The organism is Kribbella sp. NPDC051936 (assembly GCF_040680955.1).
Taxonomy (GTDB): domain Bacteria; phylum Actinomycetota; class Actinomycetes; order Propionibacteriales; family Kribbellaceae; genus Kribbella.
In genome coordinates this window covers 284713-397325 of sequence record NZ_JBFAXS010000002.1, presented here as the reverse complement: position 1 = coordinate 397325, position 112613 = coordinate 284713, and the positions used below count along the sequence as shown (strand labels likewise).

At 70.5% G+C, this 112613-nt stretch carries 101 protein-coding genes (1 of these 101 running past the window's edge); 55 read left to right on the top strand and 46 right to left on the bottom strand.

All coding sequences use genetic code 11. The annotated features are described in order from the left end of the window. Positions 1 to 842 carry the 5' portion of a sugar ABC transporter permease gene (locus tag AB0L64_RS07470; RefSeq protein ID WP_363709797.1) on the bottom strand. Its footprint begins 1 nt before the window's first position, so the window shows 842 of its 843 coding nt (coding positions 1-842); it begins with the start codon at positions 840 to 842; the stop codon is cut by the window's left edge — 2 of its three bases fall inside, at positions 1 to 2. Between the two features lie 83 nt (positions 843 to 925). Further along, complete coding sequence (locus AB0L64_RS07465) at positions 926 to 2290, bottom strand: extracellular solute-binding protein (RefSeq protein ID WP_363708787.1); 1365 nt, start codon at positions 2288 to 2290, stop codon at positions 926 to 928. Positions 2291 to 2547: 257 nt separating this feature from the next. Here AB0L64_RS07465 and AB0L64_RS07460 point away from each other — a divergent pair, with 257 nt between their 5' ends. Together AB0L64_RS07460 and AB0L64_RS07455 are read left to right on the top strand one after the other, a co-directional pair. Continuing rightward, positions 2548 to 4905 (top strand): glycoside hydrolase family 3 N-terminal domain-containing protein, encoded by a 2358-nt coding sequence (locus AB0L64_RS07460; RefSeq protein WP_363708785.1) that lies wholly within the window; start codon positions 2548 to 2550, stop codon positions 4903 to 4905. 4 nt (positions 4906 to 4909) lie between these two features. After that, complete coding sequence (locus AB0L64_RS07455) at positions 4910 to 5968, top strand: LacI family DNA-binding transcriptional regulator (protein ID WP_363708783.1); 1059 nt, start codon at positions 4910 to 4912, stop codon at positions 5966 to 5968. On the opposite strand, the gene AB0L64_RS07450 is transcribed toward AB0L64_RS07455, so the two are convergent. From AB0L64_RS07450 to AB0L64_RS07440, 3 genes are read right to left on the bottom strand one after another with little or no spacing between them, the layout of a single operon-like run. Continuing rightward, the gene (locus AB0L64_RS07450; RefSeq protein ID WP_363708781.1) at positions 5969 to 6625 is read right to left on the bottom strand and encodes a hypothetical protein; all 657 of its coding nucleotides are present in this window, start codon (positions 6623 to 6625) and stop codon (positions 5969 to 5971) included. Next, entirely contained in the window at positions 6622 to 7437 is an 816-nt protein-coding gene (locus AB0L64_RS07445; RefSeq protein ID WP_363708779.1) for an ABC transporter ATP-binding protein, read from the bottom strand. The genes AB0L64_RS07450 and AB0L64_RS07445 overlap by 4 nt, the downstream gene beginning before the upstream one ends. After that, positions 7376 to 8602, bottom strand: coding sequence for a hypothetical protein (locus AB0L64_RS07440; RefSeq protein ID WP_363708777.1), 1227 nt, complete (start codon positions 8600 to 8602; stop codon positions 7376 to 7378). Before AB0L64_RS07440 ends, AB0L64_RS07445 begins: the two co-directional genes overlap by 62 nt. Before the next feature lie 59 nt (positions 8603 to 8661). On the opposite strand from AB0L64_RS07440, the gene AB0L64_RS07435 reads away from it, so the two are divergent. Continuing rightward, positions 8662 to 9633, top strand: a complete 972-nt coding sequence (locus AB0L64_RS07435; RefSeq protein ID WP_363708775.1) for a helix-turn-helix domain-containing protein — start codon at positions 8662 to 8664, stop codon at positions 9631 to 9633. 19 nt (positions 9634 to 9652) lie between these two features. Here the strand turns inward: AB0L64_RS07435 and AB0L64_RS07430 are convergent, their stop codons facing one another. After that, positions 9653 to 12067, bottom strand: a complete 2415-nt coding sequence (locus AB0L64_RS07430; protein WP_363708773.1) for a glycoside hydrolase family 3 C-terminal domain-containing protein — start codon at positions 12065 to 12067, stop codon at positions 9653 to 9655. Positions 12068 to 12113: 46 nt separating this feature from the next. Between AB0L64_RS07430 and AB0L64_RS07425 the strand changes: the two genes are divergently transcribed. The 4 genes from AB0L64_RS07425 (at position 12114) to AB0L64_RS07410 (ending at position 14554) form a co-directional block, all read left to right on the top strand. After that, the gene (locus tag AB0L64_RS07425) at positions 12114 to 12698 is read left to right on the top strand and encodes a TetR/AcrR family transcriptional regulator (RefSeq protein WP_363708771.1); all 585 of its coding nucleotides are present in this window, start codon (positions 12114 to 12116) and stop codon (positions 12696 to 12698) included. Positions 12699 to 12701: 3 nt separating this feature from the next. Continuing rightward, on the top strand, positions 12702 to 13577 hold the full coding sequence (locus tag AB0L64_RS07420) for a type II CAAX endopeptidase family protein (protein WP_363708769.1): 876 nt from the start codon (positions 12702 to 12704) through the stop codon (positions 13575 to 13577). Positions 13578 to 13649: 72 nt separating this feature from the next. Beyond that, on the top strand, positions 13650 to 13988 hold the full coding sequence (locus AB0L64_RS07415) for a hypothetical protein (RefSeq protein ID WP_363708767.1): 339 nt from the start codon (positions 13650 to 13652) through the stop codon (positions 13986 to 13988). A gap of 44 nt (positions 13989 to 14032) precedes the next feature. Beyond that, positions 14033 to 14554, top strand: a complete 522-nt coding sequence (locus AB0L64_RS07410; protein ID WP_363708765.1) for a GNAT family N-acetyltransferase — start codon at positions 14033 to 14035, stop codon at positions 14552 to 14554. Positions 14555 to 14692: 138 nt separating this feature from the next. Here AB0L64_RS07410 and AB0L64_RS07405 read toward each other — a convergent pair whose 3' ends face one another. The 6 genes from AB0L64_RS07405 to AB0L64_RS07380 form a co-directional block, all read right to left on the bottom strand. Next, entirely contained in the window at positions 14693 to 15424 is a 732-nt protein-coding gene (locus AB0L64_RS07405; RefSeq protein ID WP_363708763.1) for an amidohydrolase family protein, read from the bottom strand. After that, entirely contained in the window at positions 15418 to 16146 is a 729-nt protein-coding gene (locus AB0L64_RS07400; protein WP_363708761.1) for a hypothetical protein, read from the bottom strand. Before AB0L64_RS07400 ends, AB0L64_RS07405 begins: the two co-directional genes overlap by 7 nt. Beyond that, positions 16143 to 17375: a DegT/DnrJ/EryC1/StrS family aminotransferase gene (locus AB0L64_RS07395; RefSeq protein WP_363708759.1), complete on the bottom strand. Its 1233-nt coding sequence runs from the start codon at positions 17373 to 17375 to the stop codon at positions 16143 to 16145. Before AB0L64_RS07395 ends, AB0L64_RS07400 begins: the two co-directional genes overlap by 4 nt. Positions 17376 to 17391: 16 nt before the next feature. Then, on the bottom strand, positions 17392 to 19338 hold the full coding sequence (locus AB0L64_RS07390; protein WP_363708757.1) for a hypothetical protein: 1947 nt from the start codon (positions 19336 to 19338) through the stop codon (positions 17392 to 17394). Beyond that, a complete protein-coding gene (locus AB0L64_RS07385; RefSeq protein WP_363708755.1) occupies positions 19335 to 21215 on the bottom strand; it encodes a PQQ-binding-like beta-propeller repeat protein in 1881 nt (626 codons plus the stop codon). The genes AB0L64_RS07390 and AB0L64_RS07385 overlap by 4 nt, the downstream gene beginning before the upstream one ends. A 145-nt stretch (positions 21216 to 21360) precedes the next feature. Continuing rightward, a complete protein-coding gene (locus tag AB0L64_RS07380) occupies positions 21361 to 22575 on the bottom strand; it encodes a helix-turn-helix domain-containing protein (RefSeq protein WP_363708753.1) in 1215 nt (404 codons plus the stop codon). A gap of 85 nt (positions 22576 to 22660) precedes the next feature. Here AB0L64_RS07380 and AB0L64_RS07375 point away from each other — a divergent pair, with 85 nt between their 5' ends. After that, on the top strand, positions 22661 to 23275 hold the full coding sequence (locus AB0L64_RS07375) for a maleylpyruvate isomerase family mycothiol-dependent enzyme (RefSeq protein WP_363708751.1): 615 nt from the start codon (positions 22661 to 22663) through the stop codon (positions 23273 to 23275). A gap of 6 nt (positions 23276 to 23281) precedes the next feature. Here AB0L64_RS07375 and AB0L64_RS07370 read toward each other — a convergent pair whose 3' ends face one another. From AB0L64_RS07370 to AB0L64_RS07350, 5 genes are all read right to left on the bottom strand, one after another. After that, positions 23282 to 23662 carry a hypothetical protein gene (locus AB0L64_RS07370; RefSeq protein WP_363708749.1) on the bottom strand — a complete coding sequence of 127 codons (381 nt, stop codon included), beginning with the start codon at positions 23660 to 23662 and terminating at the stop codon, positions 23282 to 23284. Between the two features lie 168 nt (positions 23663 to 23830). Beyond that, positions 23831 to 24385 carry a dihydrofolate reductase family protein gene (locus AB0L64_RS07365; protein ID WP_363708747.1) on the bottom strand — a complete coding sequence of 185 codons (555 nt, stop codon included), beginning with the start codon at positions 24383 to 24385 and terminating at the stop codon, positions 23831 to 23833. After that, a complete protein-coding gene (locus AB0L64_RS07360) occupies positions 24382 to 25605 on the bottom strand; it encodes an FAD-binding oxidoreductase (RefSeq protein WP_363708746.1) in 1224 nt (407 codons plus the stop codon). Before AB0L64_RS07360 ends, AB0L64_RS07365 begins: the two co-directional genes overlap by 4 nt. After that, entirely contained in the window at positions 25586 to 26434 is an 849-nt protein-coding gene (locus AB0L64_RS07355) for a helix-turn-helix transcriptional regulator (protein WP_363708744.1), read from the bottom strand. The genes AB0L64_RS07360 and AB0L64_RS07355 overlap by 20 nt, the downstream gene beginning before the upstream one ends. After that, on the bottom strand, positions 26434 to 28383 hold the full coding sequence (locus AB0L64_RS07350; protein WP_363708742.1) for a potassium transporter Kup: 1950 nt from the start codon (positions 28381 to 28383) through the stop codon (positions 26434 to 26436). Before AB0L64_RS07350 ends, AB0L64_RS07355 begins: the two co-directional genes overlap by 1 nt. A 71-nt stretch (positions 28384 to 28454) precedes the next feature. Between AB0L64_RS07350 and AB0L64_RS07345 the strand changes: the two genes are divergently transcribed. Both AB0L64_RS07345 and cpt read left to right on the top strand, forming a co-directional pair. Continuing rightward, positions 28455 to 29705, top strand: a complete 1251-nt coding sequence (locus AB0L64_RS07345) for an MFS transporter (protein WP_363708739.1) — start codon at positions 28455 to 28457, stop codon at positions 29703 to 29705. Continuing rightward, a complete protein-coding gene (gene cpt / locus AB0L64_RS07340) occupies positions 29702 to 30235 on the top strand; it encodes a chloramphenicol phosphotransferase CPT (protein ID WP_363708737.1) in 534 nt (177 codons plus the stop codon). The genes AB0L64_RS07345 and cpt overlap by 4 nt, the downstream gene beginning before the upstream one ends. Here cpt and AB0L64_RS07335 read toward each other — a convergent pair. Continuing rightward, positions 30214 to 30822 carry a helix-turn-helix domain-containing protein gene (locus tag AB0L64_RS07335; RefSeq protein ID WP_363708735.1) on the bottom strand — a complete coding sequence of 203 codons (609 nt, stop codon included), beginning with the start codon at positions 30820 to 30822 and terminating at the stop codon, positions 30214 to 30216. The genes cpt and AB0L64_RS07335 overlap by 22 nt on opposite strands. A gap of 63 nt (positions 30823 to 30885) precedes the next feature. Here AB0L64_RS07335 and AB0L64_RS07330 point away from each other — a divergent pair, with 63 nt between their 5' ends. Both AB0L64_RS07330 and AB0L64_RS07325 read left to right on the top strand, forming a co-directional pair. Then, positions 30886 to 31887 (top strand): hypothetical protein, encoded by a 1002-nt coding sequence (locus AB0L64_RS07330; protein WP_363708733.1) that lies wholly within the window; start codon positions 30886 to 30888, stop codon positions 31885 to 31887. 22 nt (positions 31888 to 31909) lie between these two features. Next, positions 31910 to 32494, top strand: a complete 585-nt coding sequence (locus AB0L64_RS07325) for a TetR/AcrR family transcriptional regulator (RefSeq protein WP_363708731.1) — start codon at positions 31910 to 31912, stop codon at positions 32492 to 32494. On the opposite strand, the gene AB0L64_RS07320 is transcribed toward AB0L64_RS07325, so the two are convergent. Then, a complete protein-coding gene (locus AB0L64_RS07320) occupies positions 32481 to 33578 on the bottom strand; it encodes an aldo/keto reductase (RefSeq protein WP_363708729.1) in 1098 nt (365 codons plus the stop codon). The two genes, AB0L64_RS07325 and AB0L64_RS07320, sit on opposite strands and share 14 nt — an antisense overlap. A 68-nt stretch (positions 33579 to 33646) precedes the next feature. Between AB0L64_RS07320 and AB0L64_RS07315 the strand changes: the two genes are divergently transcribed. Further along, complete coding sequence (locus tag AB0L64_RS07315) at positions 33647 to 35599, top strand: GMC family oxidoreductase (RefSeq protein WP_363708727.1); 1953 nt, start codon at positions 33647 to 33649, stop codon at positions 35597 to 35599. A 78-nt stretch (positions 35600 to 35677) separates the two neighbouring features. Here the strand turns inward: AB0L64_RS07315 and AB0L64_RS07310 are convergent, their stop codons facing one another. Next, positions 35678 to 36193: a VOC family protein gene (locus tag AB0L64_RS07310; protein WP_363708725.1), complete on the bottom strand. Its 516-nt coding sequence runs from the start codon at positions 36191 to 36193 to the stop codon at positions 35678 to 35680. Positions 36194 to 36225: 32 nt separating this feature from the next. Continuing rightward, positions 36226 to 36888, bottom strand: coding sequence for a LysR family substrate-binding domain-containing protein (locus AB0L64_RS07305; protein WP_363708723.1), 663 nt, complete (start codon positions 36886 to 36888; stop codon positions 36226 to 36228). A gap of 33 nt (positions 36889 to 36921) precedes the next feature. Between AB0L64_RS07305 and AB0L64_RS07300 the strand changes: the two genes are divergently transcribed. Further along, on the top strand, positions 36922 to 37293 hold the full coding sequence (locus tag AB0L64_RS07300) for a DUF5997 family protein (RefSeq protein WP_363708721.1): 372 nt from the start codon (positions 36922 to 36924) through the stop codon (positions 37291 to 37293). A 22-nt stretch (positions 37294 to 37315) separates the two neighbouring features. Here the strand turns inward: AB0L64_RS07300 and AB0L64_RS07295 are convergent, their stop codons facing one another. Continuing rightward, on the bottom strand, positions 37316 to 38047 hold the full coding sequence (locus tag AB0L64_RS07295) for an alanyl-tRNA editing protein (RefSeq protein WP_363708719.1): 732 nt from the start codon (positions 38045 to 38047) through the stop codon (positions 37316 to 37318). 41 nt (positions 38048 to 38088) lie between these two features. On the opposite strand from AB0L64_RS07295, the gene AB0L64_RS07290 reads away from it, so the two are divergent. Further along, positions 38089 to 38793, top strand: a complete 705-nt coding sequence (locus tag AB0L64_RS07290) for a hypothetical protein (RefSeq protein ID WP_363708717.1) — start codon at positions 38089 to 38091, stop codon at positions 38791 to 38793. On the opposite strand, the gene AB0L64_RS07285 is transcribed toward AB0L64_RS07290, so the two are convergent. Continuing rightward, on the bottom strand, positions 38774 to 39913 hold the full coding sequence (locus AB0L64_RS07285) for a pyridoxal phosphate-dependent aminotransferase (protein ID WP_363708715.1): 1140 nt from the start codon (positions 39911 to 39913) through the stop codon (positions 38774 to 38776). The two genes, AB0L64_RS07290 and AB0L64_RS07285, sit on opposite strands and share 20 nt — an antisense overlap. Positions 39914 to 39981: 68 nt before the next feature. Between AB0L64_RS07285 and AB0L64_RS07280 the strand changes: the two genes are divergently transcribed. Beyond that, the gene (locus tag AB0L64_RS07280; protein WP_363708713.1) at positions 39982 to 40866 is read left to right on the top strand and encodes an NAD(P)-dependent oxidoreductase; all 885 of its coding nucleotides are present in this window, start codon (positions 39982 to 39984) and stop codon (positions 40864 to 40866) included. On the opposite strand, the gene AB0L64_RS07275 is transcribed toward AB0L64_RS07280, so the two are convergent. Further along, the gene (locus AB0L64_RS07275) at positions 40809 to 42188 is read right to left on the bottom strand and encodes an FAD-binding oxidoreductase (RefSeq protein ID WP_363708711.1); all 1380 of its coding nucleotides are present in this window, start codon (positions 42186 to 42188) and stop codon (positions 40809 to 40811) included. The two genes, AB0L64_RS07280 and AB0L64_RS07275, sit on opposite strands and share 58 nt — an antisense overlap. A gap of 62 nt (positions 42189 to 42250) precedes the next feature. On the opposite strand from AB0L64_RS07275, the gene AB0L64_RS07270 reads away from it, so the two are divergent. The 3 genes from AB0L64_RS07270 (at position 42251) to AB0L64_RS07260 (ending at position 50873) form a co-directional block, all read left to right on the top strand. Beyond that, on the top strand, positions 42251 to 43150 hold the full coding sequence (locus AB0L64_RS07270; RefSeq protein ID WP_363708709.1) for an LLM class flavin-dependent oxidoreductase: 900 nt from the start codon (positions 42251 to 42253) through the stop codon (positions 43148 to 43150). A 76-nt stretch (positions 43151 to 43226) separates the two neighbouring features. Then, on the top strand, positions 43227 to 48743 hold the full coding sequence (locus tag AB0L64_RS07265; protein WP_363708707.1) for a carboxyl transferase domain-containing protein: 5517 nt from the start codon (positions 43227 to 43229) through the stop codon (positions 48741 to 48743). A 78-nt stretch (positions 48744 to 48821) separates the two neighbouring features. After that, positions 48822 to 50873: a transglycosylase domain-containing protein gene (locus tag AB0L64_RS07260; RefSeq protein WP_363708705.1), complete on the top strand. Its 2052-nt coding sequence runs from the start codon at positions 48822 to 48824 to the stop codon at positions 50871 to 50873. Here AB0L64_RS07260 and AB0L64_RS07255 read toward each other — a convergent pair. The 4 genes from AB0L64_RS07255 to AB0L64_RS07240 all read right to left on the bottom strand — a co-directional run bounded on the left by AB0L64_RS07255 (position 50870) and on the right by AB0L64_RS07240 (position 53274). Continuing rightward, positions 50870 to 51205 (bottom strand): hypothetical protein, encoded by a 336-nt coding sequence (locus AB0L64_RS07255; RefSeq protein ID WP_359923938.1) that lies wholly within the window; start codon positions 51203 to 51205, stop codon positions 50870 to 50872. The two genes, AB0L64_RS07260 and AB0L64_RS07255, sit on opposite strands and share 4 nt — an antisense overlap. 68 nt (positions 51206 to 51273) lie before the next feature. Further along, complete coding sequence (gene infA, locus AB0L64_RS07250; RefSeq protein WP_363708703.1) at positions 51274 to 51498, bottom strand: translation initiation factor IF-1; 225 nt, start codon at positions 51496 to 51498, stop codon at positions 51274 to 51276. Positions 51499 to 51500: 2 nt separating this feature from the next. After that, positions 51501 to 52286: a GNAT family N-acetyltransferase gene (locus tag AB0L64_RS07245; RefSeq protein WP_363708701.1), complete on the bottom strand. Its 786-nt coding sequence runs from the start codon at positions 52284 to 52286 to the stop codon at positions 51501 to 51503. A gap of 172 nt (positions 52287 to 52458) precedes the next feature. Continuing rightward, positions 52459 to 53274, bottom strand: coding sequence for an MBL fold metallo-hydrolase (locus tag AB0L64_RS07240; RefSeq protein WP_363708699.1), 816 nt, complete (start codon positions 53272 to 53274; stop codon positions 52459 to 52461). Between the two features lie 33 nt (positions 53275 to 53307). Between AB0L64_RS07240 and AB0L64_RS07235 the strand changes: the two genes are divergently transcribed. The 3 genes from AB0L64_RS07235 (at position 53308) to AB0L64_RS07225 (ending at position 58294) form a co-directional block, all read left to right on the top strand. Beyond that, positions 53308 to 53877 (top strand): hypothetical protein, encoded by a 570-nt coding sequence (locus AB0L64_RS07235; RefSeq protein WP_363708697.1) that lies wholly within the window; start codon positions 53308 to 53310, stop codon positions 53875 to 53877. Positions 53878 to 53947: 70 nt separating this feature from the next. Further along, positions 53948 to 54784 (top strand): MBL fold metallo-hydrolase, encoded by an 837-nt coding sequence (locus tag AB0L64_RS07230; RefSeq protein ID WP_363708695.1) that lies wholly within the window; start codon positions 53948 to 53950, stop codon positions 54782 to 54784. A gap of 84 nt (positions 54785 to 54868) precedes the next feature. Beyond that, the gene (locus AB0L64_RS07225) at positions 54869 to 58294 is read left to right on the top strand and encodes an error-prone DNA polymerase (RefSeq protein WP_363708693.1); all 3426 of its coding nucleotides are present in this window, start codon (positions 54869 to 54871) and stop codon (positions 58292 to 58294) included. 204 nt (positions 58295 to 58498) lie between these two features. Here the strand turns inward: AB0L64_RS07225 and AB0L64_RS07220 are convergent, their stop codons facing one another. Next, positions 58499 to 59605 carry an FAD-dependent oxidoreductase gene (locus tag AB0L64_RS07220; protein ID WP_363708691.1) on the bottom strand — a complete coding sequence of 369 codons (1107 nt, stop codon included), beginning with the start codon at positions 59603 to 59605 and terminating at the stop codon, positions 58499 to 58501. Between the two features lies 1 nt (position 59606). Then, positions 59607 to 62888, bottom strand: a complete 3282-nt coding sequence (locus AB0L64_RS07215; protein ID WP_363708689.1) for a LodA/GoxA family CTQ-dependent oxidase — start codon at positions 62886 to 62888, stop codon at positions 59607 to 59609. A 121-nt stretch (positions 62889 to 63009) separates the two neighbouring features. On the opposite strand from AB0L64_RS07215, the gene AB0L64_RS07210 reads away from it, so the two are divergent. After that, complete coding sequence (locus AB0L64_RS07210; protein ID WP_363708687.1) at positions 63010 to 64041, top strand: L-idonate 5-dehydrogenase; 1032 nt, start codon at positions 63010 to 63012, stop codon at positions 64039 to 64041. Here AB0L64_RS07210 and AB0L64_RS07205 read toward each other — a convergent pair. Then, positions 64019 to 64501, bottom strand: coding sequence for a MarR family transcriptional regulator (locus AB0L64_RS07205; protein ID WP_363708685.1), 483 nt, complete (start codon positions 64499 to 64501; stop codon positions 64019 to 64021). The two genes, AB0L64_RS07210 and AB0L64_RS07205, sit on opposite strands and share 23 nt — an antisense overlap. A gap of 79 nt (positions 64502 to 64580) precedes the next feature. Between AB0L64_RS07205 and AB0L64_RS07200 the strand changes: the two genes are divergently transcribed. Next, positions 64581 to 65153 (top strand): NADPH-dependent F420 reductase, encoded by a 573-nt coding sequence (locus tag AB0L64_RS07200; RefSeq protein WP_363708683.1) that lies wholly within the window; start codon positions 64581 to 64583, stop codon positions 65151 to 65153. Here AB0L64_RS07200 and AB0L64_RS07195 read toward each other — a convergent pair. Next, a complete protein-coding gene (locus AB0L64_RS07195; RefSeq protein WP_363708681.1) occupies positions 65150 to 65782 on the bottom strand; it encodes a LysE family translocator in 633 nt (210 codons plus the stop codon). The two genes, AB0L64_RS07200 and AB0L64_RS07195, sit on opposite strands and share 4 nt — an antisense overlap. An 82-nt stretch (positions 65783 to 65864) precedes the next feature. Here AB0L64_RS07195 and AB0L64_RS07190 point away from each other — a divergent pair, with 82 nt between their 5' ends. Beyond that, entirely contained in the window at positions 65865 to 67154 is a 1290-nt protein-coding gene (locus AB0L64_RS07190) for a BNR-4 repeat-containing protein (RefSeq protein ID WP_363708679.1), read from the top strand. On the opposite strand, the gene AB0L64_RS07185 is transcribed toward AB0L64_RS07190, so the two are convergent. Beyond that, positions 67147 to 68844 (bottom strand): helix-turn-helix domain-containing protein, encoded by a 1698-nt coding sequence (locus tag AB0L64_RS07185; RefSeq protein WP_363708677.1) that lies wholly within the window; start codon positions 68842 to 68844, stop codon positions 67147 to 67149. The two genes, AB0L64_RS07190 and AB0L64_RS07185, sit on opposite strands and share 8 nt — an antisense overlap. 149 nt (positions 68845 to 68993) lie before the next feature. On the opposite strand from AB0L64_RS07185, the gene AB0L64_RS07180 reads away from it, so the two are divergent. Genes AB0L64_RS07180 through AB0L64_RS07135 form a run of 10 tightly spaced genes read left to right on the top strand, consistent with a single transcriptional unit; the run spans position 68994 to position 79025 of the window. Next, positions 68994 to 70610, top strand: coding sequence for a hypothetical protein (locus AB0L64_RS07180; protein WP_363708675.1), 1617 nt, complete (start codon positions 68994 to 68996; stop codon positions 70608 to 70610). Between the two features lie 10 nt (positions 70611 to 70620). After that, on the top strand, positions 70621 to 71640 hold the full coding sequence (locus tag AB0L64_RS07175; protein WP_359923979.1) for a 2Fe-2S iron-sulfur cluster-binding protein: 1020 nt from the start codon (positions 70621 to 70623) through the stop codon (positions 71638 to 71640). Position 71641: 1 nt separating this feature from the next. Continuing rightward, positions 71642 to 72739 carry an aromatic/alkene monooxygenase hydroxylase subunit beta gene (locus AB0L64_RS07170; RefSeq protein WP_363708672.1) on the top strand — a complete coding sequence of 366 codons (1098 nt, stop codon included), beginning with the start codon at positions 71642 to 71644 and terminating at the stop codon, positions 72737 to 72739. 2 nt (positions 72740 to 72741) lie between these two features. After that, complete coding sequence (mimD, locus tag AB0L64_RS07165) at positions 72742 to 73077, top strand: propane 2-monooxygenase effector subunit MimD (protein ID WP_363708670.1); 336 nt, start codon at positions 72742 to 72744, stop codon at positions 73075 to 73077. Positions 73078 to 73087: 10 nt separating this feature from the next. Then, a complete protein-coding gene (locus tag AB0L64_RS07160; protein ID WP_363708668.1) occupies positions 73088 to 74119 on the top strand; it encodes an amidohydrolase family protein in 1032 nt (343 codons plus the stop codon). Continuing rightward, the gene (locus AB0L64_RS07155) at positions 74116 to 74826 is read left to right on the top strand and encodes an iron-sulfur cluster assembly protein (protein ID WP_363708666.1); all 711 of its coding nucleotides are present in this window, start codon (positions 74116 to 74118) and stop codon (positions 74824 to 74826) included. Before AB0L64_RS07160 ends, AB0L64_RS07155 begins: the two co-directional genes overlap by 4 nt. Beyond that, complete coding sequence (locus tag AB0L64_RS07150) at positions 74823 to 75848, top strand: NAD(P)-dependent alcohol dehydrogenase (RefSeq protein WP_363708664.1); 1026 nt, start codon at positions 74823 to 74825, stop codon at positions 75846 to 75848. Before AB0L64_RS07155 ends, AB0L64_RS07150 begins: the two co-directional genes overlap by 4 nt. 19 nt (positions 75849 to 75867) lie before the next feature. Beyond that, complete coding sequence (groL, locus tag AB0L64_RS07145) at positions 75868 to 77517, top strand: chaperonin GroEL (RefSeq protein WP_363708662.1); 1650 nt, start codon at positions 75868 to 75870, stop codon at positions 77515 to 77517. A gap of 14 nt (positions 77518 to 77531) precedes the next feature. Continuing rightward, positions 77532 to 77879 (top strand): metalloregulator ArsR/SmtB family transcription factor, encoded by a 348-nt coding sequence (locus AB0L64_RS07140; RefSeq protein ID WP_363708660.1) that lies wholly within the window; start codon positions 77532 to 77534, stop codon positions 77877 to 77879. A 27-nt stretch (positions 77880 to 77906) separates the two neighbouring features. Next, positions 77907 to 79025: an MFS transporter gene (locus AB0L64_RS07135; protein ID WP_363708657.1), complete on the top strand. Its 1119-nt coding sequence runs from the start codon at positions 77907 to 77909 to the stop codon at positions 79023 to 79025. Here the strand turns inward: AB0L64_RS07135 and AB0L64_RS07130 are convergent. Next, entirely contained in the window at positions 78991 to 79569 is a 579-nt protein-coding gene (locus AB0L64_RS07130; protein ID WP_363708655.1) for a TetR/AcrR family transcriptional regulator, read from the bottom strand. The genes AB0L64_RS07135 and AB0L64_RS07130 overlap by 35 nt on opposite strands. 94 nt (positions 79570 to 79663) lie before the next feature. Here AB0L64_RS07130 and AB0L64_RS07125 point away from each other — a divergent pair, with 94 nt between their 5' ends. Next, positions 79664 to 80755 carry a serine hydrolase domain-containing protein gene (locus AB0L64_RS07125; RefSeq protein WP_363708653.1) on the top strand — a complete coding sequence of 364 codons (1092 nt, stop codon included), beginning with the start codon at positions 79664 to 79666 and terminating at the stop codon, positions 80753 to 80755. On the opposite strand, the gene AB0L64_RS07120 is transcribed toward AB0L64_RS07125, so the two are convergent. Continuing rightward, complete coding sequence (locus AB0L64_RS07120) at positions 80724 to 82166, bottom strand: alkaline phosphatase PhoX (RefSeq protein WP_363708651.1); 1443 nt, start codon at positions 82164 to 82166, stop codon at positions 80724 to 80726. The genes AB0L64_RS07125 and AB0L64_RS07120 overlap by 32 nt on opposite strands. 310 nt (positions 82167 to 82476) lie before the next feature. Between AB0L64_RS07120 and AB0L64_RS07115 the strand changes: the two genes are divergently transcribed. After that, positions 82477 to 82731, top strand: a complete 255-nt coding sequence (locus AB0L64_RS07115) for a hypothetical protein (protein WP_363708649.1) — start codon at positions 82477 to 82479, stop codon at positions 82729 to 82731. 188 nt (positions 82732 to 82919) lie between these two features. Here AB0L64_RS07115 and AB0L64_RS07110 read toward each other — a convergent pair whose 3' ends face one another. Then, a complete protein-coding gene (locus AB0L64_RS07110) occupies positions 82920 to 84194 on the bottom strand; it encodes a S8 family serine peptidase (protein WP_363708647.1) in 1275 nt (424 codons plus the stop codon). 45 nt (positions 84195 to 84239) lie between these two features. On the opposite strand from AB0L64_RS07110, the gene AB0L64_RS07105 reads away from it, so the two are divergent. The 3 genes from AB0L64_RS07105 to AB0L64_RS07095 all read left to right on the top strand — a co-directional run bounded on the left by AB0L64_RS07105 (position 84240) and on the right by AB0L64_RS07095 (position 87970). Further along, on the top strand, positions 84240 to 86852 hold the full coding sequence (locus AB0L64_RS07105) for a CHAT domain-containing protein (protein WP_363708645.1): 2613 nt from the start codon (positions 84240 to 84242) through the stop codon (positions 86850 to 86852). Positions 86853 to 86918: 66 nt separating this feature from the next. Continuing rightward, positions 86919 to 87500, top strand: a complete 582-nt coding sequence (locus AB0L64_RS07100; RefSeq protein WP_363708643.1) for a sigma-70 family RNA polymerase sigma factor — start codon at positions 86919 to 86921, stop codon at positions 87498 to 87500. A gap of 17 nt (positions 87501 to 87517) precedes the next feature. After that, positions 87518 to 87970: a hypothetical protein gene (locus AB0L64_RS07095; RefSeq protein ID WP_363708640.1), complete on the top strand. Its 453-nt coding sequence runs from the start codon at positions 87518 to 87520 to the stop codon at positions 87968 to 87970. A 12-nt stretch (positions 87971 to 87982) separates the two neighbouring features. Here the strand turns inward: AB0L64_RS07095 and AB0L64_RS07090 are convergent, their stop codons facing one another. The 3 genes from AB0L64_RS07090 to AB0L64_RS07080 are packed head-to-tail and all read right to left on the bottom strand — an operon-like array spanning position 87983 to position 90714. Further along, positions 87983 to 88414 (bottom strand): VOC family protein, encoded by a 432-nt coding sequence (locus tag AB0L64_RS07090; RefSeq protein WP_363708638.1) that lies wholly within the window; start codon positions 88412 to 88414, stop codon positions 87983 to 87985. Positions 88415 to 88422: 8 nt separating this feature from the next. Beyond that, positions 88423 to 89244: an IclR family transcriptional regulator C-terminal domain-containing protein gene (locus AB0L64_RS07085; protein WP_363708636.1), complete on the bottom strand. Its 822-nt coding sequence runs from the start codon at positions 89242 to 89244 to the stop codon at positions 88423 to 88425. Positions 89245 to 89265: 21 nt separating this feature from the next. Then, on the bottom strand, positions 89266 to 90714 hold the full coding sequence (locus AB0L64_RS07080; protein WP_363708634.1) for an amidohydrolase family protein: 1449 nt from the start codon (positions 90712 to 90714) through the stop codon (positions 89266 to 89268). 164 nt (positions 90715 to 90878) lie between these two features. On the opposite strand from AB0L64_RS07080, the gene AB0L64_RS07075 reads away from it, so the two are divergent. The 5 genes from AB0L64_RS07075 to AB0L64_RS07055 are packed head-to-tail and all read left to right on the top strand — an operon-like array spanning position 90879 to position 94985. Then, complete coding sequence (locus AB0L64_RS07075) at positions 90879 to 92006, top strand: CoA transferase (RefSeq protein ID WP_363708632.1); 1128 nt, start codon at positions 90879 to 90881, stop codon at positions 92004 to 92006. Beyond that, complete coding sequence (locus AB0L64_RS07070; RefSeq protein WP_363708629.1) at positions 92003 to 92776, top strand: citryl-CoA lyase; 774 nt, start codon at positions 92003 to 92005, stop codon at positions 92774 to 92776. Before AB0L64_RS07075 ends, AB0L64_RS07070 begins: the two co-directional genes overlap by 4 nt. A gap of 11 nt (positions 92777 to 92787) precedes the next feature. Continuing rightward, positions 92788 to 93651 carry a hypothetical protein gene (locus AB0L64_RS07065; RefSeq protein ID WP_363708627.1) on the top strand — a complete coding sequence of 288 codons (864 nt, stop codon included), beginning with the start codon at positions 92788 to 92790 and terminating at the stop codon, positions 93649 to 93651. Further along, the gene (locus AB0L64_RS07060) at positions 93648 to 94010 is read left to right on the top strand and encodes a hypothetical protein (protein WP_363708625.1); all 363 of its coding nucleotides are present in this window, start codon (positions 93648 to 93650) and stop codon (positions 94008 to 94010) included. The genes AB0L64_RS07065 and AB0L64_RS07060 overlap by 4 nt, the downstream gene beginning before the upstream one ends. A gap of 9 nt (positions 94011 to 94019) precedes the next feature. Beyond that, complete coding sequence (locus AB0L64_RS07055; protein ID WP_363708623.1) at positions 94020 to 94985, top strand: zinc-binding alcohol dehydrogenase family protein; 966 nt, start codon at positions 94020 to 94022, stop codon at positions 94983 to 94985. Positions 94986 to 95103: 118 nt separating this feature from the next. Here the strand turns inward: AB0L64_RS07055 and AB0L64_RS07050 are convergent, their stop codons facing one another. After that, positions 95104 to 95790: an ATP-dependent Clp protease proteolytic subunit gene (locus AB0L64_RS07050; protein ID WP_363708621.1), complete on the bottom strand. Its 687-nt coding sequence runs from the start codon at positions 95788 to 95790 to the stop codon at positions 95104 to 95106. 76 nt (positions 95791 to 95866) lie between these two features. Further along, positions 95867 to 96796, bottom strand: a complete 930-nt coding sequence (locus tag AB0L64_RS07045; protein WP_363708619.1) for a nucleoside hydrolase — start codon at positions 96794 to 96796, stop codon at positions 95867 to 95869. Positions 96797 to 96854: 58 nt separating this feature from the next. Here AB0L64_RS07045 and ftsH point away from each other — a divergent pair, with 58 nt between their 5' ends. Continuing rightward, entirely contained in the window at positions 96855 to 98825 is a 1971-nt protein-coding gene (ftsH, locus tag AB0L64_RS07040; protein ID WP_363708617.1) for an ATP-dependent zinc metalloprotease FtsH, read from the top strand. Between the two features lie 92 nt (positions 98826 to 98917). Here ftsH and AB0L64_RS07035 read toward each other — a convergent pair whose 3' ends face one another. Genes AB0L64_RS07035 through AB0L64_RS07025 form a run of 3 tightly spaced genes read right to left on the bottom strand, consistent with a single transcriptional unit; the run spans position 98918 to position 103250 of the window. Further along, positions 98918 to 100318, bottom strand: a complete 1401-nt coding sequence (locus AB0L64_RS07035) for a DUF4832 domain-containing protein (protein ID WP_363708615.1) — start codon at positions 100316 to 100318, stop codon at positions 98918 to 98920. Positions 100319 to 100326: 8 nt separating this feature from the next. After that, a complete protein-coding gene (locus AB0L64_RS07030) occupies positions 100327 to 102057 on the bottom strand; it encodes a DUF4832 domain-containing protein (RefSeq protein WP_363708613.1) in 1731 nt (576 codons plus the stop codon). Between the two features lie 59 nt (positions 102058 to 102116). Next, positions 102117 to 103250, bottom strand: a complete 1134-nt coding sequence (locus AB0L64_RS07025) for an ROK family protein (protein WP_363708611.1) — start codon at positions 103248 to 103250, stop codon at positions 102117 to 102119. Positions 103251 to 103427: 177 nt separating this feature from the next. Here AB0L64_RS07025 and AB0L64_RS07020 point away from each other — a divergent pair, with 177 nt between their 5' ends. Both AB0L64_RS07020 and AB0L64_RS07015 read left to right on the top strand, forming a co-directional pair. Continuing rightward, the gene (locus tag AB0L64_RS07020) at positions 103428 to 104408 is read left to right on the top strand and encodes a Gfo/Idh/MocA family oxidoreductase (protein WP_363708609.1); all 981 of its coding nucleotides are present in this window, start codon (positions 103428 to 103430) and stop codon (positions 104406 to 104408) included. A gap of 12 nt (positions 104409 to 104420) precedes the next feature. After that, positions 104421 to 105413 carry a Gfo/Idh/MocA family oxidoreductase gene (locus AB0L64_RS07015; RefSeq protein WP_363708607.1) on the top strand — a complete coding sequence of 331 codons (993 nt, stop codon included), beginning with the start codon at positions 104421 to 104423 and terminating at the stop codon, positions 105411 to 105413. A gap of 48 nt (positions 105414 to 105461) precedes the next feature. Here AB0L64_RS07015 and AB0L64_RS07010 read toward each other — a convergent pair whose 3' ends face one another. Beyond that, positions 105462 to 106376, bottom strand: coding sequence for an SDR family oxidoreductase (locus AB0L64_RS07010; protein ID WP_363708605.1), 915 nt, complete (start codon positions 106374 to 106376; stop codon positions 105462 to 105464). Between the two features lie 88 nt (positions 106377 to 106464). On the opposite strand from AB0L64_RS07010, the gene AB0L64_RS07005 reads away from it, so the two are divergent. After that, positions 106465 to 107028 carry a helix-turn-helix domain-containing protein gene (locus AB0L64_RS07005; protein ID WP_363708603.1) on the top strand — a complete coding sequence of 188 codons (564 nt, stop codon included), beginning with the start codon at positions 106465 to 106467 and terminating at the stop codon, positions 107026 to 107028. Here the strand turns inward: AB0L64_RS07005 and AB0L64_RS07000 are convergent. Then, positions 107018 to 108205, bottom strand: a complete 1188-nt coding sequence (locus tag AB0L64_RS07000; protein ID WP_359924088.1) for a low temperature requirement protein A — start codon at positions 108203 to 108205, stop codon at positions 107018 to 107020. The genes AB0L64_RS07005 and AB0L64_RS07000 overlap by 11 nt on opposite strands. 125 nt (positions 108206 to 108330) lie before the next feature. On the opposite strand from AB0L64_RS07000, the gene AB0L64_RS06995 reads away from it, so the two are divergent. Genes AB0L64_RS06995 through AB0L64_RS06970 form a run of 6 tightly spaced genes read left to right on the top strand, consistent with a single transcriptional unit; the run spans position 108331 to position 112304 of the window. Further along, positions 108331 to 109077, top strand: coding sequence for an SDR family oxidoreductase (locus AB0L64_RS06995; protein WP_363708600.1), 747 nt, complete (start codon positions 108331 to 108333; stop codon positions 109075 to 109077). Then, positions 109074 to 109298 (top strand): hypothetical protein, encoded by a 225-nt coding sequence (locus AB0L64_RS06990; protein WP_355692064.1) that lies wholly within the window; start codon positions 109074 to 109076, stop codon positions 109296 to 109298. The genes AB0L64_RS06995 and AB0L64_RS06990 overlap by 4 nt, the downstream gene beginning before the upstream one ends. Then, a complete protein-coding gene (locus tag AB0L64_RS06985) occupies positions 109291 to 110157 on the top strand; it encodes an RNA polymerase sigma-70 factor (RefSeq protein ID WP_363708597.1) in 867 nt (288 codons plus the stop codon). The genes AB0L64_RS06990 and AB0L64_RS06985 overlap by 8 nt, the downstream gene beginning before the upstream one ends. A 40-nt stretch (positions 110158 to 110197) precedes the next feature. Continuing rightward, positions 110198 to 110536 (top strand): hypothetical protein, encoded by a 339-nt coding sequence (locus AB0L64_RS06980; protein WP_363708596.1) that lies wholly within the window; start codon positions 110198 to 110200, stop codon positions 110534 to 110536. A 44-nt stretch (positions 110537 to 110580) separates the two neighbouring features. After that, positions 110581 to 111642: an LLM class flavin-dependent oxidoreductase gene (locus AB0L64_RS06975; RefSeq protein WP_363708594.1), complete on the top strand. Its 1062-nt coding sequence runs from the start codon at positions 110581 to 110583 to the stop codon at positions 111640 to 111642. Further along, positions 111639 to 112304: an NAD(P)-binding domain-containing protein gene (locus AB0L64_RS06970; RefSeq protein ID WP_363708592.1), complete on the top strand. Its 666-nt coding sequence runs from the start codon at positions 111639 to 111641 to the stop codon at positions 112302 to 112304. Before AB0L64_RS06975 ends, AB0L64_RS06970 begins: the two co-directional genes overlap by 4 nt. Positions 112305 to 112613 lie beyond the last annotated feature (309 nt).

Below are 112613 nucleotides of genomic sequence, written 5' to 3'. Positions count from 1 at the left end.
CACGCACCTTCCTGCTGGCTGGCCGTCGTACTGCCGCCGAGCCGGCGTAGCAACAGGGCGAGCGCCAGGCCGAGCAGCACGATCATCGCCGCGATCACGCTGGCCGGGCCCATCTGGTTGGACATGAAGCCCCGCTTGTACATGTCGAGGGCGAGCACCCGGGTGGCGTCGCCGGGTCCGCCCGCGGTGAGGACGAAGATCAGGTCGAAGAAGGTCAGCGATCCGACCACCATCAACGTCGACGAGGTGATGATCGTGTACTTCAGTTGCGGCACGGTGATGCTGAAGAACTGCCGGATCCGGCCGGCGCCGTCGATCGCCGCCGCCTCGTACATCGTGGTCGGGATCTGCCGGACGCCGCCCTGGTAGATCAGCGAGTGGAACGGGATGAACTGCCAGGACACGATGAAGATCACCACACCGACCGCGAGGGTGCTGTTGCCGAGCCAGTCCTGGGTGAGGAAGTCCAGGTGCAGACCGGGGCCGAGTCCGAAGTTCGGGTCGAGCAGGGCCTTGTAGGTGATCGCGATCGCGGCCGAACTGAGCAGCAGCGGGATGAAGTAGAGCACCGCGAGGAACGCGCGGTACCGCTGCCGGCCGGCGAGGAACACGCCGAGCAGCAGGCTGATCGGCGTCTGCACGAGCCACGAGAAGATCATGATCTCGAAGGTCACCAGGATGGTGTGCGGCAACTGGGGGTCGTTGAGCACGGACTTCCAGTTGGAGATCCCGGCCGGGGTGATCGCGCCGAGACCGTCCCAGGTGGTGAAGCTCAGCACCAGGACGCCGACCAGCGGGACGACGCCGAACACGATGAACAGCACCAGCGCCGGCAGCACCATCCACGTCACCGGACCGCTCCGCCCGACGCCGGACGTGGGCCTGTTACGCACTGCTTCCGGCGCTACGGGCGGAGCGGTCGCCGTCACTGGCCGATCACCGCGTTCATGTTGGTGGCGAACTGCTGCGGCGAGATCGACAGCTGGAACAGCTTCGCGATGTTGTCGAGCAGCGTCTCGGCCTGGGTCGGGCTGAGCGCCTGGTCCCAGGACTGCGCGAAGTTCTTCGCGTTCGCCGCGGTGTCGTAGACGAAGTTCAGCCACGCGGAGTCGTTCTTGTCCGTGATCGTGGAGAGCTTGTCCTTCGCGCTCTTCACGACCGGGATGTTGCCCGACTTCACCCATTCCGACACGGTCGCGTCGTCGAGGGTGTTGTTGGCGATGAACTTCTTCGCGGTCTCCTTGTCGGCGGCACTGGCCTTGGAGGAGATCGACATGTACTGCCCCGGGTTGCCGACGGTGTCGCTCGGGTCGCCCTTGCCGCCGTCGACCGGCGGGAAGTTCATGTAGCCGAGGTGCCCGCCGGTCACGAAGTCGCCACCAGACGATTTCATGTTGCCGTAGGTCCAGGCGCCGTGCAGCATCATCGCGGCCTTGCCGGTGTAGAGCAGCGCCTGGTCGGCGTTGGAGTCGGCGGTGATCGAGGAGAAGCCCTTGACGAAGCCGTTCGCCTTGATCAGCTTCTGCATCTCCTCGAGCGCCTTGATCGCGGACGGGTCGGACCAGCCGTCCTTCTTGCCCTCGAAGATGTTCTGGAAGACCTCGGCGCCGCCGATCCGGTCGAACAGGAACTCCAGCCACATCATGTTCGTCCAGCGCGACTGGCCGCCGAGCGAGAACGGCGCGATGCCCTTCTCGTTGAACTTCGGCACCAGATCCATGATGTCGCCCCAGGACTGCGGGGGCTGCGCGCCGATCTTCTCGAAGGAGCGCTTGTCGTAGAACAGCACGATCGGCGTCACCGTCTCGCCCGGAATCGCGTAGAGCTTGCCGTTGACGGTCGCCGCGGTGAAGGCGGACGGGAAGATCGAGTTCTTCAGGTCGGCCTGCTCATTGTTGAACCAGTCGGTCAGGTCCTCGACCTGGCCGGCCTCGACGTAGCTCTTCAGGCCGCCGCCGCCCCAGCCCCAGATCAGCGTCGGGCCCTGGCCGGCGCCGATGGCGGTCTTGATCTTCTGCTTGAACGCGTCGTTCTGGAACTCGGTGGTCTTGATCTTGGTGTTCGGGTTCGCGTCGTTGAACCGCTTGACCTGCGCCTCCCGGATGCCCTGCTGCGGCTGGCCGGTGAGGAACCAGTACGTCGCCCCGCTGCCGGCGTTGCCGCTGGCCCCGGTGGTCGACCCCGGCGTGCTCGTCGGGCCGGAACTGCCGCACGCGGCGAGGCCGGCAGCGAGTGCGCCGCCACCGACGAGACCCAGGAAGGTCCGCCGGGATGTCGTGTTGGGATCCACAGTGATCTCCGTCGTCCGTGCTGCCCCCACAGGTTGCGGAAGCACCTGCCGATATGACTTGTTTTCGAAACATAGATTTCGGAGATAGTGCTGTCAAGACTTGAACTAACCCCAGTTTGGGGTCACAGTAAGGTCACGCAATCCCCTGTTGCGCAGGCGATTCAGCCGCCGGAGCGCACTCGCCGGATCGAACGGAGAGTATCGAAAAGTTTTCGATAATTGCTCACCGAAACGAATGTTCATCAAGGGAGATTTTCTTGTCCATCGACACTGAGCGGCCCTGGCGCGACCCGGCGCGGCCGGCCGCGGAGCGGGCGGACCTGCTGCTGGCGGCGATGACCCTGGAGGAGAAGATCGCGCAGCTCGGCAGTCGCTGGGCCGGTAACGACATGGCCGACACCGAGCTGCCCGCGGACGAGACGATCAACGTCGCGCCGATGGAGGACGTGTTCTCGGTCGGCGGCTCGCTGTCGCTGGAGGACGCCAGTCGCGAGGGGCTCGGCCATCTGACCCGCGTCTGGGGCAGTTACCCGCAGACGGTCGAGCAGGGCGTCGCCGAGGTGATCCGGCAGCACGAGGTGGTGCTGAAGGGCTCACGGCTCGGCGTGCCCGCGATCGTCCACGAGGAGTGCCTCACCGGGTTCACGACGTACGGCGCTACGGTCTACCCGGCCTCGATCGCCTGGGGCGCCACGTTCGACCCGGGGCTGGTCGAGCGGATGGCGGCGGCGATCGGGCGGGACATGGCCGCGGTCGGTGTGCACCAGGGACTGTCGCCGGTGCTGGACGTCGTGCGCGACTACCGGTGGGGGCGTGTCGAGGAGACGATGGGCGAGGATCCTTACCTGGTGGCGATGCTGGGCTCGGCGTACGTGCGCGGTCTGCAGAGCGGTGGTGTGATCGCGACACTGAAGCACTTCGCCGGGTACTCCGCCTCGCGGGCCGGGCGGAACCACGGGCCGGTGTCGATGGGACGCCGGGAGCTGCTGGACATCATCCTGCCGACGTTCGAGACCGCGATCGCGACGGCCGGCGCCGGGTCGGTGATGAGCTCGTACTCCGACCTCGACGGCCTGCCCGCGAGCGCGGACCCGTGGCTGTTCACCGACGTCCTGCGCGACGACTGGGGTTTCGAGGGGACGGTCGTCTCGGACTACTGGGCGGTGCCGTTCCTCGCGTCGATGCACCGGGTGGCCGCGGACGACGATGCCGCCGGCGCGCTGGCGCTGACGGCCGGCACGGATGTCGAACTCCCGGACACGATCGGGTACGCCGGCCTGCTGGAGAAGGTGAAGGCCGGTGAGGTCTCCGAGGACCTGGTCGACCGCGCGGCGCGGCGCGTGCTGCTGCAGAAGGTGCAACTCGGCCTGCTGGACGAGGACTGGACCCCGGAGCGCTCGGTCCAGGCCGAGGGCGTCGACCTGGACTCGGACGCGAACAGGGCGGTCGCCGCCGAGCTGGCCGAGAAATCGGTGGTTCTTCTCGACGCGGGTTCGGTACTCCCGATCGCCGCCCCCACCAAGGTCGCGGTCGTCGGACCGTGCGCCGACGACGCACGCACGCTGATGGGCTGCTACGCGTTCCCGAACCACGTGCTGCCGCGGTACCCCGAGCGGGGACTCGGGATCACCATCACCACGCCGTTGGAGGCCTTGCGCAACGAGCTGCCGAATGTGTCGTACGCCAAGGGCTGTGACGTGACCGGCGCGGATCGTTCCGGGTTCGCGGAAGCTGTCGCGCTGGCCGAGGACTGTGAGCTGACGGTGGCGTTCGTCGGTGATCTGTCGGGTCTGTTCGGGCACGGGACCTCAGGGGAAGGGTGCGACGCCGAGGACCTTCGGTTGCCCGGGATCCAGGGTGAGCTGCTCGACGCGTTGCTGGAGACCGGCAAGCCGGTCGTGCTCGTGGTGGTGTCGGGGCGGCCGTACGCGCTCGGCGAGTACGCCGATCGCGCGGCGGCGCTGGTGCAGGCGTTCATCCCGGGGCAGGAAGGCGGCGCGGCGATCGCGGGTGTGCTGAGCGGGCGGATCGTGCCGAGCGGGAAGCTGCCGGTGCAGATCCCGCGGCACGTCGGCGGCCAGCCCGGCACGTACCTGCAGCCGGCGCTCGGGAGTGTCGAGAGCGCGGGCATCAGCGGGCTCGAGACGAGGCCGCTCTATCCGTTCGGGTACGGCGCGTCGTACACGGACTTCACGGTCGCCGATCTCCGGTTGAGCGTGCCGGAGATCGGCAGCAACGGCGAGTTCACCGCCACGGTACGGGTGACGAACACGGGCGACCGGGGCGGCGACGAGGTCGTGCAGCTGTACCTGCGCGACGTCGTCGCCCGGGTCGCCCGGCCGTTGAAGCTGCTCACCGGGTTCGCCCGGGTGTCGCTCGCGCCGGGACAGGCGGCCGACGTCACGTTCCGGGTGCACGCCGACCGCACGGCGTACACGGATCCCGCCCTGCGGCGGATCGTCGAGCCGGGTGACGTCGAAGTGATGGTGGGCACGTCGTCGCTCGACCTGCCGTGTCGTGCGATGCTGCGGATCACCGGGGATGTGAGGGTAGTCGGGCACGACCGGGTGCTGACCACCCCGGTGACGATCAGCGAGGACCCTGGAGGAGGGTGATGAGATGTCGCGGTTGAAGGGTCGCGTCACCCTGGCCACCGTGGCCGGGTCGGCCGGGGTCTCGGTCGCCACGGTCTCCAAGGTGCTGAACGGGCGCAGCGACGTGTCGTCGGCGACCCGCGCACGGGTCCAGGAGGTCCTCGAGAAGCACGGGTACGTCGGGCGCCGCCCGGACACGGTGCAACGGGAGACGATCGAGCTGTTCTACCAGGGCGTCGTCAACGCCTACTCGGTCGAGGTGATCCAGGGCGTGGTCGAGGCCGGTCAGGCAGCCGGCGTCGACGTCGTGCTGACCTCGCATCCGAAGCATCCGCCGACCGCGAGCGGCGGCGCGACCGCGGGCCGCGCGGCGGGCTGGATCCGGCAGCTGACCGCCAGCAGCCGGCTGGCCGCGATCGGTGTCACCAGCGAGCTGTCTGCCGCCGACCTGGCAGCGCTGGCCCGGGCGAGGTTGCCGCTGGTGGTCATCGACCCCGCGAACACCCCGGAGCCCGACGTGATCAGCGTGGGTTCGACGAACTTCGCCGGCGGGATGGCCGCGGCGCAGCACCTGTTGTCCCTCGGCCACCGCCGGATCGGCTACGTGGGAGGTCCGCCGACGTCCGGCTGCAACCAGGCCCGGCTGAGCGGCTACCGCAGCGCGATGGAGTCGGTCGGCGCCGGCGTACCGGCCGAGTACCTCTGGATGAGCGACTTCCTGTACGAGGACGGGCTGGCCGGCGGTACCAAGCTGCTCGACCTGCCGGACCGGCCGACCGCGATCTTCGCGGGCAGCGACGAGGTCGCTCTCGGGATCCTGGAGGCGGCGCGGGCGCGCGGCCTGCGGGTACCGGAGGATCTCAGTGTGGTCGGCTTCGACGACACCGAGGTCTCCAGGCTCGCCTCGCCGCCGCTCACCACGGTCCGGCAGCCGCTGCGCGAGATGGGCGCGGTCGCGGTCCGCACCGCGCTGCAGCTCGCCGCGGGGGAGCCGGTCGCGTCGCATCACGTCGAGCTGGCCACGACGCTGATCATCCGTGGCTCGGCCGCCCCGCACGGGCTGTCGTCGGTCGCGGCGTCCTGATCATTCCTTCCGGTCGGCGAGCACCTTCGTCGCGAGCACGGCGGCGGTCAGCAGGATCGCCGAGACGACGGCGAGCAGCGTCAGCGGTACGGCGTTGGCGCCGGCGGGCTTCTCGTCGGACAGCACGGTCATGATCGGGCGGATCGGCGAGATCCAGCGGACCAGCAGGACGGCGAGGATCGCGGCTGCCGCGGTCAGCATCGCGACGCCGATCCGCGCGACGACGAGACGCGAGCAGAGCAGGCCGATCGCGATCCCGGTCATCGCCGCCCCGAGTTGTGCCGCGGCGCCGACGGCGAGGTCCGCGGCGGTGACGGTGTGCTTGCCGGTGACGATCGGGTAGACGAGACCGATCACCAGCAGGGGCACGCACCAGGTGACGACGACGGCGACCGTGGCCGTCAGGACGCGCAACGAGCTGCCGACCGTCACGACGGTGATCTTGCGCTGCGTCGGATCCTCGTGGTTCACGACGCTGACGGCGAGCCAGGTGGTGCAGACGAGCATCGCGAGCACGCAGAACGCGTACGACGACTGCAGCGGCCCGCTGTCGGATGTCGTACCGACTGCCATCGCGGCGAGGAAGATCAGCGTCGGCGGCAGGTACCGCTGGGAGAGCAGGACGCTGGTCAGCAGGTAGCGGTAGAGCGCGCTCACTCGGGTTTCACCTGCCGCACGGTGACGACCGACCAGCCGTGGTTCAGCGCGGTGAGCAGGGCGGCGTCGTGACGGCCGGTCGGCAGCAGCAGGACGACGCCGGCATCGGTACGCCGTACGTCGAGCACGTCCGGGTGGTGATCCCAGTCGAGGCCGGCGCCGGGGATCAGGTGGAGTTCGGTGAGGTCGGCCGGCCGGTGCACGGTGGTCAACCGGCCGCGGTCGAGCTCGCAGACCCGGGTCGCGGTCGAACGGACGACGTCGGCGGAGTGCTCGGTGAACGCGACCGCGGCGCCCTGCTCGGCGGCCTCGGTGAGCAGCTCGCGCAGCGTGGAGTGGGCGGTGGCGTCGAGTCCGGCCCAAGGCTCGTCGAGGACGAGCAGCTGCGGCGGATCGAGCAACGCCTGCGCCAGCGCGACCTTCTGCGCGTTGCCTTTCGACAGCTTCCGCATCGGGGTGTCCGCACCGCCCGCGAGCGCGAGCCGGTCGAGCAGCTCGAGCGACCGGTCGCGCGCCGCTCTCGTGCTGAGTCCGCGGATCCGGCCCATGTGCCGCAGGTACGCCGACGCCGACAGCCGATCGTGGGACGTGAACACGTCGGGCACGTAGCTGACGACGCGGGCGTTGCGCTGCACCGTCCCGGCGGACGGTTGCGACAGGCCGACCAGCAGCCGCAGTACCGTCGACTTGCCCGAGCCGTTCGCACCGACCAGGGCCAGCAGCTCGCCGGCGTCGAGGCCCAGGTCGACGTCAGCGAGGATCTCCCGACGCCCGTACCGTTTGGAGACCTTCCGCAGCCGGACCACTTCCATGCGGCGAGCCTATCCGGGCCAACGGTCTACTCAGGGCGACGGAAACCAGCAGGGACGCGACCGCGAAGGCTGTCATCACCGGCGCGGCCGCCGTCAGGTCGGCGAGCGCGCCGGCCAGGATCGCCGTCACGCCGAACGTCGTCATCCGGAGCGCGGACTCCAGCCCGAGGACCTGACCACGCATCTCGGGTGGCGTGAGGTCGACGAGGATCTCCTGCTGTGCAAGCGATGCGGAGTACCCGCTGCTGCCGACCGCGACCAAGATGCAGAGCACCGCGAGAGGGAGATCGAACGCGAAGCCCAGGAACGGTACGGCGAGCAGGAAGCGCAGCCAGTGCGCCACGCTGCGGCGCCGCTGCCAGCTGAGATAGCGGCCGACGACGAGGTCGCCGGTCATCATGCCGGCGGCTCCGGCGGCCAGCAGCCAACCGGCGCGCGAACCGGCGTACGGGACGAACAGGGCTTCGCAGCCGACGATCAGGCCGTTCGGGAGCGTGAGTGCGAGCAGCAGGGGACGAGTACGGCGCTGGGCGAGCAGCGTACGGTTGCCGCGCCACGTCTCGGCCAGGCCGGTCCGCGCGACCCGGCGCGGTGCGCGGTCGTGCAGACCGAAGCGGATGACCGGTACGGCGAGCGCCGCGCATCCGGTCGCGATCCAGAGCACCGTCGACGGGCCGACCGCCTGCAGGAGAACGCCCGCGACGCCGAAGCCGGCGATCTGCATCGCGCCGACCGACAGGTTCATCGCCGACCGGCCGAGCACGAACTCGTCCGACGACACCACCTCGCCGAGCAGACCCCAGCGAACGCCGGCGCCGATCGAGAGCCCGTACGCGACCGCGAGCGACAGAACGAGCCGGAGGCCGGCGGACAGATCGGCCGCGGCCTGGACGGCGACCGCGACGGTCGAGAGCACTGCGAGCAGCGTGAGCACCTGGCGGGGCCGCGCGGTGTCCGCGGCGGACATCAGCGTGGAGACACCGAGAACCTGGGCGAGCGACGGCCCGAACATGACGGCCGCCGCGAGCAACGCGGAGCCGGTCGCGGCATCGACCAGGATCGCGAGCGTCAGGCTGGTCATGGTCGAGGACGCGTTGCCCAGCGCGCTGCTGATCCACAGGTTCCGGAACTCGGGGTTGGCGAAGATCGCCCGGTAGGTGCCCATGCCCGGCAGCATCGACCGGCGGCCGCGGGTCACCTACAGTTTCGGGTGGAGGCGAAACCTTGTCCGAGTTCCTGGTCGATGCCGACACGCTGGTGAACGCGCGGTTCGGTACGTCGCAGCTCACCGAGACGGTGTCCGCGCTGAAGCTGCTGCGGGCGCCGGTCGAGCCGTGGTTCCGGCCGTGGAAGCAGACGCACAGCGCCGCGTTCCAGGCCGCGGTGGCCGCCGATCCGGTGTGGGCGGCGCTCGTCGACAGCGCGTTCGGGCGGAGCTGGGTCGCGGACTTCCTGACCGTTCCGCCGCTCGAGCCCGATCTCACGATCGAGGAGGAGCTCGAGTACCTGACATCGCTCGACGACGCCCACATCCGCGCCGATCTCAGCGTCGTACGGACGCCGGTGCCGGCCCTGCTGAGCGAGGCGTCCGGGCTTGCCGCGGAGGCCGCGGAGTTGCTGCGTTGGGTGTGGAAGGAGACGGTCGAGCCCGACTGGCCGCGGCGGTTGCGGGTGCTGCAGGCCGACGTCGTGTCGCGGACGTCGCGTCTCAGCGAGCAGGGGTGGTCCGGTGTGCTGCGCGGCCTCGGCCCCGACGTGCGGTGGCTGGGCGACGGGCGGATCCAGGTCAACCGCTGGGACTACCCGGTGACCGACGTACGCGGCCGGGACCTGATGTTCATCGCCGCGCACACCCAGAAGGTCAACGTGAGTTGGCGGTTGCCGGACCGGTTCGCGCTGACGTACCCCGTGACCGGGATCTTCGCGACCACGGCGACTCCCGACGAACCGCTGGTCCAGCTCCTCGGCCGCAACCGCGCCCGCATTCTCGTCGAGGCGGCCGAACCGGTGAGCACGACCGTGCTGGTGGCGACCACGGGGCTGTCGCTTGCCACCGTGTCCGATCACCTGCGTGTCCTGACCGACGCTGGGCTGCTCGAACGCCGCCGCTCGGGCCGATCGGTCCTGTATTGGCAGTCCGACACCGGCCGCCGGGTCGTCCGGCGACCGGCGTCGAACCGCCCCGAGCCCCGATGAAGCTCGTGCAGCCGGGCAGCTAACGGATCTCGAGCTCCGTGGAGAGCGGGAGGTCCGAAACCGACGAGCCGGCTCGGATCGTGAAGGCACCGGGCTCGGTCGTCCAGCCCGACCCGTGGTCGGTGACAGCCCAGTGCTCGAAGGTGTGCTCGTGGAGGTGCACCGTGATCTCGCGGGCCTGACCCGCGTCGAGGCGGGCGACGGCGAACCCGGCCAGCCAGCGCACCGGCCGGTCGACGGTGCTTTCCGGACGTTCGACGTACACCTGGACCACGTGCTTGCCGGCGCGGTCGCCGGTGTTGCGCACGGTCAGCGCCACGGACGACGGGTCGTTCGCCCGCAGCTCGGACAGTTCCCAGGTGGTGTAGCCGAGCCCGTGCCCGAACTCGTACGCCGGCTCGGTCCCGGCCTTGAGCCACGCGCGGTACCCGATGTGGACACCCTCGTCGTACCGGACGACACCGTCCTTCGGGGTCACGTCGATGACCGGGACGTCCTCCTGCGTCCGCGGCCAGGTGGTCGGGAGGCGACCTCCCGGCTCGACGCGGCCGAGCAGCACGTCGGCGAGCGCGTCGCCGTACTGCTGACCACCGAAGTACGTCGCCAGCACCGCGGCGACGTCGTCGCGCCAGGGGAGCAGAACGGGCGAGCCCGCGTTCACGACCACGACCGTGCGCGGGTTCGCCGCCGCCACCGCGCGGACCAGGTCGTCCTGGTGACCGGGGAGGGCGAGCGAGGTCCGGTCGTACCCCTCGGACTCGACCTTCGAGTTGGTGCCGACGACAACGAGTGCGACGTCCGCAGCGCGCGCCGCCGCGACCGCTTCGTCGATCAGGGCCTGCGGGTCGTCGTCGGCCGGCTCGACGCCGACCGTGATGCTGAGCGCGTTGCCCAGGCCGCCCTCGGCCGTGTGCAGGTCGAGCTCGACGCGCACGTCGACCGGCGTTCCGGCGGTCACGTCGAGCGGCGTGGAGATCGACGGCGGCGACAGGATCGCGGCGCCGAGGTCGTTGCCGACCGGCACCGCGGTGTCCTCGCGGAGAAGCTTGCCATCGGCAAAGATCCGGCCGTGGCCGACCGACGCGAAGCCGAGCCGGACGGCGCCGGACTCCGCCGGTGTCCAGGTGGTGCGGAACTCGAACGTCGCGGTTTCGACGACCGGTGCGTCGCCGCCGAGGTAGACGAGTGCGCTGGAGAACCGGTCCTCCGCGAACAGCTCGGCAGCGTCGGCGCCGAGGAACCGCACGCGGGCGCCCTGCTGACCTGATTCCGGGTTGGTCATGGTCGCCGGCGGCAGCTCGGCCACGCCTTCCTGGACGATCGCGCCGATCGAATAGGTGATCTCGGCGTGGGGGAGAGCAGCGCGGAGTCCGTCGAGCGGCGAGACGACCTGCTCCGGGATCACGGTCGCGCTACCGCCGCCCTGAGTCCGGGCGTCCCGCGCGTTGTGGCCGATGACCGCGAGCTTGCGTACGTCGCTCCAGGGCAGCGCGCCCTCGTTGCGGAGCAGGACGGTGCCTTCCGCGGCCGCCGTACGGGCGAAGGCCACGCCGTCGATCTGCGGCGGATCGGCCGGCTTCTCGAAGCCTTCGAGGGCGCCGACGCGGGCGGCGAGCGCGAGGATCCGGCGGACCTTGCGGTCGATCGCGTCCTGTTTGACCTCGCCGGACCGGACGGCGTCGACGAGCGCGTCGCCCCAGGCGCCGACCGGCCCCGGCATCGCGAGGTCCTGCGAGTGCTTGGCGCTCTCCACGCTCCGGACCGCCGTCCAGTCGCTGACGACGACACCGTCGAATCCCCAGTCGGTGTTGAGCGGGGTCTCGAGCAGTTCGTTCTCCGACGCGGTGGCGCCGTTGATCGAGTTGTAGGCGCTCATCACCAGCCACGCCTTCGACTGCGTGACCGCCTTCTCGAAGGCCAGCAGGTACACCTCGCGCAGCGTGCGCTCGTCGACCACGACGTTCGCGGTGAAGCGGTCGGTCTCGAAGTCGTTGGCCACGTAGTGCTTCGGGGTGGCGCCGACACCGAGCTCCTGCACGCCGGCGACGTACGCCGCGGCGAGGTCCGCGGTCAGCACCGGGTCCTCGCTGAAGGCCTCGAAATGCCGGCCGCCGAGCGGGGAGCGGTGCAGGTTGATCGTCGGGCCGAGCACGACGTCGACGTTCTTCCGCCGGGCCTCGAGGGCCGACACCACGCCGTACCGATGCGCGATGCCGAGGTCCCAGGAGGACGAGAGCGCGGTGGCGGACGGGAGGTTCAGCGACGGGTCGCGCTCGTCCCAGACCGCGCCGCGGACGCCGCTCGGGCCGTCGGACAGCACCATCGAGCGCAGCCCGATCGCGGGCAGCGCGTGCGTGGACCAGAAGTCCTGGCCGGTCAGGATCCGGACCTTCTCCTCCAGAGAGAGGCGGCCGAGCAGGTCGTCGACGTTCATGGCACCGATGCTACGTGCGAAAACCGAGTGATGCTAGGTTTTGGCCATGGCGAATTCCCGGGGTCCGTACGCGAAGGGTGTGGCCAAGCGCGCCGAGATCCTGCGGGCGGCGCTGGAGGTGATCGCGCGGCACGGCTACCGGAAGACGTCGACGCGCGAGCTGGCCGCCGCGGCCGGGCTCAGCGAGGCCGGGATGCTGCACTACTTCGGCTCGAAGGAACAGCTCTTCGAGGCGGTGCTCCGGGCCCGGGACGAGGCGGACATGAGCCGCTTCGGGACCGCCGATCCGATCGACAACCTGACCACGATCGTCCGGCACAACCGGTCGGTGCCGGGGCTCGTGCAGCTGTACTCGACGTTCTCCGCCGAGGCCGGCGACCCCGACCACAGCTCGCACGAGTACTTCGTCGAGCGGTACGCCGGCATTCGGGAGGCCCTCGCCGACGCAGTCCGGGCCCGCCAGTCCGCCGGCACCTTCAACCCCTCCGCCGATCCCGACGCGATCGCGACGCTCCTGATCGCGCTGTCGGACGGGCTCCAGATCCAGACCCAGTACGAGCTGTCCACCGACCCCGGCGACCTCTTCGACCACCTGCTCACCCTGCTGGCTGGACCTACGCGCGATAGTTGAACCATGACGAGTGCCGCCGACGACCAGGACCCTCCGGCGGAACTCGCCAGTTCACCAGCCGCAGCTTCGGCGGCGTCCGGGACCTCTGCCGCGACTCCGGCACCTGCAGCACCTGTCGAGCCGGCCGCCATCACCCGGTCGGTGCTGACGAAAGAGGTCTGGCTCGTGCTGGCGCTGTCCCTCGGCGCCTCCGGGGTGGCCGCGATCATCTCGTTCGCCGGTGTACTGACGTCGGCGAAGCCGATCAGCGGGCAGACGGCGGTGATCGTCGGATCGCGGGCTCCTGGGCGGCCGTGGCTGGATCTGGCGTGGCAGGTGTTCGCGGTGGTGACCGCCTTGGTGCCGGTGGCGCTGGTCGGGCATTTCCTGGCGCGGGGCCGGGAGTCGTTCCGGACGATCGGGTTCGATCTGCGGGACCGGCTGCGCGACCTCGGCCGGGGGACGACGATCGCGGCTGCCGTCGGCGGAGCGGGGCTGCTGTTCTACATCGGTGCACACGCGACCGGTGTGAACCTGACCGTCGACCCGTCGCAACTGCCGGACTACTGGTGGCGGATCCCGATCCTGGTCGCGGTCTCCGCGCAGAACGCCGTCCTCGAGGAAGTCATCGTGCTCGGCTACCTGAACCACCGCCTGGACCAGCTCGGCTGGTCGGTGCGCCGGGCGACCGCGACCAGCGCACTGGTGCGCGGCTCGTACCACCTCTACCAGGGGCTCGGCGGATTCGCAGGAAACGTGATCATGGGCGTGATCTTCACCTACCTGTACCGGCGCTGGGGCCGCGTGATGCCGCTCGTGGTCGCGCACGCCCTGATCGACACCGCCGCGCTCATCGGCGCCACGTATCTACTCGGCAAAGTGTCCTGGCTGCCCAGCTGACGGCTGTTGAGCATTGGTCAACTGTCAAGGCCCGGTCGTAACCGATCAGGGCCCCGACGGGTTGTTGGTGTCGTGACAGTCAACGGGGAAATCACCAGTCCGCCCGAAATCGACGCCGGCCTGGCGGCCGCGGCACTCGCCGTGTTCGCGCACCGGCACGAGGTCGTCCACCTGCTGTACGCCGCCACCGACGAGCCGGACGCGCTCGCCCGGATCGGCGCGCTGCTGAAGGTCGACGAGGCCGCCATCGCCCGCGTTCTCGACCAGCCGCTGCGCTGGATGCTCCCGCAGTTCCGCGGCGAGCTGGAGACGATCGCGGCGGCGCCGGGCTCGATGACCACCGGCACACCGCCGACGGTCGCGGAGAGCACACCCGCGGATCTCGAGTCGGCGGCCGCGACGACCAGCTGACACGGTCCCCGCAGGACGCACCGCTCCATCAGTAGGTTGGAGCGGTGCAGACGTATGGGCGGGACATCCTGGAGATCGCGGACGAGCTGACGACGGCGTACGTCGAGGTGTTCACCGCGCCGCCGTTCGAGCACCGCGATCCCGGGGCGACCGCGGCCGCGTTCCGCACGCGGCTCGGGTCCGACGCGGAGCGGGACGGGTTCCAGGCGTGGGTCGAGCGGTCGGCGGACGGGCGGATCGCCGGGTTCGTGACCGGCTGGACGACGCCGGCGCCGTTCCGCACCGACCGGTCGTACGGCAGTGTCCTGGACCGGCTCGGTGCCGAGCAGGTGGAGGAGCTGCTGATCGGCGCGTTCGAGGTGGACGAGCTAGGAGTGCTCCAGCACGCCCGCGGCACCGGCCTCGCCCGCCGGCTCCTGGAAGCCGCCACCCGCGAACACCCCCGAGCCTGGCTCCTCGCCTGGAACCAGAACCACTCCGCGATCGCCTTCTACCGCCACGTCGGCTGGCGGGAACCCGAGGTCCGCGGGCCCGAACACGACATCGTCGTGTTCGTCACGCTATGACTTCGTGCAAGGTCGACAGGACGTATACGCCCACTCAGCGGCCATGCGGTCGGTCGCCCGCTGTGCGATCGCGGGAGTGGGCGTATACGTCCTGTCGAGGTTGCACAGGGCGGAGAGCAGAGGGGCAACCCGGCGGTGTCAGAGGCCGAACAGCGCGATGGCGTTGGCGTGGGTGACCGCGGTGTGTTCTTCGGGCGTCAGGTCGGCCGCCTCCAGGGCGCCGAGCGCGACCGACGGGTCGATCAGGGTCGCGTCGGTGCCGAACATCATCCGGCCGGGGCCGATCCGGTCCAGGATCCAGCGGATCCGGTTCGCCTCGGGCGCCGACCAGCAGGGCTCGAACCAGATCCGGTCCGAGCGGTCCGCGGCCTCGGGGACCCGGGGCCAGCCGTTCGCGCCCATGTGGCCGGCCAGCAGCCGCGCCCCCGGCACCCGGGCGGCGACGTCGGCGAGATCGACGACGGTGTCGCCCCAGGTGTGCACCAGCGTCGGCAGCCCGTACTCCGTGGTCAGCTCGATCGCCGCCTGCATCGCAGGGGAGCTGATCGGCGTCCGGCTGTACTCGCTGTGGATCTTCGCGCCGACCCACCGGGTCCGCCCGTCGCCGGCGAGCAGCTCGTCGAGATCGGTCCGGGCCTCGTCCAGGCGGCGCGGGTCGACGACGACCATCCCGCGCAGCCGCGGATCGGCCGGGAGTTGCGCGGCGAGCGAGCGGTTGCCGAGCGGGGCGTCGTACACGATGGCCTCGATCGCGGAGACCAGCTGGAGGTCGATGCCGAACCGGTCGAGTCCGTCGATGTTGGTGTCGATGCTCGCCACGTCCATCGAGAAGAACCACGGTCCCCAGTGCGCGTGGACGTCGATCAGCATGCGGGCTCCAGCAGGGTCGTGAGGCTGCGGCTTCCGGCCTGGGCGATCTCGTCGGCGCTGAGCTTGGACGTGAGCAGCCGGCGGATCACCGAGCGGGTCTCGTGGAACGGCGTCCGGCAGCCGAGCACGAGCCGCTCGGCGCCGACCTCCGCGGCCACGATCTCCAGCGAGTCCGGCCCGGTCAGCATCCGGGTCGAGGTGTGGAACCCGGGCTCGGTGCGGGCCAGCAGCACGAAGTCGCCGAGGTAGTAGAAGTGCGTGTCGAGGAACACCACGCGGGCGCCGAGCCCGCGCAGCGCCGGCCCGACCTTGCGGACGTCGCCCTCGACGAAGATGGTCAGCCCGGCGTTCACCAGCAGCTGCACGACGTGGCCGAAGGCCGGGTACGTCGGTTCGACGCTCTGGGCGGTCGGCGCCAGCCGGATCGCCCGCGGCGGCGCGTCGCTCGCCAGCTGCCGCTCGAGCTCCTTCTCCGCGCCGAGCGGGTCCCGCAGGTCGAGCACCGGGCACGTCGTCCACCCGTTGCCGTCGGCAACCTGCCGGGCCTCGTCGTTCCCGGACGGTACGTCGAAGTGCACCGCGCGCAGCGCGGCCACGGCACCGCCGGAGATCCCGCTGTCGGTGAACACCTTCGCGACGTTCTCGGGCCGCCCCCAGCGGCCAGTCGTCACGTCGTGCCCGACCAGGACGTCGCAGTCGAGCAGCAGGGGAGTGTCGGTCATGATTCCTTCCGGGACAGGGCACGGTGGACCTTGCGGATCGCGGCCACGATGTCGTCGACGTCGGAGTCGGTGTAGTTCTCGTTCCAGCCGAGGACGAGCAGCCGGCGCTCGATCAGCTCCTCGGCGTTCGGGCACAGGCCGGCCGGGTACGAGACGTCCTGCAGCGGGAACCCGGAACGACCGTACGTGATCCGCTCGCGGACGGCCGGCGCGGCGTACAGCGGGCTGGTCAGGTAGCCGCCGTTCGCGGGCACACCCTCGGCGGTCAGCGCGGCGGCCCATTCCCGCATGTCGCCTGCCTCCGGGGAGATGATCAGCGGATACTGCCAGTACACGTGGTCGCCACCGTCCCGCGGTGCCGTCACCCCGGTCAGGTCCTCGATCGCGGAGGACAGGCGCGCGGCCGCCGCACGGCGATCCTGCACGACGCCGCGCAACTTGGTCAGCTGGGCACGGGTGACCGAGGCGACCAGCTCGGTCATCCGGTAGTTGAGCGCGAGGAAGAGGTAGGTCCGCTCGTCGGTGTCGCGCGGCCAGCCCTTGTCGGCGAACAGCCGCATCCGGCGGGCCCGCTGCGCGTCGTCGGTCACCGCCAGCCCGCCGTCACCGGCGCTGATGTGCTTGGTCTGCTGCAGGCTGAAGCATCCGATGTGACCGATCCGGCCGACGTAGCTGTCGCCGACCGGGGCGAGGTACGCCTGCGCGCAGTCCTCGATCAGCAGGATCCCGTGCCGGTCGCAGAGCTCGCGCAACTCCCGGACCGCGGCCGGCTTGCCGAACAGGTGGACGACGATCACGGCCTTGGTCCGCGGCGTGATTGCGGCCGCCACGGTCTGCGGCGTCAGGTTCCCGGTGACCGGGTCCACGTCCGCGAACACCGGGACGGCGTTCTGCATCATGATCGGGAACACCGTGCCCATGTCGCTGATCGGCGTGGTGATGATCTCGTCGCCCGGCTCCGGGTTCACCGCCGCGACGGCCAGGTGCAGGGCCGCCGTCCCCGAGCTGCACGCGACCGCGTGCCCGGCGCCGAGCAGGGACGCGAACTCGAGCTCGAGCGCGGGCACCTCGGTGCCCCAGGTGGCCGAGAGCATGCCGCTGCGCAGCACCCGCTCGACCGCCTTGACCTCGTCGTCGCCGAAGCGCCGGCCGCTGGCGTTCATCACCGACGGCAGCGGCTCGGTGCGCACCGGCGTCCCGCCGTCGCGGGCGAGCTGGCTGTTCTCCATCACACAAATCCTTTGCTTACGGCAACGGCAGTTGGACGAGATCGCGGTCGGACAGGCCCCAGACGCTGTGCCGGGCGCCGCGCACCGGGGTCAGCTGCGGCACGGTGTACCACCCGTCGCCGAGCTTGTTCACGAGCAGCTTCGCCGTACTGAGCCCCGGACCCAGCTGGTACAGGTTCCCGCCGAAGTTCGTCTCACAGTAGACGCCGGTCCGGTCGGTGTGGATCTGACCGTAGCCGGAGAGCTTGTTCGCGCCGCGCACGACAGCGCGCGTTCGCAGGTCGTACGTGAACCACGCGCCGCTGGTCCGCTTCAGCACGCCGTACAGGACACCGTCGTGGACGGCGACACTCTGCAGGGAGCGCTCCCCGGCGAGCGGCTCGACGGTCCACAGCAGCTCCCGGCGGCACAGGTCGAAGGCCGCGATCGCCGCCGAGGTGCGGGTCGGGGTGATGCCACCGCCGCCGACCACGTCGCCGCCGAGGTAGGCGATGCCGTCGACGACGGCGACCGTCATTACGCTCTGGTCGGGGAGCACGCCGTAGTGCACGTCCAGCTCGCCCGTGCGGATGTCCAGCAGCGTGAGGGCGCCGGTGAGCTTGCCCGTGCCCGGCGCCGAGGCGATCGCGAGCAGTTTCGACTTCGCGTCGTACGCCGCCTGCCAGGGACGGATCTGCTCGTGCCCGATCGGCCCGAAGCTGTGCACCTCCTTGGTGCGCGGGTTGATCCGGACCACCTCGGTGCTCGGGTACAGGGCGGAGTACAGCTCGCCCTGCACCCAGGTCAGCGTCTTGGCCTCGCCGGCGACCCGGATCCGGCGGGTCGCGCCGGTGTCGATCGCGTGCTCGGTGACCACCCAGTGCCCGCCGACGTACAGGTGCGGGTCGCCGGTGATGATCGACTGCGGCTTGTCGGGCGCGGGCGTGAACCCGGCGTCGACGAGGTCGAGCAGCTCGAACTCACCCGTTCCGACGTCGAGCCACCAGAGCACGCCGGACCCGGTCGAGCCGAGCAGTGTGGCCGGGTCGAGCATCACGAGCCGGCGGTGCTCGTCCGCCGGCGCCGGGGTCGCGACCGCGGTGAGGCTGGTGTCCTGCGGCCCGCACGACCACACGGTCCCGGAGGTCCGGGTGGTCAGGTATGCCGTACCGTCCGCGGCGACGGTGATCGCGTCGACGCTCGACTCGCCCGCGGGCAGCGGCACGCTCCGTACGTCGGTGCCGTCGAGGGCCATGGTCAGCAGGGCCTGGCCGGTGCCCACGTAGAGCCGGTCGCCGGCGCCGGTGACCGGGCCGAAGGTCTGGCCGCGGAACGCCTCGGGCGTGAGATCCCGGAAGACGCCGGTGCCGCGGTCGTATCCGACCAGCTGCGCCGGCGTGTAGATCCCGGCGTACACGTGGTTGCCCGCGGCCCCGACGTACCGGCCGTACTGCGCGCCGGCCACCGGGGCGCCGAGCCGGGTGGGGACGTTCGTCGTGGGATCGATCTGCCAGACCGCACCGTTCGGGTAGCTGACCGCGAACACCTGCCCGTCGGGCGCCGTCGTCATGTCCCACACGAAGCCGCCCGGACCGGCCAGGGCCCCGACGTGGACGACGGACCCGTCGGCCGGGTCGAAACAGTAGACGTCGGCGGTCGGGTACAGACCGGCGTACACCTTGCCCGCGGCAACGGTGATGCCCCAGCCGCCCTCGCCGGTCGGCAGCTCGACCGTCCTGGTGACGCGCCGGGTGGTCAGGTCGATCTCGGTCAGCCGCGGCGGCACGATGCCGCGGCTGATGACGTAGGCGTGGCCGTTGTGCACCGCCATCGCGACGACGGCGGCCGTGACGACCGCGGGACCGGAGGTGGGCAGCGTGGATCCGTCGATGGGACTGTCCTCCGCGTGGGCGGTGGTGGGGAGAGCGGTGACCGCGCCGGTCGCCAGCGCGCCGGCGAGCGCGGTACGTCGGGAGATGATCATCGGAGTCCGCCGATCCGGACGAGGTCACGGCCCTTGATCGTGTACAGGGCGTCACCCGTCGACGAGGTGGTGATGAGTGGGTAGCTGTAGATCTGCGCGGCCAGGCCGTCGACCACGGTGCTCACCGTCGGAGCGCCCGTCGGGTTCGACGTGACCTTGAAGACGCGCTTGTTGTCGGTGCCGTACAGGCCGGAGCGGGCGATCGTCAGCCGGCTCTGGCCGGTGCCGAGCGTCGCGCTGCCGACGAGCTTGCCGGTGGCTGGATCGATGACGGCGAGGCGGCCGTCGTCGGTCGTCGCGTACAGACGGCCGCGATAGAGCACGAGATCGCTGTACGTCTGTGCGTCGGGCAGTGCGGCCGACTCCCACAGCACCCGGTTGCGGCGCGGGTCGAAGGCGACCACGGTGGCCTCGGGGAGGATCGGGTCGGTGCCGAGGCTGTTGCGGGTCGCGCCGCCGAGGTACGCGATCCCGTCCGCGGTCGTCACCGAGCGCACCGACTGGTGCGGTACGACGCCGCGGTGCACCTCGCGTGCGCCGCTGTCCAGATGCTGCTCGACGAGCGTGCCGTCGTACTTGCCGTAGTCGGGCTCGGTGGAGATCAGCCACGTCCCCGAGCGGTCGTCGTACGCGGCGTCGGTCGGGCGGGTCTGCTCGTTGCCGATCTGGCCGAGCTCGTGCAGGCCGGTGCCGTCGGGCCGCATCTGCCAGAGCCGGGCCAGTGTGTAGACGCCCAGGTACACGCTGTTCCCGACCGGGGTCATGGTCTTCGCCTCGCCGGGCAGGAAGGTGCGGCTGCTGTCGCCGGTGGCGAGGTCGTGCACCTGGACACCGGCCTTGCCGCTGACCAGGACGGACGTCGGCGTGGCGGCGATCGCCATCGCCTGCTCGGGCGCGGGCGGCAGACCGGCCTGACCGAGATCGGTGCCGGTGAAGGTCCCGCTCGCCTCGTCGAAGTCGACGACCTGGCTGGTCAGCTCGGCCCGTAGGGCGGCGCCGTCGACGAAGATCCGGTTGAAGTAGGCCCCGTCGTACGGCGAACCCAGGCGCGTCAGCGCGTTCTCGCGGTACCTGTAGAGGGTGCCGGAGGGGCGGGTGCCGAGGTAGATGTCCGGGCCGTCGATCGTGATCGCGGTGATGTACTGGTCGCCGCCCGGGGTCTGGACCTCGACGGGGTTGCTCAGATCGGCGGTGTCGTAGACCAGCATCGTGCCGGTGGGGGACAGGCTCGCGGCGAGCTTCGTCCCGTCGAGCGCCAGCGTGGCGACGAACGTGCGGTCCGCGTACTTGGCCGGCAGGACGTCGCGGCGGGCGCCGGTCGCGCGGTCGATGGCGATCAGGTGCGCCTTCGTCCCGACACCCGCATAGATCGTGGTGGCGTCGGCAGCGATGCTGCGCACATACTGTTCGCCGGCGACGGCCGCCCCGTACGACCTGGTGGCGCCGGTCGCCGGGTCGTACTCGTGGACGGCTCCGTCGGGGTAGGTGCCGGCGACGATCTTGCCGTCCGGCGTCGCGGCCAGCGACCAGATGAACGAGCCGAACTGCGCGACCTTGGCGGCGGTGCCGGTGGTGGTGTCGACCTTGTAGACGTCACCGGGGGTGTAGAGGCCGATGTACAGGTCGGTGCCGAGGTGGGTCATCGCCCAGGCCCCGGCGCCGGTCGGCAGCGAGAACTTGCGGTCGACGGTCCTGCCGACCGGGTCGAACGCGCCGACCTGGACAGGCGAGACGCCGGACGTGATGGTCCAGATCCGGTCGCCGACCTGCTCGGCGACGCTGGTCGAGGTCACGGCGGACGCCGGACCGAGGCTGGCCACGGTCGGGGTTTCGGTCCCGACCGGAATCGTGGCGCCGGCTGGAGCGGAAACGCTCATCCATCCTGCGCAGCTGACCAGTAGAGCAATCAATCCCCGTGCGAATCGCTTGTCCACAAGGCCTCCCGGGACAGTACGCACCGAATTACGGTCATGGCTGAAATTAGCCGGACGTGCGTCAGTGCGTCAACCGCCTGAGAAATAATCAGAGATGAACGCGATAAACGACGAGCGGGCGGCCGCTGCCGGTGCCGAGCTGGGTGCCGGTGGCGTCGGCCAGGCCGGCGCGCTCCAACCGGTTGAGAACGCGGCGCGCGGTCCGCGGCTGGATACCGAGGTAGTCGGCGACCGAGCGCGTGGTCAGCCCCTCGTCCGGGGTGGAGTGGACGAGCTCCTGCAGCCGCTCGAGAGTGGCCTTCGAGAGACCGGCGCGTTGGGCGAGCAGTTGCAGCTTCGAGCGCTGCTGGGCCCGCGGCGCCGCGCCGCCGACCAGCACGAGATCGATGTCGTTGCGCAGCGACACCACGGCCGCGGTCCGGCCGGCCGTCTTCGCCCGGCCGAGCGCGCGGCGGGCCAAGGCCTCGGTCTCGGTCCCGGACCCGCCGATGCCGAACCCGATCCGGACCGGCCCGAACTGCTCCTTCAGCCGGGTCAGCATGCCGAGCTCGGTGAACGCCGCGGTCGCCTGCTCGAGCGGTCCGCGGGTCGCCACCACGAGCCAGCGCTTGTCGTCGTAGCGGATCACGCTGCCGCCGAGCGACCCGGCCTCGCGCCGGAGCGCGGTCTCGGCGTCCGGGGAGATCTCCACCAGACCGAGCGCGATCTGCGCATCGTCACTGCGCAGAGCGTCGTGGACGAGGAGCAGCCGGTTCACCGCGGCGCGGACCGAATGCACCGAGGGCGCCAGGCGGAGCGTGGTCTGCTCGGTCCGGAGCTTCTCGTACGCCGTCCGCAGACAGGTGATCGCGACGGTCGCGCCGGCCTCCTGGTGGAACGCCACGATCTCGTCGAGGCTCAGCCCGGGCCGGTACGGCAATACTTGCACGCCGCGCATCGGGAGCCCGACCTCGTCGAAGGTCTCCCGGACGTCGGCCTCGTCGAGGACGTCGATGCTGAGCGAGGTCACGTCCTGCCCGTCGCGGAGCAGTTGCACCAGGGCGCGCATCAAGGTCGCGCCGGTGTACTCGACGTGGGCGGCCGGGCGGTCCAGCAGGTCCTGCGCGGCGGCGATCTGGTACGGGACGACACCGGTGAAGAGCCACGCGTCGACACTGCCCGGTGCGTCGGCCATCACCTTGGGTGTGTCGGTCTCCCGGCGGTACCGCAGCGGGACCACCTCGACGCCACGCAGTCCCTTGATGATCCTGCTGGTGGAGGTGACCAGGTCCGACGGTCCTACTACGCCGATCGTCGTCACCATGCGCGGGCCCCCTTCATGCGGGCCAGTCTCACCACAAGACCCCACCGCTGCAAGAACCCGCGCCGACGTGGGCTACGTTCGCCTGATGAAGCGCGTGCTGGAGTGGATCGACGAGGGTACGGCGCTGTGCCGGAGTGCACTGGGTGACCTGGAGGCCCCGTCGCTGTTACCGGGCTGGTCACGGCGGCACGTGGCCGCGCACCTGTCGCTCAACGCCGAAGCGCTCGGCAACCTGGTCGAGTGGGCGCGCACCGGCAAGGAGCGGCCGATGTACCCGTCCGCCGCGGCGCGCAACGCCGACATCGAAGCCGGTACGTCGCGGTCGGCCGACGAACTGCGGTCCTGGTTCGACGCGTCGTCCGCCTGGCTGAACGCGTCGATGGCGACCCTGACCGACGCGCAGTGGCAGGCCGCGATCCGGACCGCGCAAGGCGTTCCGGTCCCGGCGACGAAGATCCCGTGGATGCGGTCCCGCGAGGTGATGATCCACGCGGTCGACCTCGGCGTCGGGTTGACGTTCGCCGATCTTCCGCCGGACTTCCTCGAGGCGCTGTGCGAGGACATCCGCACGCAGCGCGGCGACGTACCCGAGGTCCGCGGGCCCCTGCCCGAGCTCGCGGCGTACCTGTCCGGTCGTCCGTACGCCGATATCGTCAGCCCGGACGGCACTCCCGCGCAGTCGCTCCCTCCCTGGCTCTGAGCGGGGTCACGGCGTGGAGACCGTGAGTTTGAGCTGGACCGCTTGGTGACCGTCGCTCACCTGCCCGAGTTGCGTCATGCAGCAGCTGCTCAGCTGCGGTGAGTACAGGAAGCCGTCGATGCGGTCACCGCTGTCGGGGCCGTTGGGCTCGAGTCCGGAGCGACGGCCGATCTCGTTCGGGTCGTCGTCGACGGTCTTGTTCCAGTCGGCGCCGAGGACCGTGAACATGTCGGTCCGCTGGACGAAGTCGACCACGCTGCCGGACATCCGGTCGTTCGGGCTCCCGACACCGGTCTGGCAGCGCGGTGGCGGCATGTGCAGGGAGGCGATCCGCACCCAGCGGCCGTTCGTGAGCTTGCCGACGAAGTCGGCGAGGCGGCGGCGCATCGGGATTCCCGTTCTGGTCAGAGGAACATGCCGACGGACGGTGTGGCGTCGGAGGCCCAGTTGAGGATCGCGGCGTACAGGGCGCGGCGATGGACGACGCCGTTGGCGATCTGGCTGTCAAGGCTCCGGCCCGAACATTCTTCCCACCTGCAGTGCAGACTGCGGGCGCTACTTCAGGACGCGGTAGCGCAGGTGGGTGACGTCGCGGGCGGGGAGCTGGCGGAGTGGTTCGAGTTCGATGTATTCGGCGGGGAGGTTGTCGAACAGGCGGCGGCCCTGGCCGAGAAGGACGTTGACGACGTGGAGTTCGATTTCGTCGAGGAGGCCGGCGCGGAGCAGGGACTGAGCCGCGCCGGCGCCGTGGACCATCACGTCGCGGTCGCCCGCGGCCGCCTTCGCCCGGGCGGCGCACTCGGCGACGTCGGTCATGTAGACGGCACTTCCCGGCGGATCGTCGTCGGCGTGGTGGGTGAGGATGAACATCGGTACGCCGTCGTGGTGGTCGCCGTTCCAGCGTCCGGCGTGCTCGTACGTGCGACGGCCCGCGATCAGCGCGCCCGTGGCCAGGCATTCGCGATAGACCTGTCCGCTCGGCCCGTCGGAGTCGCGGTCGTCGAGCCAGTTGAACAGGCGGAACCCGCCGCGCCCCATCGGCTCCTCGGTGCTGTCGCCGGGCCCGACCACGAACCCGTCGACCGACATGCTCATGTACAGCCGGATCATCTGCCACCTCCAAGCGATTGGGGGAAGTGGAACACGTCGCCAGGGTCGTAGGCGGCCTTCACCTTCTCGAGCCGAGCATGGTTCGCGCCGTGGTAGGAGGCGGCCCAGTCGGTCAGATCGGGATCGGGGAAGTTGGGATAGACATGCCCCGAGCCGTAGGCGTGCGCGATGGACCAGGACCGGCGTACGGCGGTCCGATCCGGCCCGACATGTTCGAGCAGGAAACGTTCGGTGCGGTGGGCGAACGCGGTGGCGTCGACCGGGACGCGGTTGTAGGCGCCGCCCATCGGCGTGAAGTTCAGCTCGCAGCCGGTGCCGAGAAGCCGGCCGACGGCCTCCGGCGGCAGCGCGGAACGGAAGAACTCGGACTTGCTGTGCACGACCCGGTCGTCCGGATCACCCTCCGAGAGCGACGCCTTCAGCGCGGGCCAGCTGAGATCGCTGCGGACGTCGACCTCGGAAGCGTCGCCGAGCGGACCGACGTCGAAGGTCGTGAGGGTGGCGCCGAAGACCCGCACCTCGTCAGCGGTCACCTGCAGGCTCGCGGTCAGCTCGTCCGGCGCGTCCGGCGCCCATTCCTGCCACGCAGCGATCACGTCGGGCGCCCGGTCGCGAGGCCAGGTCAGCCGGAACCGCGTCGCGGCCGGCGACGGTACGGCGGCGAACACCAGCGAGGTGACGACGCCGAACTGACCACCGCCCGCCCCGCGCAGCGCCCAGAACAGGTCGGCCTCCCGCTCCGCGTCGCACGTCACCACGTCGCCGTCCGCGAGGACGACGGTCGCGGCGACGAGCCGGTCGCACGTCAGCCCGTACCGCCGACCGAGCAACCCGAGCCCGCCGCCCGACGTCAGCCCCACGATCCCGACCGTCGGCCCGCACCCCGCCGGAATCGTCAGCCCGTACTCGTGCAGCCCCCGGTAGACATCCGCGAGCCGAGCACCCGCCCCGATGGTCGCGAGCCCGGCCTCCACCGAGATCGCCGACAGCGCCGAGAGCTCGATCATCAAGCCCGTCGTCGACGAGCGACCGGCGAAGCAGTGGCCGCCACCGCGGGGAGCCACCGGCAGACCGTGCGAGCGTGCGTAGCCGAGCGCCTCGACGACGTCGTCGACGCAAGCGCAGCGGGCGATCACCTGCGGGCGGATGTTCTCGTACTGCGGCATCGCCGGGCGCCGCAGCGCGTCGTACAGCTCGTGGTCAGGAGCGATCAGGTCCATGAACCGACGCTAGGAGCGGACCGCCACGCCGCGCTTGAACGAAACGGTCGTACCACCCGGCGAGGAACGGCCGGTACGACGCGGAGTGGTCGTGACCGCAGTCGCAGCGATCGGCCTTGTCGCCGAGCAGCTCGCGCGGCGTCACGCCGGTCAGCCGGACGCACTCGCGGGTCAGATGCGCATGGTCTGCGTACCCGGTCTCGGCGGCGAGGTCCGAGAGCCCGCTGCCGAACCCGGCCTGTGCCAGTGCGAGATACCCCTGGAACCGCAGCGTCCGCTGCAACGCCTTCGGCCCGACTCCGGTCGCCGTCAGACACCGCCGCCGCAGCTGGCTCTCCGACAACGCCAGCTCGTCGGCCAGCGACGCGATCCCGGTCCGCTCCCACGGCATGAGTCGCCGTACCAGCTCCGCCACGACCGGATCCGGGCGCAGCTCCTGCCCGGTGAGGTACTGCTGCACGCCGAGCAGCGCCGCCTGCGGGCTCGGCGCGTCCGCGACCGCCGCGCCGATCGCGTCCGCCGCCGGGCCCCACAGGTCGACGGCGCAGTCGACCAGCTCGTCCGCCGGTACGCCGAGCAGCGGCGTGCCCGCGCCCGGCATGAACCGCACGCCGACGATCGTCGTCCGCGGCGGGATCACCTGCAGGTGCGCCCGGGTCAGCGGCCCGATCAGCCGCGGTACGCCGCCGACCGGGCAGTGCAGCTCGACGCCGCCGGTCGGCAGGTCCCGTTGCGGATAGGGCTGCGCGCCGGTGCGCTGGATCCAGACCGTACGGACGAGGCCGGCCAGTGCGGGCACCGGCGCGCTCTCGTCGTACGTCTGGTCCATCAGAGCTCGATGTGCGAGCCGATGATCACGGTCCGGTCCCGCGGCAGCCCGAAGTGCTCGGCCGCGTCCGCGGTGATGTGCGAGGTGGCCAGGAACAACTGCTTGCGCCATCCCGCCATCGTCGGCTCCTTGCCCCGCCGGAGCTCGATCTTCGACAGGAAGTACGACGCCTTGCCGAGATCGAGCGGGCCTTCGGAGGCGGCCGGATCGAGCCGCGCGAGGGCAGTCGGTACGTCGGGCGACTCCATGTACCCGAACTTGATCGTGACGTGGGTGATCCCGTCGTCGCCGTACCCGAGGTCGTTCACGGTCACCCGCTGGTCGTCCGGGACCCGAGGGACCGGCTCGGTCTCGATCGCGACGATCACGACGTGCTCGTGCCGGACCTGGTTGTGCTCGACGTTCGCCCGCAGCGCGAGCGGTGCGCTGACGCCGCCGCGGTTGAGGAAGATCGCCGTACCGGGGACCGTCCGGACCGGCAGCTTGCCGGAGCTCAGCTCGTCGATGAACTCCTGCAGCGGGCCCTCGGCTCGCTCCCGCTCGCGCGTGACGACCTCACGGCCGCGCTGCCAGGTCGTCATCACCGTGAACGCGGTGAGCGCGATCAGCAGCGGGAGCCACGCGCCGTGCAGCAGCTTCGTCAGGTTGGCCGCGATGAACAGACCGTCGATCAGGAGCAGCGGTACGGCGCCGGCCAGGATCAGCCAGCGCGGCACGTTCCAGCGGTAGTGCGCGACGTAGAAGAACAGCAGCGTGGTGATCGTGATCGTCCCGGTCACGGTCATGCCGTACGCGTACGCCAGCGCGGCCGAACTACGGAACGCGAAGATCAGCGTCAGCACCGACACGAACAGCAGCCAGTTCACGAACGGTACGTAGATCTGGCCGATCGTCGTCGCCGACGTGTGCGTCACCCGGAGCCGGGGCAGGTACCCGAGCTGGGCGGCCTGGGCCATCACCGAGTAGGCCCCGGTGATGACGGCCTGCGACGCGATCACGGTCGCCGCGGTCGCGAGCAGCACCAGCGGCAGCCGGCCCCAGCCCGGGACCAGCAGGAAGAACGGGCTGGTGATGTTCTCGTGGTTCTTCAGGATCAGCGCACCCTGGCCGAAATAGCTGAGTGTCAGGGCCGGCAGCACCAGGAACAGCCAGCCGCGGCTGATCGCCTTCCGGCCGAAGTGCCCCATGTCGGCGTACAGCGCCTCGGCGCCGGTGATCGACAGCACGACCGCCGCCAGCGCGAAGAAGGCGATGTGGAAATGCCCGGTCAGGAAGCCGATCGCGTACGTCGGGGAGAGCGCCTTGAGGATCGCGCCGTGCTCGAGGATGCCGCCGATCCCGGCCGCGCCGATCACGGCGAACCACACGATCATCACCGGGCCGAACGCCCGGCCGATCTGCTCGGTGCCGCGGCGCTGGACCATGAACAGCCCGATGATGATGACCGCGGTGATCGGGATCACGTACTCGCCCAGCGACGGCTCCACCGTCTTGAGTCCCTCGACCGCGGACAGCACCGAGATCGCCGGCGTGATCATGCCGTCGCCGAAGAACAGCGACGCGCCGAACAGCCCCACCGTGGCCAGCACCGCGGAGGCCTTCCGGCCCGGGTGTGTCCGGATCCACTTGCGGAGCAGCGTGATCAGCGCCACCACGCCGCCCTCGCCGTTGTTGTCCGCCCGCATCGTGAGCAGGATGTACGTGACGGTGACGATGATCATCACCGACCAGAAGATCAGCGACACCACGCCGTACACGTTGTGGTCACTGAGCGGCACCGGGTGCGGGTCCTCGGGGTTGAAGACCGTCTGCAGGGTGTAGATCGGACTGGTTCCGATGTCACCGAACACGACGCCGAGCGCGCCGACGATCACCGCGAGCTTGGCCGTGTCGTGGGCGTTGTGATGAGGCTGCGGCGCCTCCGCCGTCTCCGCCTTCTGGTCCGTCACGTCCCCGGACGATACCCGCCCCCGGAGGTACGGCGTGTCGAACCGCCGGTCCCGGCTCCGACGTAGCGGATATGACAGCCGAACGGGTACTACGGACCTACCTCACGCTGGTCGCGGTGTCGACGGGCGCGTCGTCGATGATCTGGGGCATCAACACGTTGTTCCTGCTCGACGCCGGACTGGCGATCGGGCAGACGTTCGCCGCGAACGCGTTCTTCACTGCGGGCATGGTGCTGTTCGAGGTGCCGACCGGCGTGGTCGCGGACACGGTCGGGCGGCGTACGTCGTACCTGCTCGGCACCGCCACGCTGATCGCGACCACGCTGCTGTACCTGCTGCTGTGGCGTGCGCACGCGCCGTTCGTGTGGTGGGCGATCGTGTCGATGCTGCTCGGTCTCGGGTTCACGTTCTTCAGCGGCGCGACCGAGGCGTGGCTCGTCGACGGGCTGCACGCGACCGGATACACGGGGTCGCTGGACGCGGCGTTCGCGAAGGGGCAGGTGGTGAACGGGATCGCGATGATGGCCGGCACGATCGGCGGCGGGGTGCTGGCGCAACTCACGAACCTGGGCACGCCGTACGTCGTGCGAGCCGCCTTGCTGCTGGTCACCTTCGTGGTGGCCGCGCGGTCGATGCGCGACGTCGGCTTCACCCCGAAGGCCCGCGGCTCCGTGCGGAGCGAGATGGCCGGGATCGTCCGGGCATCGTTGCGGCACGGTCTGCTCGACCGGCGGGTGCGCTGGGTGATGCTGGCCGGGCCGTTCACGGCGGGGGCCACCGTCTACGGCTTCTACGCCGCACAGCCGTACCTGCTGCAGTTGTACGGACACACCGGCTCGTACGCGATCGCGGGTCTGTCGGCCGGGATCGTCGCCGCGGCGCAGATCGCCGGCGGTGCGTCCGCGGCGTCCGTCGCCCGCGTGTTCCGGGACCGGATCGGGATCCTGATCGGGGCGATCACCGCGTCCGGGGTGGTGATCGCGGTGATCGGGGTGGTGACGTCGTTCGGCGTCGCACTCGTGCTGCTGATGCTGTGGGGCACGTTGTTCGCGGCGATGTCGCCGGTGCGGCAGGCGTACCTGAACAGCCACATCCCGTCGGCGCAACGGGCGACCGTGCTGTCGTTCGACAGCCTGCTCGGTTCGGCCGGCGGCGTCGTGATCCAGCCGGTGCTCGGCCGGTCCGCGGACGCCTGGGGCTACGGGCCGGCGTACCTGGTGACGGCGGGCATCCAGACCCTGGCGCTGCCGCTGCTCGGGCTCGCGCGGCGCCGGAAACCTGTCGAGGCGACGGCCGGTCAGGCCCTAGCCTTGCGCGGGTGACGGCTCGACTGATCATCATCAACGGCGGCTCCAGCTCCGGGAAGACCGGGATCGTGCGGTGTCTGCAGGCGGTGCTGCCGGAGCCCTGGCTCGGGTTCAGCGTGGACGACTTCGTGGACGCGCTGCCCGCGGTGATGGACGGCGGCATCGAGTTCGGGCCGGACGGCGAGGTCTCGGTCGGGCCCGCGTTCCGCGAGCTGGACGCGGCCTGGACCACCGGGATCGTGGCGATGTGCCGCGCCGGCGGCCGGGTGATCGTCGACGACGTCTTCCTCGGCGGCGCCGGCTCGCAGCAGCGCTGGCGGGCCGCGGCCGGTGACGTCGAGACGCTGTTCGTCGGCGTCCACTGCGACCCCGAGGTCGCCGCGGGGCGCGAACTGGCCCGCGGCGACCGCACCCGCGGCATGGCCGCGCAGCAGGCGTACGTCGTCCACGAGGGCGTGACGTACGACGTCGAGGTGGACAGTTCGCATGCGGAGTCCGTCGACTGCGCCCGCGCGATCGCCGCCTACCTGACGGCTGCCAGGTGACCGTCGACGACGGCGAGGGCGTGCAGGGTCTGCGCACGGTGGTCGACCGCGACAGCCGTGGCGTCCTCGCCGGCGAGGATCCGGCGTACCGCCTCCAGATGCACGGTGCGATACGCAGCGACTGCGAGCGCGGCGGTCAGCCGCGGCTCCGGTACGGCGGTGTGCGCCATCGCGGCGGCGATCGCCTGCTCTAGCTGGTCGAGGAGCTCGCGGGCGCGGGACTGCAGCGCCCTGGACTCGGCGACGACCTCCCAGAAGCGGCGGAAGTGCCCGCGCATCGCCGATAGCGGATGCCCTTCGTCGGCGAGCGTGACGAGCAGACCGGACAGTGCCTGCACCGCTGACGTCCCGGCCGGACGATCCGCGACCGCGGCCACGACCAGCGCCTCGGCCTCGGGGTAGCGGTCGAACAGCAGGTCTTCCTTGCGCGCGAAGTGCGCGAACACCGTCGGCCGCGCGACGTCGGCCGCCTCGGCGACCTCCGAGACCGACACCGCGTCGAACCCGCGCTCGAGGAACAGCGCGGTCGCGATCTCCGAGATCCGGGCCCGGACCTCCGCTTTCTTCCGCTCCCGGCGCCCCTCCATGGCGCTCACCATACCGGATAAAAAAATGTACTGAGTATGACTTTACTTGCTACCGTGCTGGTCATGCTTTCGATCGGGGTGAACTACGACACCGGCCTGCGGTACGACGGCCGCAGTACCCGCGAGCGCTTCGACGCCGACGAGGTGCGCCGCGACCTGACGGTGATCGCCGACCAGCTGCACGCACCCGCGGTCCGGGTGTCGGGCAACGATCCGGACCGGCTCGGGACAGCCGGCGAGGCCGCGCTGGCGGCGGGTCTGGAGCTGTGGTTCTCGCCGGTGCCGATGGACCTGGAGCCGGACGAGTTCGTCGCCTTCCTGACCGACTGCGGCCGGCGCGCGGAGGCGCTGCGCCAGTCGGGCCGGGGAGAGGTGGTGCTCGTGCTGGGATGCGAGCTTTCCGTGTTCTGCAAGGGTTTTGTGCCCGGCGAGACGTCGGGGGAGCGGCTGGCGTTGATGGCCGATCCGGCGACCTGGGCCGATCCCGCGAAGCTCACGCAGTTGCAGGCGGGACTCGCGCGCTGGGGCGAGGTGCAGCAGCAGTTGGCGTCTGCGGCGCGGAGTGTCTTCGGCGGCCGGATCACGTACGCCGCGGGGCTGTGGGAAGAGGTGAACTGGGACCTGTTCGACATCGTCGCCGTCGACGCGTACCGGGACGCCGCCAACGCGGCGACCTTCGCCGAGGAGTTGGCGGCGCGGACGAAGTGGGGCAAGCCGGTCGTCGCGACCGAGTTCGGTTGCTGCGCCTACCGCGGCGCCGCCGACCGCGGCGGGACCGGCTGGATGATCGTGAACCGCGAGGTCAACCCGCCGGTCATCAACGGCGCGTACGAGCGGGACGAGGAGGAGCAAGTGGAGTACCTGATCGAGCTCGTCGAGGAGTTCGACCGGATCGAGCTGGCGGCGGCGTTCTGGTTCAGCTTCGCGGGCTTCGCGCTGCCGCACCGTCCGGACGACCCGGAGCACGATCTCGACCTCTCGTCGTACGGGCTGGTCGCGGTCGACGACGACGGGCACTGGGAGCCGAAGCCGGTGTTCGCGAAGCTGGCCGCGCTGAACGAATGAACCCGCAGGTACATTTGACGCTGTGCTGACAGCGAAGGGCGTGGCGACGCGCGAGCGGATCGTGACGGCGGCCGCGGCGGAGATCCGGGAGCGTGGCATCACTGCGGTGAAGCTGGACGACATCGGCCGGCGCAGCCGGACCGGGAAGAGCCAGCTGTTCCACTACTTCCCCGAGGGCAAGGAGCAGTTGCTGCTCGCCGTCGCCGAGCGCGAGGCCCAGCAGGTGCTCGAGGACCAGGAGCCGCACCTGGGGAAGCTCACCACCTGGGACGCGTGGCACGACTGGCGGGACGCCGTCGTCGAGAAGTACCGCCGGCAGGGCGTGCACTGCCCGCTCGGCGTACTGATCACTGAGATCGGACGGCACACCCCGGCTGCCCAGGCGGTGACGGGTCAGCTGCTCGCGCAATGGCAGCACCGGCTCGAGCTCGGCATCGGGGAGATGCAGGCCACGGGCGAGATCCGTGCCGATGTGGATCCCGCCCGCGCGGCCGGCGCACTCATCGCCGCGATCCAGGGCGGCGTCGCGATCCTGATGTCGTCCGGCTCGTCGACGCACCTGGAGTACGCGCTCGACCTGTGCCTGGACTATCTCAGCGCCAGTTGAGCACCGGCGGCTGGTATCCGGCCGGCTTGTCGGCCACCTTCGCTCCCGGGTTCACCAGCCAGCCCTGGTACTGCGGCGTGAACATCCGGTAGACCGAGTCGGGCGGGACGGCGCCGGCCTCGTCGAGGGCGGCCCGGAGCTCGGCCGGCAGCTCGAAACCGAGCGCCGCGATACTGGACTCGAGCTGCTCGGGGCGGCTCGCGCCGACGATCGCGGACGCGATCCCGGGCTGGGTCGCGGCCCAGTTGACCGCAACCTGCGCCGGTGTCACGCCGAGCTTGTCCGCAACGTGCCGGACCGTCGCGAGCAGGTCCCAGTGCTGCTCCGTCCACGTGCGCTCCGGTGCGCCGTCCCCGGTCAGCCGGCCGTCGCCGGTCACGCCGTGGGTGTCGTCACGCCGGTACTTGCCGGTCAGGAAGCCGCCCGCCAGCGGGCTCCACGCCGTGATCCCGAGACCGAGCTGCTGCGCCATGCCGACGTGCTCGGTCTCGATCGTCCGCTCCGCCAGCGAGTACGGCAGCTGCAGGCTGACCATCGGCGTCAGCGAGTGCGCGTCGGCGAGGGTCTGCGCGCGAGCGGCGTACCAGGCCGGTACGTCGGACAGCCCGGCGTACCGGATCTTGCCGGCGCGGGTGAGGTCGTCGAGGGTCCGCAGCACCTCGTCGACCGGCGTGATGCGGTCCCAGGTGTGCAGCAGGAACAGGTCGACATAGTCGGTGCCGAGCCGGCGCAGGGACTCGTCGAGGGCGCGGATCAGATGCTTGCGGCTGTTGCCGCCCGCGTTCGGGTCGCCGGCGTCGACACTGTTGGTCGCCTTCGTGGTGAGCACCATCCGCTCCCGGACGCCCGCTTCGGCGATCAGCCGGCCGAGGATCCGTTCGCTCTCACCCGCGGTGTAGAAGTCGGCGGTGTCGATGAAGTTGCCGCCGGCATCGACATAGGCCCGGAAGATCGCCCGCGCCTCGTCCTCGGTCCTGCCGTACGGCGCGTGGAAACCGGACTGCCCGAAGTTCATCGTGCCCAGGGCGAGCCGGCTGACCCGCAGCCCCGATCGCCCCAGCAGGTAATAGTCGTCAAGTGCCATGCCCACAGCGTTGCTCGCAAAAAATGGACCGGCAAGTACAGAACCTCGACCCGTGAAAGGATCTGCGGGTGCGCTTGTCTGAAGAGCAACGGGTCGGGTTGGAGCGGCTGGCGGAGTCCGTGGTGCCGGGGCAGGGCTGGCAGCGGGCGGCGGTCGGCTTCGTCGAGCAGGTGCTGACGCGGGATCGGCCGGACTGGCTCGGTCGCGTGGAGCGCGGGCTCTCGAACGCGACGGACGCGGACCGGGCCTGGCTGGTGCGGTTGATCGCGCAGGGGTTCTACGCGGATCCGGCGGCCTGGGCGATGGTCGGCTGGCGGAGCGACGAGCTCGAGCCGGTGCAGACTGAGTTGCGCGTGACTTCGCGGGAGCAGGTAGCGGAGCGGTACGACTGCGTGGTGATCGGATCCGGCGCAGGCGGCGGCGCGGCGGCTCAGGTGCTGGCCGAGTCGGGGCGGTCGGTGCTGGTCGTCGAGCTGGGCAGCTATCCGTCGACGGAGTCGTTGGCCCGCGACCACCTCCGCAATCCGCGGTCGGTGGCCGGCCTTCCGGCGCTGACGGACCCGGATCCGGCAGGGCGTCCGCGGGTGTCCCTGGTGGACGGCGTACGGAGCGAGGTGCTCCCGCCCGACGGCGGCTGGGGGAACAACGCGTTCACGGTCGGCGGCGGCACCCGCGTGTACGGCGCGCAGGCGTGGCGCTTCGTGCCGCGGGACTTCCGGATGGCCACGACGTACGGCGTACCGGACGGGAGCGCGCTGGCCGACTGGCCGATCTCGTACGACGACCTCGAGCCCTACTACTCGCTGGCGGAGCAGCGCTTCGGGGTCAGCGGCGGTGGGACCGATCCGTGGCACGGGCCGCGGTCGATCCCGTTGCCGATGCCGCCGCTGCCGCGGACCGGACCGGCCTCGGCGCTGGCCGCTGCGGCGGACCGCCTGGGGTGGGGCACGCTCGACGTACCGCTGCTCATCAACTCGGTCGACTACCAGGGACGCTCGGGGTGTGTGCGGTGCGGCCTGTGCGTCGGGTTCGCCTGCCCGGTGGAGGCGAAGGGTGGGACGCACAACACCGCACTGCCCGCGGCGCTCGCGACCGGGAACTGCACGCTCGTCACCGAGACCACCGCCGAGCGTCTCGTGGCCGACTCGACCGGCCGGGTCGTCGGCGTCGCGCTGGCTGCGGGCGACGGGAGCTGGCGGCGTACCGTCTCGTGCGAGGAGGTGGTGGTCGCCGCCGGAGCGTCCGAGACACCGCGGCTGTTGCTGAACAGCGCGCACGACGGCGAGCCGGACGGGATCGGCAACAACCAGGACCAGGTCGGCCGGCACCTGCAGGCGCATGTGTACGCCAGTGCGGTCGGACTGTTCGCGGACGAGGTCGCCGATCTCGTCGGGCCAGGAGTGTCGATCGCGACCTGCGACTTCCGGCACGGCAACGACGGGATCGTCGGCGGCGGCATGCTCGCGAACGAGTTCGTGCCGACGCCCGCGGCGACGTACGACTACCTGACCGGTGCCGGGCTGATCCCGCCGGCCGGCGCGGAGAGCGTGGACGCGATGCGTCACCAGGTGCGGCGGATGCTCCGGGTGGTGGGCCCGATCCAGGAAGTCACATCGGCGGACTCACGCGTCCGCGTCGATCCGGCCGTCGTGGACCGTCTCGGCAACCCCGTGGTGGTGACCAGCGGGTCGATCCACCCGGAGGACGTCCGTGCGCACGGCTTCATGAGCGCCAAGGCGAAGGCCTGGCTCGAGGAAGCGGGCGCGGTCCGGACGGCGGTCGGCAAGCTCGGGACGCTGGGCGGGGCGAGCACCGGCCAGCATCAGGCCGGCACCTGCCGGATGGGCGACGACGCCGCACGCTCGGTCACCGACCCGTACGGCAAGGTCTGGGGCCACGACAACGTCTGGATCGCCGACGCCTCGGTCCATGTCACCAACGGCGGGGTCAACCCGGTCCTCACCGTCCTCGCCAATGCTCTCCGCATCGCCGACCACCTGTGCCGTGACGACAGGACGTAGTCGTCTACGTAGATGCCGTCGCCCGCCTGAGTCCGCCGCGAACCGGCGCGGATCGCGGCACACCTCCTGTCGTCAGTGTCAGCCGACGCGGGAGATGCCGACGCCGCTCCGTGCCTCGCGGCCGTACTTGCCGATCTCGGCCGGGAGGTTGAGCCGGGCGATGCCGGTCCTGCCCCGGTCCTCGTCGGTGAGCAGGTCGGCGGGGATGATCCAGACGATCTCGAACTCGAGGCCGTCGGGGTCCTTGCCGTAGAGCGACTTCGTGGTGCCGTGGTCGGACGCGCCGACCAGGGCGCCGTGCTCGCTGAGCGCGGCGGCCAGGTCCTCCAGGTCGCCGAGGGTGTCCACCTCCCAGGCGAGGTGGTACAGCCCCACCGTGGTCCGCCCGGCGCCCGAGGGGCCGGCCTGCGAACCGATCTGGAACAGGCCCAGGTCGTGGTCGTTGGTGGATCCGGGCGCGCGCAGGAACGCCGCGCCGGGGATGGCGTCACCGGTCTCGGTGTAACCGAAGCCGAGAACGTCTCGGTAGAACGCGACGCTCGCCGCGACGTCGCGCACGTACAGGACCGCATGGTTCAACCGGAAGATCGCCATACGACGATGATAGTTGAAGGCTCAACTGAAATCTAGCGGCGGCGGCGCGGTTTCTTCGGGCGGGCCGGCGGCGGGGTCCGGGCCGGCCGTTTCTTCGCGACGGCGGGGCCGCGGGTGCTGTTCGCGGTCCGGCCGCGGACGATGCCGATGAAGTGCTCGACGAGTTCGCTGGTCTCGTCCTCGGGCCAGCTGAGCGCGACCTGAGACTCCGGCACGCCGGCCAGCGGACGGTAGGTCAGGTCCTTACGGTGGTGCAGGCGGGCCAGCGACTGCGGTACGACCAGCAGCCCGGTGCCCATGGCAACCAACTCGACCGCGTCGGCGGTCCGGGCCGGGCGGTCGTCGATCAACCGGCCGGGCGGATGTTCCCAGTCGAGGACGTCGTCGCGCGGGTGCAGCATCAGCTCGTCGGCGAGGTCGTCGAGCGTGACTTCGTCGGCGGCGGTGATCAGGTGGTCCTTGGGGACCACGACGACCGTCTGCTCGACGTACAGCGGGATCGCGTGCAGCCCGGTGCGGTCGATCGGGAGCCGGAGCAGGGCGGCGTCGACCTCGGTCCGGCGCAGGACGCCGGGGGCGTCCGCCGCGGTGACCTGGACGAGCTCGAGCGGGACGCGGGGGAGTCGCTCGGTCCAGATCCGGGCCCATTTCGCGGGCGTCACGCCGGGAACGTAGCCCAGCCGGAATCCGGTCACGGTGGTCAGGCTACCTGCCGATACGCTGCTGCCATGACGGCGCGCAAGACCCAGACCATGAAGCCTGCCACGGCGGCGAAGAAGCTCGGCGTGTACCTGCCGGCCACCCCGGCGGAGTTCCAGGACGGCGTGGTGTCGCGCGACGAACTGAACGCGCTGCAGGCGGACCCGCCCGAGTGGCTGCGCGACCTGCGCCGCGACGGTCCGCACCCGCGCCCGGTGGTGGCCGCGAAGCTCGGGGTGTCGATCAGCGGGCTGGCCCGGGCCGGCATCACCGAGGCGCTCACCAGCACCCAGATCGAGGCGATCAAGACCGAGAACCCGGACTGGCTCGACCACGAGCGCACGGTCCAGGCCGATGTGCGCCGGCAGGCCGCCGAGCAGAAGCAGAAGCCCGCCGACTGACCGTCGGCCAGTTCGGACGATCTCAGACGATCCGCACCCTGAGGCGCCGGAAGCCGCGGCCCTTGCTCTCCATCTTGACGACCTCCATGCGGCCGATCAGCGCGGTCGAGGCGACGTGGGTGCCGCCGTCGGCCTGGGTGTCGAGGCCGGCGATGTCGACGATCCGGACCACCTCGAGGTCGGGCGGGAGCAGGTTGGTCGCGGTCCGGATGATGTCCGGGATCGCGAACGCCTCGTCGCGCGGCAAGAAGCTGGTCGTGATCCGGCGGTCGGTGCGGATCTCCGCGTTCACCGCCTCGGCGACCCGGTCCTTGAAGTCCGGCGGCACCTCGGCCAGGTCGAAGTCCATCCGCGCCGACAGCGGCTCCATGTTCCCGCCGGTGACGAGGGCGCCGAAGTCGCGGAACACCACGCCGGTCAGCACGTGCAGGCCGGAGTGCGTCCGCATCAGCTGGGTACGCCGTTCGTCGTCGAGCGCCCCGCGGACGGCGGTCCCGGCCGGCGGGACCGGGTCGTCCTCGTGCGGTACGAGATACAGGTCGTCACCCTTGGTGGTCCCGACGATCCGGGTCCGGACGCCGCCCCACAGCAGCACCCCCTGGTCCGGCGGCTGCCCGCCGCCACCCGGGTAGAACGCGGACCGGTCGAGCACGATCCCGCGCTCGGGATCCGAGCCGACCACCGTCGCGTCCCACTCCCGGACGGACGCGTCGTCGAGGTCGAGCCGATGGGTGTGCCCGTGCTGATCAGTCATGATCAGCTCACTGTGCCACACGGCCGTTGGGGGATGGGGACATGCAGATCATCGAGAACAGCATCATCGGCACCCGGTCCGCCGTACTGCGGCTGACCAAGCGCGGCGGGGGACCGGCGATCGTGATCTTCCCGATGCTGCACGTGGCCGAGCCGCAGTTCTTCCGCGACGTCGAGGCGCGGCTGCGCGGGTGCGACCTGCTCGTCGTCGAAGGCATCCAGGGTCAGTCGTCGGCGGTCGACGGGATGACCATGACGTACCGGGTGTTGCCGGCCGATGCGGAGTCCGGGCTGGTCGAGGACGACATTCCGTACGACGACCTCGGCGTGCCGTTCGTGGCCCCGGACATGTCCGGCGAGGAGTTCCAGGACGGCTTCGACGAGCTGCCCTGGAAAACCCGCGCGATGCTGTGGGCAGCGACCCCGGTCGTGACGATCGGCCAGTTCTTCGCCGGGCGGCGGGCGTTGCTGACACCCGACATCGAGGTTGACGACCTGCCGACCAGGCAGGAGGAGCTGCGCGGCGCGGAGTGGGACCGCTTCTTCGACCTGCTGCTCGACCGCCGCGACGACCGTGCTGTCGCGGCGGTCGCCGAAGTCGTCCGGGACCGCGGCGACGAGGAGCTCGAGGTGGCCGTGGTGTACGGCGCCAAGCATGTGCCCGGCATCCTGCGTGGTCTGTACCGGCTCGGCTACCGGGTGGTGGGCGCCGACTGGCTGATGGCGGTCAGCGCACGAGAGTCGTGAAGGCGTCGAGGGCGCGGCGGATGTTCTCGACCGAGTTCGCGTACGAGAAGCGCAGGTGGCCCTCGCCGTACGTGCCGAACGACGTGCCGGGCAGGCAGGCGACGCCGGCCTCGTCCAGCAGGCGGTCGGCCAGGGTGGCGGCGGAGACGCCGAGCTCGGTGATGTTCGGGAAGGCGTAGAACGCTCCGCCCGGCTCCAGACACGACACGCCCGGTACGGCGTTGAGCCCGGACACGATCACCTCACGCCGCTCGCGGAACGCCTCGAGCATCCGGTCGACGTCGTCCCAGGGGCCTTCGAGGGCGGCGATCGCGGCGTGCTGGCTGAACGCCGACGTACACGAGACCGAGTTGATCATCAGCCGGGTCACCGGCTCGACCAGCGGCTCGGGGAACACGCCGAACCCCAGCCGCCAGCCGGTCATCGCGAACGTCTTCGACCAGCCGTCGAGCAGGACGGTCCGCGACGCCATGCCGTCCAGGTCGAGCACGCTGTGGTGCTCCCCGTCGTACCGCAGCGCCCAGTAGACCTCGTCGCTGAGCACGACCAGGTCGTGCTCGATCGCGATCTCGGCGATCGCCTGCAGCTGCTCCGGCGTCGACGCGCTGCCGCACGGGTTGTGCGGAGAGTTCAGGATGAGCAGCTTGGTCCGGTCCGTCACCAGCGACCGCAGCTCGTCGGGATCGATGACGAACCCGTTCTCCTCGCGCAGCGGCACCGGCACCGGCTTCGCACCGGCGAACGACGTGATCGACGCGTACATCGGGAAGCCGGGGTCCGGGTAGAGGACCTCGTCGCCCTCCTCGCAGAGCGCCAGGATCGTGAAGAACATGATCGGCTTCGCGCCCGGGGTGATCAGCACCCGGTCGGGAGTCGTGGTCAGCCGGTTCGCGCGGCCGAGGAAGTCCGCGACCGCGGTCCGCAGCTCGGGGATGCCGGGCGCCGGGACGTAGTGCGTGAACCCCTTGTCGAGGGCCTGTTGCGCGGCCGCGATCACGTGCGGCGGCGTGTCGAAGTCGGGTTCGCCGATCTCCAGGTGCACGATCTCGCGTCCTCGGGCCTCCAGGGCCTTCGCCTTGGCGAGCACCTCGAACGCCGACTCGGTTCCCAACCGATCCATCCGGCCAGCAAGTTTCACGATGTGTCCTTCCACGGTGGCATGTCACACATTAGTGCGATGATCTCGGCGTGAACGAGGCGAGGCGGGTAGCGGTCACCGGAAGCAGCGGCAAGCTCGGCAAGGCCGTCGTCGACCACCTGGCGGACCACGGCTGGGACGTGGTCGCTCTCGACCAGGCTGTACCGGCCCGGGCCGATGTGACGTCGACACGCGTGGACCTGACCGATTTCGGCCAGACCTACGAGGCGATCGCCGGTATCGACGACCGGCACGACGGCGTCGACGCGGTGGTGCACCTCGCCGCGATCCCGGCGCCGGGGCTGCGGCCGAACGCGGCGACGTTCCACAACAACATGACCGTGACGTACAACGTGTTCTCCGCCGCGCTGCGGGCCGGTGTCCGGAACATCGTCTGGGCGTCCAGCGAGACCGTGCTCGGGCTGCCGTTCGACGAGTTCCCGCCGTACGTGCCGGTGGACGAGGACTACCCGCCGCGGCCGAACAGCACCTACTCGCTGGTCAAGACGCTCGAGGAGGAGCTGGCCCGGCAGTTGTGCCGGTGGCACCCGGACCTGAAGCTGATCGGCCTGCGCTTCTCGAACGTGATGTACCCGGAGGACTACGCCCGGTTCCCCGGGTTCGACGCGGACGCGCACGCGCGCAAGTGGAACCTCTGGGGGTACATCGACGCCCGTGACGGCGCGCAGGCCGTCCGGAAGTCGCTCGAGTACGACGTGACCGGGACGGACGTGTTCATCGTCGCGAACGCCGACACGGTGATGTCCCGGCCGAACGAGGAGCTGCTCGCCGAGGTGTTCCCCGGCGTCCCGGTCAAGCGGCCGTTCGGCCCGAACGACACCCTGCTCTCGATCGAGAAGGCGCGCCGCCTGCTCGGCTACGAACCCGAGTTCTCCTGGCGGGGCCCGAACGGGAAGAGCGAGTCCGGGTCGTAGGCCGCGCGGACGTCGGCCAGCCGCGCGAACGTGTCGGCCGGCCACGACGCCTGGTACGACCCGGGCAGCGCGAAGCCGCCGGCGAAGTTCACCGTGGTCTCCGTGCACACCCACGGCTCGAGCCGGCCGAGCACCGCGTCGACCGTTGCCGGCAGCACCTTCTCGAACAGGTTCGGGTCCGGTACGCCGATCATCGTCAGCGTGCCGGCACCGCCGCGGCCGCCGACCGCGCTGCCCTCCGGGACGTCGCGCTCGGTGGCGCCGCCGAGGTGCCGCAGCTCGACCGCGACCAGCGGGAGCTGCTGGTCCGGGCCGGCCACCTCCAGGAACGCGGTGACGAACTCGGCGTCCAGCTCGTCGAGCATCAGCCCGCGGTCCCAGGCGGGCGTCGGGTCCTTCGGGTCGTTGTGGATCAGCGCGATGTCGCTCGCCGGCATCTCGCCGACGGCGTCGATCAGCGTCGTGCCGGCGTCCCGGATCGGCTGGAAGAGCGCCTTCCCGTCGGCCGCGGCGCCGACGTACGCGAACCGCACGCTCAGCACCGTCTTGCCGCGCAACGGCTCCGGTATGAACTCCAGCGGCGGCAGCCGCAGGATCACGACCGACGTGTTGGCGCTCTCCGGCAGCGTCTTGGTCCACTCGGCCCAGGTGGTCAGGGCGGGGGCGATGTACTCGGCGTCGAAGAACACCGAGCCGCCGTAGAGCGTGCCGAGCTCGACGAGCCCGAAGTCCATCGCGGTGACGATGCCGAACCCGCCCTTGCCGCCGCGCAGCGCCCAGAACAGGTCCGCGTGCTCGGTCGCGTTCGCGGTCACCGCCTCGCCGGACGCGGTCACGACCCGGAAGCCGCGGGCCCAGTCCGACGAGAAGCCGTACGTCCGGGCGAGCGGGCCGAGCCCGCCGCCGAGCGTGTACCCGATGCAGCCGACCGCGTCGGACGCGCCGGTGATCGGCGCCAGCCCGTGCGGTGCGGCCGCCGCGACCACTTCGGCCCAGCGGCTGCCCGCGGCGATGTGCGCGACCTGCGCCTCGGCGTCCACGGTCACGCCGGTCATCCGGCCGGTCGTCACGACGATGCCGTCCCGGATCGGGTTCGGGATGCCGTGGCCGGTCGCCAGCACGCGGATCGGCGTACCGGTCGCCGCCGCGGCCCGCACGACCGCGACCGCGTCGTTCTCGGACGTCAGCCCGACCACGACGTCCGGCGTGTGCGTCACCGCCAGGTTGAACCCGGACAGCTCCTCGGCGTACCCCTCGTCACCCGGCGCCAGCACCGGTCCCGCGACCTCGCCCCGCAGCCGCTCGATCAACGCATCCGTCACGTCAGTCCCCTCCCATGAGCCCTGCCGCGCAGTTTTCCGCACTCTGGGGTCATGCTCGAGACATGGTTGATTTCGGAGTACAGGTGACACCGACCCCGGACCTCGCCGAACACCGCGAGGTCGTGGCCGCCGCGGAGGAGGGCGGCCTGACGTACGTCGGTGTGCAGGACCACCCGTACGCTCCGGCGCAGCTCGACGCGATGGCGGTGATCGGGGACCTGATGAGCCGCACCGAGCGGTTGCGGTTCTTCCCCGACGTGACGCCGTTGCCGCTGCGTCCGCCGACGATGCTCGCGAACCTCGCGGCGACGCTCGACCGGGTGTCCGGTGGACGGTTCGAGCTCGGCCTCGGGGCCGGCGGCATCCCGCGCGCGATCAAGGGGTTCGGCGGTCCGGACCGGACGCCGGGCGCGGCGATCGAGGCCCTGGAGGAAGGGATCGGCCTGCTGCGGCGGCTGTGGTCCGGCGCCGAGCGAGTGGTTGCGGAGGGCAAGTATTACGCGGTGAACACCCGCCCCGTCCCGGCGCCGCCGCACGACATCGGCATCTGGATCGGCTCGATCGGCCCGCGGTCGCTGCGGCTGACGGGGCGGCTGGCCGACGGCTGGGCGGCGCCGATCCCGAGCTACCTGCCGTACCAGGACCTGGCGCCCGCGAACGCGATCATCGACGAAGCGGCCAAGGCGGCGGGCCGCGATCCGGCCGACGTGCTGCGGATCGCGCAGATCGTCGGCACGGTGACCGACGGGCCGGGTGACACCGACACGACGCACGGTGACGCTCCGTTGCGGGGGACGCCGGGACAGTGGGCGGACTTCGTCACCGAGCTGGTCACGCGGCAGCCGTTCCGGGCGTTCGTGTTCTGGCCGGAAGCCGACCCGCTGGAGCAGACGATCCGGTTCGCGCGAGACGTGGTACCAGAGGTCGAAACACGCCTGAACAGGGGGCCGACTCGACGGTAACGGTGATGTGCTGAAAACCTGTGCCAGAGCTGGCGATCCCAGCAATACAAGGCAGGGTGCGACAGGGAGGCGGTCGATGTTCAAGCGTATCGCAATCGTGAACCGGGGTGAGGCCGCGATGCGGCTGATCAACGCGGTCCGGGAAGTCAACGCCGAAGGCGGTGACCCGATCGAGACCGTGGCCTTGTTCACCGACGGCGAGCGCACCGCGACCTTCGTGCGGGCCGCGGACATCACCTACCCGCTCGGCCCGGCGTCGGCCCGCCCGTACCTCGACCTGGGGGTGCTGGAGCGCGCGCTGCGCGAGACCGGTGCGGACGCCGCCTGGGTCGGCTGGGGATTCGTTGCCGAGGACCCCGCGTTCGCCGAGCTGTGCGACCGGATCGGCGTCACGTTCATCGGCCCGTCGGCCGCGGCGATGCGCAAGCTCGGCGACAAGATCGGCTCGAAGTTGATCGCCGAGGAGGTCGGCGTCCCGGTCGCGCCGTGGAGCCGCGGAGCGGTCGAGTCGCTCGACGTCGCGCTCGAGGCCGCGGACCGGATCGGCTACCCGTTGATGCTGAAGGCAACGGCCGGCGGCGGTGGCCGCGGGATCCGGATGGTCGGCTCCGCCGACGAGCTGTCCGACGCGTACGCGCGGACCAGTGAGGAGGCCGCGCGCGCCTTCGGCAGCGGCGTGGTGTTCCTGGAGCGCCTCGTCACCGGCGCCCGGCACGTCGAGGTCCAGGTGATCGCCGACGGCGAGGGGACGGCGTGGGCGCTCGGCGTCCGGGACTGCTCGGTGCAGCGCCGCAACCAGAAGGTGATCGAGGAGTCCGCGTCCCCGCTGCTGTCCGCGTCGCAGGTCGAGGACCTGAAGGCGTCGGCGGAGCGGCTGGCGATCGCGGTCGGGTACCGCGGGGCCGCGACGGTCGAGTTCCTGTACCACCCGGGCGAGAAGTCGTTCGCGTTCCTCGAGGTGAACACCCGGCTGCAGGTCGAGCACCCGATCACCGAGCTGACCACCGGGTTCGACCTGGTGAAGGCGCAGCTGCACGTCGCGTCCGGCGGCCGGCTGGAAGGCGCCCGGCCGGTGGAGAGCGGGCACGCGGTCGAGGCCCGGCTGAACGCCGAGGACCCGGACCGCGACTTCGCGCCGTCGCCCGGCCGGATCGTCGTCCTGGACCTGCCGGCCGGCCCGGGCATCCGGGTCGACACCGGGGTGAGCGCCGGGGACAGCATCCCGGCCGATTTCGACTCGATGATCGCGAAGGTGATCGGGTACGGGCGGACCCGCGAGGAGGCGCTGGCGCGGCTGCGGCGCGCGATGCAGGCGACGACCGTGCTGATCGAGGGCGGCGCGACCAACAAGAGCTTCATCCTCGAGCTGCTCGACCAGCCCGAGGTGATCGACGGCAGTGCGGACACCGGCTGGATCGACCGGGTCCGCGGCGAGGGCCGCCTGGTCTCGCACCGGCACTCCGGCGTCGCGCTCGTCGCGGCCGCGATCGAGGGGTACGAGGACGCCGAGCAGGTCGAGCGGACCCGGCTGCTGGCGACCGCGCACGGCGGCCGTCCGCAGGTCCAGCACGAGGTCGGCCGCGCGATCGACCTGAAGCTGCGCGGCGCGAGCTACCGGGTGACGATCGCGCGGATCGGGCCGGAGCGGTTCCGGGTCGGCGTCGGCAACGGCAACGAGCACCTGAAGGTGGTGGACGCCGAGCTGGAGCGGCTGGACGACTACCGCGGCCGGCTGGTCGTCGGCGGGCAGCGGTTCCGGCTGGTGACCGCGACGCACGGCCCGGTGCACCTGGTCGAGGTCGACGGTGTCACGCACCGCGTGAGCCGGGACGAGGGCGGCGTACTGCGGTCGCCCGCGCCGGCGCTCGTCGTGGCCACGCCGGTGCAGGCCGGTGCCGAGGTCGAGGCCGGTGCACCGGTGCTGGTGCTCGAGAGCATGAAGATGGAGACGGTGCTGTACGCGCCGTTCAAGGCCACCGTGAAGGAACTGCAGGTCTCGACCGGTAGCCAGGTGGAGACCGGTGCGCCGCTGCTGCGGCTGGAGCCGGTGGCGGACGAGGCGGCGGTGGAGCAGGCCGCTCCGGTGCACAACGGCGTACAGCTGGATCTGCCGAACGGGACCGGGGAGAAGTCCGCGGCCGAGCGGGTGGAGCGCGGGCTGGACGACCTGCGGAGCATGCTGCTCGGGTTCGACATCGACCCGCAGGACGAGGGCGGCATGCTGGCCGACTACCTGTCCGCGCGGTCGGAGCTCGCGCACCAGCGCTCCGAGCCGCCGGTGGGCGCCGAGATCGAGCTGCTGACGGTGTTCGCGGACTTCGCCGAGCTGAGCCGCAACCGGCCGGCCGGCACGGACACCACCCTCGAGAACCGGGTGCACAGCCCGCGCGAGTACTTCTACACCTACCTGCAGAGCCTGGATCCGGACCGCGGCGGGCTGCCGGCCGAGTTCCAGGCCCGCCTGACCCGTGTGCTGAGCCACTACGGCGTGACCGGGCTGGAGCGCAGCCCGGAGCTGGAGGAGGCGGTCTTCCGGATCTTCCTGGCACAGCAGCGCTCGACTCCCGACGTCCTGCTGGTGACGTCGGTGCTGCAGCGGTGGATCGCCGAGCCGCTGCCGGACGCGCCGCTGGACGAGGCCGTGCACGAGCTGCTCGACCGGCTGGTGCTGGCCACGCAGCTGCGCTTCCCGGTCGTCGGGGACCTGGCCCGGAGCGTGCGGTTCCGCTGGTTCGACCAGCCCCAGGTCGACGCCGAGCGGGCCTCGATCATCGCGGGCGTGGGCGACGAGGTCGCCGACCTGGCCGCGCACCCGGACTCGCCGGACCGGCAGCGCCGGATCGATGCGCTGGCCGCGATCCCGGAGCCGATCGTCCGGTTCCTCGCCGAGCGGCTGGAGCACGGCTGGGGCGAGCGGGAGCCGATGCTCGAGGTCCTCGTCCGGCGGCACTACCGCGAGTACGAACTGCACGACCTGCGCGAGTTCGCCGTCGACGGGCGGCCGTTCGCGACCGCCGACTACACGATCGACGACCGCCCGAGCCACCTGGTCACGACGGTCGGCACGGTCGCCGAACTGGCCGACCGGGACAGCGGCCTGTCGCGCGCGCTGACCGACCGGATCGAGGCCCGGACGGCGGGCCACGAGGCCGTCCTCGAGTTGTACCTGTACGGCCCGGACCTGCCCGAGTCGCAGCAGGAGGCCTCGGACCTGTACCGCCGCATGGTCGCCGACCTGCCGATCGCCCAGCGGGTCCGGCGGATCTCGGTCGCGGTCGCCCCGGGACAGGGCCGACCGGTCTCGTACTTCACCTACCGGCCGGCCGGCGGGTCGATGGCCGAGGACGACAACGTCCGCGGCGTGCACCCGATGGTCGGCCGCCGCCTGAACCTCTGGCGGCTGCGGGACTTCCGGATCACCCGGCTGGACGCGCCGGAGGACGTGCTGCTCTACTACTGCGTCGCCCGCGACAACGAGGCCGACCGGAGGCTCGTCGCGCTGGCGCAGGTCCGCCAGTTCGCGGTCGCCCGGGACGAGGACGGCCAGGTCACGTCGCTGCCGCATGCGGAGCGCGCAATCTCGAACTGCCTGGAGGCGATCCGCCGGGCCCGGACCGCGCGCGGCGCGGCCGGCGCGAAACTCGACATGAACCACGTCTGGGTGCAGATCTGGCCGGTGGTGAACGTCCAGGTCGACGAGGTGACCGCGCTGCAGCGCAACATCGCCCCGATGACCGCCGGCGCCGGGATCGAGGAGGTCCTGGTGCAGGGCGACGTCGCGGCGCCGGACGGGTCGGTCAACCCGGTCGCGGCGCGGTTCTACTACCAGCACGGCGCCGGGGTCGTGACGTCGATCGAGGAGCCGCCGACCGGCCGGCTGCTGCCGCTCGACGACTACGCGCAGAAGGTGCAGCGCTCCCGGCGGCGGAACACGATCTACCCGTACGAGGTCAGCGGCATGGTCGCCGGCCAGGGCGGCTCGTTCGTCGAGCACGATCTGGACGACAGCGGCAACCTGGTGCCGGTGGACCGGCCGAAGGGCCTGAACAAGGCCGGCATCATCGTCGGCATCGTCAGCACCCCGACCGACCGGTACCCGGACGGCGTCACCCGGGTCGCGATGAGCGGCGACCCGACCAAGGCGCTCGGCGCGGTGGCCGAGGCCGAGTGCTCGCGGATCATCGCGGCCCTCGACCTGGCCGAGCGGATGCGGGTCCCGGTCGAGTGGTACTCGCTGTCCGCGGGCGCCCGGATCTCGATGGACTCCGGCACCGAGAACATGGACTGGGTCGCCAAGGCGCTGAAGCGGATCGTCGAGTTCACCCAGGCCGGCGGCGAGATCAACGTCGTGGTCGCAGGCATCAACGTCGGCGCGCAGCCGTACTGGAACGCCGAGGCGACGATGCTGATGCACACCAAGGGCATCCTGGTGATGACGCCGGACAGCGCGATGGTGCTGACCGGCAAGCAAACGCTGGACTTCTCCGGCAGCGTCTCGGCCGAGGACAACTTCGGCATCGGCGGCTACGACCGGGTGATGGGCCCGAACGGCCAGGCGCAGTACTGGGCGCCGGACCTGAAGGGCGCCCGGGACGTGCTGATGACGTACTACGACCACACGTACGTCGTGCCGGGGGAGCGCGGGCCGCGGCGGGCGGAGACGTCGGACCCGGCGGATCGCGACGTCACGCCGTACCCGCACGAGGTGGCCGGGAGCGACTTCAAGACGATCGGCGAGATCTTCTCGGCGGCGACCAACCCGGACCGGAAGAAGGCGTTCGACATCCGGACGCTGATGCGGGCCGTCACCGACCAGGACCACCCGGTGCTGGAGCGCTGGGCCGGGATGGCCGACGCCGACACCGCGGTCGTGCAGGACGCACGGCTCGGCGGGTTCCCGGTGTGCCTGGTCGGGATCGAGTCCCGGTCGGTGCCGCGGCGCGGGTTCCCGCCCACCGACGGGCCGGACACCTACACCGCCGGCACGCTGTTCCCGCGGTCGTCGAAGAAGGTCGCCCGGGCGATCAACTCGGCCAGCGGGAACCGGCCGCTGGTGGTGCTCGCGAACCTGTCCGGGTTCGACGGGTCGCCGGACTCGATGCGGAACCTGCAACTCGAGTACGGCGCCGAGATCGGGCGCGCGATGGTGAACTTCCGCGGGCCGATCGTGTTCTGCGTGGTGTCGCGGTACCACGGCGGCGCGTTCGTGGTGTTCTCGAAGTCGCTGAACCCGTCGATGACCGTGCTCGCGGTGGAGGGCTCGTTCGCATCGGTGCTCGGCGGCGCGCCGGCGGCGGCGGTCGTGTTCGCGGCCGAGGTCGACGCGCGGACCGCCGCGGATCCGCGGGTGGCGTCGCTGGCCGAGCGCGTCGGCGAGGCCTCGGGAGCGGAGCGCGCGGCGCTGGCCACGGAGCTCGCGGACGTGCGAACCGTCGTCCGGGCGGAGAAACTGGGCGAGGTCGCGGCCGAGTTCGACCGGGTGCACAGCATCGAGCGGGCCCGCGATGTCGGGTCGGTCGACGCGGTGATCAGTGCCCGGGAACTGCGGCCGAAGTTGATCGAGGCAATCAATTCCGGGGTACCCGGAGCTTGATCACTCGTCTAGCCTGGAAGGGTGCGTACCGGCAGGGGCGGTCGCAGTAAGGCTCGGTCGTTGATTCTGTTCATCGGCGTGAGCGTACTTTCAGGTGCGCTGGCGGCGGGGCTCGTGATCCCGTTCGCCGGCTTCGCCGGACGCGGCTCGGAGCAGGTCGCCGAGACCGTGCAGAGCCTGCCGCGCGAGTTCGAGAGCGACCCGCTGGCCGTCCGCAGCCGGATCCTGGCCGCGGACGGCACGCTGGTCGCCACGTTGTACGAGCAGAACCGGGTGCCGGTGCCGCTGAGCTCGGTGAGCCCGATCATGCGCAAGGCGATCGTGGCGATCGAGGACTCCCGCTTCTACGACCACGGCGCGCTCGACCTGAAGGGCACCGTGCGGGCGATGGTGCGCAACCAGACCGGCGGCGAGGTGCAGCAGGGCGGGTCGAGCATCACCCAGCAGTACGTGAAGATGAGCCTGGTCGAGAAGGCGAAGACGGCGGCCGAGCGGGCCAAGGCCACCGAGGTCTCGTACCAGCGCAAGCTCACCGAACTGCGGTACGCGATCGCGGTCGAGAGCGAGCTGTCCAAGGACGAGATCCTCGAGCGGTACCTGAACCTGGCGAACTTCGGCGACGGGACGTACGGCATCCAGACCGCGGCCCAGCACTACTTCCGGACCTCCGCCGCCGATCTCACGCTCCCGCAGGCCGCGATGCTGGCCGGGCTGGTGAAGAACCCGACCGGCTACGACCCGACCAACGACCTGGTCCGCGCCAAGGCCCGCCGGGACGTGGTGATCAAACGCATGCTTGAGCTCGGCGTCGTCACCGTGCACCAGGCGAACCAGGCGCTGAAGACGCCCGTGATCGACCTGGCGAAGGTCGAGCCGGTGCCGAACGGGTGCGCCAACTCGCGGTACCCGTTCTACTGCGACTACGTGGTCTCCAAGCTGCTCGCGAACCCGGCGCTCGGCGCGACCGTGAAGGACCGCGACCATTACCTGAAGACCGGCGGGCTGCTGATCCGGACCTCGATCGACCCGAGGATCCAGGCCGCGGCGCAGGCGTCGATCGAGGAGCACAGCAAGCGCACCGACTCCGCGATCGCCGCGATCACGATCGTCGAGCCCGGCACCGGCCTGGTGAAGGCGATGGTGCAGAGCCGCCCGTACGGCAACGGGAAGTTCCACACGAACTACAACTACAACGTCGAGAAGTCGTACGCCGGCGGGTACGGCGGGTTCCAGAACGGCTCGACGATGAAGGCGTTCACGATCGCCGCGGCGCTGTCCCAGGGCATCCCGATGGACTACCGGATCAACTCGCCGCAGCAGATCGATCTGAGCAACAAGAAGTTCCGGACCTGCCACGGCTGGACGCGCGACCCGACGTACCGGCCGAAGAACTCGACCCACAGCGGCAACCTGACCATGGTCGAGGCCGCGCGATTCTCGACCAACACCTACTTCCTGCAGCTGTCGCAGCGGACCGGGCTGTGCGCGGTCGCCACGGTCGCGGCCGAGCTCGGGATGTACAACGGCCAGACCGGCCAGCCGCTCGACCAGGTGATCTCGATGACGCTCGGTGTCGGGTACGTGACGCCGCTGATGCTGTCGAACGCGTACGCCACGTTCGCGGCGCGCGGGAAGTACTGCACGCCGATCGTCGTCACGTCGGTGCGGGACAAGTCCGGGCGCCCGGTCCCGGGCCCCGGGTACGACTGCAAGCAGGTCCTCCCGCGGGCAGTCGCGGACGGCGTGAACCGGGTGCTGAGCGCGGTGATGATGCCGGGCGGGACGGGCGGCCGACTGCGGTTCGGCACCCGTGACATGGCGGGCAAGACCGGAACGATCCAGGAGAACCTGGCCGTCTGGTACGCCGGGTACACCCCGAACCTGGCCGCGGCGGCGGTGGTCGCCGACGCCAACCTGCCGTACACCAACCTGATGTACCGGCACACGCTGAACGGCCAGGACATCGCCGACCCGACCGGCTCCGGCACCGCCGGCCCGCTCTGGAAGACCGCCATGCAGGGCGCCCTCCGCGGCCTGCCCGCCGAGCACTTCGTCGCGCCGCCGAAACGCCTGATCGGCGACCCGAACCCCCAGCCCGCCGACGCCGCGAAGCCGAAGCCGCCCGGCTAGAGCGGCCTGAGGTCCGTGCCCGGCACCCAGGTGATCCGCCCGTCCTTGTCGCGGAACCGGCCCAGCCAGACGCCGTTGTCGCGGATCCAGACGTCCAGCTCGCCGGTCGACCAGGTCGCCCGCTGCACCGGTTGCGCGGGGTCGACGTGCCGCACGGCGTCCGCCGCCCGAGGGCCGTGGGCGTCGTACTGCACGTCGAGATCGGCGGCGAGCTCCCGCGCCTTCGCCTCGTCGCCGATACCTGTTGCACGCCACCCGTTGACCGCACCGTCCCAGACGCCGAATCCAGTGGATCCGTCGTCGGACGGCCGAACCGTGAACCGACCAAGCATGTTTTCAGATTACCGCTTCGTCGAACACATGTTCTAGTCTTGATCGGGCGGGTGGCGTGTGAGATGGATCAGGTGCGGTAGCGGAAGATGATCCGGCCCCGGTTCAGGTCGTAGGGACTGAGCTCCACCAGGACGCGGTCCTCGGGGAGGATCTTGATGTAGTTCTTCCGGATCTTGCCGCTGATGTGCGCCAGGACCTTGTGCCCGTTGCCGAGCTCGACCCGGAAGGTGGCGTTGCGGAGGCACTCGACGACGATGCCCTCGACCTCGATACCGCCTGCTGCTCTGGGCATGGTCAGGCCTTCCCGGTGATCAGTTCGAGAGTGCGGCCGGTGCGTTCGGCGCCGATCCCTTCGAACAGTGCCGTCGCCGCGGTGTTGGTCTCGTCGACCTCCGCCGTGGCGGCCTCGACGCCGGCGCGGTGCAAGCCGTCGAGCACGTGGCCCAGCAATGCCCGGCCGATGCCTCGGCGCTGCTCGGCCGCCAGGACCGCGACCAGCCCGATCCGCGGGCGCCGCGTCCTCGTGGCCACCCGGACAAATCCGACGTACCGGCCGTCGCGGACGGCGACCGTGTACTTCGACGGGTCGATCGGTCGCGTCCCGCCCTGCCAGGGCAGCACCTCTGCGGGCATCGTGTGCCAGCCGACGGTGGACCCGACCTCGTCGCGGATCGCCTGGTCCAGCTCGCGCAGCGGCGCCTCGGCGACGTCGGTGACGATGTGCACTCCGGACGGCGCTGACGGCGCTGACGGCGCGCTCGGCCGGGTGGGTACGACGTACTCCGCCTCGCGGCGCCAGATCGTGAGCCCGGCGCGTTCCCAGTTGGCCGTGAGGTCACGGTCGGTTTCGTCGACGACCGTGTGGAGCGGGCCCGTGAGGTCGGCCAGCATCGCGGCGGCGAGCCGGTCGAAGACGGCGTCGCGCCAGGTGTCGATGCTGAGGAAGGTCCGGCCGTCGAGCCGCCGGGAGGCGTGACCGCGGCCGACGACGAGATCGTTCTCGATCGCGTGCCACTGGTTGTCCGCGACGCGTGAGATCGTCACCGCGCCGACGCCCGGACTGAAAGGCAAAGAGTTCATAGGTGTTTCCCTTCGGGAGCTTCTCGCGGCGCTCCCGACGACACCTACGTCAATCGCCCGCCCGTGACCACGAGAGGGGGAGCACCCACTGCGCTACAGCGTTCATCGGGGCCTCACCTCCTGGTGTGATGTCACGGACCACGGAACGGTACCAGCGCGGCCGTGGAGCCGGTCAATCGGTTTTCCGGCCGAACTGCTGGAGATGCCATTCGGCCACCGCGGGCAGCCAGTCCGCGCCGTAGGTGGCCGACGGGCCGATCCGCGGGTCGTCGGCAAGACGGCCGTCCTGCAAGGCCTGCACGTACGCCCGGTCCTGCGCGATCCGGACGCGGACCTGATCGGCTCCGGCGGCGGGGGAGCCGTGACCGGGGACGACGACCTCGACGGCGTCCGCGACGCCCTCGAGGAACTGCAGCCCGGTGAGGTAGTCCGCCAGCGGATCCGCGGCGGCCGGGTCGGGGAACGGCATCAGGATGTCGGACAGCATGTCGCCGGCGACCAGCACGCCGGGCTCCTCGATCAGCAGCGCCGCGTGGCCCTGGGCGTGCGCCGGATGCTCGACGATCCGGATCTCGGGTCCGTCCCACGGAAGCTTCGTGGCTCCGGCCGGCAGAGCGGTCACCCGGCCGAACAGGTCCAGCGGTATCTGGTCGGCGATCTCCGGCGGCAACCCCTCGGCGACGCGGTCCTTCCAGGCGGCGTCGGACAGGAGCTCGTGCAGGAAGGCCGCACCGCGGGCGGTGGCGTAGCGGGGCGCGTCGCCGAACTCGGGATGCCAGAGTGTGTGATCCCAGTCGGGATGCGTCGAGAAGCCGGCGACGACGGGTTGGCCCATCGCCCGAAGGTCGTCCGCGAGGCAGGCCATCTCCTCGCCCGTGATGCCCGGGTCGACGAGCAGCACACCCGCGTGGCCCTGCACGACGACGGTGTTGTTCTGGAGCAACTCGCTCCGGTGGACCAGCACACCCTCCGCAACCTGCCTCAACATGCCGACACCGTATCGCCTTGGTTGGATTGCTGGATGGCGATTCTTTTCGTTGATCTGGAAACCACCAGCGTCCGGGAACCGTGGCTCCCGGGCGGCCGGCAGATCTGGCAGCTGGCGGTGATCCGCCGTGAGGACGACGGGCGAGAGACGGCGTACAACCGGTTCGTCCGGCTGGACGAGCTGGACCTGTCGGCCGCGACCGAGCGGGCGCTGGAGATCAGCCGCTTCCATCGTCACCCGTCGCTGAACGGATCCGAACAGGATGTGTGCAGCGGCCGGGACGTCGCCCAGCTCATGGTCGAGCTGACCGCGGACGAGCCGCTGTGGGTCGGGGCCGCGCCGTGGATGGACGCCACCGACGTACTGCATCTGATGCACCTCAACGGCTTGGTCGCCGAGGATGCGGCGGACGTGCCGTGGGACTTTCGCCTCGTCTGCGTCATCAGCCAACTGCTTGGCCACACGAAGCACCCGCCGACCGCGGACGTCGGCGAGATGTCGGCGACCGTCGGCATCGACCAGTCGTCCTACGCGATCCACGACGCCCTGGCAGACACCTACTTCGTCCGAGACGTCTTCGACGCCCTGCACCGACCGGACTGAGCTCGCCTCCGCGGGCACGGCGGTCCGTGCCCTACTCGACGTACGCCGTGCGGTGTGGTCAGGTGAGGGCATGGAGCCTCGGGGAGGGACGACCAACCGGATCACGGTCCTCCACGACGCGTTCGGGAGCCGCCCCGGCCTGATCAAGGACTGGGGATTCGCTGCGCTCGTGGAGTTCGAGGGCCGGCGGATCCTCTTCGACACCGGGAACGACTCGCGGACGTTCGCCGCCAACACCGACGCCCTCGGTGTCGACCTGCGCACGATCGATCTCGTCGTGGTCTCGCACCGGCACGGCGACCACACCTCCGGGCTCGATCACCTGCTGCACGTCAACCCCGACGTGCCGGTCTACGCGCCGGCCGAGCTGTACGGCGTGTTCGGCTCGAGCCTTCCCGGCCACTTCTACCCGCGCCGCCCGTCGCTGCCGCGGTCCATGCAGTACTACGACGGCGAGCCGCCCGACGTCATCCGCCACGGCACGCCGTGGCCGGGCGCACGATTCACCTGGATCGAGGAGCCGACCCCGCTGGGAAGCGGCGCGTGGCTGATCCCCGTCGTCTCGGAGGTGGCGGGAACGCGTGAGCTGCGCGAGGTCTCCCTCGCGCTGCTGACGTCGCAGGGACTCGTGCTGGTGGTCGGGTGCTCGCACCCGGGCATCGAGCGGATCCTGGAGACCGCTGCCGCGATCGACGACCGTGTCCACTGCATCGCCGGTGGGCTCCACCTCGTCCTGGCCGAGGAGCCCGAGGTGCGTCGCGTCGCGCAGGCACTCCGCGACGAGTGGCAAGTGCGGACCGTCGCCCCGGGCCACTGCACGGGTGAACCCGGCTTCCTGGCACTGAGCGAGGCGTTCGGCGACCGCTACCTGTACGCCGGTCTGGGTGACTCGGTTCCCGTCCCGTGACGCGCGGCAGTCGAGGCGGATGATGTCCATGATTGGGACGGCTGATGCCTGAGCTTAAGGGAACCTATGTTCTAATATGGTTGCGTGGGTTACAACAATCCGCCGATCAAGTGGTCGGAGCTCGAGCGTAAGTTGTCGGATCGCTCGCGTCCGGGCAGCCATGGTGGGCGTCCGGTGACGGCGGACGGCGGGGACAGTCCTGCCTGGTCGCAGCATCGCGGGCCGTATGTGCCTGACGTGGTGCATCGCCCTGAGCACGCCGTGCCGTATGCCGAGCTCCACGTGCACTCGAACTTCTCCTTCCTGGACGGCGCCTCGCAGCCCGAGGACCTGGTCGAGGCTGCTGTTCGGCAGGGGCTGCACGCGCTGGCGCTGACCGATCACGACGGGTTCTACGGTGCGGCGCGGTTCGCCGAGGCCGCGGCGGCGTACTCGCTGCCGACCGTGTTCGGCGCCGAGTTGTCGCTGGATCTGACCGGCCCGCAGAACGGGGTGGCCGATCCGGAGGGCAGTCACCTGCTGGTGCTGGCCGAGGGGCAAGAGGGATACCACAGGCTGGCCGGTGAGATCACCGAGGCGCAGTTGGCCGGTGGGGAGAAGGGGAAGCCGGTCTACTCGTTGGAGCGACTGGCCGAGAAAGGCCGTCACCACTGGGTGATCCTGACCGGCTGCCGCAAGGGCCTGGTCCGGCAGGCGCTCGAGCTCGGCGGGCGCGCCGACGGCCCGGCCGCGGCCGGACGCGAGCTGGATCGGCTGACCGCGCTGTTCGGCAAGGACCGGGTGGTCGTCGAGCTGATCGACCACCACCTTCCCGCCGACACCACGCGGAACCGGGTGCTGGCCGGTCTGGCCGCCGACCGCGGTCTCCCGGTAGTTGCCACGAACAACGTTCACTACGCCACCCCGGCGCAGCACAAACTGGCGGCCGCACTGGCCGCCGTACGGGCCCGTCGCGACCTGGACGCGATGGACGGCTGGCTGCCGTCGAGCGGGATGGCGTTCGTGCGCTCCGGCGCCGAGATGACCGCCCGTTTCCGGCGGTACGACGGGGCGGTGGCGCGGTCGGTGACGCTGGCGGACCAGCTCGCGTTCGACCTCGCCCGGGCGAAGCCGAAGCTGCCGCTGCGCGACGTACCCGAGGGGGAGACGCCGATGTCGTGGTTGCGGGTGCTGACGTTCCGCGGGGCCGCGAAGCGGTACGGGACGCGCGAGCAGCGCCCGGACGCGTACGAGCGGCTGGAGCGGGAGCTCGACGTCATCGAGGAGAAGGGCTTCCCGGGGTACTTCCTGATCGTCGAGGACATCGTCCGGTTCGCCCACGACCACGGGATCCTCTGCCAGGGCAGGGGATCGGCGGCGAACTCGGCGGTCTGCTACGCGCTCGGGATCACCGCGGTGGACAGCATCCTCTACAACCTGCCGTTCGAGCGGTTCCTGGCCACCACCCGCGCCGAGGAGCCGGACATCGACGTCGACTTCGACTCCGGCCGCCGCGAGGAGGTGATCCAGCACGTCTACGCCAAGTACGGCCGGCACAACGCCGCCCAGGTGGCGAACGTGATCTCCTACCGCCCGAAGTCCGCCGTCCGGGACATGGCCAAGGCGCTCGGGTACTCCGTCGGTCAGCAGGACGCGTGGTCGAAACAGGTCGACGGCTGGAGCCCGGAGATCACCTCGACCGAGCACGACATCCCGCCGCAGGTGGTGGCGATGGCGACCGAGCTGCTGAAGTTCCCGCGGCACCTCGGGATCCACTCCGGCGGCATGGTGCTGACCGAGCGTCCGGTCGGCGAGGTGGTGCCGATCGAGCACGCCCGGATGGAGAACCGGACGGTCCTGCAGTGGGACAAGGACGACTGCGCGTGGATGGGGCTGGTGAAGTTCGACCTGCTCGGGCTCGGCATGCTGGCCGCGCTGCAGTACTGCCTGGACATGGTCCGCGAGCAGGTAGGGGAGTCGTGGGAGCTGCACACGATCCCACGGGAGGAAGCCGGGGTCTACGACCAGCTCTGCCGGGCGGACTCGGTGGGTGTGTTCCAGGTCGAGTCCCGCGCGCAGATGGCGACGCTGCCCCGGCTGAAGCCGCGGCGGTTCTACGACCTGGTCACCGAGATCGCGCTGATCCGGCCCGGCCCGATCCAGGGCGGCGCCGTACATCCGTACATCCGCCGCCGGACCGGCGAGGAGCCGATCACCTACCTGCACCCGAAGCTGCGGCCGGTGCTGGAGCGGACCATGGGCGTACCGCTGTTCCAGGAGCAGCTGATGCAGATGGCGATGGCGGTCGGCGAGATCGACGGCGACGAGGCCGACCTGCTGCGCCGCGCGATGGGGTCCAAACGCGGGATCGAGAAGATCTCGTCGCTGAAGGACAAGCTGTACGCCGGGATGGCGGGCAACGGGATCACCGGGGAGCTGGCCGACGAGATCTACGCCAAGATCGAGGCGTTCGCGAACTTCGGGTTCGCCGAGTCGCACTCGATCAGCTTCGCGCTGCTCGTCTACTCCAGCACCTGGCTGCGGCTGCACTACCCGGCCGCGTTCCTGGCCGCGCTGCTCCGGGCGCAGCCGATGGGCTTCTACTCACCGCAGTCCCTGGTCGCCGACGCCCGCCGGCACGGTGTCGAGGTCCGCCGCCCGCATCTGCACCTCTCGGGTGTCGACGCGGGGCTCGAGCTGCTGGTCGAGGGGCAGGAGCTGACCGGCCCGACCGGTCTCGACGCGTGCCTGGCGGATCCGCAGCCGGTGGTGGGCCCGTTCGACCCGAAGGCTCCGTTCGACACCACGGTGCATCGGCGGGACGGCGCGTTCGCGGTCCGGCTCGGGCTGTCCGAGGTACGTACGGTGGGGGAGAAGGGCGCGAAGCTGATCGTCGAGGAGCGGGAGCGGGGCGGGCCGTTCACGGAGATGGCCGATCTGGTCCGGCGGACCGGGATCACCGCGGCCCAGGTCGAGGCGCTGGCGACCGCGGGGGCGTTCGACTGCTTCGGGCTCGACCGGCGGCAGGCGTTGTGGGAAGCGGGTCGCGCCGCCGAGGAGCGCCCGGGTCAACTGGCCGGCATCACGGCGGCCGGTCCGCCGCCGACGCTGCCCGGGATGAGCGACATCGAAGCCGACATGGCCGACCTGTGGTCCACCTCGATCACCACCACGAGCCACCCGATGCAACGCGTCCGCGAACAACTCCGCGCCGACGGCATCCTGTCCGCGGCCGAGCTACGCAACGCCCCGAACGGCGCCCGCGTCCGGGTCGCCGGCGTCGTCACCCACCGCCAGCGCCCCGCCACCGCGTCCGGCGTCACGTTCATGAACCTCGAGGACGAGACCGGCATGGCCAACATCGTCATCACCGTCGGCTGCTGGCACCACCACGCCGCCGTGGCCCGCAACGCCGCCGCCCTCATCATCCGGGGCCGCGTGGAACGCGCCGGCGAAGTAACCAACCTCTCCGCCGAGCACCTCCAACACCTCCCCCTGGCCGCCCGCACCAAATCCCGCGACTTCAGATGACCGCGGTGTCCGACGTACCTCGAGCTCCTGGAAAGCCACACCCTCGACGGCAACACACCCAAGAACTCACCGACCGCCCCAGCCCGCCCCACCCAATACGCCGCCCACACGCCGAGTCGTGGCAATTGGTTCGTGGCGGGAACGCCGAGTCGTGGATCGTGGTCGCTTTCCACAGCCACATCCCACGACTCGACGAACAGGTGGTCAGCCGTATTCCACGACTCGAGGAACGGGGGTCCGGCGGGTCCAGAAGGGCGTGGTGTGGTGGGCGGCGGCGTTGTAGTAGCTGGCGCGGGTGGTCAGGTAGGTGGTGCATTCGGTGTTGCGGTTGGACTCGTACCGCGTGATCAGGTCCGCGGCGTCGGACGGGTGGCTGAGGAGTCGGGTGGTTGTTTCGGCGGCAGCTTCCGCGGTGCGGAGCGCGCGGGGCACACCGCTGCCGGAGATCGGGTCGACGGCCAGAGCGGCGTCGCCGACGGTCAGCCACGGCCGCAGGTCCCGCGACCGAATCAACCGCTGACTCGCCGCCGAGCACACCCGAGGTGAACTCGCGACTCCGGCCATTTTGTCGTGGAGACGGGAGGAGGTGGCGGAGGTTTGGTTGAGGTCGGTCGTCCAGGCCATAGCGGACGACATTTGGTGACGGCGGCAGAGGTCGGTGTCGGTGATCAGCATGGCGATCATCGCGTTGTGAGGGAGAGGCGCCGTATACCACCAGCCATGCGCAGCGGCTTCGATCAGTAGGTAGTGCTCGTTCGTCACGTCGACGCCCGACCAACGCGCGGTGATCCCGACCAGGCGGTCGAAGGGGATACGACGCGCGCCGAGGCAGCGCCCGACGGCTGCCGAGCGGCCCGTCGCGTCGATCAGCACGCGAGCGGTCAGCCGGCCGCCGTCGGAGCAGGTCAGCTGCCACATCCCGTCGTACGAGCACGAGCTCAAAGAGCAACCGAGGTACGTCGACGCCCCGGCGTCACCCGCCGCGTCGAAGAGCATTCGGTCGAAGGTACGCCGGTCGACATGCCAACCGCATTCGTACCCGCTCATCAGATGCGAGTGGTCGGCCGTCCCGGACCACACGCTCCGCGTGCCCCACGACGGAAGGTGGCCCGCGGCAACGAACCGGGACCACAGCCCGAGCGTGCGCAGCAGCGGCTGGATGCTCGGGGCCAGCGTCTCGCCGACGCGCGGGTGCTCGAAGCGGCTGCGTTCGAGCACCGCGACGGAGTGCCCGGCGAGCGCCAGCCGCAGGGCGGTCGCCGCGCCGGCGGGGCCACCGCCGGCGACAACGACGTCGTAGGTCGGGAACATGTCAGCAACCGCACTTGCGGATCGCGTCGAGGTCGAACCCGAGTCGCCGCAACCGCTCGATCAGCTTCTCGTCGAAGCCCTTGAGCACGCAGGACAGCAGCTCGCAGCAGCACGAATCGCCGCCACCCACCGGCGGCGGGTTGTCGCCGCCACGCCAGACGGCCGCGGTGAGCGCACGTTCCCGGGTGAACGGCCGCCCGATGCGAGTCCGGCCGCGAGCGCGCACGCGGATCCGGTACACGCCGGGAGCCGTCGTACGGAAGCTCGCCTCGAACTCCCCGGCCGCGAACGGATCGAGCACGACCGTCACGACGGACCCGTCCGGCCGCGCCACCTCCGCCCACACGTAGGGATCCCCGGAGACCGGTACGCCGGACTGGGTGAGGGAGGCGTTGACCGTCACCTCGGCGCCGGGCTCGAAGGATCGCTGGTCGGCCGTGGCGCGCAACGACACGTTCGAGTAGGAGTGCACGACCAGGCTGTACGGAAGACCGCGCCGCCCGGGCTGCTCGCCGACGGCAGGCTCCTGAGCCACCGCGAACGCGCGCTCGAACTCGAACGGACGCCGCGCGGGCGGAGCGGCGTGCACGGCCGGATGCGTGCGGCCGCGAAGGATCGACAGGTCGACGCCGTCGGAGTCATCCGGAGTCCTCCCGGTGTGTGGCCGGCCGACGGTCAGCAACGCGTGCCAGGTCCCTGCCTGGTCGAACCGGTTCGGCCGGAGCTGGACGGGCAGTGTGAGCCTGTAGTACGCGACGCCCTCCCCGGTCACGTACCGCATCGCCGGCTCGGACTGCGCCCGCCACGGTTCGATCAGCAGCCCGTTCGGCGTCTGGAGCCGGAAGTCGACGGCCTCCGGCCGCGGCGTCAGCAGGACGACGTCCACACCCGAGTCCCCGTCGGACAACTGGAACGGGATGCGGTGCACCGCGCCGACCGTCAGTTCCCCGTCCGGGTCGAGCACCACCTCGGCGTTGCTGATCCCGGCCAGCACCTGCAGGAAGTACTTCTGCAGCAGGAACCGGTTGTCGGTGGTGATCGCGCCGGTCACCAGCAGGTACCCGCCGTTGTTGCCGGAGATCGTCTGCAGCGCGGGAACGCTGATGTTCTGCGGCTGCCCGAGACCGACGGCGTACGTGCGCTCGTTGATCTGCGCGGCGACGTCGGAGATGAAGCGCGGGCTGTTCTCGATCCCGTCGGTGAGGACGACCAGCGACTTCACGTCGTACGGCGGCGCCGCGTCGAGCAGACCGCGGCCCTCGAAGATGCCGTCGCCGATCGACGTCGCGCCCTGCGGATCGAGGCCGGTGCCGTTGATCGTGTCGTGGGTCGCGCTGCGGTTCAGGTCGGACAGCCCGCCCGCGCCGAGTTCGAGGACGGGCTGCAGCGGCTGCGCGTCCTCGTTGTAGCGGACGATGCCGACGCCGTCGCCTTCGAGCATCAGGTCGACGAAGATGTTCGCGGCCTGCTGCAGCGCGACGTGCTTGCTCTGCCCGTCGCCGCGGTCCTCGCTCATGCTGCCGGAGCGATCCAGCACCAGGGCGGTCGCTGCTGTGGTCCGCGCGACGGTGTTTCCGGTGACGGTCACCTGCCAGGTCTGACCGGACGCGGCTTCCTGGACCGTGAGGACCTGCGGTGGGATCGACGACGGTGCCGCGCCGGTGCGGTACACGACCCACAGCCGAGCGGTCGCGACGCCGTTGGGTGCGGTCGGGCCGACGGTGACCGAGGTGGTCGCGGCGACCAGCTGCGGATGCGCCGGCGCACCTCCGGGCGCGTAGTCGAGCGTGACCGCGGACCCCGGCGACAGCACCTCGAACGTGATCGCCAGCGCGGCCTCGCGGACCATGCCCATCGGCCCCTGCGGTACGTCGACGAACCGCAGCTCGGGGGTGAGCAGCGTGATCGACGCCTCGTCGCAGTGCTCGACCTCGACGTGCTCGGACCCCTGCTCGACGACGAAGCCGAGCGTGTGCCACAGCGTCACCATGTCGTCCATGCTGGCGACGTCGCGGTCCCAGCGGGCGGGGCTGCCGGTGTCCTGGGCGATGACGTCGTTGGGCCGGGGGACCGGCCACCAGTTGTCACCGCAGGCCTTGAAGTCGGCCTGCCACGGCAGCGCCATCGCCTGGCTGATCGTGCCGGCGCCGACCGAGGACGCGAGCCGGAACGCCTCGGCGTACGACGTCTCGATGATCGGCCGGTCGCCGGCGGACAGCCCGCCGGCCTCGATCCCGGGGAAGAACGCGCCGCCGACACAGGCTTCGAGCGCCGCGCGATCCATCCCGTCCGGGGTCAGGTCGGTCTGCGGCTGCGGTACTCCGGTCCAGTCGGCGGCGTAGTTGCCGGCCTGCCAGCGCTGCATGTGCGCGTACTGCGTCGGCGTCAGCGCGGAATCGCCGCCGTTGAGCCGGGGCATGTCGCCGGGCGGCCGCAGCCGCGCGAAGATCGCGTCGACGAGCGGCTGCGCGGTGACCGGGTCCGGCCAGCTGTGCGCGCCGAAGATCCCTTCCACCCAGCGCATGTCGCGGGCGCGCTGCAGGATCGGGTAGACGTCCTCGGTGTACGACGTCGTGGTGGGCGCCGCCGCGAGCCCGAGGTCGATCATCCGCTGCAGGACCCGGTCGTACAGCGTCGTCACACTGTCCTGGTGCGGCGCGAACTTGGGCGGCGCGACGATCGCCCAGGCGCCTTCGACCGCCGGTGACGAGTTGTCCGCCCGCAGCGTGATCGTCGCCGTCACCGGTCCGTCCGACACGTCGTCGTACCAGCCGGCGTTGCCCCAGAAGCTGCCGATCACGTTGCCCGCCGGCGACGCGGAGGTCCCGTGCCCGCCGAGGACGAGCAGATGGTTGTCGTCGTCGCTGCGGATCTCGCCGAGCGGCACCGTCACCGCCGGCTGCCCGGAGAAGTCGATCGAGCCGGTGTCGAACAGCTCCCGCTGGTCCGGCCCGGTCAGCGTCCGCGGGCCCGGGTCGATGGTGAGCTGACCGGCCGGCTCGCTGTTGCCGCGGTTCGGGTGCGCGGCCTTGGCGTTCACCAGATGCACGGTCCAGGAGATCTCGGCGGTGGCGTCGGTGAGCTCCTCGACGCTGCCGTCGTCGTGGTGCGCGAAGATCCGGAACCGCGCCGCCTGCCGCTTGACCCGGCACTGCGCGTCCTTGAACCCACCCGCCGGCTCGGGCCGTTCGCGGAGTCGTTCCGGTCCGACGAAGAACTCGTCCGGACTGTTCCCGACCCGTGCGATACCGATCGCCGGATGGATCTTGTACGTCGTCGCCATGCCTGTCTCCCCCCAAGTTGGTCCGCCACTACCCGGACGGAGGATCCAGGACCACCTCGCGATACACCGCAGTTGCTCGGCGGCGCCGGCGGATAGTGTCGGGCGGACAGCGATTTCCGGGATGGTGGATGACGTGTACGCCTGTGTGGTGCATGCCGCGGGAGACCTGCGGGTCGAGGAGCGGCCGGCCGTCGAGCCCGGCGCGGGACAGGTCGCGGTGCGGATCGAGTACGGCGGGATCTGCGGATCGGACCTGCACTACTACCACGACGGCGGCGTCGGGAACTTCCGGATCCGCGAACCGCTGGTGCTCGGGCACGAGGTGGTCGGCCGGATCAGCGGAGGCGATCTCCAAGCCGGTACGCCGGTGGGGATCCACCCGGCGACACCGTGCGGTGCGTGCCCGGAATGCGCTCGGGACCGCCGGAACATCTGCGCCTCCAGCAGCTACCTGGGCAGCGCGGCCCGCGATCCGCACATCCAAGGCGGGTTCGTCCAGGAGCTGATCGTCCGGGCCGACCAGGTGCGGGTGCTGCCCGCCGAGCTCGCGCTGCGCACCGCCGTACTCGCGGAGCCGTTGTCGGTCGCGATCCACGCTGTGCGACAGGCCGGCGAGGGAGCCGTGGACGGGAAGCGGACGCTCGTCACCGGCGCGGGGCCGATCGGTCTGCTGGTGGCCGCGGCGCTGCGCCAGGCCGGAGCGGTCGAGGTCGTCGTGACCGATCTGCACGAAGCCCCGCTGGCGCTGGCGTCCCAAGTAGGCGCGACGCAGACGATCCAGGCCGATACGACGGACTGGCCGGACGAGATCGACGTCGCGATCGAGGCATCGGGTACGGCGGGCGGCCTGCGGACCTGTCTGGAACGGGTACGCCGCGGCGGAACCGTCGTCCAGGTCGGCTCGTTGCCGGGCGGGGACACCGCGTTCGCCGGGAGCCTGCTGATGACCCGCGAGCTGACGCTGACCGGCGCGTTCCGGTTCGACCACGAGTTCGACACCGCGATCGCGCTGCTCGCCGACGGGCTGTACGTCGACCCGATCGTCACGCACGCGTTCCCGCTCGACCAGGCGCGCGCCGCGTTCGATCTCGCGAGCGACCGGACGGTCGCGTCGAAGGTGCTGCTCGACCTCAGCGGCGATACACGGCGCTGAGGTTGCCGTCGGGGTCGACCGACTCCAGGATCGCCCCGGTGATCGCGGCGAGCTGGGAGATCTGCTCCGGCGTGAGTACGTCGATGACGTGCTGCCGGACTGTCTCCACATGGCCGGGCGCGGTCGCCTTGATCTTCTTCCAGCCGGGCGCGGTCAGCCGCGCGTTGGTGGCCCGGGCGTCCTCCGGGCACGGGAACCGCTCGACCAGGCCACGGTCCTCCAGGCGCTTCACCACATGTGACAGCCGGGGGAGCGTGGCGTTGGTCCGCTGGGCGAGCGCGGTCATCCGCAGCGTCCGTTTCGGCGCCTCGGACAGCATCGCCATCACGTAGTACTCGTAGTGGGTCAGCTCCGCGTCCCGGCGCAGCTGCGAGTCGAGAACGCCGGGCAGCAGCTCGAGTACGGCGGCCAGCCGCACCCACGCGGTCATCTCGGTGTCGTCCAGCCATCGGGTGCTCACGACCTCATCCTAATGGTTGTAGCTACAACCATCATGCGCTATCGTGATAGTTGAAGGTACAACCAAAAGGAGCGAGAGCATGACGCACGTCAGCATCATCGGCAGCGGGAACATGGGACAGGCGATCGCGGCGGTCGTCGCCAAGGGCGGCAACACCGTCGAGCTGTTCAACTCCACCGACAAGGACAAGCCGGTCACCGGTGAGGTCGTGATCCTCGCGACGCCGTACCCGGCCTTCGACCAGGTGCTCGCCGACCGCGCCGAGCAGTTGGCCGGCAAGGTCGTCGTCGACATCAGCAACCCGCTGAACTTCGAGACCTTCGACTCGCTGGTGGTCCCGGCGGACGGCTCCGCGGCGGCCGAACTGGCCGCGAAGCTCCCGGACTCCACGGTGCTGAAGGCCTTCAACACGAACTTCGCCGCCACGGTCGCGACCGGGAAGGCCGGCGAGGCGCCGGCGACCGTCCTGATTGCCGGCGACGACTCGGACGCCAAGGCCTTGCTCGCCGGCATCGTCTCGGCCGGTGGCCTGCAGACGGTCGACGCCGGTGCGCTCAAGCGCGCCCGTGAGCTCGAGGCCGCCGGCTTCCTGCAGCTCACCCTAGCCGTCGGTGAGAAGGTCGCCTGGACCGGCGGCCTGGCGCTCGTCTAACGCAGCAGGGCCAGGCGGACGCCGAGCCCGATGAAGATGCCGCCCGTCGCGGTGTCGATCCGGCGCCGGGCGGTACGGCGGGTGCGCAGCCAGCCCCCGATCCGCCCGGCCAGCAGGCCGACCGTCCCGTCGACGAGGAACTCCAGGACGATCAGGATCGCGCCGAGCACCGCGAACTGCAGCCACACGTGCCCGTGCGCCGGCACCACGAACTGCGGCAGGAACGCGATGGTGAACGTGACCATCTTCGGGTTCAGCAGATTCGTGGTCAGCCCGGCGAGGTACGCCTTCCGCCCGGACATCGCTGCCTGACCGGCCGGCGCCTCGTCGACGGCATCGTTGCGGTGCCGGATCATCTGGACACCCAGATAGACCAGGTACGCCGCGCCGACGATCCGCACCGTCGTGAACGCGACCGGCACCGCGGCGAACAAGGCGGCCAGCCCGGCGGCCGCGACCGCGACGTGCACCGCCTCACTCGTCGCCACACCGGCTGTCGCCAGCAGACCGGCCCGCGGGCCGCTGCGCATACCGCAGCCGAGGATGAACAACATGTCGGGTCCCGGCGTGATCATCGCGATCGTCGTGGTCAGCAGGAACGCGAGCAGGAGGTGCTGGTCGATCGGCATGTCCCGATCGTCGCATGTGGCACTGACCACATGCTGGCAAACGCTTACCGGTGAGACGGGATCTCTGCGACACTGGGTGCTCATGGATGCGGCTCGGGTGATCAACGACAACGGTGCTTGGTGCTGGTTCCAGGACGAGCGGGCGGTGGTGGATCCGGACGCCGGCGTGCTGGTCGCCGGATCGATCGCGGCGCCCGAGGGCCCCGGCGGCGACGGCCGGGCGGGCAACGTCGAGCTGACCGTGGTGGACCTGCGGTCCGGCGCCACCGACATCGTCGTCCTGCACGAGCGGTTCGAGGCCGACGACCACGACGTACCGGCGTTGTGGCGGCGCCGCGACGGGCGCTGGCTGGCCGTGTACACCAAGCACAAGACCGACGACCTGACCCGGTGGCGGATCAGCGAGCCGGGTGACCCGCGCACGTGGGGCCCGGAGCAGACCTTCGACTGGAGCGAGTTCACCGGCGGCCGCGGCGTCACGTACTCGAACCTGCACGAGCTCGACGGCCGCCTCTACTGCTTCGCGCGAGCCGTCAACGACGACCCGTGTGCGCTGGTGTCCGACGACGAGGGCGACACCTGGGCGTACGCCGGGAAGCTCTTCACCCGCCCCAAGGTCGGCTACGTCAACGGCTACACGCGGTACGTCTCCACGCCGGCCCGCATCGACCTGATCACGACGGATCACCACCCGCGCGACTACAACAACTCGATCTACCACGGCTACCTGGAAGCCGGCGCGCTGCACCGGGCGGACGGGACCGTCGTGGATCCGCACGCGCTCGACGCCGACGCGCCGTCACAGGTGGAGCTGACCACGCTCCTCGCCGCGGACTCGGTCTGGGACGGCGAGCCGATGACGCACTGCTGGACGGTCGACATCCGCCGTGTCGGCGACGAGGTCGCGGCGATCCTGCTCGCCCGGCACGACACGCCGGAGAAGCCGGAGGACGCGTTCGCCCGGGAGTACCCGGTGCCGGACCACCGCTTCTTCTACGCGCGCCTCACCGAAGGCGCCTGGCAGGTCCGCCGGCTGGCCAAGGCCGGCCACGGCCTGCTCGTGCACGAGAACGACTACACAGGCCTGGTCGCGATCGACCCGTACGACCTGGACTCGCTCTACGCCTCGACGCCGATCGACCCGCGCGACGGCAGCGCGCTGAAGCACCACGAGATCTTCCACGGCCGGACGACCGATGCCGGGGCCACCTGGACCTGGACGCCGGTGACCGAGAACTCGACCGGCGACAACCTCCGCCCGATCGTCGCCCCCGGCGACCCCGGCCGGGTCCCGCTGCTCTGGTTCCGCGGCCACATGACCGCGTCGCAGCACTACGACTGCGAGGTCGTCCTGCTCGACCGCCTCAGGTGACGATCGCGTAGTCGCGGATCTTGCGGTAGATGGTCGCCCGCGACATGCCGAGCGCGGTCGCGGCGGCCGCCTTGTCGCCCTGGTGGGCGGCGAGCGCGTCGACGATCGCGTCCCGTTCGAGCGCTTCGATCCGGGTCAGGTGCCGGCGCGTGGTCGCCCGGCACTCGGCGGGCAGGCCGTCGAGCTCCACGACACCCGACCGGCGGCGCCGTGCCACCTCGGCGAGGACCGTCCGCAGATGGGTCACGTTGCCCGGCCACGGCAGCCGCATCAACTGGCTGATCGCTGCCGGGGAAAGCGTCACCCCGGCGACCCCGGTGCGCGCGAGCAGGTGCGGCACGAGCGCCTGGACGTCGTCGAGGTGATGCCGCAACGGCGGTACGGCGACCGTGCGCGGGAAGAACCGCAGTAGCTGGGTGTCGAGCTCGTCCTGCGCACCGGACTGACCGGTGGCGACGGTCAGCGCGATCCACGGCTCCTCGGCGAGGCTGTCGCGGACGCCCTGCAGAACGTCGACCAGGGCGTGGATGGCGTCGGTGGACAGCAGGTGCGCGTGCCGCAGTACCAGGTCCGAGCCCGACTCGAGTTCGCTCGCGACGGCGGTGACGAGTGCGGGATCGTCCGCGTCGACGATCGCCAGCCGGTTGCCGGACCTGGAGTAGTTGTGCACCGCCCGCAGCAGCGTCAGCTTGCCGGTGCCCGGCTCACCTTCGGCGACGATCCACTCCGCCCGGCTCGCGGACTCCAGGACCTCCTGGGTGGTGCGGCGCCACAGGGCGCTGCTGCCGACCACGCCGGGCAGCGACGGCACCCGGGCCGGACCACCGGCGTTCCGGAGCCCGGCCCGTTGCTCGCGGACCTGGACGATTCCGCCGGCCAGCCGGTGGCCGAGGAACGTCGGGTGGTAGGCGAGCCGCGCGGTGATCCCGCTCGGCAGGTCGGCCAGGAACGTGCGCGGCCTGGTCCCGCCGCGGGCGTCCCGGGTGCGGTCGATGAGCGCGGCCTGGTCGGCGGAGTCGAAGTGCGCCTGGGCGTGCGCGTTGATCATGAAGACCTCGTCGCCGAGCGCGATGACCGATCCGCCGGTGTGCCGGCAGGCCGCGTAGTAGTCGCTCAGCAGGGCCTGGTCGAGTGCGTTCGCCTCTTCGACGATGCGCTCCTGGATCCGCCGGGCGGCGAGTTTCGCGAACGACAGCAGCACCGCGTTCGAATTCTGGGCCTGGGTGGTGATGTCGAGGACGCCGAGCTGGCCGCCGGTCACCGGGTGCGTGATCGGTGCGCCCGCGCAGGCGAAACGCCGCAGTACACCGCTGTAATGGTCGGGACCGAGCACCAGGATCGGGCCGCCGACCTCGAGGGCGGTGCCGATCCCGTTGGTGCCGACCTCGGACTCGGCATAGGTGAAACCGGGGCACAGGTCGACCGAGTCGAGCTTGCGGATCAGCCCCGGATCGCCGCCGCGACGGTCCAGGACGATGCCCTTGGCATCGGTGAGGATGATGCAGACCGGCTCGTTGGTGAGCTCCGAGGCCAGCGCGTCGATGACCGGCCGGGCGGCCCGGGTGAGCGTGGTGTCCACGTCGATCCCCGCGAAGTACGCCGGTGAGGGCTGGTCGGCGTCGACCAGCGACGCCTCGGAGCGCTGCCAGGACAACAGGATCGAGTCGCGGACCGATCGGCTGGACGGCATCTCCCACCTCCTGCATCGACGGGTCAGGCCAGCGAACACCCCTCAAGGTAGTTCCGCAACCGTGTGACCGGTATCTCACATTGAGACAGCAGCGGCTACGCCCGCCCGCTTTCATTCCTGCCAACAGCCCGACCCCTGGAGGCAGGCACATGAGCAGGCAGAGTCTCACCAAGGCCCACGCGAAGATCACCGAGCTTTCGTGGGAGCCGACCTTCGCGACCCCGGCGACCCGGTTCGGCACCGACTACACGTTCGAGAAGGCGCCGAAGAAGGACCCGCTGAAGCAGATCATGCGGTCGTACTTCCCGATGGAGGAGGAGAAGGACAACCGCGTGTACGGCGCCATGGACGGCGCCATCCGCGGCAACATGTTCCGCCAGGTCCAGCAGCGCTGGCTGGAGTGGCAGAAGCTGTTCCTGAGCATCATCCCGTTCCCGGAGATCTCGGCGGCGCGGGCGATGCCGATGGCGATCGACGCCGTACCGAACCCGGAGATCCACAACGGGCTCGCGGTCCAGATGATCGACGAGGTCCGGCACTCGACGATCCAGATGAACCTCAAGCGGCTCTACATGAACAACTACATCGACCCGGCCGGTTTCGACATGACCGAGAAGGCGTTCGCGAACAACTACGCGGGCACCATCGGCCGGCAGTTCGGCGAGGGGTTCATCACCGGTGACGCGATCACCGCCGCGAACATCTACCTGACCGTGGTCGCCGAGACCGCGTTCACCAACACGCTGTTCGTCGCGATGCCCGACGAGGCGGCCGCGAACGGCGACTACCTGCTGCCGACGGTGTTCCACTCGGTGCAGTCCGACGAGTCGCGGCACATCAGCAACGGGTACTCGATCCTGCTGATGGCGCTGGCCGACGAACGCAACCGCCCGCTGCTCGAGCGCGACCTGCGCTACGCGTGGTGGAACAACCACTGTGTCGTGGACGCGGCCATCGGCACGTTCATCGAGTACGGCACGAAGGACCGGCGCAAGGATCGTGAGAGCTATGCGGAGATGTGGCGCCGCTGGATCTACGACGACTACTACCGCAGCTACCTGCTGCCGCTGGAGAAGTACGGCCTCACGATTCCGCACGATCTGGTCGAGGAGGCGTGGAACCGGATCACCAACAAGGGCTACGTGCACGAGGTGGCCCGGTTCTTCGCCACCGGCTGGCCGGTGAACTACTGGCGGATCGACACGATGACGGACACGGACTTCGCGTGGTTCGAGGACAAGTATCCCGGCTGGTACTCGAAGTACGGCAAGTGGTGGGAGAACTACAACCGGCTGGCCTACCCGGGCCGGAACAAGCCGATCGCCTTCGAGGACGTCGGCTACCAGTACCCGCACCGCTGCTGGACCTGCATGGTGCCGGCGCTGATCCGCGAGGACATAGTGGTCGAGAAGGTCGACGACCAGTGGCGGACGTACTGCTCGGAGACCTGCTACTGGACCGACGCGGTCGCGTTCCGCAGCGAGTACGACGGCCGGCCGACGCCGAACATGGGCCGGCTGACCGGGTTCCGCGAGTGGGAGACCCTGCACCACGGCAAGGACCTGGCCGACATCGTCTCCGACCTCGGGTACGTCCGTGACGACGGCAAGACCCTGATCGGGCAGCCGCACCTCGACCTGGACCCGCAGAAGATGTGGACCCTCGACGACGTCCGCGGCAACACCTTCAACAGCCCGAACGTGCTGCTGAACGAGATGTCCGACGCCGACCGCGAGGCGCACGTCGCGGCGTACCGCGCGAGCTGAGGTGGTCCGGGTGGCCGACAAACATCGTATCCAGTTCGAACCGGTCGGCATCGAGATGGAGGTCGACGAGGACGAGAAGATCCTCGACGCCGCGTTCCGGCAGGGCATCCACCTGATGCACGGCTGCCGCGAGGGACAGTGCTCGGCGTGCAAGTCGTACCTGCTCGAGGGCGACATCCAGATGGAGCGCTACTCGACGTTCGCCTGCAACGACGCCGAAGTCGCGGAAGGCTACGTGCTGCTCTGCAAGTCCCATGCGTTCAGCGACTGCACGATCGAGCTGCTGAACTTCGACGAGGACGAGTTGCTCGGCGGCATTCCGATCCGCACCGTGACGAGTATGGTCACGGCGATCGAGCCGGTCACCCGGGACATCGTGTCGCTGCGGCTGAAGCCCGCCGAGGAGTTCGACTTCAAGCCCGGGCAGTACGTCGACCTCACCATCCCCGGCACCGACGAGCACCGGTCGTTCTCGATGGCAACGACGCCGGCGGGTGAGATCGAGTTCCTGATCAAGAAGTACCCCGGCGGCCGGTTCTCCGGGCTGCTCGACGACGGCCTCGCGGCCGGCGACGAGCTGTCGATGACCGGGCCGTACGGCTCGTCGACGCTGAAGGACGGCCACGTGCTGCCGGTCGTCTGTATCGCCGGCGGTGCCGGGATGGCGCCGATCCTGTCCATCCTGCGGCACCTCGGCGAGACCGGCAGCACCCGGCCGGTCCGGTTCTACTACGGCGCCCGGACGGCGGCCGACCTCTTCTACCTGGACGCGATCCGCGACCTCGGGGCGACGCTGACCGATTTCGAGTTCGTGCCCTGCCTGTCGGAGTCGCCCGAGGGCGAGTACGAGGTCGGCAACGTCACCGACGTCGTCGAGCGCCGGGAGCCGCAGCTGAGCAGGTGCGAGGCGTACCTGTGCGGCCCGCCGCCGATGGTCGACGCCGCGCTCGCCCTGCTCGACAACCACGCCGTCCCGAAGGACCAGGTCTTCTACGACAAGTTCACCAGCCCAGCTACCGATGGAGTCTGAGATGACACAGACCAAGCCCCGCAGTTTCCCCAGGATCGAGTTCACCGACTCCGAGGCCGGCGCGCTGGAGTTCCCCAGCTCGACCAGCCGCAGCTACAACTACTACAAGCCGGCCAAGCTGCGCGCGACGATGTACGAGGACGTCACCGTCGACGTCCAGCCGGATCCCGACCGGCACCTGACGCAGGGCTGGATCTACGGCTTCGGCGACGGCCCGGGCGGCTACCCGAAGGAGTGGACGGCCGCGAAGTCGTCGAACTGGCACGCCTTCCTCGACCCGAACGAGGAGTGGAACCAGACCATCTACCGGAACAACTCCGCGGTCGTCCGGCAGGTCGACCTGTGCCTGCAGAACGCCAAGCGGGCCAGGGCGTACGACAGCTGGAACCCGGCCTGGCTGAAGTTCATCGAGCGCAACCTGGGCGCCTGGATGCACGCCGAGAACGGGCTCGCGCTGCACGTCTTCACCAGCATCCAGCGGTCCGGTCCGACGAACATGATCAACACCGCGGTCGCGGTCAACGCGGCGCACAAGATGCGGTTCGCGCAGGACCTCGCGCTGTTCAACCTCGACCTCGCCGAGGCCGACGTACCGTTCGACGGGTCCGCGCACCAGGAGGTCTGGAAGTCGGCGCCGGAGTGGCAGCCGACCCGCGAGGTGGTCGAGCGGCTGACCGCCGTCGGTGACTGGTGCCAGCTGCTGTTCGCCACCAACATCGTGTTCGAGCAGCTGGTCGGCTCGCTGTTCCGGACCGAGCTGGTGATGCAGATCGCCGCCCGCAACGGCGACTACATCACGCCGACCATCGTCGGCACCGGCGAGCACGACTACGACCGCGACCTCGGCTACACCCGCGGCCTGTTCCGGCTGCTGACCCGCGACGCCGAGTACGGCGAGGCCAACAAGGCACTGTTCGGCGAATGGCTCGCGACCTGGGTGCCGCGCTGCCTCGACGCCGCGCACGCGCTACAGCCGATCTGGTCGCAGCCGGCCGACAAGTCGGTCACGTTCGCGGTCAGCCTGGACGCGGCCAAGCAGAAGTTCCGTTCCCTGCTCGAGGACCTCGGGCTCGACGTTCCGAAGGAGCTGGACCAGTGAGCATGCAGTTCGGATCTGACACCGAGTTCTCCAACAAGTGCGGTGTGACCCTGATGAACACGCCGATCGGCCGGGTCGTGGCCCGGGTGATGGGCACCAAGGACGGCGTCGAGCTGACCGAGTACCCGTCGATGATCCGCGTCGACGGCACCGGCGTCCTGGACTTCGACTACGCCGAGCTGACCGACGCGCTCGGGTCGGAGTTCGACGGGTCGGTGTTCGAGGAGATCAGCTCGACGCACTACGGGCGGATGGTCCACCTCGACGAGCGGACGCTGCTGTTCGCGAGCCCGGAGGACGCCGCGGAGTACATCGGCTTCGACCTCACCGCCCACTAGGAGGGCACGCATGTACGACAAGGACGGCGAGAAGTACTTCGTGGTCGACGCGCACATCGCCCTGTGGGACGGGCGGGCGTCGAACCACAAGAACATCCACGGCAAGCAGTTCATCGACTGCTTCTACGACTACCACAAGAACCTCAGCCCGGAAGAGGTCCTGTGGGACTACGACACCTACACGTACTACGGCGGCCAGCGGCTGATGAAGGACCTGTTCGACGACGGCTACGTCGACCACGCGATCTTCCAGCCGGCGATCCTCGGTGAGTTCTATCGCAACGGGTTCGGGCAGACCGAGGAGGCGTTCGGGCTGGCGCAGGAGCATCCGGACAAGCTGACGTACAACCACGCCTACGATCCGCGCAACGGGGAAGCGGGCCTGGAGCAACTCCGCCGGGACGCGGAGCGGATGAACCTGAAGGGCGTCAAGCTCTACACCGCCGAGTGGCACGGCGACTCGCGCGGCTACAAGCTCGACGACCCGTGGTCGCGGCGGTACCTCGAGGAGTGTCTCGAGCTCGGGATCCACAACATCCACATCCACAAGGGCCCCACGATCCGCCCGCTGGACCGGGACGCGTTCGACGTCGCGGACATCGACAAGGTCGCGACCGACTACCTCGACCTGAACTTCGTCGTCGAGCACGTCGGCCTGCCGCGGCTCGAGGACTTCTGCTGGATCGCCACCCAGGAGTCCAACGTGTACGGCGGTCTCGCGGTCGCGATGCCGTTCATCCACACCCGGCCGAAGTACTTCGCCCAGATCATCGGGGAGCTGCTCTACTGGCTCGGCGAGGACAAGATCTTCTTCTCCAGCGACTACGCCCTGTGGACGCCGAAGTGGCTGGTCGAGAAGTTCGTCGACTTCCAGATCCCCGAGGAGCTGACCGAGTACGCGCCGATCACCACGGCGCAGAAGAAGAAGATCCTCGGCCTGAACGCCGCGGCGATGTACGACCTCGACGTACCGGCCGAGTTGCGGCTGCCGACCGAGGCCGGCGAAGCCTCCGTCGAGGTGGCTGCGGGCGCGCGGCCATGATCGCGATCGCCACGTCCGCCACGTCCGCCACCTCACTGTCCGACAGGGTGCTGGCGGCCCTGTCGGCGGTGACGGATCCGGAGCTGGACGAGCCGATCACCGAGCTCGGCTTCGTCCGCTCGATCCGGATCGAGAACGCGTGCGTCACCGTGCACCTGCGGCTGCCGACGTCGTTCTGCTCGCCGAACTTCGCCTACCTGATGGCGTCCGACGCACTGGACGCGCTCCGGAAGGTGGAGCGGATCGGGCAGGTGGTCGTCCGGCTGGACGACCACCACGACTCGGACAAGATCAACGCCGGCCTGGCCGCGGACGCCGGGTACGTCGGAACGTTCGGCGTCGAGGCCGAGGAGAGCCTCGACGAACTGCGGGAGATCTTCCACCGCAAGGCGCACACCGCGGCGATGGAACGGTGCGCCGAGCAACTTCTGCGGACCACCGACGTGACCGTGGACGATCTCCACCGCGTCACGCTCGCAGACGTGCCCGCAGGGCCGCACAAGGAGGCGTTGCTGCGCCGCCGGGTCGCGGTCGGGCTCGGCGTACGGCCTGCGGATCCGCTGGTGGTGTCCGAGGACGGGCAGTCGCTGGCTCCCGAGGACGTCCCGCTCCGGCTGCGGTTCGCGAAGTCGGTGCGGATCTCGATGGAGGGCAACGCGCACTTCTGTCGTGGACTGTTGGCTACGAGATACGGGAGCACAGCATGAGAGCGGTCCGGGTGGTCGGCTATCACACAGGTCTGCAACTGGACGACGTACCGGAGCCGAAGGTCGAGGGGCCGCTCGACGTGATCGTGCGGATCGGCGGAGCCGGGGTGTGCCGGACCGACCTGCACATCCTCGAAGGACAGTGGGCCGAGAAGTCCGGCGTGGTGCTGCCCTACACGATCGGGCACGAGAACGCCGGCTGGGTGCACGCGACCGGCGACGCGGTCACGAACGTGAAGCCCGGCGACAAGGTGATCCTGCATCCGCTGGTCACCTGCGGGCTGTGCCGTGCGTGCCGGTTCGGCGACGACGTGCACTGCGAGAACAGCCGGTTCCCGGGGATCGACACCGACGGCGGATACGCCGAGTACCTGAAGACGACCGCCCGCAGTGTGGTGCGGATCGACGACAGTCTCGAACCGGCCGACGTCGCGGCGCTCGCGGACGCGGGGCTGACGGCGTACCACGCGGTGCGCAAGGCCGCGCGGGCGCTGCACCCGGGCGACGTGTGCGTGCTGATCGGCGCCGGCGGGCTGGGGCACATCGGGATCCAGGTGCTGAAGGCGATCTCGGCGGCGACGCTGGTCGTCGTCGACCGCAACCCCGCCGCGGTCGAGCTCGCGGTCTCGATCGGCGCCGACCACGGGATCGTTGCCGACGGCACCCAGGTGCGGCAGGTCCTGGAGCTGACCGGCGGCCGCGGCGCCGAGGCGGTGGTGGACTTCGTCGGCGAGGGTGGGGCGACCGCGGAAGGTGTGGCGATGCTGCGCCGGGCGGGTAACTACTACGTCGTCGGCTACGGCGAGGACCTCGTCGTACCGACGATCGACGTCATCTCGACCGAGATCAACTTCGTCGGGAACCTGGTCGGCTCCTACACCGATCTGCAGGAGCTGATGCTTCTCGCCGCGCAGGGCAAGGTCACCCTGCACACCAGCAAGTACCCGCTCACCGACTTCCAGCAGGCGATCGACGACCTCGACCGCGGACTGGTCCGCGGCCGGGCGATTCTCATCCCATAACCCGAAGGGCGGCCCGACCATGGCCAAGGAACTGCGGTTCGACGAAGAAGCACGACGGCTGCTCGAGGCCGGGGTGAACACCCTGGCCGACGCGGTGAAGGTGACGCTGGGACCGAAGGGACGCAACGCCGTCCTGGAGAAGCTGACCGGGCCGCCGACGATCACCAACGACGGGGTGACGATCGCCCGGGAGATCCAGCTGCGCGAACCGTTCGCGAACATGGGCGCCCAGCTGGTGAAGGAAGTCGCGATGAAGACCAACGGCGTGGTCGGCGACGGGACGACGACCGCGACGGTGCTCGCCCAGGCCATGGTCCGCGAGGGCCTGCGGGCCGTCGACGCCGGCGCCAACCCGATGCGGGTCCGCCGCGGCATCGAGCAGACCGTACCGGTGGTGGTGGCGACGCTGCGGGCCTGGGCGGCCGAGGTCGGCGGCGGGCAGGACCTGCGGCACATCGCGACCATGGCCGCCGGTGACGACGAGTCGATCGGCGAGGTGATCGCGGCGGCGGTCGAGCGGGTCGGGCGCAACGGCGTCGTCACCACGGAGGAGTCCGACGAGCTCGGGATGTCGGTCGAGGTGGTCGACGGGATCGAGTTCGACCACGGCTACACCTCGGCGTACATGGTCACCGACAAGGAGCGGATGGAGGCCGTCCACGAGCGCCCGCTGGTCCTGCTCACCAACCGCAAGATCAGCCAGGTGCAGGACATCATGCCGACGGTCGAGGTGGCCAAGCGCGCGGACCGGCCGCTGGTCGTGCTCGCCGAGGACGTCACCGGGCCGGCGCTGCAGTTCCTGGTCGGCGGGAACATGCACGGCACGATGCAGTCGGTCGTGGTCCGGGCCCCCGGCTTCGGGCACCGGCGGATCGCCGAGCTGGAAGACCTCGCGGTGGCGCTCGGCGGGCACGTGATCGCGCAGGACACCGGGCTCGAGCTAGCCGAGGTGGCGTTGGACCACCTCGGCACCTGTGACCGGATCACGATCAGCGAGGCCAGTACGACGATCGTCGGCGGGCACGGTGACCCGGCGCTCGTCGAGGCACGGCTGCGGCAGCTCGAGACCCAGTTCGAGCGGGCTCGGATCGACGCCGACCGGGACAGCCTGCAGCTCCGGATGGCGCGGCTGTCCGGGCGGGTGGCCGTGATCCGGGTCGGCGGCGCGACGAGCGTCGAGCTGAAGGAGCGGATGCTGCGGGTCGAGGACTCGCTGGCCGCCACCCGGGCGGCGGTCGAGGAGGGCGTGGTGGCCGGCGGCGGTACGGCGCTCGTCCAGGCGCAGGAGGCGGTGTCGCGCGTCGAGCTCACCGGCGACGACGCGATCGGCCGCGAGGTCGTCCGGCGCGCGCTGCCCGAGCCGCTGCGGTGGATCGCGATCAACGCCGGGTACGACGGCGACGAGGTCGTCGCGAAGGTGGCGAGCCTGCCGCTGGGCCACGGGTTCAACGCGCTGACCGGGCACTACGACGACATGTTCGACGAAGGCGTGATGGACCCGCTGAAGGTGACCCGCGCGGCCCTGGAGAGCGCGGCGTCGATCGCGGCGCTGCTGATCACGACCGAGACCGCGGTGGTCGAGGAGGTCCTCGGCAACCCCGGCGCGATCCTGGCCCCGGGCTTCGGCGACCTGGCCGAGGGCATGGTCCGGCCCTCGAACATCTACTGAGATGACCAGGTGAGATGAACGGGTCCGAGCCCGCGGCGGCCGCGGTCGGGTCCGGGCGGATCGCCCCGACCCGCCGGCAGCTGGCCGCCGCGGCTCGGACCTTCGGGCTGCTGTCGCCGCCCGTGCGGTTGCATCTGGTGTGGTTCGCGGCCAACGGCGAGTACGACGTGGGCACGCTGGCGGAGCGTGCCGGCGTGAGCGTCGCGACCGCGAGCCAGCATCTCGGCAAGCTCCGGATCGCCGGCCTGATCACGGTCCGCCGGGCGGGGCGGCGGCACATCTACACCGTCGACGACCCGCACGTCGTCGCGCTGGTCGACCAGATCTTCGACCACATCGCCCCGGACGGCGGGTTCGCCTAGATAGTAACGAGCGGTACCATCTTGCCCATGACGGTTCCGGTCCGGCGGTTGTGGGTGGCGGTGCTGTGCGGGTATCTCGCGTTCGGGGCGGCGCTGCAGGTGCTGCCGTCGTACGTGCCGGACAGGTACGGCGGCGGCGCGCCGGCCAGTGGGACCGCGATCGGGATCGCGTTTCTCGCCACGGCGTGCGGGCGGCCGTTCGCGGGCCGGCTGGCTGATGCGGGGTGGTCGCGGCCGGTCGTGCTCGCCGGGGGAGTGCTCGCGGCGATTGGTGGCCTGGGGCAACTGTGGGCGCCCGGGCTGGGAGTGCTGCTGGTCGCGCGGCTGGTGATGGGGGCGGGGGAGGCGGCGCTGTTCTCGGCCGCGTTGCCGTGGGTGTTGTCTGGTGTGCGATCGGCGCAGCGCGGCAGGTTGGCGGGTTGGTTCGGGCTGTCGATGTGGGGCGGCCTCGCCGCCGGCCCGCTCGTCGGATCTGCTGCGGGTGGTGCGGTCTGGTGGGTGGTGGTGGCGTTGTCGCTCGTATCCGTGGGGCTCGTGCTGACGACTCGCCGGGACCCAGGGCTGCGCGAGCCGTTGGTGCGGCTCCGGGGTTCGGTGCCGCCCGGAGTTCCGTTGCCGGGGGTGGCGATCGGGCTGGCCGCCTACTGCTACGGGACGGTGGCTGCACTGCTCGTGCTGCGGTTGCGAGCCGATCACCTCGAGGTCGACGGCGTCGCGCTGGCGGTGTTCGCGGCGGCGTTCCTGGTCGTCCGGTTCGCCGGCAGTCCGCTCGTCGACCGGTACGGCGGGCGCGTCGTGGCCGTCTCGACGATCTCGGTGGAAGTCGTGGCGCTGGCCGGGATCGCGTCGGCGAGAGGACCTGCCGGCGCGCTCGTGTTCATCGCGGCAGCCGGGGCCGGGTTGGCGTTGATCTACCCGGCCTGTGCGTCGATGACGTTGGATCGTGTGCGTGGGCTGCGGCCCGGCGTGTCGATGGGGGTGATGACGTCGTTCTGGGATCTCGGGGTGATGGTCGCGGGTCCGCTCGGCGGGCTCGTCGCCGAGCGGGCCGGGTTCCGCGCGGCCTTCCTGGTGGCCGCCGGTGCGGGACTCGCGTGCGTCGCCGTACTGCTCAGAATGCCGCGTCCAGCAGGATCTCGACGATGACGCGCGCCTCGGTGCCCAGCCCGGGGTCCTGGTCGACCGCGCTGATCAGCGTCGCACCTTCCAGGACGACGACCAGCTGCCGCGCGGTCACCTCGGGGTTGCGCGCGCCGGTCAGCAGACGTTCGAACAGCTGCCGGTAGAACCTGAGATGGTCCTGCGCGAGCCGTCGCGGCGCCCCGTCCTGCCCGCGATCCTCCGTCGCCGCGTTCATCATCGCGCACCCGCGGAACCCGGCCTCGGCGTACCAGGTCGCGATCAGCTCGAACACCGCCAGGATCTGCTCACGACCGGCCGGCGCCGCGTCGACCGCCTCGTTGTGCCAGGCGCGGACCCGCTGCGTACGGTCGGTCAGGACGGCCTCGACCAGCCCTTCCTTGGAGCCGAAGTTCTTGTAGATCGTCAGCTTGGACGCGCCGGCCGCCTCGACGATCTCGTTCATCCCGGCCGCGTGGATCCCGCGCCGGCCGAACACCTCCGCGGCCGCCTTCAGGATCCGCGCGCGGGTCGCCTCAGGATCAAGCCGTTCCCCAGCCTTCACCGGCATCGTGCCACCACCTCCACGACCTCCACCTCCACCACCTCCACCGCCACCCTACCGAGCTGGACCAAGATAAGAACGATCGGTACTATCGTTCGTCATGTGGGAACAAGTAGCTGAGGCGTTCGCGCGGAACTTCACCGAGCGCGGCGAGGTGGGTGCGGCGTTCGCGGTGTACCACCGGGGCGAACTGGTGGTGGACCTCTGGGACGGGACGGCTGATCCCGGCACGGGCAGGGCCTGGGATCGCGACACGATCCACTTGATGTTCTCCGGGACCAAGGGGCCCACGACCGCGTGCGTTCTCCTGCTGGTGCAGGGCGGACAGCTCCGGCTGGACGATCCGCTCAGCCGCTACTGGCCCGCATTCGGTGCCCAGGGCAAGGAATCGATCACGATCGCCGACGTGCTGTCCCATCAGGCGCGGTTGCCGTGGGTGGACGCCGGGTACGCCGATCTGCTCGACCACGACGCGATGGTGGCCCACCTGGCCGTTCAGGCCCCGGCGGCGGACGCTCGTGCCGGATTCGTCTATCACCCGGTCACTTGGGGCTGGTTGCTGGACGAGCTGGTGCGACGGGTGGACGGGCGGACCGTCGGCCGGTTCTTCGCGGACGAGTTCGCGGGGCCGCTCGGCCTCGAGGTGTGGATCGGACTGCCCGAGGACCTGCACCGGCGCGCCGCGACGATGGTGGCACCGGACGGCATCCTCGTCGACGGGCCGTGGACCGAGCTGAACCGGCCGAATCCGCTGTGGATCCCGGGCGCGGAGAAGATCTGGAACAGCGCCGAGTACCGCAGTGCGGGACTGGCGGCGGTCGGCGGCTACGCGACGGCTCGCGGGATGGCCCGGTTCTACGCGTCGCTGATCGGCGATGTCGACGGCTCCCGCGTCCTGACCCAGGAGACCGTCGAGCTGGGGCGCCGCGAGCTCCGCCGCGGCCTCGAACCCAATTGGGGCAGCCCGATGAGGTATGGCGCCGGCTTCGAGCTGCAGACCGGCGACGGCCGGATGGGCGACGCGCCCGACGCGTTCGGTCACGCGGGAGCCGGCGGCTCGCGGCACGGCGCCTGGCCGCACCGCGAGATCGCCTTCTCCTACCTGATGAACGAGGTCCGCGTCGGCCCCGACGACCGCCCGCTCACCCTTCTCGAAGCACTCAGCCGAGGTAGTCGCGCCACGGGCCGGTGATGGCCAGGGTGATGCCCGGCGTCTGGATGTTGACGAAGAGCACCTTGCCGTCCTGAGAGAAGGTCGGGCCGGTGAACTCGGAGTCGTTCAGCATGTTCCGGGCGATGGCGTACGTCGGGCCGCCCGGCGTCGCGCTCAGCACGTGGCTGCTGGCGTTGCCGTCCTCGGCCAGCACCAGCGAGCCCCACGGCGTGACGGTGACGTTGTCCGGGCTGTCGAAGTTGTAGTCGTCGTACTTCGCCTCGGCGCCCTTGTCGGCGGCGGCGTTGTCCGGGAAGTACGTGACCAGCTGGATGGTCTCGGCGACGTAGTTGTAGAACCAGACCATGCCGTCGTGCGGGACCGCGTCGGCGGGCAGGTCGGCCGTGCCGGACTCGGCGTAGGAGTTCACGACGTACACGCCCTGTTCGGTGCCGTAGACGCCCTCGAACTTCTTGCCGCGCGTGATCTGGCCGTCGGTGAACTGCTTGCGCACCGAGGTCGTCGCGCCGTCGCGGTCCGGCACCGGCACCCAGGCGACCCGGAACGGGCGCAGCAGCTGCGCCGAGGTCAGGTATGCGACGTCCGGGATCGGCTTGCCGTCGTCACCGAGGATGGCGAGCGCCTCCAGGGTGCCGAAGTCCTTGTTCTGCAGGTCCTTCCAGCTGTTCGGGCCGAGCTTGTAGCCGCGCGGCGCGGACCAGCGGTAGAAGGTGCCGTTCGGGCCGGAGGCGTCCTCGGACAGGTAGATGTGGGTCCGGTCCTCGTCGATCGCGAGCGCCTCGTGGGCGTACCGGCCGAGGGCCTTCAGCGGCACCGGGTGCGCGGTCTTGCCGTCGCCCCAGACCTCGAAGACGTACCCGTGGTCCTTCAGCCGGGTGGTGCCGTTGGCCTTGTTCTCGGTCTCCTCGCACGTCATCCAGGTGCCCCACGGCGTCGGGCCGCCGGCACAGTTGGTCAGGGTGCCGGAGATGCCGACCCACTCGCCGCGGTTGCTGCCGTCGCGGTCGACGCTGATCACCGTGCAGCCGCCGGCCGCGCCGACGCCGCTGTCGTAGACGGTGCCCGGGATCTGCGGTACGCCGAGGGCGCTGTCGGCGCTGATCTCGTGGTTCTGGATCAGCAGGTACTTGTTCCCGGTGCTGAACACCGCGGTGCCGTCGTGCGCGTTCGGCGTCGCCTGGCCGCTGGCGAGCTTGGTCTCGCCGGCCTGGGTGACGATCTTGTACTTGAACCCGGGCGGCAGCGCCAGGATGCCCTTCGGGTCGTCCAGCAGCGGCGGGAACGGCTTGTGCTGGGGGAACGGCGAACGGTCGCCGTGCGAAGCCGGCGCGGCCTCCGCGAGCGTCGGCACGGCGCCGACGGTGGTGAACCCGACCCCGGCGGCACCGGCGGCGGCGCCCCGGAGGACGGAACGACGATCGACTGACATGGGTTTGACTCCTTGGAAAGGCGGTTCCCGAGCAGTCGAGATCCTTCACGCCGTGGACTGACACCTGGCAAACAGAACTTGAACAAACGATCTGCAACGAATCGCGCCGGCCGGACGTCTACTGTGGGAGGTGATGGTGATGCGCAGCGTGACGAGGGTGGCGGGCAGGACGACGGGCATGACGACCGGCATGGTCGCCGTAGCCGTGCTTCTGGTTGCATGTGGCAATGAAGCCCCGACAGGAGGACAACCGTCGATGACGCCGAGCAGCAGTAGCAGCAGTTCCGGACCCGCGAGCCCGGGTGGCGGGGTGGCCGACCAGGCGAAGGCCGACCTCGTGAAGCGGCTCGGTGTCGACGCCGCCGCCGTCACCGTGGTCAGCTCCGAGGACGTGACCTGGCCGGACGGCAGCCTCGGCTGCCCGGAGCCGGGGATGCACTACACCCAGGCCTTGGTGCCCGGGAACCGGACCGTGCTGGAGGCCGGCGGGAAGCAGTACCACTACCACTCGGGCGGCCACCGGGCGCCGTTCCTTTGTGAGCAGCCGCAGCCGCCGGCTCGTTGAAAACTTTCCTGGTTGAGCGGTGTATCAACCCGCACCGAGGGTGACTCCGCAGAAGTGGGGGCAAGCCCTCGGGCCGTCGCAGGGGGGAGGACGGGACGAGGGTGCAGAGGGGGATGCTGACGCGGTGCGGTGGTTCGGTTGGTCAGGCCGGAGGTCCGCACCGCGTCGGCGTGTGAACGGGCCGCCGGTCAGGGCGAGCCGAGGGACGCGAGCGCGTCCCCGGCGTGCAGAACGGGCCCGACGCCCGGCTCGGGCTGGGTCAGCGCGAACGCCAGCAGCGCGTCGGACGCCTGCTTCGCGCTCTCACCGGTGACCGACATCCGGCCGGCGATCAGGCCGGCCACGAGCGGCGTCGCGAACGACGTACCGCTCCAGCGGGCCATGCCCTGGAACGAGCGCAGCTGGCCGGTGTTCGGCGGTTCAGTGCACTCGTAGTCGCCGGTCAGGAACGCGTTCACCAGGTGCTCGCCCGGTGCGTAGACGTCGACCCAGCCGCCGAAGTTGCTGAACGACGCCCGGTCCCGCCCGTTCTCGGCGAGCGCGCCGACGCCGACGACCTCCGGGAACGCGGCCGGCCAGAAGTAGTCCCTGGACGACTCGTTGCCGGCCGCGGCGACCAGCGTGAGGCCGTTGACGCGGTCCAGCCGGGTCCGGACGAACACGTCCAGGCCGAGCGCCGGCAGGTCGAAGCGAGTCCGGGTCCCGGCCGACAGGCTGATGATGTCCGGCGCCAGGTCGAGCACCTCGTCCAGCGCCTGCGCGAGATCGAACTCCCACATCGCGCCCGCGCTGGTGAAGTAGCTCTTCACCACGACCTCGACGTTCCGCGCGATCGCCCGCAGGACGCCGGCGATGAAGGTCCCGTGCCCGGCGTACGGCCGGATCCGCCCGGAGCCGTCGAACGCGTTCTCCGGATCGCCGGTCACCCCGGCCAGCCAGTACGCGGCCGGCGCGTCGGACCAGCCGACGTCGAGGACGACGACCTTGACGCCGCGACCGTCCGCGGCGCCCGCGGTCAGGAACGGGGTCGGCAGCACCGGGTCCGGCGGGATCCCGGGCGGCACTTCCTCCGGCTCGGTCGCCGGGCACGGGCTGACGCTCGGCGTCACGTAGAACAGGTGCTCCGGTGTCACCACGCCGCGGCCGAGCCGCAGGTCGGCGTACTTCAGGAACCGCTGCGTCGGCGACCGGTCCTCGGGCGCGTCCGGCGGCACCTCCTCCGGGAGCAGCAGCCGCGTGACACCGCCGATCCCGCCCTCGTCGGGCCGGCCGCCCCGGAACAGTTCGACCACCCGCTGAACGTCCTCGTCGCGGACCAGGACCACCCCGGTCCGGTAGAGGTAGTCGGCCCCCTCCGGCCGTTTCTCCCAGTCCTCGGGATGGACCGCGACCTCGCGCCCGAACGCCTCCAGAATCAGCTCGATCTGAGAGATGTATTTTCTCTCACTCGTTTGATCCGCCATTTCCTTCCTTCCCCCAGATGCATGAATGATCGATATGATTACAGAGTGCCATCGGCAGGGGGGAGTGCTGAGGCGGCAGAAAATCTGCTGCCGCTCGCGTTGTCGCGCCCGCACGACGCGATCGCGTCCGCGCGGAGCCTGCTGGCCGGCGGTCCGCCGCAGGTCGAGGCGTCGATCGCGCATCAGGCCTGGGGCATCGGTCTGCGGCAGCTCGGCGACGTGCCGCGGGCGGTCCGGGAGTTGCGCACCGCGCTGCGGCTGGCCGAACAGTCCGGGCGGTCGGAGCGGGAGGCGGATGTCCTTGCCACCCTGGGCGCGACGCTCGGCCGGGCCGGGCGCAGCCGGGAGGGACTGGCGCGGCTCGATCGCGCGGTCGACCTCAGCCGCGGCGCCCTGACCGGCCGGGTGCTGCTGCGGCGCGCCGACGTACTGCTGGTGCTCGGGCGGCACCGCGAGGCGCTCGAGGACCTGCGCTCGGCGATCACGCGGCTGCGGCGGTCGGGCGACCAGGTCTGGGAGGCGCGGTCGCGCAACTATCGCGGATTCATCCAACTCGCCCTCGGCGGGACGAAACGGGCGGACGCGGATTTCGCGGTCGCGGAGAAGCTGTACGCCGCGACGGGTCAGGAGTTCGAGTACGCCGAAGCCCGGCAGAACCGGGGACTGGTCGCGTATTCGCGAGGCGACCTGCCGGCAGCGCTGCGGTATCTGGACGAGGCGGGCCGGCGCTTCGCGGCGGTCGGTGTCGTCTGGCCGGACCTCGCGATCGATCGCTGTGGCGTGCTGCTGGCCGCCGGTCTCAGCGCGGAGGCGCTGGCCGAAATGGACCAGGCGATCGCGGCCGAGGGCGGTACGGCCACCAAACGCGGCGAGTTGTGGTTCGCGGCGGCGACCGCGGCGCTGGCGGCCGGCGATCCGGCGGCGGCGCGGGAGCGGGCGGACCAGGCCCGGCGGTTGTTCTCGGCGCAGCGGCGGGAGTGGTGGTCGGTGCGTTCGTCGATGGTGCTGCTCGAGGCCCGGTACCAGTCGGGCGAGCGCGGCGAGCCGCTCCTGCGCCGGGTGAGTGCGGTGGCGGCCCGGCTGGATGCGTTGGGTGCGTCCGAGGCGTCGGCCGCGCATCTGCTCGCGGGCCGGTTGGCGTTGGCCGCGGGCCGTGCCCGGGCGGCGGATCGGCAACTGGAGCTGGCCGGACGGCACAGCAAGGACGCGCCGCCGATCGCCCGGAGCGCTGCCTGGTTGGGGAAGGCGTTGCGCGCCGAGGCCCGGGGTGAGGTGCGCGGCATGTTGTCGGCGTGCGCCCGCGGTCTGGACGCGTTGGACGAGCACCGGCTCGCGATGGGTGCGACAGAGCTGCGGGCGTTGGCGACCGGTCAGGGTGCGGAGCTGGCGGAGTTGGCGCTGCGGGACGCGCTGCGGCGTGACGATCCGCCGCGCTTGCTGAGCTGGGGTGAGCGGTGGCGCGCGACGGCGCTCGGCGTACCGCCCGTGCGGCCGCCCGACGACGAGCAGTTGGTCGGTGAGTTGGCCGCGTTGCGCGACGTCGTACGGCGGTTGGACGCGGCACCGGATCCCGCGCTGGACAAGGAACGCCGGCGTCTGGAGAAGGCGGTTCGCGATCGGACGTTGCGGGCCGCGGGCGGCGGCGGGGCCGGCGCTTGGCGGTTCGACGTCGACGAGTTGGTGGCGGCGTTGGGCGAGACCGTGCTGGTGGAGCTGGTCGAGGTGGACGGCGTGCTGCATGCGGTGGTGGTGCGGGACGGGCGAATCACCAGACACGAGGTCGGCCCGCTCGCGGCGGCTGCGCTCGAGGTCGAGCGCTCCCGATTCCGTCTGCGGCGGCTGGCCCACGGCCGCTCCCGCCCCGGCAGCACCCAGACCCCGGCGCGGCATGCGGGGCCATCGCTCGAGGTGTTGGGGGCTCGGCTCGTGGACGCGATTCTCGGCCCGGCACAGGAGTTGCTGGGGGATCGGGACGTGGTGATGGTTCCGCCCGGTCGATTGCACGCGTTGCCGTGGGGACTGATGCCGGGGCTGGCCGATCGGGCCGTGAACGTGGTGCCGTCGGCGGCTACCTGGTTGCGGGCGCGGAAGGTGCGGCCGCCGTCGGACCGGCGGGTCGTGCTGGTGCTCGGGCCGGGGTTGTCGGCCGGTCGTGCCGAGGTGCTGCGGCTGGCCAAGGAGTATCCGGACGCGACGGTGCTGGCCGACGGCGACGCGACCGCGGAGAACGTGCTGCGCGAGCTCGACGGCGCGTGGATCGCGCACATCGCGGCGCACGGCACGTTCCGCTCGGACAGTCCGCTGTTCTCGTCGCTGCGGCTCGACGACGGGCCGTTGACGGTGTACGACTTCGAGCGGCTGCGCCGGGCGCCGTACCGGATGGTGCTGTCGAGCTGCGACTCCGGCCTCGCGAAGCCGGTCGGCGCGGACGAGTTGCTCGGGCTGAGCAGCAGCCTGATCCCGCTGGGCGCGGCCGGCATTCTCGCGAGCGTCGTACCGGTGAACGACCCGGCGACCGCTCCGCTGATGCTCGCGCTGCACGACAACCTGCGGGCGGGCCGACCGCTGGCTGCCGCGTACGCCGCGGCGCGTCACGGGACAGGAGGTGACCCGGTCGCCGACGCCGCCGGCCGGTCGTTCGTCGCGCTGGGCGCGTGATGTATCAGCAGTGGTCCGAACCGCTCTGTATCAGTAAGAGAGCGGTCCGGAGGAAAGGGGGACGGCATGCGGGACGATCCGACGGTCGTCGACCTGGTCATCCGGGCCAGGGACGGCGAGAAGAATGCTTGGGACGAGCTGGTGGAGAGATACGCGCCGCTCGTTTATTCGGTGTGCAGGCGGTATCGCCTGACCCAGCCGGACATCGACGACGTCGGGCAGAGCGTGTGGCTGCGGCTGGTCGAGCACCTGCCCGGTCTGCGCGAACCGGCCGCGCTGCCGGGCTGGATCGCGACCACGACGCAGCGCGAGTGCTTCCGGCTGATCCGTGCGACCAGCCGGGTCGAGCCGGTCGACCTCGTGCAGTCGCCCGACATCCCGGAGCAGGCGGTCGCCGAGGAAGAGGTGCTGCGGCACGAACGCGGCGCGATCCTGCGCACCGCGTTCAGCGAGCTGTCGCGGAAATGCCAGCAGTTGCTGTCGTTGCTGATGCAGGACCCGCCGGCGTCGTACGACGAGATCAGCCGGCGACTGAGCTTGCCGGTCGGCAGCATCGGGCCGAATCGGGCGCGTTGCCTGACCCGGCTGCGGCAGACCCCGGCGCTCGCCCTGCTGGCGGCCGACGGCCCCGGACCGAACGACGAATGAACGAGGAGGTGAGACCCGTGATGGATCCCGAATGGCACGACGACGAGAAGTTGATCGCGGCCTTGCGCGAGGCCTTGGCCTCCGCCGAGGACGTACCGTCGGCTTTCGTCGAGGCCGGCAAGGCCGCGTTCGCGTGGCGGTCCATCGACGCCGAGCTGGCGGCGCTCACCTACGACTCCGCGCTGGAACCGCTGGCGATCCGGTCGGAGAGTGCGATCCTGCGGTCGCTCACGTTCGCCTCGGACGGCTGGACGGTCGAGCTCGAGCTGACGCCGGACGCGGTCCTCGGACAGCTCGACCCGCCCGCCGTCGGCACGGTCACGGCCCGCGGCGACGGCGGCGAACTGGCCACCGCGGACATCGACGAACTCGGCTTCTTCGTCCTCGGCCCGCCGCCGACCGTGCCGTACCGTTTGGTGTGCCAGACCGGCTCCGGCACGACGATCCTGACCGGCTGGATCACGCCCTAGCCGCGACCTGAGTCAGGCGGCGAAGACCTGGGAGTCGTCGGCGAAGGCCTTGAATTCCAGGGCGTTGCCGGCCGGGTCGAGGAAGAACATCGTCCACTGTTCGCCGGTCTGGCCCTGGAACCGGACGTACGGCTCGATGACGAACGTGGTGCCGGCCGCCTGCAGCCGCTCGGCGAAGATCCGGAACTCCTCGACGGTCAGGATCAGCCCGAAGTGCGGCACCGGTACGTCGTGGCCGTCGACCGGGTTGTGGATCCGCTGCGCCCGCTCGGGTGCGACGTGCGTGACGAACTGGTGGCCGCGCAGATTCCAGTCGATCCAGGTCTGCGAGCTGCGGCCCTGTTCGAGGCCGAGGACCTCGCCGTAGAAGTGCCGGGCCGCGTCCAGGTCGTCGACCGGCATCGCGAGGTGGAACCGGGGGATGGGCGAGTCGAGAACGGTCATGTCTCCATTCAAGCAGTCGTTTCGGCGCGCTGCTCGACCTCGACGTGTGGCCTGGACTGCCACAGCGCCCACTCCGCACTGACGTCGCCGGCCGTCCGCAGCAGCAGCGGCAGATGATCGTGCAGCAGCTTGTCGACCGAGGTCTCGGCCGCGTGCACGGTCACGTTCATCGCGGCCCGGACGGTGCCGGTGCCGTCGCGCACCGGCGCCGCGACCGAGCGGACGCCGGGCGCGAGCTCCTCGTCCGCGAGTGCCCAGCCGCGCGCCCGGATCTCGGTGAGCTCGTCGCGCAGCTTGTCCGCGGTCCGGCCGATGTACGGCGGGAGTCCGGCGCGGCTCGGTTGCGCGAGCACGCCGGCCAGGTCGTCGGGCGACAGCGCCGACAGCAGTACCTTGCCCTGCGACGTCTGCGCCGCGGGGAACCGGGTGCCGATGTCGACGCGGAGCGCGATCAGCTTCGGCACCGACACGCGCGCGACGTACACGATGTCCGAGCCGTCGAGCTGCGCCATCGACGACGACTCGCCGGTGCGGGCGACGAGCGCCTCGAGATGCGGTTTCGCGATGTCCCAGAGGCCGAGCGAACCGACGTACGCCATCCCCAGCGTCAGCACCTTCGGGGTGAGCTGGAAGGACCCGCCGACGGTGCGGACGAAGCCGAGCTCCTCCAGCGTCAGCAGCAGCCGGCGCGCGGTCGGCCGGGCCAGACCGGCCGCGGTCGCGACCTCGGTGAGCGACATCGTGCGGTGGGCGGCGTCGAAGCAGGCGAGCACGTCCAGCCCGCGCGCCAACGCCTCGACGAAATCCGGACCCGCGCCGCGCCCTGCCATCTGGTGATCCTCCCGCTCGACTTACGACTCACCGAAGATGGTGCCACGGGCCTCGCGGGTGGAGTCGGACTTGTAGTCGGTGTACTGGTACGGGTTGTCCAGGACCTCGCCCTTCGGCAGCTCCGGGTTCATCCCGCTCTTCCACGCCTCCTCGCCGAGCGCCGAACGCAGGTAGTCGACGGTCGCCTCGACCTCCCGTCGTACGGCGGGCAGGTCGCAGTCGACCAGCTGGTGTTCGTGCTTGACCATTCGGCCGTCGACGATGACCGTGTGGACGTCGCCGCGCTGCGCCTGGAACGCCACCTGGCCGTACGGGTTGATCAGCGGGAACGACACCGGTGACGCGTCGTTCTTGATCAGGATCACGTCCGCCGTCTTGCCTGGTTCGAGGCTGCCCAGGTCGTCGCGGCCGAGCGCGCGGGCGCCGCCGCGGGTCGCCCAGTCGACGACGTGCTCGGCGCGTAGATGGCTGTGCGTCACGGTGGCGCCCTTCATATGCGCCTCCAGGTGTTCGCGAGCCCGGTCGGCGCCGAGGGTGGACCGCATCGCACTGAACAGGTCGCCGCTCCACCACACGCTGGTGTCCTGCGACAACGACACCGGAATGTCGTGCCGGCGGACCTGCCAGGTCGGCGGGTAGCCCTGGCCGGCGCTCTGCTCGGACTCGGTCGAGACCGAGATCGAACCGCCGGTCGCGGCGATCCGCTGGTACGAGTCCGTGGTCAGGGTCGCCGCGTGGACGTAGATGTTCTGCGGCGTCATGAAGCCGTTCTCGTGCATCAGCTTGATGCCGTTGTCGTTGGTGGCACCCCAGACGCCGGCGTGCGTGGTGACGCCGAGCCCGAGCTCGCGGGCGACCTCGAACGCGGCCCGCTCCGGGAACGCCGGGTCGCCGGTGACGTCGAACGCGAGCTGCAGACCGAGCCGGCCGTCGTCGCGCAGCCGCTCGAGGAACGTCCGCACGGACGGATCGGCGGTCCACTCCCACGGCCCGGCCTGGATGTTGCCGTAGGCAAGGACGAACCGGCCGGGCACGGCCGTCAGCGCGTCGACCGCCGCCTCGGCGTGTTCGACGCTCTGCAGCCCGTGCGACCAGTCGACGGTCGTGGTGATACCGGCCTCCAGCGACTCCCACGCCGAGGTCAGGTTGCCCGCGTGGATGTCCTCCGGCCGGAACGTCTTGCCGTGCTCGAGGTAGTACCAGACGAAGTACTGCGTGAGCGTCCAGTCGGCGCCGTACGCGCGCATCGCGGTCTGCCACATGTGCCGGTGGGTGTCGATCATCCCCGGCATCACGATGCCGCCGGACGCGTCGACGACCTGGGTGCCCTCGGGGACGTCGAGTCGTTGCCCCTGCTGCCCGACCGCCGCGATCTTGTCGCCGTCGATCAGTACGTCGCCGTCCGGGACCACCGTGTGGTGGTCGTCCATCGTCAGCACGGTCCCGCCCCGCAACAGCACTGTGGTCATCGCTGCCTCCAAGAGCTTGCCTCGGACATATGTCCGTATGACGGTCAACGGGGCGGTCAGCCTCACTATCTGAGCGCAGTTTGATGCTGTCAAGAGCCTGTTGACAGGTCCTACGAGGAGATCGAGACTGATGCGGACAGGTGTCCGTAGATCCGGGAGGTCAGGTGAAGGGTCCGCTCTCCGGGTTGCTGGTGGCCGACTTCTCCCGGATCCTGGCCGGTCCGTACGCGACCATGCTGCTGGCCGACCTGGGGGCCGACGTCGTGAAGGTCGAGTCGCCGGGCGGTGACGACACCCGGTCCTGGCAGCCGCCGGTGCGCGACGGCGTCTCGACGTACTACCTCGCGGTGAACCGGAACAAGCGGTCGATCGCGCTCGATCTGAAGGATCCGTCGGACCTCGTCGCCGCGCAGGAGCTGGCGCGGCGTGCGGACGTGCTGGTGGAGAACTTCCGGCCGGGCGGGCTGGCGCGGTTCGGGCTCGACTACGAGACCGTTGCCGCCGGCAACCCGAGGCTGGTGTACGCGTCGATCAGCGGGTTCGGGTCCGGGCCGGGCGGCGCCGCACTGCCCGGGTACGACCTGATCGTGCAGGCGATCTCCGGATTGATGAGCCTGACCGGTGACCCGTCCGGCGAGCCGTACCGTGCGGGCATCTCGGTGTTCGACGTGATGGCCGGGCTGCACGCGACGATCGGGGTGCTGTCGGCGCTCAACCTGCGGCACGAGACCGGCCGCGGGCAGCACGTCGAGGTGAACCTGCTGTCGTCGGCGCTGTCCGGGCTGGTCAACCAGTCGAGCGCGTACGTCGCGGGCGGCGTCGTACCGCTACGGATGGGGAACAGCCACCCGAGCCTGTTCCCGTACGAGCCGCTGCCGTGCGCCGACGGGGAACTGATCATCACGGCCGGGAACAACGGGCAGTTCCGCAAGCTGGTCGAGGTGCTCGGTGTACCGGAGTTGGCCGACGACCCCCGGTTCGACCGGAACGAGAAGCGGACGGCCCGTCGTGAGGAGCTGCGGCCGTTGCTCGTCGAGCGGTTGATGACGCGGACCAAGCTCGAGTGGTTCCGCGAGATCATCGCGGCCGGGGTGCCGTGCGGACCGATCAACACGGTGGACGCCGGGGTCGCGTTCGCCGAGGACATCGGGCTGGACCCGGTGGTGACGGTCGGCGACATCCCGACGGTGCGCAACCCGATCACGTTCTCCGGCAGCGCGGCGTCGTACCGCCTGCCGCCGCCCGACCTGGACGAACACGGCGCCGAGCTGAGGAAGTGGCTGTCCGCATGAGCACCGAATTCCCCACCTCGCTCGGTACGTCGACCGCCGACGAGATCCGCCTGCTCGGGCAGGACCTGACCGCGGATCTGATGGGCAAGGTCGGCTTCGGCGAGCTGGCGTTCTGGCTGGTCGCCCTGCGCCGCCCGACACCGTCCGAGACCCGCGTCTTCGAGGCAGTCCTGGTCGCCCTCGCCGACCACGGTTTCACACCCACCGCCATCGCCGCGCGGTTGACGTACCTGTCGGCGCCGGACGCGTTGCAGGGCGCCTTGGCCGCGGGCCTGCTGGGCGGAGGCTCCCGCTTCCTTGGCGTCACCGAAGACTGCGCCATGTTCCTGCACGAAGCCCTGGAAGGCCACGCCACGCCGGACGACGCCGGCTGGGACGCACTCGCGCTGGAGCTTGTCCGACAGTCCCGGGCCAACGCGACGTACATCCCCGGGCTGGGTCATCCGGTGCACAAGGTGGAAGACCCGCGCACACCGGTACTGATTCGCATCGCCCGGGAGGAAGGGCTGGAAGGGCCGCATCTGAAGCTGTTCCAGGCGATCGGCCGGGTGCACGAGCAGGTGCTCGGGCGCAAGCTGCCGCTGAACGGAGCCGGAGTGTGCGGCGCCGCGCTCGCCGACCTCGGTCTGCCGGTGGAGATGCTGCGCGGCTTCGCCCTGCTGGCCAGAGCCGCCGGACTCCTCGGCCAGTTGGCGGAGGAGCGACGCAGGCCCATCGGCATGGACGCCTACCTGACCGTCGATCGCAACGCCGTGTACGTCGAACCCTGAAGGAGCACCACATGGCCACAGTCGCCGCGGTGATCGCCTCCACGCACCATCCGTTCTACTACCGGGCGAGCACCGCCACCGGCGCCGACCGCCCGCCGTTCGCCGACACGTGGGTGGCGAAGATCGAGGCCTTCCGGGAGACCCTGACGAAGGCGCGGCCGGACATCCTGGTGATGGTCGGCAGCGACCACTTCCACCAGCTGTGGCTGGACAACATGCCGCAGTTCCTGGTCGGCAAGGCGCCGTACTTCGACGCGAACTGGTACAACGAGGAGCGCGAGTTCGGCCTGCCCCGGATGCGGCTGGCCGGTGACGAGCAGCTCGCCGGGCACATCCTGCGCAACGGCCTGGACGCCGGCTTCGATCTTGCCTTCAGCAACGAACTGCGGATCGACCACAGCATCACCTGCCCGATCATCACGCTGCGCCCGGACGCGGACCTGCCGATCGTGCCGATCTACACCAACATCTTCGCACCCCCGCTGCCGCGGCCCGGCCGGTTCGTCGAGCTCGGCCGGACGATCCGGCGGCTGGTGGAGTCGTGGCCGATCGACAAGCGGGTCGCGATCATCGGCACCGGGCACCTGTCGCTCGAGCTGGGCGGGCCCCGGCAGTTCGGCGAGCACGGCCCGGACCCGGAGTTCGACCGCAAGGCGGTGGACTGGATCGCGAGCGGCGACATCGACGGGTGCCTGTCCGAGGTGACGTTGGACAGCCTGCATCTGCCGGGCAATGCGACGCACGGCTTCATGGACTTCATGCTGATGATGGGCGTCGCGGGCGCCGGGGCGAAGGCGGACCACGTGGACTCGCTCGACCTGTTCCATACGATGGAGGCGTATTTCACCTGGTACCCGAACGGAGTGCCGGCATGAGCAGGTACCTGCTGGACAAGTTCCTCTACACGGTCGACCGGGATCCTGAGCTGGTGGAGCGCTACCGCGAGGATCCCGCCGGCACGGTGGACTGGTGGGAGCGGGAGAAGGCGAACGAGATCCTGAACTGCGCGGTCGCGGAGAAGTCCACCTGGCTCGCGTTCACCGACGACGAGCGCAAGGCGTTGCGCGACCACGACCACCTCGCGCTGTTCGGCCTGGGCGCGCATCCGTTCCTCACGCTGACGTTGTTCATCGCGATGTTCGAGCGGGATCACGGCCCGCTGGAGTACCAGAAGGCGTACGGTCGAGCCCTGCAGCAGCAGTACGCCCTGCCGTACCCCGATGTCGCTACCTGAGGAGTCCGCGTGCGCGCCGCAGTCCTGCACACCCACGGCCAGCCGCCGTCGCATGCCGAACACCCCGACCCGGTGGCAGGTGTTGGTTCCTCGATCGTCCGGGTGACCGCGGCCCCGATCGTCCCGCTCGATCTGCTGTGTGCCTCCGGTACGTCGTACTTCGGCCCGCCGGCGCTCCCGTACGTACCGGGTGTGCAGGGTGTCGGTGTGGTCGAGGAGTCGTCGACGGTCCCCGCGGGGACCCGGGTGTTCTTCGCGACCTCGGCCGGGATGACGGCGGGCGACGGAAGTCTCGCGGAGCGGGCCGCCGTACCGGACGAGGATCTGGTGGCGCTGGACGTGCCGGTGCTGGACGCGGCGGTGGCAGCGATCGGGTTGTCCGGGGTCGCCGGGTGGATGGCGTTGACCTGGCGGGCCCGGATGCAGGCGGGGGAGCGGGTGCTGGTGCTGGGCGGTGGCGGTGCGGTCGGGCAGGTGGCGATCGGGGCCGCGCGGGTCCTCGGGGCGTCCGGGGTCGTTGCCGTCGTCCGGTCGGACGCGTCCCGGGAGCGGGCGTTGGCGGCGGGTGCGGACGAGGTGGTCGCGCTCAGCCCGGATACCGACGAGCTGACGAGACTGCTGGGCGATCCGACGTACGACGTGGTGATCGATCCGGTGTTCGGCGTCGCCGCGACCGCTGCCTCGCGGGTCCTCGCCCCGGGCGGGCGGCTGGTGAATCTCGGTGGTTCGTCCGGTGACGAGGCGGTCTTCTCGTCGTCAGTCCTGCGGAGCAGGACAGCGAGCGTGCTCGGCTACACGAACAACGCCCTCACCACGGACCAGCGCCGCGACGCGCTGACCGCCGTACTCCAGCACGCCGCGGTCGGGGCGATCACCGTCGCCTACGAAACCGTCACTCTCGCCGACGTCGCCACGGCCTGGACCCGCCAGTCCACCGGCAGGACCGCCGGCCGGTTGGTCCTCACCATCACCTGAAGGTCTGCAGGACGACAGTACGTATATGTCCACTGGGAGGTCGTCGAGGCGGGCGCCCCGCGGGCGGGGTGCGGCTGGTAGCCGTATACGTACTGTCGAGCTGCAGCGGCCGGCGCGCTCAGAGAAGTTTGGTGATGAGGCCGTAGGTGCGGGCTTCTTCGGCGGTGAGGACTCGGCCGGGCTCGAGGTCGGCGGCGATCTCGTCGGCGGGGCGAGCGGTGGCCTGGGCGATGAGGTCACGGAGGCGGGCGGTCTGGTGGTCGTGTTCCTCGGCGGCGGCGGCCAGTTCGTCCGCGGTGCCGTCGGCGGTGAAGTGGGGCGCGGACAGCACGAACATCGTGTGCCGGTGGGCTACACGCTCGGCTGCGGCGGCGAGGACGGCGATCGCGGCGCCGCGGACGGTGCCGCGGGCAACGACATGGACCGGGGCGCTGATCAGGTCGATCGCGGCGGCCACGGACAGGGCCGCGTCCAGGTCGGCGTCCGGCGCGGACAGGTGGAGTTTGACCGGGTCGTTGCTCTGGGCATCCAGGAGGAGCAGCTGCGCGGCGACGTGGTTCGCCAGTGCGTCGTCGAGGCGCCCGCCGACCAGGATCACCCGCTCGGCCAGCAGCCGGTCGGCGAGCTCCCGCTCCAGCGTGATCGATGTCGGTTCGTACCAGGACGGCAGAATCGGCTGCGGCGCCGTCCGCTCCGGAACCCCGGGCACCCCGGGAATCTCCGGCCACGGCCGTCCCGGCCCAGGCACGCCCGGCCCCGGGATGCCGTTGCTGCTCAGAGTGGTCGTCCGGTTCTCTGCATCCATGTGTGTCCTCCTCGACACCTCCAGCCTGGAGCAGCGGGGGACCGGGGTGAAGGGGGTTCCGCTGTCAGCAGACGAATCAGCCGAGGGTGGTGATCGCGCTGACGACGCGGTTCCAGAAGGCTTCTCGGTCGAGGGTGAGGGCGATCCGGGCGTTCGGCGGGCGGCCGGTGTAGCCGTCGAGGTCCACCACCGTGGCGCCGGCGGTCCATTCGCCCTTGGTCTCGATGACGAGGTTGGCCTCGACGCAGTGCACGATCGCGGGGTCGATGACCCGCGCCACCGCGACCGGGTCGTGCAACGGTGGTGCCTCGAAGCCGAACAGATCGCGGTACGTCGAGGCGAAGAACGTCATCCACTCGCCGCAGACCCGCGCCAACGGCGTCCCGATCCGCTCCAGGCGCGCCAGGACGTCATCCGTCACCAGCGCCTGATGCGTCACGTTCAGCCCGCACATCGTGAACGGGACCCCCGACCGCACCACCAGATCGGCCGCCTCCGGATCCACACACGCGTTCGCCTCGGCCAGCGGCGCGATGTTGCCGCGGTCCGTGGACCCGCCCATCCACACGATCTCGGTGATGTTCCGGGCCAGCCACGGCTCCTCGGCCAGCAGCCGCGCCACGTTCGTCAACGCCCCGGTTGCCACGATCGTCGCCGGCCGAGAGCGCAGTACGTCGACCAGCAGCTCGTGCGCCGAGTACGGCGATGCCGGCACCGACGGCTCGCCCGTGAAGGCCGGGCCGTCGAGCCCGGTCGTGCCGTGGACGTCGTCGGCGATCCGCAATCGCCGTACCAGCGGCCGGTCGGCGCCCCGCGCGACCGGAACATCCGAGACCCCGGCCAAGGAGAGCACACGCCGCGCGTTCACCGTGCACTTCTCGACGGTCTGGTTGCCGGCCACGGTCGTCACGGCGAGCAGGTCGACGGCCGGATCGGCGACCGCGAGCAGGATCGCCAGTGCGTCGTCGTGGCCCGGGTCGCAGTCGAGGATCAGAGGTGTGACCATGTGCCAGGGTATGAGTTGTTGCTAGGGCCCGGCTGATTCAGCACCTATGTTTGGCTCCATGAGCGACAAGGAGCCGCCGGCCAAGGACGAGTCCGGTCCCGACCAGGCCGACCGCAAGAGCAACGGATCGCAGCGGCCGCCGCACAAGCCGTGGCGGACCGAGGGGCTGCCGGCCGGGCACGGCGACGACAAGCCGCGCCGGCCGCGGTGGTGGAAGTGGGTCGCGTGGATCGTCGGCGGGTACCTGGTGCTCTTCCTGCTCACCACGATGCAGGACCAATTGGCCGGCGGCGAGCAGACGATCGCCTACACCGACTTCACCGCTCAGGTGCAGAAGCAGAACGTGGCCGAGATCTTCTCCCGCGGCGACACCATCGAGGGCCGGCTGAAGGAGGCCGCCGAGGTGCCGGGCAAGAGCGGCGAGACGTACACGAAGTTCACCACCGAGCGGCCGACGTTCGCCAACGACAATCTGTACGGCGACCTGCAGAAGAGCGGCGCCACCGTCCGGGCGACGCCGGTGGTGGCGCAGCGCGGTGTGCTGTGGAACCTGCTGATCTCGCTCGGCCCGTTCATCCTGATCGCGGCGTTCTACTTCTGGCTGTTCCGGCGCAGCCGGGCCGGCGGCGGGCTGGGCGGCCTGCTCGGCGGCAGCGGCCAGCAGAAGAAGCCGGTCGACCCGACCAGCGTCCGGGTGACGTTCGCCGACGTCGCGGGGATCGACGAGGTCGAGGCCGAGATCGAAGAGGTCGTCGACTACCTGAAGGACCCCGAGAAGTACCGGCGGCTCGGGGCGCGGGCCCCGAAGGGCGTGCTGCTGGCCGGCTCGCCCGGCACCGGCAAGACGCTGCTCGCGCGGGCGACGGCCGGTGAGGCAGGCGTCCCGTTCTTCTCCGCGAGCGCCTCGGAGTTCATCGAGATGATCGTGGGCGTCGGCGCGAGCCGGGTGCGGGAGCTGTTCGGCGAGGCGCGGAAGGTCGCGCCGGCGATCATCTTCATCGACGAGATCGACACCATCGGCCGCGCCCGCGGCGGCGCCCGGTCGGTCGGCGGGCACGACGAGGGCGAGCAGACGCTGAACCAGATCCTCACCGAGATGGACGGCTTCTCGGGCACTGAGGGCGTCGTGGTGCTGGCGGCGACGAACCGCGCCGACGTGCTGGACCCGGCGCTGCTGCGCCCCGGCCGGTTCGACCGGACGATCACGGTGCATGCGCCGGACCAGCCGGGCCGGGAGGCGATCCTCAAGGTGCACGCCCGCGGCAAGCCGCTGGCCGCCGACGCCGATCTCGCTGCGCTGTCGCGGTCCACCCCCGGCATGACCGGCGCCGACCTCGCCAACCTGCTGAACGAGGCCGCGCTCGCCGCGGCCCGGCAGGGCGAGTCGCAGATCACCCAGCGGAACCTGACCGACGCGCTGGAGAAGGTCCAGCTCGGCACGGCGCGCAACGTGGTGATGCCGGAGGAGGAGCGGCGGCGCACGGCGTACCACGAGGGCGGGCACGCGTTGCTCGGCATGATCCAGAAGGGCGCGGACCCGGTCCGGAAGGTGTCGATCATCCCGCGCGGCCGGGCGCTCGGCGTGACGCTGTCGACGCCGGAGTCGGACCGCTACGGGTACGACGTGGACTACCTGCGCGGCCGGATCATCGGTGCGCTCGGCGGGATGGCGGCCGAGCAGGAGGTGCTCGGCGTCGTCACCACCGGCGCGGAGAGCGACCTGGAGACCGCGACCCGGATCGCCCGGTCGATGGTCGGTCGCTGGGGCATGTCCGACCTGATCGGCCCGGTCTCGGTCCTCCCGTCCGAGGGCGACGCCCGGATGGCCGGGGTCTCCGACGAGCTGCTCAACAGCGTCGACCAGGAGGTCCGGCGCCTGATCGAGCAGTGCTACGCCGAGGCCCGCCGCCTGCTCCGCGAGAACCGCCCGAAGCTCGACTCGATCGCCGAGCAGCTCCTCGAACACGAGACCCTCGACGAGGCCGACGCCTACGCGGCCGCCGGCATCACCCACGGATCCCGCACCTAGCGCGCCCGCGCCTAGCTGCAGGGACCTGAGACAAGACGTGGCGGGCTGAGACCGGTGATAACAGGTCTCGGCCCGCCATTTCTTGTCTCAGCCTATCCGGTAGTCACCGTCTGGCCGAGATCGTTGTAACCGGTGCCCGGCTGCCAGGTCCCGTTGTTGGCAAGGCGGATCGAGTAGTCGGGACGTGTGGACAGGCGCGGGTCCGGCAGGTTCAGCAACAGCTTGTACGTGCCGGGCACGGGCGGTGCGGCGACCTTCCAGCTGAGGGAGGTCGTCGTACCGGCGCCCCAGCGGCGCGGGTCGGCGGGTACGTCGACCTTGTAGGTGTGCTTCGCGCTCTGGAAGATCAGCTGCACCCGACGCGGGTTGTACGGGGCAGCCCAACCGTCGTTGCGCACCTGCAGGTCGACCTGGACCGTCCCGCGCCGGGTCGTGACCGTGCTCCGGTCGAGAGCGAACCGGTAGCCGAGCTTCTGCTTCGCGACCTCGAGGTTGTCACCCCAGCTGCCGAGCACGTCCTTGTTGTAGTCGGTGTTCAGGAACGACACGTGCAGCCGCGCCATCTCCGCGGCGGCCGAGTCCCACTCCGAGCGCGGCGGGTTCACGGCGCAGGTCTCACCGCCCTCGGGCACGTAGTTGGTGTCCTGGGCAACGAAGTCCTTGTCCAGCTCGATCGGGTCGCTGAGATAGGTGCCGAAGTCGTCCGGGCTGGCCAGGAAGCAGTCGTTGTGGTGCCCGATCCGGGCCACCGGCGAACCGTCGTACGCCTGCTCGGCAGTCAGCGCGCCGGCGGTGCCGGTCGGTACGCCGTACATCCGTTGCTTCATGTACGGCGTGCGCACCTGGATCATCCGGTCCTTCGGCAGCGCCTTCAGCAGCGCGTCGGTCACCGCCTTGCGATCGGCCCAGTTCTGGTCCGAGACCTGGCTCGGGTCCTGCGGGTCGCTGAAATGGTCGGTGTAGTAGCCCTCGCCCCACAGGCCGACGAAGCCGGACTGCACGAGTTCGATCACGTCGGCGTTGTCGCGCAGGACCGGCGTGAGTTGCTGGATGTGCTTGAGTACGCGGGCGACCGGCGCGTCGCCGTACGGCGTGGGCGGCGGCCAGCCCGCACCGGGCAGCGCGTACGCGAACCGCACGATCACCTTGACGCCGGCCGCGCGGGCGGTGCGGAAGTCGGCACGGACCAGGTCGAGGTACTGCTTGTCGATCGCGTCCTGGCTCGCGAACTTCTCCAGGTAGAACACGCGCAGGATCTGCGTGATGTTCTCCTGGGTCCGGAAGGTGCGCAGGGTGGTGAGGTCGAGCGGCGCGTACCCGCTACCGTCGGCTCGGTAATGCGTCTCGGTGTGGTGGTAGAAGCCGCGTTCGGGGTTGGCGATCACCTCGTCGCTGGTGGAGTAGGTGTGCGTCGTGGACGGTGCCGCGAGCGCCTGCTGGGCAGGCAGCAGCAGTCCGAGCGCGCACACGGCGGCAGCGAGCCTTCGTCTCATGTCGTCTCCTAGCTGATGCTGACGGTGTGCAGGAGCGAGTTCATCCCGGTCGCCGCGTCCCAGGTGCTCTGGTTCGCGAGGCGGATCGAGTACTCGGGGCGAGTGGACAGAAGCGGATCCGGCAGGTTGAGCAGCAGGGCGTACGAACCTGCCGGAAGACTGGCGGGCACGGTGAGGGTCTGCGACACCGTGGTCGACGTCCCCGCGGTCCAGCGGCGCGGGTCCGACGTCATCGGGAGCTTGTAGGTGCTGCCGGTGGCGGTGTTCCGCAGGACCAGCTCGAGGTTGCGCGGGTTGAACGGCGTCGCGTAGCCGTCGTTGTGGACGGTGAAGGACACCGGCAGACTGCCGCCGGGTGCGGCGGTCGACGGGTAGGTGCCGGACTCGAGGCGGAAGCGGTACCCGAGGTTCTTGCTGACGGTCGCCAGGCAGCCGCCGGAGTTCCACGAGCTCAGGACGTTGGGCTCGTAGTCGGTGTTGAGGAACGACCAGTGGAACTGCGCGAGCTCGCTGGTCGCCGTGGGGCACTGCGAGCGCGGCGCGTTCACGCCGCAGGTCTCGCCGCCCATCGCGACGTACGTCGTGTCGGACTGCAGGTACGGGTACTCGACGGCCGGGTTCTCGTAGGTGCCGAAGTCGTCGGCGCTGGCGAGGAAGCAGTCGTTGTGGTGACCGACCCGGGACAGCGTCGAGCCGGTGTACGCGTCGCCGGGCTGGACCGGGGTGGTCGAGTACATGGTGCGCTTGAACTTGGGGGTTCGCAGCTGGATCATCCGGGTCGACGGCACGACGCTGAGCAGCTTGTCGGTGACCGCCTTGCGGTTCGCCCAGTCCGTCGCCGACACGACGCCGGCGTTGCCGAAGTTCTGCGTGTAGTACCACTCGCCCCAGGCGCCGATCAGCCCGGCCTGGACGACGGCGATCACGTCCTTGCCGGCCGAAAGGTACGGCGCCAACTGGTCGAGATGCGCCAGGACGCGGTCCTTCGTCGCGTCGTCGCCTGTGGTGGACGTGGTGTACGCGAGACGCAGCACCATCTTGAGGCCGGCGGCGCGGACGGTGTCGAGTTGCTGCTGCAGCTGGTCGAGAGCAGCCTGGGCGATCGGGCCGTTCTTGTACTCGGCCAGGTAGAAGACGCACATCACCAGCGAGATGCCCTGACCGCTGCGGTAGCCCTGCAGGGTGGACTGGGAGAAGTCCGCTTTGTCGCAGTCGCCGGTGTGGTGGTAGAAGCCGCGCTCGGGGTTGGCGAAGTTCTCGGTCGCCGGCGTGTAGGTCACTCCACCACTGCCGCCGGTGTAGACCTGCGTGTACTTCGCGGACGTCTCGAGCGGGGCCTCCGCCTGGAAGATCAGGTCGGCGTCGTTCGGCGTGGCGGTCTCACCCAGGTCAGCGCGTCCGACAGTCCACTGGGCGACGCCGCCGGTGTTGCCGAAGGTGACAGAGCGGACGAGCGTCCAGCTCCAGCCGGTGCCGGTGTGCTGGTAGAGGCTGCCGTTCTCGAGCAGGTAGTCGGCTCCGGTGCCGCCCTGGGCGAATCCGGTCGACGGGTTGCGGTCGGTGTCGACGTACACCCGGAGGAACTGCGGGGCGCCGGTGTAGGAAAAGCGGTACGTGACGGTGGTCGCGGTGTTGGTCGCGGTCGCGCCGCTGATGGTGGCCTGGGCGGGGGAGGTGAGGACCGCGGCGAGCAGGGCACCCGTGGCGACGACGGTGAGCAGACGGAACGGACGCATCATGATGCTTCCTCTCGCTGGGCGTGGCGATGGGGATAATCATGGAGTCCAGGAAAATTATGTCAAGGCCTGAGCCCGGTCGTGATGGTCGACTCGACCTCGTCGAGCGCCAGCCGGACGGCGCCCAGCGCGACGCCCTCGTCCGCGAACGCGGACACCCGGATCTCCGGCGTCCGCAGGCACCACCGGTCCAGCTCGCGCCGCAACGGCGCCACCATCACGTCCGCCGACCGCGAGAACCCGCCCCCGATCACGACCAGCTGCGGGTCCAGCGTCAGCACCAGGGCGGAGGCCCCCACCGCCAGATCCCGCACGTACGCGTCGACGGCCGCCAGGGCCGTCGCGTCGCCCGCGCGAGCGGCCACGAACACCCGCTCGAACCCGCCGCCCGCCTCGGTTGCGGGGCTGTTCTCCAGCCAGTCGTGCAGGTGGTGCGGGGCGTGTTGCCAGCCGGCGGCGGGGAGGGCGCCGATCTCGCCGGACCAGTTGGCGAAGCCGCGGTGGAGCTTGCCGTCGATGATCAGTCCGGCGCCGGTACGCAGGCCGGCCAGCAGGAAGACCACGTCCTTCGCGAACCGGGCGACGCCGCGCCAGGTCTCGGCGAGCGCGGCGAGCTTGCAGTCGTTCTCCACGCGGACAGGGCCGGGGACCAGGCGCCGGACCTGCGCGGCCAGGTCGACCCCGCTCCACTCCGGCAACGAGTCCGAGAGCATCACCTTCCCGGTCCCGTCGACCAGGCCGGTGGTCGCCACCCCGGTCGCCCAGATCTGCCCGTCGCCGGCGCCCGCCAGCGCCTTCGTCACGCACCGGTCCAGCGCCGCGAGCCGCTGCCGCCGTCCGGCCTCCGCAGCGATCTCGATCCGGCTCTGGCTGATCACCTCGCCGTCGAGGTCGGTGACCAGGGCGAGCGCCTTGTGCCCGCCGATGTCGATCCCGAGCAACCGCCCGGCGCCCGCGTTGAACCGGTACCGCCGCGCGGGCCGCCCGACCGACCCGGACGCCGGCGCCACCTCGGTCAGCCAGCCGCGGCCGAGCAGGTCCCGGGCCACGTCCTCGGTCGAAGCGCGCGACAGACCTGTTCGCTTCGACAACTCGGTGAGCGTCAAGGGCTGGTCGCCGCGCAGTTCCCGCAGCACGGCGGCGGCGTTGAGCTGGCGCAGCCGCGAGAGGTCGCCGCCGACCGGTTCCTCGCTCATCAGCCACCTCAGTTCTCCGGGAATCCTGGATAACTATAAGCATCCCGATTGCGCGCGGGTCTCACCGTGTGAACGGGCGCGCCGGGGGTCTGTTGCACACCGATGACAACGTTGTACCGTGATCTGCCGACGCTCGATCCGAAACGTTTCCGAAGTTTTCCACTGAGGAGGACCCGCGTGTCCAACCCGCTGAAGATCGCGACGCTCAGCTTCTGGCACGTCCATGCCGGCGACTACTCCAGGCAGGCCCAGGCGCACCCGGGGACAGAGCTGGTGGCCGTCTGGGACGACGACGCCGAGCGCGGCCGGGCCGGTGCCGACCAGTTCGGTGTGGAGTTCACCGGCGATCTCGACGCGCTGCTGGCGCGCGACGACCTGGACGGCGTGGTGATCACGACGCCGACCGACGTGCACCGCGACATCATGGTCAAGGCCGCTCAGGCCGGTAAGCACATCTACACCGAGAAGGTGCTCGCGCCGACGGTCGCCGAGGCCGAGGAGATCGTCGCCGCCACCGACGCCGCCGGCGTGAAGCTGACGGTCTCGCTGCCGCGGCTCGCGCACGGCTACACCACCGCGATCCGGGAGGTGCTCGACAAGGGGTCACTCGGCCGGGTGACCTACGGCCGGGTCCGGCTCTCGCACGACGGCGCGATCGGGCGGGACGGCAAGGAGGGCTGGCTGCCCCAGCGGTTCTTCGAGCCGAAGGCCGCGATCGGCGGCGCGCTCACCGACCTCGGCTGCCACCCGGTGTACCTGACCCAGCTGTTCCTCGGCGCGACGCCCGAGACCGTGAGCGCGACGTACCGCTCGGTGGCCGGTCGCGGGCTGGAGGACAACGCGGTCGTCGTGGCCGGGTACGGCGACCAGACGATCGGGGTGATCGAGGCCGGGTTCGCCAGCAACAACCCGTTCACGATCGAGCTGTTCGGGACCGAGGGCACGCTCACCTACACCGACCGCGGGAACGTTCTCCTGGTGAACGGCGAGCAGGTCGAGGTGCCTGAGCACTCGCCGGATCCGTTCGCGCAGTGGGTCGGCCACATCGTCGACGACACCCGTGCCGACGAGAACATCGAGCGCGCCGTCGAGCTGACCCGCCTGGTGGTGGCGGCGAACGCGGCGGCCGAGTCCAACCGAGTGATCTCCTACAGCTGAAAGGACGACGGCATGATCAAGGTCGGGCTGATCGGCGCCGGGGGCATCGCTTCGGCGCACATCAAGGGGTACCGGGCGCACGCGGACCGGATCGCGGTCACCGCGGTCGCGGACGCGGTCGAGGAGACGGCGAAGAAGCGTGGCGAGGAGCTGGACGCCACGGCGTACACGGACTATCGCGAGATGCTCGCGAGCGCGGACCTGGACGCGGTCGACATCTGCCTGCCGCACCATCTGCACCGGGACGCGATCGTCGCGGCGGCCGAGGCGGGCAAGCACATCCTGTGCGAGAAGCCGCTGTGCCTGTCCGCCGAGGAGGCGGCCGGCGTCCGCAAGGCGGTGACCGAGAACGGCGTGACGCTGATGTGTGCGCACAACCAGCTGTTCATGCCGGCCGTCGCGAAGGCCCGGGAGCTGCTGCAGGCCGGGACGATCGGCACGGTGTACGAGGTCCGCACGACGGACAGCTTCTACAACGACTTCGACCCGACGTCGATGGGCTGGCGGGCGAGCAGCAAGACGAGCGGCGGTGGCGAGCTCATTGACACCGGGTACCACCCCACCTATCTGATGCTGCACCTCGCCGGCGGGCTGCCGGTCGAGGCGACCGCGATGCTCTCCACGCACCGGTTGAAGTTCATGGAGGGCGAGGACTCCGCCCAGGTGCTGATCCGCTTCGACAACGGCGTCGTCGGCCAGCTCGTGACCAGTTGGGCCTACCAGCCGGCCGCCGGCACCGAGCGGTTCTCGGCCGTCGGCGAGCTCGGCTCGCTGACCAGTGACGGTACGTCGCTGTCCTACAGCCTCCGGTCGGGCGAGACCGAGACCTTCGAGTTCGAGCCGGTCGACACGTTCGTCGCCGAGATCGGCCACTTCGCCGACTCGCTGCTCGGCAAGCAGCGCCCGCTGCACACCGAGGAGGAGGGCATCGCCGTCCTCGGCATCCTGCTCGCGGCGTACGAAGGCTCGAAGTCCAAGACCGTCGCGCCGGTCCTCAAGGTGTAACCAGCCACACCTCGCCGGGACCTTGGACAGGTCGTGACTTGTCCGAGGTCACCGGGAGGTGTCCTCGAAGTAGAACGGCTTGGCGAGGTCGTCGAGCAGGGTGGGCTGGGCCGGGTGCCAGTCCAGAAGCTCTCCCGTCAGGGTCGCCGTGGACGGGTTGTCCATGGCGGCGAAGCCGGCCAGGAAGCCGAGGTACTCCGGCGCCTGCTCGGGGGTGATCGAGCGGGCCGGGACGTCCAGGCCGCGACCGATCGCTTCGGCGATGGTGCGGAAGGCGATGCCCTCGTCGTGGACGGCGTGCAGGCGGGAACCGGCGGGCGCCGACTCGAGCGCCAGGCGGTAGAGCCTCGCGGCGTCCAGGGTGTGGACGGCCGGCCAGCGGTTCGCGCCGTCGCCGACGTACGCCGCGAAGCCGTTGCGCCGGGCGAACTGGATCAGCGCCGGGACGAAGCCGTTGTGGTCGAGTTCGCTGTGCACCTGGGGCAGCCGGACGATCGACGACCGGATGCTCCGATCGGCCAGTGCGACGACGAGGTTCTCCGCGTCGATGCGGTATCCGCCGGCGGGGGAGAAGTCGGCCTCGGTCCCCGGACGGCCCTGGACGAACCGGGCGAGCATGCCGGTGCCCGACGTGCTGACGAGCGGCTTGTTCGTGCCGTCCAGTGCGTCGGCCAGTGCGCGCAGTGCCGCGAGGTCGGCCTCGGCCGCGCCGGCCAGATCGCCGGCGACCATCAGGTCGTGGCGGAACGCGAGGTGTACGACGCCGTCGGCCGCCGCCGCTGCCGCGCGCAGCCGGTCGAGGTCGGCCAGGTCGCCGCGGACGACCTCGGTGCCCCGGTCGGTGAGCCGTTTCGCCGACTCGTCGGAGCGGGCCAGGCCCAGGACCTGGTGACCGTTGTGCAGGAGTTCCGGGACCACCGCCGAGCCGAGGTGGCCGGAGGCTCCGGTGACGAAAACGCGCATGAGAAGGTTCCTTCCGGTGATGTCACTGACTGACATCAGCGATGCTACACCCTGATGTCACTCGATGACATCGGCTAGGATCGACGTCATGGGACGGTGGGAACCGGATGCGGCCGGGCGGCTGCGCGAGGCGGCGATGGCGCTGTACGCCGAGCGCGGGTACGACGGCACGACCGTCGCCGAGATCGCCGACCGGGCCGGGGTCACCGCGCGTACCTTCTTCCGGCACTTCGCGGACAAGCGCGAGGTGCTGTTCGCCGGATCCGAGTTGCTCGGGCAGGACATGGCCGCCGCGCTCGCCGCGGCGCCCGCGGACGCGTCCCCCATGGAGGCGGTGACGGCCGCCGTCCTGGCCTCGGCCGAGTTCTTCGACGACAGCCGCCGGGACTCCTCGCGCCGCCGGGCCGCCGTGATCGCGTCGACGCCGGAGCTGCGCGAACGCGAGCTGATCAAGATGGCGTCGATGACGACGTCGCTCACCGACGGTCTGCTCGCGCGCGGCGTCGACCCGGACGTGGCCGCGCTGGCCGCCGAGACCGGGGTCGCCGTGTTCCGGGTGTCGTTCGAGCGCTGGATCGCCGCGCCGGACGACGTACCGATCGCCGATGTCATCCGGTCGACGCTGAAGACGCTGTCCGCGCTCACCGCCTAGCGTCCCACGAGGCGACGGCGACGACGCCGACGCAGGTCAAGGCCATCAGCGCGAGGTCGGCGACCGGTCCTATCGCCGGCGTCGCGAGCGGCAGCACGAGCAGTACGGCGATGCCCGCCACCGCCGTACCGAGGTGTACCCGGGACACATCGGCGATGGCTCGGTGCACGCCCCACAGCAACGCGATGAAGGACGCGGCCGGGACGGCGACCGCGTAGCTCGCGCCGGTGGGGGACAGGTGCAGCTCATGACCGGTCTGCTCGACCGCGACCTCGAGGCCGGCGCCCAGCGCGGCCAGCGAGGCGAACAGGCCGTAGTGGCCGTAGCCCCAGCGGTACGAGCGATTCCGTCGGTCCTCCAGTCGCGGACCGGCCGGATGCAGGAAGTACAGCCACCACAAGGCGAACAGGATCACCAGGCCGCAGCCGGCGACCGCGATCAGCTCGGCGTTCACGTCGGTCTCCGCGACCGCCCGGCGTACGGCGTTGGACGAGGCCAGCACAGCCTCGCCGAGCAGGATGATCGTGAAGAGCCCGTACCGCTCCGCGATGTGGTGCGGATGCCAGTGCGTCGCCCGCGGGCGCTCGGCCCACAGCGGTACGGACAGCTCCAGGATCGCCAGGGCGACGAAGGCGGCGAGCAGTACCCCGTCGGAGGCGCCGGTGTTCGCGAGGTACAGCCGGCCGAACCAGCCGATCTGCAGTGCCCCGATCCCGATCGCGTAGCGGAACGCCGTCCGCCGCGACGCCGGGTCCTCGAGGCCCGCGCGCAGCCACAGCGACACGAGCCCGAGCCGCATCACCAGGTAGCCCGAGGTGATCATCAGGTAGTCGCCGTGGTCCGCCGCGGCCGGGACGCCGGCGGCGAGCAGCAGCACGCCGGCCATCTGCACCATGGTCAGGATCCGGTACGTGACGTCGTCGGTGTCGTACGACGACGCGAACCAGGTGAAGTTCATCCACGCCCACCAGATCGCGAAGAACACCTGCAGGAACGGCAGCACACCGTCGCCGGCGTGGCCCTCGGCGATGGTGTGGGCGAACTGCTCGGTGACCGCGGCGACCGCGACCACGAAGGTCAGGTCGAAGAGCAGTTCGAGCTGGCTGGCGACCCGGTGCGGCTCGTCGATCGGCCGTGCCGTCATCCGCACCCGGATCCGGACCGTGGCGTTGGGCAACTGCCTCTCCTCTCGGCTGACGTCACAGACAAGACAGGGCAGCAGTCGCGGATGTGACTGTCACAAGCTCCGGGGGTGCCCTGTCTTACCTGATGACAGCTCAAGACAATCGAAAGGGATCTGCGATGAAGATCGTCGTGATCGGCGGCACCGGCCTGATCGGCACGAAGCTGGTGGCGAAGCTCACCGAGCACGGCCACGAGGCGGTCCCGGCCGCTCCGAGCACCGGGGTCAACACGATCACCGGCGAGGGCCTGGCGGATGTGCTGAAGGGCGCCGACGTGGTCGTCGACGTCGCCAACTCGCCGTCGTTCGAGGCCGGGCCGGTGATGGAGTTCTTCAGGACCTCCACCTCGAACGTGCTGGCGGCCGAGGACGCGGCCGGCGTCCGGCACCATGTCGGCATCTCGATCGTCGGCACCGAGCGGCTGCCGGACAACGCCTACTTCGCCGCGAAGATCGCCCAGGAGGAGCTGATCAAGGCCTCCGGGATCCCGTACTCGCTGGTGCACGCGACCCAGTTCTTCGAGTTCGTCGGGCCGACCGCGGACGAAGCCACCTGGGACGACGGCAAGGTGCACATCGCGCCGGTCGCCTGGCAGCCGATCGCCGCCGAGGACGTCGCGAAGATCCTCGGTCGGACCGCGGTCGGCGAGCCGCTGAACACGCGGATCGACATCGCCGGGCCGGACGAGGTGCGGATGGACGAGTTCATCCGCAAGGCGCTGTCCGAGCGCGGTGACACCCGCGAGGTCGTCTCCGACGTGCACGCGCGGTACTTCGGCTCCGAGCTCACCGAGCGTAGCCTGGTCCCGCTGGGCGAGGCCACGCTGGGCGAGCTGCACTACGCGGACTGGTACGCGGCGCAATGACCGGCGTACCGGAGTCCGAGTTCCTGCGTGAGCTCGACGTCGAGGTGGAGGCGGACATCCGGCTGAACGCGGCCGGGACGCCGCCCGAGGACGAGTCACCCGAGGAGTGGCTGATGGATCCGTTCGAGGTGCAGGCCGAGGCGGCCGACCTGAACAGCCTGCACAGCGCGATCGAGGCGCTGGAAGGAGAGCCCGGGCCGTATCCTCCAGCGGATGACTGAGGATCTGGACGACGCGGTCGCGGTCTTCAACCAGGTGCGGCCGCGCCTGATGGGGATCGCGTACCGCATGCTGGGCAGCCACGCCGAGGCCGAGGACCTGGTCCAGGAGGTGTGGCTGCGCTGGCAGGCCGCGGACCGCAGCGCGGTCCAGAGCCCGGTCGCGTATCTGTCGACGGCGGTGACCCGGCTCGCGATCAACGCGAGCCAGTCCGCGCGGGCGCGCCGGGAGACGTACGTCGGACCGTGGTTGCCCGAACCGGTCGACACCAGCGCCGACCCGTACCTCGGCGCCGAGCGCGGGGAGGCGCTGAGCTTCGCGGTTCTCCTCGTGCTCGAACGGCTGTCGCCGACCGAGCGCGCGGCGTACGTCCTGCGGGAGGCGTTCGACTACCCGTACGACGAGTTGGCCGCGATGCTGCAGACGTCCGAGGCCGCGGTCCGGCAGCTCGTCAGTCGCGCCCGCAAGCGGATCCGGGCCGAACGCCGGACCGAGGTCAGCGGGGATCAGCAGAAGACGTTGCTGACGGCGTTCGTCGCGGCGGCGCGCTCCGGTGATCTCGCCGTGCTCGAGCAGTTGCTGGCCAAGGACGCGATCAGCTACTCCGACGGCGGCGGCGCGGCCCGGGCGTCGAAGTTCCCGGTGGTCGGCGGGCTGCGGGTGGCGAAGTACCACCGGGCGTTCCACACCCGTTTCTGGGTCGGTGTCGAGGTGGAGTTCGGTACGGCGAACGGCCGCGCGGTGGCGATGCTGCGCCGCGACGGGGAGGTGTTCGCGGTGTGCACGGTGACCGCGTCCACCGCAGGGATCGACGAGGTGTTGTGGCAGATGAACCCGGCGAAGCTCACCGCGGTCGCTTGAGCAGGAGGTGACGTTGTTCAGGCGAGGTGATCATGCCGTCGTGCACCGGTTCGCGACGGCGTGCCGGGCCCGCAGTGCCGGGGCGCTCCGGAGTCTGCTCGCGCCGGAGGTGGTCGCGGTCAGCGACGGCGGCGGCCGGGTGGCGGCCGCGTTGGACCCGGTCCACGGCGCCGATCAGGTCGCGCGGTGCGTGACGGAGCTGGTCGGCCCGGAGACCGTGCTGACCGTCGAGGCGGTCAACGGCGAGCCGGGTGTCGTGCTGCGGGCGGTCGGCAGCGTGGTCGCGGTGATGAGTCTGAAGGTCACCGGCCCGAAGGTGTCGGCGGTCTGGATCGTGCTGAACCCGGACAAACTCCGGCACTGGCGCACCGGGGAATGAACCCCGGCCGGTCTGGTGTTGACATGTCAACCTAGACTTGGTGCGTGAGTGGACAGGAGCGTGCGGAGATGGCCGAGCTGGCCTTCGGACTCGATACTTTCGGTGACATCCCGGTGGACGACAGCGGTGCGCCGGTGACAGCCGCCGCGGCGATCCGGCAGGTCGTGGACGAGGCGGTGCTCGCCGATCAGATCGGCGTGGACGCGATCGCGCTCGGTGAGCACCACCGCCCGGAGTTCTCGATCTCGACGCCGGAGACGGTGCTGGCCGGGATCGCCACCCAGACGTCGAACATCCGGCTCGGGTCGGGTGTGACGGTGCTGAGCTCGGACGACCCGGTGCGGGTCTTCCAGCGGTTCTCGACCGTCGACGCGCTGTCGAACGGGCGCGCCGAGGTGATCCTCGGGCGCGGCTCGTTCACCGAGTCGTTCCCGCTGTTCGGCTACGACCTGGCCGACTACGACAAGCTCTTCGAGGAGAAGCTGCAGTTGTTCGTGCGGTTGCTCGACGAGAAGCCGGTGACCTGGGAAGGCACCGTGCGGGCGGCGCTGGACAACATCGAGGTCTACCCGAAGACCGAGTCCGGCCGGCTGACGACGTGGGTCGGGGTCGGCGGGTCGCCGCAGTCCGTGGTGCGTACGGCGTACTACGGGTTGCCGCTGATGCTCGCGATCATCGGCGGGTCGCCGGACCGGTTCGCGCCGTACATCGACCTGTACAAGCGGGCGGCCCAGCAGTTCGGGACCGTCGCGCATCCGGTCGGCATGCACTCGCCGGGGTTCGTCGCGGAGACCGACGAGCAGGCCAAGGAGATCTACTACGCGCCGTACAAGGTGATGCGGGACCGGATCGGCGCGTTGCGCGGCTGGCCGCCGTTGAAGCGTGCGGAGTTCGAGTCCGAGGTGCTGCACGGATCGATGTACGTCGGTTCGCCGGAGACCGTCGCGCGCCGGATCGCGGGCGCGGTCAAGGCGCTCGGCGTCGAGCGGTTCGACCTCATCTACTCGGGCGGTCCGCTGCCGTCGAGTGCGCGGCTGAAGGCCGTCGAGCTGTACGGCACGAAGGTGATCCCGCTGGTGCGCGACATCCTGGCGGAGTCCGAATGACGACGATCGGGATCCTGGGCGCGGGCAAGGTCGGGACCGTGCTCGCACGGCTGGCCGTCGCGGCCGGGTATCGCGTGCTGATCGCCGGCTCGGGTGATGTCGAGAGGATCGCGCTGATCGTCGAGGTCGTCACGCCCGGAGCCGTCGCCACCACTGCCGCCGAGGCCGCGGCCGAGGCGGACTTGGTGATCCTGGCGCTGCCGCTGGGCAAGCACCGCACGATCCCGGTCGACGCGCTCCGCGGCAAGCTGGTCGTCGACGCGATGAACTATTGGTGGGAGGTCGACGGCATCCGCGACGACCTCACCGACCCGCGGACGTCGTCGTCGGAGATCGTCCAGCGGTTCCTGCCGGAGTCCCGCGTCGTGAAGGCGTTCAACCACATGGGCTACCACGACCTCGACGAAGGCGCCCACGCAGCGCACCGCAAGGCGATCGCCGTCGCGGGGGAGCCGGCCGATGCCGAGGAGGTCGCGAGGATCGTCGACGCGCTCGGCTTCGACCCGGTGCTCGCCGGACCGCTCGCCGACGGCAAGCGTCTGGAGCCCGGTACGGAACTCTTCGGCGCCAACGTCGACGCGGAGGAACTCCGCGCCATGCTCACCCGCTACCCCGAAACCGTCCGGGGCCAGGAAGTAGCCCGGGCCCGCGCGGCCGCCTAGCAAGGATCACCCGCAGGAGGGAGTTCGCGCGGCGGACGAACTCCTACGGTGGAGGCATGCGGAGGATACCGGCGTACGGCGTTGCGGTGTTGATGATCGGCTATGCCGTCGGGAAGGCGGTGTTCGCGGTCGAGGGCCGGCTGGGATTCCCGTCCGGCCCGATCGTCCCGCCCGACGCCGCGGAGGCGTACTTTCTGAACCCCGCGCTGGCCCAGGCCTTCGCCGCGATCTCCGGCCTGGCCGGCGCGGCCCTGGCGCTGGCCACGGTGAGCCCGTTCGGCCGCCGGGTGCCGCGGAAGCTGCTGCTGG

What these genes read in the sequence shown, in the direction of transcription:
- AB0L64_RS07455 (WP_363708783.1), top strand. Translation starts at nt 4,910, where the DNA reads ATGTCGCGGTTGAAGGGTCGCGTCACCCTGGCCACCGTGGCCGGGTCG.
- AB0L64_RS07445 (WP_363708779.1), bottom strand. Translation starts at nt 7,437, where the DNA reads ATGGAAGTGGTCCGGCTGCGGAAGGTCTCCAAACGGTACGGGCGTCGG.
- AB0L64_RS07440 (WP_363708777.1), bottom strand. Translation starts at nt 8,602, where the DNA reads ATGGGCACCTACCGGGCGATCTTCGCCAACCCCGAGTTCCGGAACCTG.
- AB0L64_RS07430 (WP_363708773.1), bottom strand. Translation starts at nt 12,067, where the DNA reads ATGAACGTCGACGACCTGCTCGGCCGCCTCTCTCTGGAGGAGAAGGTC.
- AB0L64_RS07425 (WP_363708771.1), top strand. Translation starts at nt 12,114, where the DNA reads ATGGCGAATTCCCGGGGTCCGTACGCGAAGGGTGTGGCCAAGCGCGCC.
- AB0L64_RS07420 (WP_363708769.1), top strand. Translation starts at nt 12,702, where the DNA reads ATGACGAGTGCCGCCGACGACCAGGACCCTCCGGCGGAACTCGCCAGT.
- AB0L64_RS07405 (WP_363708763.1), bottom strand. Translation starts at nt 15,424, where the DNA reads ATGCTGATCGACGTCCACGCGCACTGGGGACCGTGGTTCTTCTCGATG.
- AB0L64_RS07400 (WP_363708761.1), bottom strand. Translation starts at nt 16,146, where the DNA reads ATGACCGACACTCCCCTGCTGCTCGACTGCGACGTCCTGGTCGGGCAC.
- AB0L64_RS07395 (WP_363708759.1), bottom strand. Translation starts at nt 17,375, where the DNA reads ATGGAGAACAGCCAGCTCGCCCGCGACGGCGGGACGCCGGTGCGCACC.
- AB0L64_RS07390 (WP_363708757.1), bottom strand. Translation starts at nt 19,338, where the DNA reads ATGATCATCTCCCGACGTACCGCGCTCGCCGGCGCGCTGGCGACCGGC.
- AB0L64_RS07385 (WP_363708755.1), bottom strand. Translation starts at nt 21,215, where the DNA reads ATGAGCGTTTCCGCTCCAGCCGGCGCCACGATTCCGGTCGGGACCGAA.
- AB0L64_RS07380 (WP_363708753.1), bottom strand. Translation starts at nt 22,575, where the DNA reads ATGGTGACGACGATCGGCGTAGTAGGACCGTCGGACCTGGTCACCTCC.
- AB0L64_RS07375 (WP_363708751.1), top strand. Translation starts at nt 22,661, where the DNA reads ATGAAGCGCGTGCTGGAGTGGATCGACGAGGGTACGGCGCTGTGCCGG.
- AB0L64_RS07370 (WP_363708749.1), bottom strand. Translation starts at nt 23,662, where the DNA reads ATGCGCCGCCGCCTCGCCGACTTCGTCGGCAAGCTCACGAACGGCCGC.
- AB0L64_RS07365 (WP_363708747.1), bottom strand. Translation starts at nt 24,385, where the DNA reads ATGATCCGGCTGTACATGAGCATGTCGGTCGACGGGTTCGTGGTCGGG.
- AB0L64_RS07360 (WP_363708746.1), bottom strand. Translation starts at nt 25,605, where the DNA reads ATGGACCTGATCGCTCCTGACCACGAGCTGTACGACGCGCTGCGGCGC.
- AB0L64_RS07355 (WP_363708744.1), bottom strand. Translation starts at nt 26,434, where the DNA reads ATGGACCAGACGTACGACGAGAGCGCGCCGGTGCCCGCACTGGCCGGC.
- AB0L64_RS07345 (WP_363708739.1), top strand. Translation starts at nt 28,455, where the DNA reads ATGACAGCCGAACGGGTACTACGGACCTACCTCACGCTGGTCGCGGTG.
- AB0L64_RS07335 (WP_363708735.1), bottom strand. Translation starts at nt 30,822, where the DNA reads ATGGAGGGGCGCCGGGAGCGGAAGAAAGCGGAGGTCCGGGCCCGGATC.
- AB0L64_RS07330 (WP_363708733.1), top strand. Translation starts at nt 30,886, where the DNA reads ATGCTTTCGATCGGGGTGAACTACGACACCGGCCTGCGGTACGACGGC.
- AB0L64_RS07320 (WP_363708729.1), bottom strand. Translation starts at nt 33,578, where the DNA reads ATGGCACTTGACGACTATTACCTGCTGGGGCGATCGGGGCTGCGGGTC.
- AB0L64_RS07310 (WP_363708725.1), bottom strand. Translation starts at nt 36,193, where the DNA reads ATGGCGATCTTCCGGTTGAACCATGCGGTCCTGTACGTGCGCGACGTC.
- AB0L64_RS07300 (WP_363708721.1), top strand. Translation starts at nt 36,922, where the DNA reads ATGACGGCGCGCAAGACCCAGACCATGAAGCCTGCCACGGCGGCGAAG.
- AB0L64_RS07295 (WP_363708719.1), bottom strand. Translation starts at nt 38,047, where the DNA reads ATGACTGATCAGCACGGGCACACCCATCGGCTCGACCTCGACGACGCG.
- AB0L64_RS07290 (WP_363708717.1), top strand. Translation starts at nt 38,089, where the DNA reads ATGCAGATCATCGAGAACAGCATCATCGGCACCCGGTCCGCCGTACTG.
- AB0L64_RS07285 (WP_363708715.1), bottom strand. Translation starts at nt 39,913, where the DNA reads ATGGATCGGTTGGGAACCGAGTCGGCGTTCGAGGTGCTCGCCAAGGCG.
- AB0L64_RS07270 (WP_363708709.1), top strand. Translation starts at nt 42,251, where the DNA reads ATGGTTGATTTCGGAGTACAGGTGACACCGACCCCGGACCTCGCCGAA.
- AB0L64_RS07265 (WP_363708707.1), top strand. Translation starts at nt 43,227, where the DNA reads ATGTTCAAGCGTATCGCAATCGTGAACCGGGGTGAGGCCGCGATGCGG.
- AB0L64_RS07255 (WP_359923938.1), bottom strand. Translation starts at nt 51,205, where the DNA reads ATGCTTGGTCGGTTCACGGTTCGGCCGTCCGACGACGGATCCACTGGA.
- infA (WP_363708703.1), bottom strand. Translation starts at nt 51,498, where the DNA reads ATGCCCAGAGCAGCAGGCGGTATCGAGGTCGAGGGCATCGTCGTCGAG.
- AB0L64_RS07245 (WP_363708701.1), bottom strand. Translation starts at nt 52,286, where the DNA reads ATGAACTCTTTGCCTTTCAGTCCGGGCGTCGGCGCGGTGACGATCTCA.
- AB0L64_RS07240 (WP_363708699.1), bottom strand. Translation starts at nt 53,274, where the DNA reads ATGTTGAGGCAGGTTGCGGAGGGTGTGCTGGTCCACCGGAGCGAGTTG.
- AB0L64_RS07235 (WP_363708697.1), top strand. Translation starts at nt 53,308, where the DNA reads ATGGCGATTCTTTTCGTTGATCTGGAAACCACCAGCGTCCGGGAACCG.
- AB0L64_RS07230 (WP_363708695.1), top strand. Translation starts at nt 53,948, where the DNA reads ATGGAGCCTCGGGGAGGGACGACCAACCGGATCACGGTCCTCCACGAC.
- AB0L64_RS07220 (WP_363708691.1), bottom strand. Translation starts at nt 59,605, where the DNA reads ATGTTCCCGACCTACGACGTCGTTGTCGCCGGCGGTGGCCCCGCCGGC.
- AB0L64_RS07215 (WP_363708689.1), bottom strand. Translation starts at nt 62,888, where the DNA reads ATGGCGACGACGTACAAGATCCATCCGGCGATCGGTATCGCACGGGTC.
- AB0L64_RS07210 (WP_363708687.1), top strand. Translation starts at nt 63,010, where the DNA reads ATGGTGGATGACGTGTACGCCTGTGTGGTGCATGCCGCGGGAGACCTG.
- AB0L64_RS07200 (WP_363708683.1), top strand. Translation starts at nt 64,581, where the DNA reads ATGACGCACGTCAGCATCATCGGCAGCGGGAACATGGGACAGGCGATC.
- AB0L64_RS07195 (WP_363708681.1), bottom strand. Translation starts at nt 65,782, where the DNA reads ATGCCGATCGACCAGCACCTCCTGCTCGCGTTCCTGCTGACCACGACG.
- AB0L64_RS07190 (WP_363708679.1), top strand. Translation starts at nt 65,865, where the DNA reads ATGGATGCGGCTCGGGTGATCAACGACAACGGTGCTTGGTGCTGGTTC.
- AB0L64_RS07185 (WP_363708677.1), bottom strand. Translation starts at nt 68,844, where the DNA reads ATGCCGTCCAGCCGATCGGTCCGCGACTCGATCCTGTTGTCCTGGCAG.
- AB0L64_RS07180 (WP_363708675.1), top strand. Translation starts at nt 68,994, where the DNA reads ATGAGCAGGCAGAGTCTCACCAAGGCCCACGCGAAGATCACCGAGCTT.
- AB0L64_RS07170 (WP_363708672.1), top strand. Translation starts at nt 71,642, where the DNA reads ATGACACAGACCAAGCCCCGCAGTTTCCCCAGGATCGAGTTCACCGAC.
- mimD (WP_363708670.1), top strand. Translation starts at nt 72,742, where the DNA reads ATGCAGTTCGGATCTGACACCGAGTTCTCCAACAAGTGCGGTGTGACC.
- AB0L64_RS07160 (WP_363708668.1), top strand. Translation starts at nt 73,088, where the DNA reads ATGTACGACAAGGACGGCGAGAAGTACTTCGTGGTCGACGCGCACATC.
- AB0L64_RS07155 (WP_363708666.1), top strand. Translation starts at nt 74,116, where the DNA reads ATGATCGCGATCGCCACGTCCGCCACGTCCGCCACCTCACTGTCCGAC.
- AB0L64_RS07150 (WP_363708664.1), top strand. Translation starts at nt 74,823, where the DNA reads ATGAGAGCGGTCCGGGTGGTCGGCTATCACACAGGTCTGCAACTGGAC.
- groL (WP_363708662.1), top strand. Translation starts at nt 75,868, where the DNA reads ATGGCCAAGGAACTGCGGTTCGACGAAGAAGCACGACGGCTGCTCGAG.
- AB0L64_RS07140 (WP_363708660.1), top strand. Translation starts at nt 77,532, where the DNA reads ATGAACGGGTCCGAGCCCGCGGCGGCCGCGGTCGGGTCCGGGCGGATC.
- AB0L64_RS07135 (WP_363708657.1), top strand. Translation starts at nt 77,907, where the DNA reads ATGACGGTTCCGGTCCGGCGGTTGTGGGTGGCGGTGCTGTGCGGGTAT.
- AB0L64_RS07130 (WP_363708655.1), bottom strand. Translation starts at nt 79,569, where the DNA reads ATGCCGGTGAAGGCTGGGGAACGGCTTGATCCTGAGGCGACCCGCGCG.
- AB0L64_RS07125 (WP_363708653.1), top strand. Translation starts at nt 79,664, where the DNA reads ATGTGGGAACAAGTAGCTGAGGCGTTCGCGCGGAACTTCACCGAGCGC.
- AB0L64_RS07120 (WP_363708651.1), bottom strand. Translation starts at nt 82,166, where the DNA reads ATGTCAGTCGATCGTCGTTCCGTCCTCCGGGGCGCCGCCGCCGGTGCC.
- AB0L64_RS07110 (WP_363708647.1), bottom strand. Translation starts at nt 84,194, where the DNA reads ATGGCGGATCAAACGAGTGAGAGAAAATACATCTCTCAGATCGAGCTG.
- AB0L64_RS07100 (WP_363708643.1), top strand. Translation starts at nt 86,919, where the DNA reads ATGCGGGACGATCCGACGGTCGTCGACCTGGTCATCCGGGCCAGGGAC.
- AB0L64_RS07090 (WP_363708638.1), bottom strand. Translation starts at nt 88,414, where the DNA reads ATGACCGTTCTCGACTCGCCCATCCCCCGGTTCCACCTCGCGATGCCG.
- AB0L64_RS07085 (WP_363708636.1), bottom strand. Translation starts at nt 89,244, where the DNA reads ATGGCAGGGCGCGGCGCGGGTCCGGATTTCGTCGAGGCGTTGGCGCGC.
- AB0L64_RS07080 (WP_363708634.1), bottom strand. Translation starts at nt 90,714, where the DNA reads ATGACCACAGTGCTGTTGCGGGGCGGGACCGTGCTGACGATGGACGAC.
- AB0L64_RS07070 (WP_363708629.1), top strand. Translation starts at nt 92,003, where the DNA reads ATGAGCACCGAATTCCCCACCTCGCTCGGTACGTCGACCGCCGACGAG.
- AB0L64_RS07065 (WP_363708627.1), top strand. Translation starts at nt 92,788, where the DNA reads ATGGCCACAGTCGCCGCGGTGATCGCCTCCACGCACCATCCGTTCTAC.
- AB0L64_RS07060 (WP_363708625.1), top strand. Translation starts at nt 93,648, where the DNA reads ATGAGCAGGTACCTGCTGGACAAGTTCCTCTACACGGTCGACCGGGAT.
- AB0L64_RS07050 (WP_363708621.1), bottom strand. Translation starts at nt 95,790, where the DNA reads ATGGATGCAGAGAACCGGACGACCACTCTGAGCAGCAACGGCATCCCG.
- AB0L64_RS07045 (WP_363708619.1), bottom strand. Translation starts at nt 96,796, where the DNA reads ATGGTCACACCTCTGATCCTCGACTGCGACCCGGGCCACGACGACGCA.
- ftsH (WP_363708617.1), top strand. Translation starts at nt 96,855, where the DNA reads ATGAGCGACAAGGAGCCGCCGGCCAAGGACGAGTCCGGTCCCGACCAG.
- AB0L64_RS07035 (WP_363708615.1), bottom strand. Translation starts at nt 100,318, where the DNA reads ATGAGACGAAGGCTCGCTGCCGCCGTGTGCGCGCTCGGACTGCTGCTG.
- AB0L64_RS07030 (WP_363708613.1), bottom strand. Translation starts at nt 102,057, where the DNA reads ATGATGCGTCCGTTCCGTCTGCTCACCGTCGTCGCCACGGGTGCCCTG.
- AB0L64_RS07025 (WP_363708611.1), bottom strand. Translation starts at nt 103,250, where the DNA reads ATGAGCGAGGAACCGGTCGGCGGCGACCTCTCGCGGCTGCGCCAGCTC.
- AB0L64_RS07015 (WP_363708607.1), top strand. Translation starts at nt 104,421, where the DNA reads ATGATCAAGGTCGGGCTGATCGGCGCCGGGGGCATCGCTTCGGCGCAC.
- AB0L64_RS07010 (WP_363708605.1), bottom strand. Translation starts at nt 106,376, where the DNA reads ATGCGCGTTTTCGTCACCGGAGCCTCCGGCCACCTCGGCTCGGCGGTG.
- AB0L64_RS07005 (WP_363708603.1), top strand. Translation starts at nt 106,465, where the DNA reads ATGGGACGGTGGGAACCGGATGCGGCCGGGCGGCTGCGCGAGGCGGCG.
- AB0L64_RS06995 (WP_363708600.1), top strand. Translation starts at nt 108,331, where the DNA reads ATGAAGATCGTCGTGATCGGCGGCACCGGCCTGATCGGCACGAAGCTG.
- AB0L64_RS06990 (WP_355692064.1), top strand. Translation starts at nt 109,074, where the DNA reads ATGACCGGCGTACCGGAGTCCGAGTTCCTGCGTGAGCTCGACGTCGAG.
- AB0L64_RS06985 (WP_363708597.1), top strand. Translation starts at nt 109,291, where the DNA reads ATGACTGAGGATCTGGACGACGCGGTCGCGGTCTTCAACCAGGTGCGG.
- AB0L64_RS06970 (WP_363708592.1), top strand. Translation starts at nt 111,639, where the DNA reads ATGACGACGATCGGGATCCTGGGCGCGGGCAAGGTCGGGACCGTGCTC.